This window comes from Brassicibacter mesophilus (assembly GCF_050433385.1).
Taxonomy (GTDB): Bacteria; Bacillota; Clostridia; order Tissierellales; family Proteiniboraceae; genus Brassicibacter; species Brassicibacter mesophilus.
Genome location: NZ_JBNPXI010000004.1, coordinates 57672 through 144187 on the forward strand (window position 1 = coordinate 57672; position 86516 = coordinate 144187).

Sequence of the window (86516 nt, forward strand, 5' to 3'; positions counted from 1 at the left end):
ATCCACAGAGTAAAAATGCGATTGTTTTTTAAGATGCGCTTTTATGCTGAAGATCAAATCGACACTTGGCATGGTAAATTAATTTATAGAACGGCCATGCTATTAAACAAATTTAAAAAAATATTATATTTACCTTTATATCCTATGACATCACCATTATTTATTTATAGATACTATATTAGGTCAAAAGAAATACACAAAGAACAAAACTTCGATATGATTCTGTCAGTATATAATCCATTAGAAGCTCTCGTTGCAGGGACTATGATGAAAAAGAGGTATAAAGATATAAAACTAGGGTTATATGTTTTGGATTCACTTACTAACGGTTCGAAAAGAGAGTTTTTGCCTAAGTCATGGACAGAAAAAAAAGGTTGGCAATGGGAACGAATATTCTATAGTATGAGTGATGTGATTTTTAATATGAGATGTCATGAAGAGCATCATAAAAAATCAAGGTATGATAAGTATAGAGAAGAAATGAAAATAGTGGATATTCCTTTATTTAGAACGTTGAATCAAGGGTTTCATAAACAAACTAAAATACTTGATTATGGAAGTTTTAATTGGATATATACAGGTACTTTGCGAATGAGAAATTATAACCCATGGTATGCAATAAAAATTTTTAATATTATTCAAGAAAAAAGAAAAAAAATGAAATTTCATTTTTTTAGTCGCGGAGATTGCGAAGAGAAGCTTATGGAATACGAAAGGATTACAGAAGGTGCAATTGTCAGACATGGATTTGTTGAAAGCGAAATATCTATTTCTGCTATTATGGAGTCGGATATTTTAATAAGTGTAGGTACTTCTGATTCTAGCATGATTCCTTCAAAAATATTTGAATACATGTCAACTGGAAAACCGATAATTCATTTTTACAAACAAGAGAATGACGTTTGTCTTCAATATTATAATATGTACCCATTAGCTATATGTATAAAAGAGGATGATGAATTATTAAGAAATAATGCTGAAAAAATTTTTGCGTTTATAGATGATATAAAAGGTCGAAAAGTAAAATTTAGTGATATTAAAGACCGTTTTGTAATGAATACACCGGAATATACGACATCGATTATTGATGGCATTGTAGATAATAAATAATTGGAGGGTTATACTATGTTTAAAGATAAGACATTACTGATAACAGGTGGTACGGGCTCATTTGGGAATGTAGTTTTAGAACGATTTCTAGATACCGATATCAAAGAGATTAGAATTTTTTCAAGAGATGAAAAAAAACAAGATGATATGCGAAGACATTACCAAAACGATAAAATAAAGTATTATATAGGTAATGTTAGAGATATAGCAAGTATTAGAAATGCAATACATGGAGTAGATTATATATTTCATGCAGCAGCATTAAAGCAAGTTCCTTCATGTGAGTTCTTTCCAATCGAAGCTGTAAAAACTAATGTGTTGGGTACAGATAATGTTTTAACAGCAGCAATTGAGGTAGGTGTAAAAAAAGTTATTTGTCTTTCTACGGACAAAGCCGCTTATCCAGTAAACGCAATGGGTATATCCAAAGCTCTAATGGAAAAAACATTTATTGCTAAATCAAGAACGGTTCGAGCTGATAGAACATTAATATGTGGAACAAGGTATGGTAATGTTATGGCTTCAAGAGGTTCTGTTATTCCGTTATTTATTCAACAGATAAAAAATGGTGAACCCATAACAGTTACAGATCCCAATATGACTAGATTTATTATGAGTTTAGATGATGCGGTTGAGCTTGTTTTATATGCATTTGGAAATGCAGAAACTGGTGATATTATGGTTCAAAAATCGCCTTCATGTTATATTGGAGATTTAGCACAAGCGTTAAAAGAGTTATTTAAGGTTAATAATGAAATCCAAGTAATTGGAACACGCCATGGTGAAAAGATGTATGAGGTTTTATTGACGAAGGAAGAAGCTGCTAAATCGATTGACAAAGGTAATTTTTATAGAGTACCAGCAGATAATAGGGATTTAAATTATGAAAAATATCTTGAGCAGGGGTCTAAAAAGATATCTTTAACTGATGAGTATAATTCAAATAATACAGAGATATTCAGTGTTGAACAGATCAAAGAAAAGTTACTAAAGCTTGATTATATTCAGGAAGAACTAAAAAGCTGGGAGGTTAGATAATGAAAGTCTTATCCCTAGGGGGTACAGGAATGGCAGGCCATACTATTTCAATATATTTTAAGGAAGCAGGCCATGATGTAACAGCCTTTAGCCGAAGTAAAGTAGATTACTGTAATAGTATCAATGGTGATATTGCTGATTTTGAAAAATTAAAAAAGATAATAAAAGAGGGTAATTACGACGCTATCATAAATGCTATAGGCATTCTTAATCAGGATGCTGAAGACAATAAGTCAATGGCTGTATTATTAAATAGTTATTTACCACACTTTTTAAGTGATGTAACTAAAGATATGAAGACTAGAATTATTCATATGAGTACAGATTGTGTATTTTCTGGGAAAACAGGTGGATATACTGAAACTTCATTTAGAGATGGCGAAACCTTTTATGATAGATCAAAGGCTTTGGGTGAAATAGAAAATTCCAAAGACCTTACTTTTAGAAATTCCATTATTGGCCCTGACATGAACGAAAGAGGGATTGGCCTGTTTAATTGGTTTATGAAGCAAGATGGTCAGATTAATGGTTTTACAAAAACAATCTGGACAGGTGTGACAACACTGACACTTGCAAAAGCTATGGAGCAAGCATTGAAAGAAGATATTACAGGACTTTACAATCTTGTAAATAATAAGACTATAAGTAAATATGAGCTTTTAGAGTTATTCAATAAATACTTGAAAAATAATCAATTAGAAATTCTACAAAGTAATAAGGTTTCTTTAGATAAATCATTAATAAATAACAGAACAGATTTTTCTTTTAAGGTACCAAGTTATGAAGAAATGATTATTGACATGAAAGAGTGGATTGATAATCATAAGGAACTATATCCTCATTATTTCGACCAAGTGAAAAAACAAGGTAAAAACTAAATTAATCAGAAAGTAGGATAATCTTTAAAAAATAAAAATCTTTTAGGATTTACAAAGGATTTATAAAATATACTGATGGAAATATTGTGGTAATGAAGTTATTTAATTTAGTGTTATAGATGGAAAGTTAAGACGGTCTATACGGTTTATATAGAAAAGAGGTAAAAGGAATGAAAATACTAATAACAGGTGTAGCCGGTTTCATCGGCTTTCACCTTGCACAAAATTTACTCAAAAATGAATATAACATCATAGGTATCGACAACATGAATGATTACTACGATTCAAAATTAAAAAATTCTAGACTTGAAGTCTTGGGCCAATATAGCAACTTTACATTCCAGAAAATGGATATTAAGGATAAGCAAGCAGTAGATAATATCTTTGAAACATATAAGCCGATACATGTTATAAACCTTGCTGCTCAAGCAGGAGTTCGCTATTCCATAGAGAACCCTTATGTTTATGTGGATTCAAATCTAATTGGGTTTATGAATATTCTTGAAGCTTGCAGAAACTATCCAGTTGAGCATCTTTTGTATGCTTCATCGAGTTCTGTTTATGGCGGAAATAAAGTAGTACCATTTTCAACAAATCATAATGTAGATCATCCTGTTTCACTTTATGCAACAACAAAAAAATCTAACGAGTTGATGGCTCATACATATAGCCATCTTTATGGGATTCCAACAACTGGGTTAAGGTTCTTTACTGTTTATGGTCCATGGGGAAGACCTGACATGGCGTACTTTTCTTTTACGAAAGACATCCTATCAGGAAAACCTATTAAAGTATTCAATCACGGCAAAATGGAAAGAGACTTCACTTACATCGATGATATTGTTGAGGGAATTGTTAAGCTTATTGATAAAGCACCAGTAGCCAATAAAGAGTGGGATGAAAGAAAGGATGATTTAAGCACAAGCTTTGCACCTTATAAGATCTACAATATCGGAAATAATAATCCAGTTCAGCTCATGAGGTTCATTAATGTTTTGGAATCTGCTCTTGGAAAAGAAACAGAGAAAATTTACATGGATATGCAGCTCGGTGATGTATTAAGAACATATGCCGATGTAAGTGATTTAGAAAAAGATATAAACTTCAAACCAAGTACAAGTATTGAAGATGGTCTTCAGAAGTTTGTGGATTGGTATAAAGAATATTACAAGGTGGAGAGTAGATTTTAAACATAAACATGGAAAAATAGAATCTATATGATTCTTAATATATCACTCAATTACAAGGGGGTAATCAAACCATGAAAATAACTATTGCTGGAACAGGCTATGTAGGCCTTTCCAATGCCATACTTTTAGCACAACACAATGAAGTTATAGCATTAGATATTATTCATGACAAAGTTGATATGATCAATAACAAGAAATCTCCAATCATCGATCCAGAGATTGAAGATTTTCTTGCAACAAAGGACCTGAATCTTACGGCAACAACAGATAATTTCAAAGCATACAAAAATGCGGAATATGTTATCATCTCAACACCTACTAACTATGATCCGGAGAAGAATTACTTTAATACAAGAACGGTTGAAGCAGTCATTGCAAATGTACTAGCCATTAATCCAAATGCTGTTATGATTATAAAATCTACGGTTCCTGTTGGCTATACTGAAAAAGTAAAAGAAATGTTCGATACAGAGAATATCATTTTTTCTCCGGAATTTTTAAGAGAAGGTAAAGCACTATATGATAATCTTTACCCTTCAAGAATTGTAGTAGGAGAAGAGTCTGAAAGAGCTAGAGTGTTTGCTAATCTTTTAGCTGAAGGCGCTATTAAAGAAGATATTCCAATGCTGTTTACTGGTTCTACGGAAGCTGAGGCCATCAAGCTTTTTGCAAATACTTATCTTGCAATGAGAGTGGCATATTTTAACGAATTAGATTCTTATGCTGAGGTCAGGGGACTTAATACAAAACAAATTATTAAAGGTGTTGGACTAGACCCAAGAATCGGTAATTACTATAATAACCCTTCCTTTGGTTATGGTGGATATTGCTTGCCGAAGGATACAAAGCAGCTCTTAGCAAACTACTCAGATGTGCCGCAAAATATTATGTCAGCTATCGTTGATGCAAATAGAACAAGAAAAGACCATATTGCTGACATGATCATTAAAAGACAACCTAAAATTGTTGGTATCTACAGATTAACAATGAAGATGGATTCTGATAACTTTAGACAGTCTGCTATTCAAGGAGTCATGAAGCGTATCAAAGCAAAAGGTATTGAAGTAGTTGTATATGAACCTGCCCTTGAAGCAGATGATTTTTATAATTCAAGAGTAATTAAAGATTTTGATGAATTTAAAAAAATATCAGATGTTATCGTTGCAAACAGATTATCTGATGAAATTAAGGATGTAGCAGACAAGGTCTATACAAGAGATTTGTTCAGTAGAGATTAGTTTTGAGAGAAATTATCATGAAGATATAAGTATTAATCAATTGATAGCAAAGATACCTTTCTTAGAATAAACCAAAAGGTATCTTTTGCTGTATAGGCATATAAGTGATATAATATAAGTAGTTTTGTAGTTATAAAAACGCTCTATTTTTAAAAGAGGGGAGCTACAGCATGCAAAAAAAAATAAGAAGTATATATCTAGTTATTTTAGATGTCATTTTAATCAATCTAGCCTTTTATCTAGCATTTTACTTAAGGTTTGAAGGAAATATTCCAATTGAGCATTTCCAGAAGTACTTGGACAACATCTTAATATTGACGGTTATAAAAATTGCCATATTTGCATACTTCAAACTTTACAAAAGCTTATGGAAATATGCAAGTGTAGAAGAGCTTATTCAAATTGTTGTTGCATCATTTGTTGCTAATGCTGGTGTTTTAAGCTTTCTGTTTATAAAGCAGACTCACTTGCCTAGAAGTATTTACATAATAGTTGGTATGTTAGATGTTATATTAATAGGTGGAGTACGATTTAGTTATAGAGCTCTTACAAGAATGAAAAGTAACGAGATAAAAAGAACTACTGATGAAAAGAGAGTAATGATAATTGGAGCTGGTGATGCAGGAGCTATGGTTATAAAAGAGCTTAAAAATCATACTCAGCTAAACAGTAGACCAGTCGCTATTATTGATGATGATTATAAAAAAGAAGGACAAAGAATAAATGGTGTACCAGTATTAGGACAAAGGCTTGACATAGCAAGTGTTGCCCATAAGATGAAAATAGATGAGATAATCATAGCTATTCCATCAGCAAGTAAAAGTGATATAAGAAAAATAGTAGAGGAATGTAAAAGGACTAAGTGTAAGCTAAAGATTTTACCAGGTATGTTTGAGCTTATAGATGGTAAGGTTAGTATAAAAGAAATAAGAGATGTTCAGATAGAAGACTTGTTAGGCAGAGATGAAGTCAATCTAAATACTGAAGAAATTAGTGAGTACATAAGAAACAAAAGAATTTTAGTTACAGGTGGAGGCGGCTCTATAGGCTCAGAGCTATGTAGACAGATTGCGAAGTTTAACCCATCAGAGCTATGTATATTAGACATATATGAAAACAATGTATATGACTTACAAAACGAGCTAAGAAGAAAGTATAAAGACTTAAATCTAAAGGTTATTATTGCTTCTGTGAGAGACAAGGATAGAATACACGAAGTAATGAAAGATATCAGACCAGATGTGGTATTCCATGCAGCTGCACATAAGCATGTTCCACTGATGGAGGATAACCCTAAAGAAGCAATTAAAAACAATGTATTTGGAACCTTAAACACAGCACAGGCGGCGGATAAATACGGTGTAAAAAGATTTGTCATGATATCTACTGATAAAGCTGTTAATCCTACTAATATTATGGGTGCATCAAAAAGAATATGTGAGATGATAATACAATCCATCGACAGACAGAGTAAGACTGAATTCGTAGCTGTTAGGTTTGGAAATGTACTAGGCAGTAATGGTAGTGTTATACCACTATTTAAGAAGCAAATAATAGAAGGTGGGCCTGTTACACTTACTCATCCTGATATTATCAGATACTTTATGACTATACCTGAAGCAGCACAGCTTGTTATCCAAGCAGGTGCTATGGCAAAGGGTGGAGAGATATTTGTATTAGACATGGGCGAACCTGTTAAGATAATAGATTTAGCCAGAGATTTGATTAGACTTTCAGGCTTTGAGCCAGACACAGATATACCGATTAAAGTTGTTGGACTTAGACCAGGAGAAAAGCTATATGAAGAACTACTCCTTGATGAAGAAGGAATAGAGTCCACTGGACATAAGAAAATATTCATTGGCAAACCAACCTTTACTGATTATAAACTGTTGTTAAAATCGATTCAGACACTTAGTGATATGATTCTAACATGTAAAGATAATGATGTAAAAGATTACATAAAGCAAATGGTACCAACTTATATAACAGACAATAACTCACATAAGCAAAATAATAAAATGAAAGCAAAAGAGATGGCATATACTGAAATATCAGCCAGCAAGCAGCCTAACTAGGCAGCTATATATTTCATTTAAAAGGGGACAGGCAATGCAAAATATATTTGATATACTAAGTAAGGAAATAATGGTACTATTAACAGCAGCCTTGCCTATTATAGAGCTGAGAGGTGCAATACCCTTTGGAGTATCATTAGGATTATCTCCATGGCATGCATTTCTTATCAGCTTTTTAGGGAGCATGATACCAGTGCCAATATTGCTATTTACTGTAAGACCTATATTTAATTACTTGAAAAAAACTAAGACCTTTAAGAAAATGATAAATAGATTGACAAATAAAACATTAAACAGAAGTGGAAGAATACAGAAGTATGGTTTCTGGGGACTCATATTATTTGTTGGTATACCGCTTCCAGGAACAGGGGTATGGTCTGGAGTATTAGCAGCTTCACTACTAGATATGAGATTTAAACTAGTTTTCCCAGCTATTTTCATAGGTAACTTAATAGCAGGAATCATAATGATGCTTTTAAGTAATGGAGCCTTAAGAGCAATAGATATCTTCGGATAGAGAATGATTGATGCCAGGCGCTTAACATATTTTTATTAACTTTTAATGTATATGGTATAATAGATTAAAAGTTGATAAATTTTTGTATCAAAAATAACTAATTAAATGAGGTATAAATCTGTGGATAATGTTATAGAGCAAATAAAAGAAATTGCAAGTAAATACAAAATTAATAAAGTTTTATTATTTGGTTCTCGCGCAAGAGGAGATAATAGTTCTACTAGTGACTATGATATTGCAGTTTTTGGGCATGAGCTATCTGAATTAGATAAAGCAAGATTTAGTTATGATGTTGATGAAATAGAAACATTAAAAAAAATCGATATTGTATATGTAAATAAAAATGTAACAGATACTTTAGTAAAAAATATTATGAGGGACGGTGTAACAATTTATGAGCAAACTGGAAGCAAAAGTAAGTAATTTCTATAATGCATTGCAGAGGCTCAAAGAAGGTGTATCAGAATTAGAAAAAAATAATGTTAGTGATGTTGTACGCGATGGAGTAATTCAACGGTTTGAATTCACTTATGAGCTAGCATGGAAAACAACAAAAGAGTATTTGGAAGACTTAGGTATTACAGATAGAAACTCTCCTAAAGTAGTTATTAAAGAGGCATTTGTTCAAAAACTTATTTTAAATGAAGAGATTTGGTTACTTATGATAAAAGACAGAAATATGACTTCACATGTTTATAAAGAAGAAATGGCACAAGAAATTGCAGATAGAATAAAGAAATTCTATGTTAAAGAACTAGAGGATTTATATAGAAAAATAAATGGCGAGTGAAAAGTGGAGAATGAAATAATTGATGCTAGGCACTTAACTCATATTCTAATAAGTACGAAAAAGCCCTTTGAAGATTAAGTTCTTAGAAGGGCTTTTTAAAAAGATACACTGTTTGTTCAAAAGTTTACATTATATAGAAATTAATGCTATAATTATCATGTTAATAATCTATAATTTAGCACATTCCTACAATGTAAAAAACATTAGTATTGTGCTATAAATGCGGGGGGCGAAATGAGTATATATTTAAAAGATATTGATAATGAAAATTGGGAAGAATGTATTTTATTAACTACTGATAAAGATGGTAAACATTTTATTTGTGAAGAATTTGTTGCTTCAAATGCTTTATCTATTGCTCAATCCAAAATCCAAAAAGGTTGGATTACTAAAGCAATATATGATGAAGATACTATGGTTGGATTTACAATGTATGGGTTTTGTCATGAAAATAACTTTTATGAGATATGTAGAATTATGATAGACCATAAATTTCAAGGAAAAGGATATGGTAAAGCAGCACTGGGAAAAGTGATTGAAGAAATGAAAAACTTTAAAGAATGCAATGAGATTTTTTTATCCTTTGAATCAGAAAATCAGATTGGTAAAAGACTCTATGAAAGCTTTAATTTTAAAGATACAGGCAAGACTATTGATGGCGAATTATTATATAGCTTAAGTTTAAAGTAGTATAGCCTTCTTACATGCTGATCTAATCACTTATATCCTATTTAGATAGGAATAAGAACCAAAAGAAATAACCACCCTGTTGACTCAGAGTGATTAAATAATTTAAGCGCTTAAGTGACAATCGCATTTTACGAATCTGATTACCTTTTTTATCAATATATCACAATTATAGAGAAACATACAGATTTTGAGATTGAAGAAAATGCAAATTTTTGTAAAAATGAAGCCGGAAGGTGTTTTCTATTGCAGCGGGTAAGACAGAAATAATTAAAAAACTTATTGAAGTAAAAAAGTGCAATGATAGAGCAACCATATCACTGCACTTTTTTTATCGTAAAAAATTACGTTGTTTTTAAGATATAATGATATCAAGAAAAGGAGTTGATATCATGTCAAATATTAAACCTGTCTCTGACTTGAGAAATTGTAATGAGGTTTTGAAAAATATCACTGTAACTTAGGTGTTAGGCACTTAACTTATTAACATATTCAGATAATGATTTTCAATTAGAAAGTCACTAGCTACAAGGATTTAATCCTAAGTAGTGGGGTCTTTTTTTTCATTCACACTGAAATGAATTAACAAAATAAAAATTCTACTTTATTAAAAATCTTTAGAACGAATTGAGAAAGCTTTAAAATAAGTAATTTTTGGAAAAATATTGTTGTCTGTAAGTTAAGATTGATGGTATAATTAAAATAATTTAAAACAGAATTTGTAAAACTGTACATATATTTATTAGAACTAAAAAAGACAGGGTGTTAATGTTATGAAGATAGAAAGATTAAAGAAAATTCTTGCTGGTGGCGAAAGTATAACTGTTGAATTTAAGCAAAGCAAAACTAAATTAAATAAAGATGTTTTTGAATCAGTATGTGCTTTTCTAAATCGTAATGGAGGACATCTATTTCTTGGTGTTGAGAATAGTGGTGATATTGTAGGTATTGATTTAGAATCAGTTGAAAAGGTTAGGAAGGATTTTGTGACTTCTATGAACAATCCTCAGAAAATCAGTCCAACATTTTATTTATCTATTGAAGAAGTGAATATTGATGGAAAAACTATACTTTATATTTTTGTTCCAGAGAGTTCTCAAGTTCATAGGTGTAATGGGAAAATCTATGATAGAAATGAAGATGGAGATATCGATATTACCGATAATACAAACCTAGTTTCTGGATTATACATGAGGAAGCAAGGAACGTACACTGAGAATAGAATCTTTCCTTTTGCAGAGCTCTCAGAGTTGAAAAGCGGCCTTTTTACAAAAATAAGGAAACTAGCGAGTAACCAAAAAGCAAATCATCCTTGGGAATTAATGGATGATTTTGAGCTTCTTAAAAGTGCAGGACTATATCTTAAGGATCTACAAAGCGGAGAAAAAGGTATTACGTTAGCAGGAATTCTTATTTTTGGTAATGACCAATTAATTCATGCAGCATTGCCTCACTATAGAACGGATGCAATACTTCGTAGAGAAGATATAGATCGTTATGATGACCGAGATGACATTCGAACTAATCTAGTAGATAGCTATGAACGACTAATGCAATTTGTTGCAAAACATCTTAATGATAAATTCTATTTAGAAAAGGAGCAGCGAATAAATGTAAGAGATAAAATTTTTAGAGAAGTTATATCAAACATACTGATTCATAGAGAATTCGCTAATCCATTCCCTGCAAAACTAGTCATTGAGAAAGATAAGGTTTTTACAGAAAATAGTAACAAACCTCATGGTAATGGAGTCATTGATCCAGAGAACTTTTCACCGTTTCCAAAGAATCCTACTATAGCAAAGTTCTTTAAAGAAATCGGATGGGTAGATGAATTAGGATCAGGAGTTAGAAATATTTATAAATATAATAAGATTTATTCTGGTGTGGATCCTACTTTTGTGGAAGGCGATGTGTTTAAAACAATTATTCCTTTATTTCCTCAAACCAGTGAACATGTTAGTGAACATGTTAGTGAACATGTTAGTGAACATGTTAGTGAACATGTTAAGAGACAGGAAAATAATACTAAAGAAATATTAGAGTTTTGTAAGACTCCTAGAAGCAGAGGAGAAATACAACAGTTTGTAGGAATTAAAAGTAGGAGCTATTTTAGCCGAAAGGTATTAAATCCTTTAATTAAAGGTAGGCTATTAAAATTAACTATACCTGACAAACCTAGAAGTTCAAAGCAAAAGTATTATTCTGAAAAGAGATAATAAAAAATAGGTGTCAGGAACTTAACTTTTTTGCTCACTAATATGGTATTAATGATTTCCATTTTTTATGTTACGATAATAAAAAGTAATATTAGTAATAATATTACTTTTATTGTATATTTTAAAAAAAGAAATGGAGGTTATAACACGAGGAAAGTTATATCAATATTACTTACTTCAACACTTGTTTTATCTGCAATTCAATTATAACTTTATCTATTTTTTACGTTCTTTCTTTAACTTTAATATCTCAACTGCTGCATCAATACCATATTTGATTATCTTATCTAGAGCTTCTTCAGAAATAGGTTCTTTTTCTTGTATAATATTTTCCTTTATCAGCTTATTTAAAATTTTATCCTCAAATCCTTTATAGGTTTTGTAATCAATGCCATATTCGTATAATTTAGTATAATCATATATATCACTTTTTGAAGATACGATTTGTTCTTTTATGTCAGTTTGCCCTAAAAGGTAGTCAGTGGAACACCCAAGAACCTTAGCTATTCTTGCTATAATTTCTGCTTTTGGCTCTCTTAGATTATTTTCATATCGTGACAAACTAGCCTCAGTTAGGCCAACCTTATCAGCTAATTCTTTTTGATTTAAATTAAGTTCTTTTCTTAAACTTGATATTCTATCGCCAATACTTACCACTTATGTATTCCTCCTAAATAATATCTTACCATTATTATAATTCAAATGAATTTTGGAAATATAATTATTACCAATAATACAAACAATAACTTGACATATTACCAAACGGTGTGATAACATGAAGTTGCCAATTGGTAATATTATTAACATAACTTACCGTTTATATAATTAACCTACGTAATATCTTAATACATGTCTAGCTAATGTTTTTTATTTTTATTTCAGATCCATAGGAGGTGAAGTTTAACAATAATAGATTAACTAAAGAAAAATTCTTATTGATGATTATGATATAGAAGATAGGAGTAATTGATTAAAAGGTTCAGAAATAACTTAAAGAGGGTGAAAAAAATGATTAAACTTATAGGTGTATTAATCATAGTTCTTGGATTTGCATTCAGACTTGATACAATTGCAGTAGTACTTGTTTCAGGGATTATAACAGGATTAGTATCAGGACTTGGATTCAATGAAATATTGACAACTCTTGGAGATGCATTTGTGGGAAACAGATACATGTCTGTATTTTTAGTTAGCTTACCAGTTATAGGTATATTAGAAAGATATGGACTTAAGGAAAGAGCAGCAGAACTTATAGGCAGTATTAAAGCAGTTACAACAGGAAAGATATTATCAATATACATGGTTATAAGAACTATAGCAGCAGCATTATCATTGAGATTAGGTGGACATGTTCAATTTATTAGACCACTTATTTTGCCGATGGCACAGGGAGCAGCCGAAAGCAATTATGATGAAATACCAGAAGATGTTGAAGAAGATATCAAAGGCCTTGCAGCAGCAGTTGAAAACTATGGTAACTTCTTCGGACAAAACGTATTTGTTGCATCAGGAGGCGTGCTGCTAATAGTAGGTACATTGAAAGAGTTAGGCTATGAAATTACACCATTAGCAGTATCAAAGGCTGCTATACCAATAGCTGTAATAGCAACTATATTTGCCGTAGCTCAGTTCATGTACTATGATAAAAAGCTAATGTGGAAAATGCATAACAGACAATCAAATGAATAATTGATTACTATTAATAAGGGGTGAAAACATGCAGGATATATTACTAGAAGGATTATATGTGCTAAGCGGTTTAATTGCATTTATGACTGGAATTATGGCATTAAGAGATAATGAACATCCAGCTAGAATAGGAACGGCTTCATTCTGGATGATAGTAGGTGTATTATTCATATTTGGTAAATATATACCTTCAAACATAAATGGTTTTTTAATATTAATAATGGGTGTGTTGACAGCAGCAAGACAAGTTAAATTTGGCTCTTTAAAGGAAGCATCAGACAAATTTAGAGCTAATCAATCTAAGCGGTTAGGAAACAAGATATTCATACCAGCGTTGACAATATCAGTGTTTGCATTTGGCATCGCACAGTTTAGTAGTCTTGGCGGCTTAGTAGGGCTAGGAATAGGTGCCCTTACGGCATTAATAATAGCTATGGTACTAACGAAATCCCAGCCTGTTACAGTAGCGGAAGATGGAAGTAGATTATTACAACAAATCGGGGCAGCCAGTATGCTTCCACAGTTATTAGCAGCATTAGGAGCGCTATTTAATGCATCCGGAGTGGGACAAGTTATATCTCAGGGAATATCAGGAATCATTCCTGAAGGAAACATTGTATTTGGTGTAGTAGCGTATGCAGTAGGCATGGCATTATTCACAATGATAATGGGAAACGCATTTGCAGCCTTTGCAGTTATAACTGCTGGGGTTGGATTGCCATTTGTTCTACAGCAAGGAGGTAATCCAGCTGTAGTAGGGGCATTGGCATTAACAGCAGGTTACTGTGGTACACTTCTAACACCTATGGCAGCTAACTTCAATGTTGTTCCAGCAGCACTACTTGAAATGAAGGACAATAACAAAGTCATCAAGAGCCAATTGCCTCTATCACTAATACTACTATTAGTACATATTGTGTTAATGCTGATATTGGGATTTTAAAGACTAAGGAGGAATTTCAAATGAAGGTTTTAGTAACAGGTTTTGATCCATTTGGTGGGGAAAGCATAAACCCTGCAACAGAAGCAGTAAAAAGGCTTCCCGATGAAATAGCAGGTGCAGAAATAGTAAAGATAGAAGTACCAACAGTGTTTAGAAAAGCGATAGAAAGACTAGAAGAAGCTATTGAAAGAGAAAAACCAGATATAACAATATCAGTAGGTCAAGCCGGGGGAAGATTTGATATAACAGTTGAAAGAGTAGCAATCAATATTGATGATGCTAGAATTGCTGATAACGAGGGGAATCAGCCTATTGACGTGCCAATATTTGAAGATGGAGAGCCTGCTTATTTTGCTAAGCTTCCAATCAAAGCTATGGTAAAGGAAATGATAGATAATAACATACCTGCTTCAGTGTCAAATTCAGCTGGCACATTTGTGTGCAATCACATCATGTATGGACTTTTATATAATGCTGATAAAAATTATCCAAACATGAGGGGTGGATTCATACACATACCATTCCTTCCTGAACAAGTATTAGATAAAAGAATGATGCCAAGTATGTCTTTAGACAATATTATAAAGGGCTTAACATATGCAATAAAGGCAGCAGTAGAAAACATAGAGGACATAAAAGTAACAGGAGGCGAAATCTCCTAGTAAAGGAAGATCATAATGAAAAAGAAGTTATTCATATACGGGAGTTTGATAGAAGGATTCTTTAATTATGACATTTACTTAAAGGGTAAGGTTCTAGAAAGTGAGTCTGCAAGGATAAAGGGAGAGCTTTATCATCTGAATGGGGAGAGATATCCTGCTTTAATAGATGGAGATGACTATGTTTATGGTGAGTTTATTCAAGTAGATGATTATGAAGAAACCTTAAAGGCATTAGATGAAATGGAACATTACTATGGAGAAGGCAATGAATATAATGAATATAACAGAGTTCTAAAGGAAATAGAGGTTCTTACTGATAATCGCAAAGAAGAAGCATATGTGTACATGTATAATTATAAAGAGTTAACGGTCTTTAAAGAAGAGAATCTATATATTCCTCATGGAGATTGGAAGAGGTATATGGAAAGATAAACGGATTGGTGCCAGTAACTCATCTTATTAACTCATTGAGATAATGACTTTTAGATTAGAAGGACTCTAGTTACAAGGATTAATCTTTAGTAGCAAGAGTCCTTTGTCCAATTTTAAGAATAGTGGCGTTTCTTTTATTCATACTGATAATGAATACAACAAATTGGTAATTGTTTTATTTGTTTTTAGATAAGAAAAAGCAATTTTTGGAAGTCATTTGTTGTGCTTGAGTTTAAACAAATGATATAATAGAAATGATTATAGAATAACTCCTATATATTTAGTACTTGTGATAAAAAGTAGTGATTTGTTTAATGGATATAAAAATTATCTGTAAGTATGAATATAACGAGTGACAATAGCAGCATTGTCGATCTTTTGCAAAAGATATATATAGAATGTCAAAAATCAAAAAGAGTTAAAACATGAAATAAGTGAAAAAAGAAAAGAAATAACAAAATACTTTTTTGCCAGTCACTTAACTTATTTTATTTAGGTGGTGAAATTATGGAAAGAGAACTACTTTCAGTAATTAGGGAAATGCTCAAAGAAGAGTTGGGTCCTTTAAAAACTGAAATAACGGACATAAAAATAGAAATGACAGGTATGAAAACAGAAATGACAGGCATGAAAAATAGAATGGATGAAACTTATGAAATAGTTAGGGCTTTAGAACATTTGTCACAGGTGAACAAAGCAGAACATGATAATGTGAAAAATGATATAGCATATATTAAAGGTGACATAGAAACAATTAAAAAAGGCATGTATAGAGTTGAAGAAGCTACAGCTAATAACTGGGCAGAAATTGCAAGACTAAAACAAGCAAAATAATAGATAATAGTTGCCAGACACTTAATTATTAACTTTCTTAAAGCATAGAATTGGTACTAGTTATTTAATTCATGAACTTATTGAGAAGAATGTAACCTTTTGGTAGAATGTAACCAAGGGGTGTTTTTTTTTGAAACGGAAATCTACACTTGAGGGAGGATATTGTCGTGAAAATAGCCGTTGTCGGATATGGAGATTCCGTAGATAAAACTTTGTCTGTTGCTGATAAATATTATAATGATATAGATTTTGTTTCTTATACTGTAGGGGAAATAGAAAGCTGTGAACATATTTTAGAAAAGTGTGAGAAAGAGGTTAATGGCGTAATTTTTACAGGACAAGGATTTAATGTAGAGGTAAAGAAATATGGAAAATTGACAAAACCTTTTTTATGTATTCCAAGAGAAGGCTCATGCTTAATGAAAACATTATGGAATATAAAGGATCATTATAGAAATGTTAAAAAGATAAGTATAGATATCATGGAAGAGCCTCTTGTACATGATATCTTTGAAGAATTTGGAATAGATTTTGAAAAAGTTTTTGTTTTTCCTTTCGATGAAGACGAAAAGGAATCTAGATATAAAGAGTGGCATGAAAATCTTTTTAAAAGAGGAAAGATAGATTTAGCTATGACTAGTTTTGGATCAATTTATGGAGACTTTGTGCAAAGAAGATTACCAGTAGCGAGAGTAGAAATAACTACACCTGTTATTAAAAATTCTATAGATACTCTTATTCAGCTTATAGAAACAAAAAAACTAGGTGAAGCTCAAATAGGAATACAATTAATAGAATTAAATTTATCAAATGAAAAAGCTAACCATTATATATCTCTAAAAAAGAAAAATCTGTTAGAAAGTAAGCTAATAGAATATTTACCTTTAGTACAAGGAAGCTTAGTAAGAAGTGTAGGTAGTGAATATATAATCTTTAGTACAAGAGGAGCTTTGGAAAATGAGAACGCACAGAATTATTTTCTGAAGCTTATGAAAGACTTATCTAAAGAAAAGCTTATAATATTTAGTGGAACAGGATATGGGACTACAGCATTTCATGGAGATAATAATGCTAGAACAGCTTTACAAAAAGCAAAAGAAAATAAGGAATCGTCGTATTATATTGTATACGAAGATGAAAGTATAAAGGGTCCGATTGGGGAAATAGAAGGATATTCTTATAATCTAATGATAAAGGATAAGAATTTAAATAGAATAGCAGAAGAAGTTGGAATAAGCCCAACTTATTTGTCTAAGATCATAGCACATATGGATATTTCCCAGAAAGAAGTCTTTGAAGCTAAAAGCTTATCTGAATTTTTAGGGATTTCGGATAGAAGTGCTAGAAGAATTTTAAAAAAGTTCTTAGACTCAGGATATGGTGAAAAAGTAACCTCAGTACAATATAATGATGTAGGTAGACCAACTCAGTTTATAAAGATTAAAATACCTAAATAGGATTAAATATACATGAGCAAAATTAAATTTAAAAATCATTTGATAGATCATATTATGAAAAAACAATGATGATATGGTTATCAAATGATTTTTTGTTTTCAAACTATTATTTTATAAATTAATCATAATAATTGAAATGTATAGAAAAGTTTGATATAATTTCATTAAGGACATATTAAGGACATGTCTAAAACGAGGAGGGGTTTATAATGAACTATTTAGAAGTGGCAAATCATCCACTAATGTGGGTAGCAGCAGCTTTAGCTGTAGGAGTAGTAATTGCACAATCAACTATTTTTGCTAAAAAGTCTTATAAAACAGGAAAAGATATAGGACTTACTGAGCAGCAAATGAAATCTGCCATGAAAACTAGTGCAATTTCATCTATTGGACCTTCAATGGTTATTCTAGCTGGAATGATATCCTTAATAATTACTATGGGAGGACCAGTATCTTGGATGAGGCTTTCCTTTATAGGGTCTGTTACTTTTGAATTAATGGCAGCGGGCTTTGGTGCTGATGCTATGGGAGTAGTTTTAGGAAAAGAAGGTATGGATGGAATAGTTTTTGCTAATGCAATATGGACTATGATACTCGGTTCTATGGGGTGGTTGCTGTTTACTTTCTTGTTTACTCATAAAATGGACAAGCTTACTAAAGTGTTGTCAAACGGGAAAAAAGCAATGGTGCCGATTATCTCTGCAGGAGCTATGCTAGGTGCATTCGCATATTTTAATGCAGATAGAATCTTAGGCTTTGATGCTGGGGCATTGGCATGTATAAGTGGATTAGTTCTTATGATGATAATAGTACATATTCAAAAAAAGAAAAATATATCATGGTTAAGAGAATGGGGACTGACTATAGCAATGTTTGGTGGAATGCTTATAGGATCATTAGTTTAATTGAATTAAAATAATGTATATTAAAGGAGCTGAAATCATGAAAAATAATGTATATGATAACGAATTTATACCTAGCATAATTAAATACGGAAGGATAACGTTATTCTTGGGTATGTTACTAGCTTTGGGGCCTGCTTTGGTATTAGCATTTCGATTTGGATATATTCCTCCGATTGGAGCTATAATAGCAGGAACATTAGCTCAAATGAGTGTAAGTGGAGCATTTTATGTAGTTGAGCCAATTTCATATTTCCCAATCCTAGGAATACCAGGAACATATATGGCTTTTCTATCAGGAAACTTAGTAAACATGAGAATCCCTTGTGCCGTTGCAGCACAAGAAGCAGCAGGTGTAAAGCAAGGTACTAATGAAGGCGCAATTATTTCTACTTTAGGAATTGCAGTATCTATACTAATAAATATAGCTATTTTATCAGTAGCTGTGTTTTTAGGTTCATCAGTTTTATCTAGTTTACCAGCAGAAGTAGTAAGAGTGCTTAATCTAATCTTACCGGCTTTATTTGGTGCTGTTTTTGGACAGTTTGCTATACAGAGGCCAAAACTTGGATTAGTTGCAATTGTTATAGCAGGTTTTATGACATTTTTACTTAAACAAGGATTTCTATCATTTTTACCAGGAATACCATCTTATGCAGTAATTCTAGTATCTGTATTTGGAACTATTGCTGCAGGTAAAAAAATCTATGGAAAAGAGCTGCAAGCAGAATAACAAAAATGAGATCGAAAGGCTGACATAAAAAAGGTCAGCCTAATCTTTTAAAATAAGAAAGGAAGATGGTTATGATCAATAAGGATAGATTAGTAAATAATTTAATCGAGATGATAAAAATAGATAGCCCTTCTTATGAGGAAAAGGATTATAGGGAATATCTAATAAAGTATTTTCAAGATAGAGATTTTGAAGTATATACAGATAATGCAGGAGAAAAGTTTGGTGGAAACTGTGGAAATTTATTAGTTCATATAAAAGGAAGTAATAGTAATGAAGAAGCCATATGTTTAGCAGCACATATGGATACTGTTAGTCCAGGGAAAGGAATAGAACCTACTGTTGAAAATGGAATAATGAAAAGTAAAGGAAATACTATTCTTGCTGGAGATGACAAGGCTGGCATTGCATCCATATTAGAAGCTGTCGAGCATATAAAAGAAGAAAAACTGCCACATAGAGATATATATTTATTATTTACTGTATGCGAAGAGGTTGGAATGCTTGGGGCTAAAAACTTTGATGTTTCAAAATTGCCCTGTAAAAATGTAGTAATAATAGATGCGGCAGGACCTGCTGGAATTATTGCCTATGCAGCACCAGCTAAAGATGATATAAAAGCAACCTTTATAGGCAGAACAGCTCATGCAGGAATTGAGCCAGAAAAAGGAATAAATGCTATATATATGGCTGCTGAAGCTATTTCTAATATGACTCTAGGTCGCTTAGACGAAGAAACTACAGCTAATATAGGTCGTATTGAGGGAGGAAGTCAAACTAATATAGTTACAGATAAAGTTTCATTTACAGCAGAAGCTCGTTCACATTCAATAGAAAAATTAGACACTCAGGTTGAGCATATCAAAAATGCATGTGAAGCTGCAGCCCAGAAGTTCGGTGGAACTGTGGAAATAAAGGTTTCTAGAGATTATCCTACACTAAAATTAGACAAAGATTCTTTTATATTTAGTCTGTGTAAGGAAAGCTTTGAAAAAGAGAATATTAATCCATCACCGTTAGTAATAGGTGGAGGAAGTGATGCAAATATATTTGCTGGGAAAGGATATGATTGTGCTATTATAAGCGTAGGTATGGGTCAAGTTCATACTGTAGGAGAAACTTTAAATATAGATGATATGTATACTACCACAAAGGTTTTAGCACAGATGATCAGCTTATAATTAGGAGTGTTCAAGGTGAATATAGAAAGAATTAAAGAAAATATAATAAGAGTTATTGATGAAAATAGAGAAAAAATAATAGCTATAGGCAGAAATATATATGATAACCCAGAAATCGGATACAAGGAATATGAAACAACAGAAAAAGTATTTGAATTTCTTAGAAAACTAGATTTAGAAGTTGAAAAAAATATTGCAGTTACAGGCTGTAGAGCAAGAATAACTTATGATGAGAATTCACCTAGGATAGCACTACTAGGAGAGCTGGATGCTATATATTGCAAGGAACATAAGGACGCTCATGAAAATGGTGCTATTCATGGATGTGGTCATAATATTCAAATAGCAGGACTTTTAGGTGCCGTTATGGGGTTGATCAAATCTGATGCATTAGCACAAATTAAAGGCAATATTGACATATTAGCAGTTCCAGCCGAAGAGTTTATAGAAATTGGCTACAGAAGCTCTCTAAGAGAGAAGAAGGTAATAGAATTTTTTGGAGGAAAACAAGAGCTTATTAGAAGAGGATATTTTGACGATGTAGATTTATCTATGATGTTTCATGTATTAGACTTAAAAGAGAACAAAGCCTTAGTTGGACCTGTAAGTAATGGGTTTATAGGTAAAAAAATTAAATTTATCGGAAAAGCTTCACATGCTGGCTCTGCTCCTGATGAAGGTATCAATGCTTTAAATGCAGCTATGTTGGCTATGAACAACATAAATGTTCAGCGTGAGACTTTTAAAGATAAGGATAGAGTAAGGGTTCATTCAATAATAACAAAAGGCGGGGACATAGTTAATGTAATACCTTCTGAAGTAATTATGGAAAGCTATGTAAGAGCAAGAACTTTAGAAAGTATGATTAGTTCTAATAAGAAGGTAAATAGAGCTATAAAGGCAGGAGCTGAAGCAATTGGAGCTGGAGTAGAGATTGAAGATATACCAGGCTATTTTCCAATATTGAGTTATAAGGATTTAGATAATTTGTTTAAGGAAAACTTAGAATCATTAGGATTGGAAGGCAAAATAATTTCTGGTGGAGATTTTACCGGTTCTTTTGATTTTGGAGATTTGTCTCATATAATGCCGACACTCCATCCAATGATAGGAGGAATAAAGGGAAGTCTTCATAGCAAAGAGTATGAAATTATAGATGAAGAATTAGCCTATATTATTCCAGCAAAAGCAATGGCACTAACGACCGTAGATTTACTTTTAAATCAAGGAAAAAAGATAAAAGAAATAAAAGAAAAACATCCTCCAAAGATGACAAAAGAAGAATATCTACAGTTTATGTATTCTATGTTTAGCATTTATAAAATGGGGATAGTTCAAGATTAATCTAAGATTTGATTGGTGCCGGACACTTAACTTATTTTATTTAATCTACTAACTTGTTTAAATAATAACATTTAGTTAGAAAGACTCTAGCTGCAAGAGTTTAATCTTTAGCAGCTAGAGTCTTTTTCTTAATCAAATATCATTTTACTTTAACCTATCCTTCAATATACCATTAAGAAACATGTTTGTATAATAGTTAGTTTTTATTCTGAGTTTTTCGTTCTCATCGGTTATATTATTATCGCGAAAGTAAAGCAATATATTGAACATTGATGTCACATAGATGTGAAAAATAAAATTTAGATCTACAGAGTCTATTAACTTACCAGAATTTTTAAGCTCTATGAGCTCTTCCAATACAATACTGTTCAAGTCCCTGCTATACTCGCCAAAATAAAACTTCATCATAACCTCAATTGGGACTTTATACCAAGTTCGGTTAAATGCTATTTCCTTTTCAGTACATATTTCTTCAATACTTATTGTTTCAGTGTCCATTAAGAAAAAGCCTGTTCTTTCTTTGTATTTAGCATAAATTTTTTTTTCAATATTACTTAATAAATATAAGTATAGCTCATCCTTATCATAAAAGTACTGATAAAAGCTTCCGATAGAAATTCCAGCCTTACTTGTAATATTTCTGATGTTTACATTTTCATAATCTTCTTCAATAAATATATTATATACAGCTTCAATGATTTTTTGCTTTTTACTTTCAGGTAAATTTAAAAACGTTTTTTTAGGCATAACTCCTCCTTAATATGATAGCAGTTTTCAACTCATATTTATAATTATAGCAAGTTTTGTAAAAAATTGAAATAAAAACTTTATAAATGAAGATTTAGCAATAAAATTGTTACAGAATTTTAAAATACTTGTTGACATATGAAATTAATTGCTGTAATATTATGATAATATCCAAAGTGAACATGTTCATAGTCGTACTTTAAAGCGATACTGTAAAAAATAGGGGGGAGTCGAGTGAGTAAATATTTAAGGAAGAGAATCTTTGCAGGATTAATAACTATTATTGTGGTTTTTGCAATTAATTTTATAATAATACATTTGGCACCTGGAGATCCTATAAAAACTCTTATGGGAAAAGAGACAGATGACCCAGCTCTAAGGGCTGCGCTAGAGGAAAAATATGGGCTAAATGATCCTTTGCACATACAATTTGTGAACTACTTAAAAACTGCTGCAAGTGGTGATTTAGGAACATCTATTATCTATAACAGACCTGTTACACAAATGATAGCTGAAAAGCTTCCTGCAACAATTTTACTAGTACTGACCTCTGCTGTTTTATCTGTTGTGATTGGGACATTAATGGGGATTGTTGCTGCAAGAAAGGAAGGGACATTTATTGATGTAATTTTTTCAGGGTTTTCATATATATTAAATTCTATGCCTTCATTTTGGCTAGGATTGATGTTCATAATATTATTTTCATCTGTTTTAAAAATGCTTCCTACTTATGGGATGACAGATGCAAGGGCTTCTTACAAAGGATTTGCTTACATAATAGATGTAATAAAGCATATGATATTGCCAGTAGGTACTTTAGTATTGATACAGATCCCTCTTTATTATAGGATTGCTAAATCTTCTGTACTACAGGTTACTAACGAGGATTTTATCCTCACATTTAGAGCTACAGGAATGAGTGAGAAAAAGATATTCAATAAATATATTTTTAGAAATGCAATTCTACCAACTGTTACAGTGTTTGGTATATCCTTAGCTTATTTGGTTACTGGAGTAGCTCTTATAGAAACTGTATTTGCTTGGCCGGGAACTGGCAGGCTTGTACTTACAGCAATCAACCAAAGAGACTATCCAACTCTGATGGGAATATATCTCGTAATGTCTATTTCAATTGCAGTTGTAATGATATTAGTAGATATTGTGTATGCAATATTAGATCCAAGGATTAGATATTAAGGGGGGTTAAGAATGGATTTTAAAAACATTAAAAGGTTTAAAAATATTATTTTTGGTGACAAGCAGCTTTTGGCAGGTACTGTGGGTATTTTTTTTCTCCTAATTGTCGTAATTTTCGCAAAAAACATTACACCAATTGACCCATATTATTTTGGCCCGGATATTTTGAATGAAGTAGGAGAGAATGGACATGTTCTCGGAACTAATAAAATGGGACAAGATGTATTCAGTATGATTGTTTATGGGACACAAACCTCTCTTAAAGTAGCTGTTATATCTGCATTGATTTCAGCCATACTAGGAATTATTATTGGAGGAATTGCTGGATTCTTCGGTGGAGCAGTAGACAGAATTATTTCTGAGGTAATCAATACATTTATGATGCTTCCTACATTTTTTTTAATACTGCTCATTATCGCACTATTTGGAAATAGCATTTACAATGTAATGATTGTAATAGGGCTTACGACTTGGCCAAGTAATGCTAAGCTCATGAGAGCACAGGCATTGTCCTTGAGAGAGAGAACCTTCGTAAAGGCTGCTACATCAATGGGTGAAAATAAAAGACAAATACTTTTTAAATATATTATTCCAAATGGCATATTCCCTGTCATAGCTAATACCACTGTAGGTATGTCAAACGCTATATTGACTGAAGCTGGATTAAGCTTTTTAGGGCTAGGAGATCCTAATATAATAAGCTGGGGTCAGATGATATATGACGGAAAGTCTTTTCTTACTAGTGCGTGGTGGATAGCAACATTTGCTGGGCTTGCTATTGTTATTACGGTAACTATTTTTTATCTGCTAGGAGATGGATTAAACCATGTTATGAATCCTAAGTATATGAACAAAAGAGGTGCATAGATAATGGATAATACAGTTTTGGATTTAAAAAACTTTAACGTTACTTATGTGAATAAGCATAAAAAAGTTTATGCAGTTAAGGATGTAGGCTTCAAAATCAACAAAGGGGATTCTCTAGGGCTTGTTGGAGAATCTGGCTCTGGTAAATCCACATTGGCTATGGCTTTACTTAGGCTATTGCCAGAGAAAAGCACTGAAATATCTGGAACTGCTAATTTCGGTGATAAAGATTTAACTAAGCTGTCAGAGGACCAGCTTAAGAAAATCAGGTGGAATGAGCTTTCAGTAGTTTTTCAAAAATCCATGAATTCATTATCTCCTGTTCATAGAATTGGAACTCAAGTAGAGGATATATACTGGGTTCATCACCCTAAGGCCAGCAAAAAAGAAATATTTGAAAGATTTTCTTATTTACTTGATCTGGTTAATCTATCGTCAAGGGTGTACAAGCTATATCCTCACGAGTTATCTGGAGGCATGCTTCAAAGAGTCTCCATAGCTATAAGTCTTATTAATAATCCTAAGCTACTTATTATGGATGAGGCTACTACAGCCCTAGATGTAGTTACCCAGGGACAGATATTAGATGAAGTGGCTAAGATGGAAAAAGAGCTTGATATGACTAGAATAATGATTACTCATGACATGTCTGTAGTTGCTACATCCTGTAATAAGATTGCAATTATGTATGCTGGTGAACTCATGGAGCTAGGATATGTCAAGAATGTTCTTAAAAAACCATTACACCCATACACTAAAGGACTTTTAGCCTCCTTCCCATCTCTAAAAGGGAAAAAGGGAAATCTAGAAGGTATAAAAGGCTTTTTACCAGATTTATCTCAAAAATATGATGGATGTGTTTTTGCTCCAAGATGTGAGCATGCAAAGGATATATGCAAAAATAGAAAGCCTATCAAATTGAATATGGGAGATGAAAGAGTCTTGGCGTGTCATCTGTATGGAGGTGAGCTGTAGATGGAAAACAATAGTGCATATATAAATATAGATAATGTATCCATGTGGTATCCAGTAAAGAGTGGATTGAGGCTAGGGTCTAAGGAAAAGCTATTTGCCAAGGCAGTAGACGGAGTATCCTTGCAGATGGAAAGAGGAGAGGTGCTTGGAGTAATAGGTGAGTCTGGATGTGGAAAATCCACTTTGGGAAGGATTCTTGCTAGACTTGAAGAGCCTACTAGTGGAGACGTATATATAGGTAATGAATCTACAGATAAGCTCATGAAAAATGATTCCAAGGGATTTAGACGCTTAGTTCAAATAGTATTTCAAAATCCATATGACTCATTTACTCCTAGAGACACTATTGAAGAAATTTTGATGAGGCCGCTAAAGCTTCATTCTATTGGTAAGTCAAAAGAGGATAAGAGAAGGATGTGCTTAGAAACACTTGAATTTGGAGGACTTCGTCCTGCAGAAGATATTATGAAGAGATATCCTCATGAGTTATCTGGAGGACAGCTGCAGAGAATTTCTATTTTACGAGCAATGCTAGTAGAGCCAAAGGTTGTAATAGCCGATGAGCCTGTATCTATGCTGGATGTGTCTGTTAGGGCTGAAATAATAAATATGCTTTTGAGACTGAGTAAGAAAAAAGATGCAGCTGTAATATTTATCAGCCATGATATTTCTCTAACTAGATATATTTCCAATAAGGTGGCTGTTATGTATTTAGGAAGAATTGTTGAATATGGAGATGCTGATACAGTTGTTAATGATCCTAAGCATCCATATACTCAAACATTAATATCAAATTGTGGCTCTATAGATCCAGACGAGATTATGGAGAAGATAAAAGTAGAGGGAGAGCCCCCTACACCTATTAATCCTGGACCAGGCTGTTATTTTGCTCCACGATGCTTTAAGGCTACTGATGAATGCTTTAAAAAATATCCGGCTACTCATGACCTTGGACAAGGTCGTAAGGTAGCTTGCAATAGATTATTTTAAATTGATAGGAGGGTCAATAATGAAAAGAAAACTTTTTTTAACAATAGCAATACTAGTAATAGCTGCTATTGTAGCGGTGGGATGTAGTTCAGGTGCATCAAATGGCTCCCAATCTGAGACAAATGGGGGAGGGGCAGAAAAAGTACTCATAGTAAGGGCTAGTGGAGACCCAATGTCTTTTAATCCTGATACCTTACCAGACGACAATGCTTACCCTATAGTACAAAACATATTCAATAGACTTGTTAAGCTAGATGCAAGTAAGCAAATAGTACCTGATTTGGCTACTGATTGGGATGTAAGTGAAGATGGGCTAGCAATTACTTTTAAATTAAGAGAGGATGCTCATTGGCATGATGGTGAGCCTGTAACAAGTGAAGACGTAAAATATACCTTTGATCAGATCAAGGCTAATGAAGCTTACTATATGAGCTCAAGATTACAAATAGTTGAATCTATTGAAACTCCAGATGAGTATACTGTTGTGTTTAATATGACTGCTCCAGATGTTTCATTTATTGCTGATTTAGGGTGGTATGCTACCTTCATATTGCCAGAGCATGTGTTTAATAATGGTCAAGCATGGGAAGACAATCCAGCAGCAATGGATCCAATAGGTTCCGGACCATTTAAATTGTCTGAGTTTAAGCAAGGGGAAAGTGTAACAATAGTTGCTAATCCAGATTATCATGAGGGTGCACCTAAGCTAGACAAGGTTATATTCTCTATTATTCCTGATGACGCTACTGCTGTACAAGCACTAACAAATGGAGATATTGATGTATTAGAAAACGTACCTGCGGCTAATGCAGATGAATTACTAGCTAATAAGAATATTAGAATGAAATTAAATGAATATCCATCTCCAATGAGAATTATACTCAATCTTAATAATGAAGCAGTACAGGATGTTAATGTGAGAAAAGCTATAGCTACAGCTATAAACAAGGAAGAAATATCTGAGAAGATATATAACGGAGTACAGAAGCCAGAATACAGCATGTATCCTTCATTGATTGAATGGGCAAGTAATACTGAAGAGACTTCACCTCACTTTAATATTGAGGAAGCTGAGAAGATACTGGAGGCTGCAGGATATGAGAAGGATGCTGATGGATACTATGTAAGAGGGCTTACAATAGATGTATTTGAAGGCTCTGGATATCCAGATGCTGCAAAGCTTATGGCAGCATCATTGGCTGAAGCTGGTATTGAGTTGACAGTTCAAGTTCACGAGTTCAATGCTTGGTTTGCTAAGGTTGGAGAGCAAAGAGACTTTATACTTGAGCTACAGGGTGGATTCATGGGACCTGACCCAGCAGCACTACAAAAACGTTTTGGTACTGGTGTAGGAAGCAACTATGGTGAATACAGCAATGCAGAGTTTGATTCACTATTAGCTGAAGCAGCTGCAACTGGAGATCAAGAAAAGAGAGCTGAGCTGTATAAAAAAGCTCAAGCAATAGTTGCTGAAGAACTTCCTTATATACCAATAGTTGCATTTGCAAGCTATGATGCTAACAATGCAAAATATATTAATTTACCAATAGATGGTACTGGAAAATGGGGCTGGGCTGAATACACATTTACTGATATAGCAGAATAATCATACTTACAAAATACAGCTAATTGAATGCTTTAAAATATTCAATTAGCTGTTATTAGGAGGGAAACATAATGAAAAAAATATATGAGAGTATAATAGACAAAATACCAAATTATAAAGAATTTCTAACTGTAGGAGAAATGGATGCTAGTAGCAAAAAACTAGCTGAAGAGTTTCCTGATATAGTAGACTTGTTTGAAATGGGAAGGACTAGAGATGATCATCCACTATATTGTCTTAAAATAGGGAAAGGCTCTAATAATGCTCTTATGTTTGGCTGTCCTCATCCTAATGAACCTATAGGAGCTATGCTTCTTGAATATTTTTCAAGAGAATTAGCAGAAAACAAGGAGTTGAGAGAAGAATTAGACTATACATGGTATATAGTAAAGTCATGGGATGCCGATGGAACAAAGCTCAATGAAAATTGGTTTAAGGGACCTTATACTTTATATAATTATGCTAGGAACTTTTTTAGACCAGCAGGACATCAACAGGTAGACTGGACTTTCCCAATAGATTATAAGAATCTGCATTTCCACGATACGATTCCTGAAACTAAGGCTATGATGGACTTGATAGATGATATAAAGCCAAAATTCATATATTCTCTTCACAACGCAGGTTTTGGCGGTGTTTATTGGTATATAAGCCGCGAAACTCCAGAAATATATGATGACATGAAAAATGCTGCTGAAAAGCAAGGTATTCCCCTAAATCTAGGAGAGCCAGAAGCACCATATTGTGTAGCATACGCTCCTGCTATTTATCAAGATCTAGGCATTCGCCAGGAATACGATTACCTAGAGAAATACGGAATTGAAAATCCTGGTGAGGTCATTAAGGCTGGAACATGTAGTGCAGATTATGCTAAGGAAAACCACGAAAGCTTTACGCTATTGACTGAGCTGCCATATTTCTATGACAAGAGAATAAACGATTTATCTACATCAGATATAACTAGAAAGGAAGCTGTTCTCAAAAGCTTAGAGTTTAGTGCGGAGGCTGACAAGTTTATTATATCTACTCTAAACAGCACTATTAAATATATGGAAGAAAGAAATCCTTTTAAGCTAGCTTTAGAGGCTTTTACTGGTAATAATGAGAGTAAAGAAGCTACTAAAAAAATGGTTAATGAAAATCCTGATTTTGCTAGGGCAGCAACAGTAGCTGAAAAATTTGATAATCTATTGATCTCAAAGTTTTATAAAACTCTTTCCTACGGCTTGCTAGTAAGAGCTAATGAGTCTGAGCTGTTAACTATGAAAGAAAATAATGAGGATAATCCTGAAAAGAAAAAGGCACTTGAAGAAGCATTTGCGCGTGCTGAAGAGAAGTTAAAAGAACTAAGTGAAGAGCTTGAAGAAAAAATCAACTATGAAGTAATATCTATAAAGAAACTTATAAGTATTCAGCTGGAATGCGGTTTGTTGATGGCAGATTACTTAAAGACGAACTAGGGAGGGTATCTTAATGATTCTTATAAAAGGAGGAATAGTTCACGACGGCAAAGGGAATGTATCAAATGACACGGATATTCTAGTAAAGGATGGCCGTATTATTGAGATTGGACATGGAATTGATGTTTTAGATTCAACCAAAGTATTTGATGCAAAAGATAAAGTAGTTTTCCCTGGATTTATAGATTCTCTCAATGTATGGGGAGCTAAGGGCCCTGGTTGGAAAGATGATGACTTAAGTGAGCTTTCAGACCCAGTCACTCCTCAGATGAATGTGGTTTACTCCTTTGATCAAGACAGCATGCTGTTTCAAAGAGTTTTTGAATATGGAGTAACTAGTGCTGGTATAATGCCTTCGACTTCCAATGTCTTGGGAGGATATGGAGCAGTTTTTAAGACCTATGGTAAACATCCTTATGAGATGCTAGTTAAAGAAAAGATTGGAATGGTAGCGTCTATTACATCTAGCACAAAAAAAACATATGGAAGTAGAAATGTTTGTCCGATGACTAAAATGGGAGCAATTGCTCTGTTAAAGGAAGCCATTATAAAGGCTATACAATATAAGAAGAATGAGAACAGAGAATATGATTCTAAGTCTGAAGCTTTGCAGGACATAATAAATGGCAAGGCACCTTTGCTTATTAACTGCAATACTAGGTCTGAAATGGATGCAGTTGAACTGGTGTTAAAGGATCTCCCTGTGAATATTGTTTTTACTGGAGCGTTCGGAGTGAATAATAAAATCGGAGAAATTTCTAAGAAAGAAATTAGTGTTATCTTAGGAGACTTGACAAATTCTTTAACTTCATTGAATAAATACGTAGATATTGAAAGTGTCAAAGATCTCATAAAATGTGGAGTAGATGTTGCAATCAGTTCTTGCGGAGATAATGTGGCGTCAGGGAAAGAGTCTTTATTATGGAATGCTATATTGTACCATAAGTATGGATTAGAATCTGAGGACGTGCTTAGGATGATTACTTCTGCTCCAGCTAAGCTTCTTGGAGTAGATAACAGAATAGGGTCTATAGAGGTTGGGAAGGATGCAGATATTGTTATTTGGACTGATAACCCCATAGAATCCTATTCAGCTAGAGTTGAAGCAACATTTATCAACGGAGAAAATATCCTAAACTCTAGGAGGGAAAATTCATGCTGGTCATAAAAAATGCAAAGATATTCACTTCAGCAGGTAGAGTTTTTGAAAAAGGAGATATCCTCATAGAAGATGGAAAAATTGTTGATGTGGGTGAAAATTTAAGTTGTAATCAAGGGGAAATTATTGATGCAAGCGAACTTGTAGTCATTCCAGGAATAGTTGATGCTCATAGCCATATCGGTGGTTTTGGAGCAGATATGAGTGATCAGGACCTTAATGAAATGACTAAAAACGCTACACCTGAAGTTGAAGCAATTTATTCCATAGATACTAAGTCGCCTATGTTTGAAAGAGTAATTCGAGCTGGAATTACTACATCTGCTATTGCTCCAGGAAGTGGAAATGTAGTAGGAGGACTTGTGTGTGCTGTCAAATCCTATGGAGAAAATATAGAGGACATGTGTATTAAAAATCCTATAGCCTTAAAAATGGCACTGGGAGGCAATCCTAAGGGAGTATATGGGAAACGAAATCAAATGCCAATGACTCGTATGGGAATTGCTCATGTGCTGAGAGATACTTTGATAAGAGGACAGGAGTACATGGCTAAGAAAGAAAAAGGTGAAGAGTCCTTTGACTTAGGAATGGAAAATGTATGTAGGGTACTAAGAAAAGAAATTCCTCTGAAGGTCCATTGTGAACAATTTGATATGCTGACAACTATTCGTATTGCTAAAGAATTTGACATAGATTTTACTTTAGATCATGCATGGGGTGCAAGTGATTATTACGATGATATTGCAGAATCAGGATGCAAGGGAGTAATTTACGGACCTATTGGAGTTCTACTTATGCCTGGAGAATGCGGCAAAATTGATATATATAGTCTTATTGAATTAGACAAAAGAGGCATCACATGTGCAATTATGACAGACGGACCAATATTAAATCCTGATGTAATTGTAGTACAGGCTGGTGAAGTAATACGTTTTGGAGGGGATATTGAGCGCGTTATCAATATGCTTACCATAAATCCAGCGAAAATAATTGGAATTGATGATAAGGTAGGCTCTATTGAAAAAGGAAAGGATGCTGATTTAGTTATTTTTAAAGGCATGCCTGCACTAGACACAAATGCTACAGTAGAGTATACCATAATCAATGGACAAGTTGTCTATAATAAAAGTAACCCTAAATAGCTGTTAACCCCATATAATACTATATATAAACCAGAGGATATCCCCCCGATCCATCCTCTGGTTTATTAATGATCAATGTCATGAAATATGAACAATTAGTTTTTATGACAAATTTTAATATAATTTTACAACTTTTTCACAACAATATGCAGTTTTGATGCAAATGAGTGGTATAATTATTATCTGTAGGGATTTTAAATTATCTTTTAATTTTCTATGAAGGGGTGTTTATTAAGTACAGATTTACGACGCAAGTAGTATCGATTAATATTTTAATTTAAAACGTTACAATAAGCGGGGGGAAATAAATGAATTTCAAAAAAGCACTATATATTTTTTTATTAATTGCTCCAATATTTATTATTTTACAGATTTTTCGTGGAGATTCTTTTTTAATAGGAGACATTTTTGGGACAAATAATGTTATCGTAATAGATCCCGGGCATGGTGGACATGATCCTGGAACAATTGGTATTAACAATACCTATGAAAAAGATATAAACTTGGAGATATCTAAAAAACTATACGAAAGATTAAAGTCAATGGATTACAAAGTAATTTTAACAAGAGATACAGATGAATACATTCACAATATGGAAAGAATAGAATTGGCAAATAAGAAAAAGGCTAAAATATTTATTAGTATTCATTGTAATGCCCTAGACAATGATAATAAGACTAATGGGGTGCAAGTGCTATACTATCCTAATGAGAAAAGTGATAGTGCTGACAATGATCAAGATAATGAGTCATTAGCTCAAATGATGCTAGATGATATACTAGCAAATACCGGAGCAGTTAATAAAGGAATAGTAGAAAGACCTGATTTAATAGTTCTAAATCAGGCTAATGTACCTGCATTATTAATTGAAAGTGGGTTTCTATCTAGTAAAAAGGAATCAGCTCTACTGATAACAGATGAATATCAGAATAAGATAGTGAATGGTATAGTAGATGGGTTAGACAAGTATCTTACTGTGAGTGAATAGAATTTTTAAAAAGTATGTTGACAAGTTCATAAGAATAGATTAAAATAATATAAAATTTAACTTTACTATACTAAAGCATTGAATAAGGATAGTAGGTATACTTGTAGAGTATAGAGAGTCTAGGGTGGTGGAATCTAGATGTCAAGAGTGTACTGAATGGACTTATGAGTGGAAGCTGAATTTAAGTAGGCGACACGGGTTTCTCCCGTTACAGAGATAGGGTATCGGATTAAGTTTCCTGTATCTGAAAAAGTGGATTATAATAAGTTTTTTTCTTATATAATCAATTGAGGTGGTACCACGGTTAAGATCGTCCTCTATATGTGCTGAGCACATGTAGAGGATTTTTTATTTTCTATAAAAAAGGGTTTTAAAAAATAAGGAGGGGTTTGTATGCTTAATAACAGTGGTTTCTTTGGTGAGTTTGGTGGTTCTTTTGTGCCTGAATCATTAAATAAGGTGTTAGCCGAGGTGGAGAAAAGTTTCTTCAAGTACATTGAGGATGAAGATTTCTTAAAGGAGCTTTCTTACTATCAAAAACAATATATTGGGAGAGAGAATCCACTATATTTTGCTGAAAGACTTACAGAAAAATTAGGCGGTGCTAAAGTTTATCTTAAAAGAGAAGACTTGAATCATACAGGTGCACATAAAATTAATAACGCTATTGGGCAAGCTCTTTTGGCTAAAAGAATGGAGAAAAAACGCATTATTGCTGAGACTGGTGCTGGGCAACATGGTGTTGCTACAGCTACTGCCTGTGCTTTGTTTGGGCTAGACTGCACAATCTATATGGGAGCAGTAGATATGAAGCGACAGGCACTCAATGTATTTAGAATGGAGCTTTTAGGAGCAAGGGTTGTTCCTGTTACACAAGGAACTGCTACTTTAAAAGATGCTGTTGATGTGGCTTTAGATGACTTTGTAAGTAATGCAGACGACACTTTTTATCTCCTAGGCTCAGCTGTTGGTCCTCATCCGTATCCTATTATGGTAAGGTCCTTTCAAAGTATTATCGGCCAAGAGGCTAGAGAACAAATACTGAAACAGGAAGGGAAACTACCAGATTATTTGATTGCTTGTGTTGGTGGAGGCAGCAATGCTATTGGTCTTTTCCATCCATTTGTAAAGGATGAAGAGGTGAAAATTATCGGTGTGGAGCCTGCAGGGAAAGGACTTGATACCACTGAGCATGCAGCCTCAATCTCTAAAGGAACTGTGGGAATTATACATGGCTTTAAGTGCTATACAATTCAGAATGAAAATGGAGAACCTCTACCTGTCCATTCAGTTGCAGCAGGGCTTGACTATCCAGGGGTGGGGCCAGAGCATTGTCATTATAAAGATAGCGGTAGAGCTCAATATGTAGGAATTACTGATGATGAAGCTTTATCTGCCTTTATGACACTTTGTAAAGCAGAAGGAATCATACCTGCTATTGAAAGTTCACATGCTGTAGCTTATGCAATGAAGCTCGCAAAGAATTTAAATGAAGATCAAATCATTATTGTTAATCTTTCGGGCAGAGGGGATAAGGATGTGACACAAGTCATGGATATGGTTAAAAGATTTGAATTAAAATAACTTTATGAATGATTTATTATTCATCTCTATTACTTCATTTAGGAAAAATATTAAGGGACTCAACAGCTGAAAAGTGCTAAGAGTCCCTTAATAAGTTATTTGTATTGTGCCATTTTGTTTTTTATATCCAGCATTTTATAGTCAAGGTGAGTAATGACATCAGCACATTCTTTTAGTTGGTCAGTTATACCTTCTGGAACGAATTTATTGAATTTGTAAAATATCTTATGTTCAAGACTTGCCCAAAAATCCATAGCGATAGTTCGAATTTGAATCTCCACCTTAACAGGGATTGTCCTATCAGATAAGAATACTGGAATTTCCACAATGAGATGTAAGCTTTGATAGCCATTAGGTTTTGGTTTTTTGATATAATCCTTTATCTCAATAATCTTAACATCACTTTGTTTTTCTATTAATTCATATATAGTATAAATATCAGATGTAAAGGAGCAAATAATCCTAATTCCAGCAATATCATGGATATATTTCTTTGCATTTTCAAAGGTCACTTCATGCCCCTTCCTCTTTAGCTTGGCTATAATACTATCAGTGGATTTTACACGGGACTTAATGTGTTCAATAGGGTTATGAGAATGAATAAACTGAAATTCTTCATTCAATATGTTCAGTTTAGTGTTTACCTCTCTTAATGCAAATCTATAGATTAATATTAGATTGTTCCATTCAACTACGTCTCTTGGCATTTCCATTGGTTCCAAAATATGATCACTCCTGTTTTAACTTCAAATTGAAAAACGATATATTTATTATATCATAGAGAAATGGCGCTAAGCCCTTAATTTTTCTTAACTTTTACTTAATTTATTAGTTTATTTAAAAGATAAAGAAGAATATCTCTAAATCCTAGGATTTCTTTATTAAATTAACTACAGACCTGTAAGCGAATTTTTTCTACTTCCACAATTATATGCTGCTAATTTTAAATGTTTTGAATAAATGATTTATATTTGAAAATAATACAATTAATTAGTAAAGAAAGGTTGTGGTTTTTTGAGAATTCCTAATCACATGGGTATTATTCCCGATGGTAATAGACGTTGGGCACAAAATAAAGGATTTGAAAAGCAAGATGGATATGAATATGGGTTATCACCAGGACTTGAAGTATTAAAGCTAGCCAAGGAATATGGCATTGAAGAAATTACATATTATGGATTTACAACAGATAACTGCAAGAGACCTAGAAAACAGATAGATGCATTTGTGAAGTCATGTGTTGATGCTGTAAAATTAATAGCAAAAGAAGATGTGTCGTTACTTGTGATGGGGAACACAAAATCAACTGTTTTCCCTAAGGAATTGTTAAAATATACTGAAAGAACAAACATAGGTAAAGGTGGAACAAAGGTTAATTTTTTAGTGAATTATGGTTGGGACTGGGATATATCAAACCTCGACTGTAAAAGCAGAGGTAGGAAAATTGTGATGGATGGATTGCGTTCTAAGGATATTTCACGTATTGACCTTATTTTAAGATGGGGAGGAAGAAAAAGACTTTCTGGTTTTCTCCCTATACAATCTGTTTATTCAGATATATATACTATAGATGATATGTGGCCAGATTTTAAACGAGAGCAATTCCATGAAGCTATAAGATGGTACAATGAACAAGACGTTACATTAGGAGGATAAAATCAGATAGCATAGATAGTGCCAGGCATTTAACATATTAACTTATCTAAAAGAAAAAGAGAATTAGCATAAACTCTTTGAAAGCTGTGATTATTTGAAAATGTTAAAGCATATATATAATTTAGGAAAGGAAAAAATTTTAATCCTATGAAGAGGTCTTTCATAAAAATAAACAATATATCAATTTCAGTTTACTCAATCTAGAAGATAAAATAATTAAGAATTAATAGACGCATTTTAACATTAAAAAATTGCCGTTGCTTATGATTGGTAATATCATAAGTAACGGCAGTGTTTTTAAGATATGTTTTTTCAGATTAAGAAATATTACTTTGTTCTCCGTTCTGTGTCTTTCCTATATCAGATACTCTCCGCAATCTCTTTTAAGATATTACATGCTTCAGCATCAAGCTTTTTTGCTGATATTATGAGATTAACAATTTCTTTTCTTATTAAAGGATCAGCTAAGTTTCTTGCCTGTTCTTCTCCCAACTGCCAGCCCTTCAAATGTTCTCTCATTTTATTAACTAATTTAAATTCTTCCTTAAAGCAATTTGAGGCTTTTATACATTTATCTTCTATATTTTTGTGCTGATTACCTACCCATTCCATAAAGCAACCTGCATAGGCTCTGCCTTCTCCAATCATAACCATGGCATCACCTTGACACATTAATCTTTCGAATAGCATAGGCATTACAGCATGCTTAGGAAATTGACTTTCATCTGATAATGCTGCTGCCCATTGGTCATAGGCAGCTTGACCTCCTGCATAATCTCCGATACGTTCTTTTGTCATTATATTTACTGCATTTAAAATAATATCTTTAATACATGGTTGCTTTTCCATCTCTTCGCCTATTGCTATAACCCCAACGGTATCTGGATTTTCCCACCAACTTCTAGAGATGAAATATCCAGATTCATCTAACTCAGTATCCTTTGCAAACTCAGGATTGTTTTGAAAAAAATTCCATCCCAAAAGAGTTTGACCATTATCTCTATAGCCTGTAATGATACAGGCTTCTGGAGGACCTATTATACCAAGACCAATCACAGGTCGTCCTTCATCTATTTCAGATTTTATAAAATCTACAAATTCATTTTTTGTTGTATTTTTATTTCTTTGAAGAATTTCATATGAGCGTCCTGATGCCTTGAAGGAACGTTCAAAGGCCTCTAATGGATTTTCATAAATACACATTATATCTACATTTCCTCCATCCCAGTATTTTGTATTCCACCTAAGGCGAAATGATGCGCCTGAAGCAGCCATGAGGTAGGAGTAGCTTATATCCTGACCAATATAATTAAGACATGCTCTAAGAGATGAAGGAAATGGCGTACATTCCTCATAACAATATTCTACCTTTGGCACCCCATAAAGAATGCAACTGTCATGTGATTTTTTTATATCTTTCATATTTTTCATTACCTCCCAAAAGTCAGGTGAGCTTTGCTGTGTATTATCTTCCTTAATAATACCCGGTCCGTAAATCCCAGCTGCAAGTTTAATTCTACCCACTGCAAGACGTTCCATTCTAAATTTGCTTGGAGTCATAGAAGTAAATCTTTTAAATGCCCGCGTAAATGTATCATAGCTATCGAAACCATAATCATTAGCTATATCAAGTATTTTTCTTTCGCTATGTACTATATCAAAGGCAGCATTACATATTCTTCTATAAAGAATATATTTAGCAAGGGAAATTTTAGTATGATTCTTAAATACATCCCTAATATGTGCAATGGAGAATCCGGTCATCGTTTCTATTTCATCATAGTTTATATCCGATGATAGTCTTCTTTCAACATAGGCTACTACTGATACTATAAAGTTAAAATAATCCACATTATCACCCTTTTTAATCATCTTTCTTCCGGAAGTAATTTCATTATATAATATTTTACAAGCATCCTCTCGACTTTTTTGAGGAAAAATGTTACTTTTTCTTCCTTTAAAAGAAAACCTCTAATCGATAAATAATAAATATAATAAATACGGTGATAGGCAATGATTAGTGCCTGTTAATTAACTTTATTTAAATTTTAACTTATTGAAAAAAGAGAGAATTAGCTACTCGCTATGAATAATCTCTTTTAAAAAAATTTTTACAAATAGAGGAATTAATGTTTTTGTGTATAAATATATTATAGAAGTATTTCGTGGCACAAAATATTATCCAAATTGATTGGGGGTTAAACGTATGGAAAGCATTAAATTAGATGATTTTACTAGATTTAAATTTTTATCATCCATAAGATATTCACCTAATGGGAGATATGCCTGTTTTTCAGTACATCGTATGGATGTTGAAGAGAACGAGTATCTGTCAAATCTATGGGTTTATGATATAGCTGAAGATAAATATTTTCAACTTACGTCTCTAGATCATGAAAGTAATTTTTTATGGATGGGAGATAGTGAACATATAATATTTTCTACAGTAAGAAATCCAAAAGACAAAAAGAAAAAAGAAGAAGGAGAAGAATTTACTCAATACTACAAAATAAGTATAAATGGCGGGGAAGCTACTCCATATTTCAGAGTACCGTTAAATGTAGGTGCTGTAAAGCTGGTTAACGATGAACTACTTGTATTCAAGTCTTCATATAACATCTATAACAAAGATCTAAACGAGCTTAGTGAAGAAGAAAAGAATGATGAGCTTAAAAGAAGGAAGGAAGAAAAGGACTATGAGGTTATTGATGAAATACCATTTTGGGGTAATGGACAAGGGTTTACGAATAAGATAAGAGATAGGCTTTACATATACGATATTTCAAAGAATCAGCTTCAAGCTATAACAGATAAATACATGGACGTAGAAGAATTTAATATAAGCCCTTACAATAAAAAAATAGTTTTTACTGCATCTGAATATAGTAATAAGATGGAGATTAAAAATAGTGTATATATTTATGATGTTGATAAGGATAAAGTTGAAAGAATCACTCCTGACGAAGTATTTAATTATGGATATGTTGAATATATAAACGATGATACTCTTATTGCAATGACTTCAGATATGAAAAACTATGGAATCAATGAAAATAGCAAGTTCTATATTATAGATTTAAATGCTAGAGAAAGAAAATGTATAACTCCTGATTTTACTACGAGTACTTGGAATTCAGTAGGATCTGATTGCAGATATGGAGGCTCTCAGAATCAAAAAGTTGATGATAACTACCTATACTTTATTACTACTGAAGGATCAAGTTCATATATTAATAGGATAGACATTAATGGCAATATAGAAAAGATTACTACAAAAGGTGGAGCCGTTGATGGATTTGATGTATTTTCAGGTAATATAATATTAATTGGCTTAAGGGACATGAAGCTTCAAGAGATATATAGATTTGCAGATAATGATGAAATACAAGTAACAGAATTTAATGGATGGGTACAAAAGAATAGAAAGATTGCTGATATTGAGCACCTAACAGTCGAAACCGCTCCAGGAGTACTTGTAGATGGATGGGTTATGAAACCTGTAGATTATGTGAAAGGTAAGAAATATCCTGCTATTTTAGATATACACGGAGGACCTAAAACTGTATATGGTGAAGTGTTTTTTCATGAAATGCAATATTGGGCTAATGAAGGATATGTAGTATTTTTCTGCAATCCAAGGGGCAGTGATGGTAAAGGAAATGATTACTCAGATATAAGGGGCAAATATGGTACTATTGATTACGAAGACATCATGAAATTTACTGATGCAGTTTTAGAGAAATATTCATTTATAGATGCTGATAGGGTTGGAGTTACAGGCGGTTCTTATGGAGGCTTTATGACTAACTGGATTATAGGACATACAGATAGATTTAAGGCAGCTGTATCACAGAGAAGTATATCAAACTGGATATCTAAGTTTTGCACAACAGACATTGGCTACTATTTTGTTGATGACCAAAATGGTGGAACTCCTTGGGAAAATCATGATAAGCTTTGGTGGCACTCACCTCTTAAATATGCAGATAAGGTGAAAACTCCTACACTTTTCATACATTCAGAAGAGGACTACAGATGTTGGCTTCCAGAAGGTATTCAAATGTTTACAGCATTGAAATATTACGGTGTTGAAGCAAGGATGTGTATATTTAAAGGCGAAAACCATGAATTAAGCAGAAGTGGCAAACCAAAGCATAGAATGAGAAGATTAAAAGAAATCACAGATTGGTTTGATAAATACTTGAAATAAAATAAAATGTGCCTATATCTTATTGTACATGGCACTTAACTTATTTTTCGCTTAATTTAATTAAATATGAAATAAATAAGAGGCTAGCATAGTATTCTACTTTGCTAGTTTTTTGTTTGCATAAAATAAATCTTAAAATTAGATTCATAAAAAAGTCAAAGGAATAAATATAAATGCACCCGCATAAATATATTATTAAATTGGTACATACAACATGACATTTATACAAACTTATCATACCTTTTAAAAATCAACTAGCAAGGAGGTGAACTTTTAGTTACCAAGCTTAGTATTTATTAAAGGGGGTCAAATTGTGGAAGAGTATGGATTATTAATACCACTAATACTCGGAATATGGGCATATGTTTCTATAATTGCTCAGCTGACAGGTTTATGGTGGGCAGAAGCATTAATTAGCGGTGCTCTTACAGGTCTTATTGTTGGTGATGTTAATTTAGGATTACAAATTGGTGCTACTTTAACACTTATGTCTTTAGGTATGTGGACATATGGTGGAGCTACGATGCCAGATTTCAATACAGGAGCTATTATAGGAACAGCTATAGGGGCTCTAGGATCCGGTTTAGAAGGCGGTTTGGCTATAGCTATTCCAACTTCTATTCTAATGACGCAGCTAGATGTTCTAGCTCGTGCAACAACTACTGTATTTATTCACGGCGCAGATAAACACTTGGAAACTGGAAACATAGAAGGAATCACAAAAATGCACTTATTAGGTCAAATACCTTGGGGATTAAGCCGTGGAATACCAGTATTTTTAGCAGTTTGGCTAGGTGCTGGACCTATTCAAAAAGTCATAGAATGGTTCCCCCAATGGTTTATGGGTGGTATGCAATTAGCAGGTAAAATGTTACCAGCTCTTGGATTTGCACTATTGCTTAATCAAATAAATGTTAAAAAATACTGGCCATTCTTGTTAGTAGGCTTTGCATTATTCGCATATATAAATGTACCTATTATGGGTATTGCTATGCTAGGCCTTGCAATTGCCATTGTTTATATGCGTTTAGAAGGGAGGTCTTCTAATGCCTAATAAAGAAGTGGAAAAAGCAGCAAAAACCAAGCTAGATAAAGCTACATTAAAGAAGGCTATGTGGAGAGATATCATAACACTTCAATGGTCTTGGAACTATGAAAGAATGCAGGCTCTAGGATTCTTGTGGGCTATTTTACCGGTACTTCAAAAAGTATACAAAAAAGGCGATAACTTAAAAGAAGCTATGAAAAGACATCTTCAATTCTATAATACTAACCCAGTAGCTTCTCCACTGATTCTTGGCGCAGCTATTGCACTAGAAGAAGATAATGCGGGTAAAGCTGCAAGTAGTATAAAGGTAGGATTAATGGGTCCGTTGGCAGGTATAGGAGATACTATTCAAGCAGTGTTGTTTAGACCTATTATAGCAGTAATTGCCGCTTCTTTAGCAATGAGCGGAAGTATGACTGGACCATTACTAATTTTCCTAGCAGGAATTCTATGGATGGCAATAAAAGTTCCTTTATTCTGGCTAGGCTATAACAAAAGTACAGGGTTGATTAGTGAAGTTGCTGGAGATGGTCTATTTGACAAGGTAACTAATACAGCTACTATTGCTGGATTAGTTGTTATAGGAGGCTTTATACCGAGCATACTAAAAAGGCTGACAACTCCATTACAGTTTGCAAGAACTGTGACTATAGAAGGAGAAGCAGTTGAAAAGGTTATAAAAGTTCAGGATGTATTAGATGGTATAGTACCGTTCCTAATACCAGTATTAATTGTTGGATTAGGTTATTACCTAATAAAACATAAAATGTCACCTATTAAAGTATTATTAATACTAGTAGCTTTATCATTCATTACTAACATACTTGGAATATTATAAAAATCTGAATTAATGTTGTGACTAAAGAAAATAGTCTCCTTTTACAGGAAAGTCTATCTTTAAGAGGAGACTATTTATTTTTAAACAATAAGCCAAAGGAAGGGAGTAAGAAATGATAGGGATTATAATAGCTAGCCATGGAAAATTAGCTGAAGAAATGCTAAATTCGGCGTATATGATTATGGGACCTCAAGAAAATATTTTTGCACTAGGACTAGAACCAAAGGATGATCCGCTAGAATTAAAGGACAAAATTTATAAGGCCGCCACAGAGATGGATACTGGGCATGGAGTGGTTGTTCTAGTCGATTTATTAGGAGGATCGCCAGGAAACGCATCAGCGTATTTGGCAAAGGAAGGTTATCCTGTGATAACTGGATTAAGCTTACCTATGCTTCTAGAGCTGGTAGCTATGCGAAATGGCGATATTGAAGAAGTTGTTAATCATATTATTTATGCAGGAAGAGATGGCATTGTAGATTTACGAAAAGCTTTAAGGGGGTAGGATTAATGATAGTGCATATGAGAATAGATAATAGGCTGATACATGGACAGGTAACTGTAAGCTGGGTTAGTTCTGTAGGAGCAGACCATTTGCTAGTAGTCAATGATGAAGTGGCGGAAGACCCTATACAAAAGCAAATGCTACCTATGGCAGCTCGTGGAGTTAAAACATCTGTATTATCTATAGATGATGCAGTTGACTATGTAAACAATGCTCAAGGAAAAGAAAAAATTATGCTTATAGCTAAATTTCCTTCAGATGCATTAGTCTTATTAGAGAAAGGGCTAAAACCAGAAGAAATAAATGTTGGAAACCAAGCGCCTTTACCAGGAACAAATTATAAGATGGTGACAAAATCTATTGCCGTAACAAAAGAGGATGCCGTTATATACAGAAAAATCAATGAAATACATCACTTAACATCTCAAATGATGCCTACTAATTCTAAAAAGGATTTTATAGCATTAATAGAGGAAAAAGGCTTTTAGTAGAAGGTTCAGGGGGTTTTTAATATGAAGATCGGATGGGCAAAGCAAGATATTACACCACAGTTACCTATATCTATGGGGGGATATGGGGATAGGAAGGCTCTTGGGAATGGAGTTTTAGATAATATTTATGCTAGAACCTTGGTTATAAAAGATGATGAGCGTCAGCAAGCTGTTATAATCTCTACAGAATTAATAGGATTGACTAAAAAGCAAACTGACGATATCAGAGATAAAATACATGGATTGACTGGTATATCAAGAGAAAATGTAATAGTATGCACAACTCATACTCATTCTGGTCCACTCACCTCTGACAATCCACTTATGGGAAAAGCTAATAAAGCTTATATACAATGGCTTCTAGGTATTATACCAAGAACTGTAATTCAGGCTTTAGATAACCAAACAGAATGTAAAGCAGGCTGGTATCAAAAGCAGTTTACAGAGGTTGGAGGCTCTAGAAGGGCTACAGACAAAGAAGTCAAGCCAATTCTTACAATCCTGGGATTTGTTGACGAAAATGATAAGCTTATAGCCTCTCTATCCAATTATAATTGCCACCCAACTGTTCTCCCAGCAGCAAATCTAAAAATATCTGCAGACTATCCTGGAGCATCTATTGACTTACTAGAAAAAGTGTATGGAAAGAATGTCTTTTTTGCATTTGCTAATGGTGCTTGCGGTGATATAAGCACTAGATTTATTAGAAGAAATCAAGAGTATAGAGAAGTCATACGATTAGGTAGCCTTTTAGCTGCAGAGGTCATTAAGGGACTCAACAAGATTGATTATAAAAAATGTCGCAGTATTTTAGTAAAAGAAAGATGTTTTAAATTAGAGCCTAGAGAAATACCTGATGAAGATGTCTTAGATAAACAGATAAATGAATATAAACAAAGATTGGAAATTCTTAGAAGGGAAGGTGCTAGTAGTGGGGACATGAGGGTGATTAGTACAGCATTACAGGGTGTAATGCTACAGAAATTACTTAAAGAATATAGTAATTCTTTAGAATATGAAGGAAGCTTGAACGCTATAAAAATAGGTGAAGGTGTTATTTTATCTCAGCCAGCAGAGCTTTTCTCTAGCTTAGGCAATGATATAATGAAAAGTTCACCTTATACACCGACAATGATTATAGGATATGCAAATGGTTCAATAGGCTATGTTCCTGATAGAGATTCATATGTTGAAGGGGGTTACGAATCGCTTTCCTGCAGCTTTAACCTAGGAGAAGGTGAGAGATTAAGAGATACGGCTATTTCATTATTACATGAGCTGGATTGCGAACATGAGGGGGAAAAATAATGTCTAGTTTTATGCTCAAAGGTAAAAAAATATATACATCAAATGGAGTAAAAAATGGAGCCATACTTATAGAAAATGGAAAAATCAAAGATATTATTTTTGATTTAGATGAAATCAATTCTTTCACAGGACAAATTATTGAAGCAGGAGACAATTTTGTTATCCCAGGATTAATTGACATACATATACATGGAGCAGGGGGATGGTCTGTAACTGGAGGTACTGAAGATGAGATTAGAGGATTAGCAAAATATCTTGCTACTAAGGGAGTGACTGGTTTTCAACCAACTATAGGAGGAAGTCCTTTAGATGTAATCAAAGAGACCATAGAAACATTAAAAATAGTTATGAAAGGAGATTACGAAGGAGCAAGGATGCTAGGGATTCATATGGAAGGACCTTTTTTAAATCCAGAAAAAAAAGGAGCATTTAGTGTTGAGTTCTTACAAAAGCCTTCTTTAGATTTAATGAGAGAATTTCTAGAGTTAAGTAATAGCAACCTTGCTCATGTTTCAATGGCTCCAGAGCTAGAGGGAGCGAAAGAGGTTATTAAATACCTTGTTGAAAAAGGAATATTAGTTTCTGGCGCTCATACTAATGCCACTATTGAAGAAACCAAGAAAGGTATTGAATGGGGAATAAGACTTTCAAACCATACCTGTAATGCTCAAAGCTCTATACATCATAGAGAGCCTGGTGCATTAGGAGGATACTTGTTAGACGATAGAGTAGACTGTGAGTTGATATGTGATTTATTCCACGTTCATCCTGACATGATAAGGCTGGTTGTAAAAATAAAAACCATAGATAAGGTGTGCGTGGTTTCAGATGCTATTACAGCTGCTGGCATAAAGCCGGGAGAATATGCTTTTTTAGGAAGAAAGGCTTTAATCGACAAGGATGGATGGAGTAGATTACCTGATGGGACAATAGCAGGTAGCACAAAGGATATGCTATATGGACTAAAAAATCTAGTTGAAAGCATAGGCATTTCTATGGAGGATGCATTAAAAATGACTTCATTAAATCCAGCTAGACTATGCGGAGTTATTCAATCAAAGGGAAGTATAGAAATAGGAAAAGATGCAGATTTAGTTATTTTGCGTCCAGATTATGAGATCAAATCAACCTTTGTTGAAGGAAAGCTGGTATATAGTTCATTGGATGAGAAATTGTTCATTAATCCTGAAGTAAAGCAAATAAGAAGTATTGAAGAGATGGGAGGCATATATGATGATTAATGCTGAGGTTTTTTTTAAAAATGCTTTTGAAGTTTTAGACAAGGTGAAAAATACTCAGTTAGAAAAAATAAAAGAAGCTAGTGCCATCTTAGCTGATGCTATAGCTAATGATGGGGTAGTACATATATTTGGAACAGGACACTCTAAGGCTTTTGCCATGGAATTGGCTAACAGAGCAGGGGGATTAGTTCCTATGCATAGAGTTACATTAGATGATTTGTCTCTGCGGGGAATATTGCCTTCTGAAGATTTACTAGACCCTCAAATTGAAAGAGATCCAACTAATGCTCATAAATTATGGGAACTGTATGATATACGTCCTCAAGATGCTTTCATAATTGTTTCTAATTCGGGCAGAAATGGTACGATAGTTGAATTTGCTTCCATGGTTAAAGATAAGAAAATGCCTTTAATTGTAGTTACATCTCTAGAGCATTCTCAAAGCACTACATCTAGACATTCAAGCGGTAAAATGCTTTATGAATTTGGAGATGTGATTATTGATAATTGCGGACCTGAAGGAGATGCCCTGATACCAGTAGAGGGGTTATCCATGAAGGCTTGTTCTATTTCATCTGTTACAGGTGCATGTATTGCTCAAGGTATAACAGCAGAAATAATCAATATCTTAAAGGGAAAAGGCATTGTACCTCCAGTTTTAATCAGTGCTAATGTTGATGGGGGAGATAAGCATAACGATGACCTAAGAGCTAAATATGAGGGAAGAATATAATCGTTATGGATAAAATAAAGGTTGGCTTAATAGGATATGGGTATATTGGTAAAATTCATTCTATAGGATATTTAAATATACCCTTAGTACTTCAAGACCCGCAGGTTAAAATTGAAATGACAAAGGTTATAAGAAGAAAAAACTCATTAGGTGAAGACAGCTGCTGGTTAGCTAGAGGAGATGACATTGATGAACTAACTAATGAAGATATTAATCTTGTAGATATATGTACCCCCAATGATTTACATATGCCCCAGATTGAAATTTTAGCAAAGAAGGGGATAAATATTTATTGTGAAAAACCACTTGGTCTTAATTATCAGCAATGTGCCAAAATGGCTGATATAGTAGGATTAGAAGGTATCATTAATCAGGTAGCTCTTGTTTATAGATTTATGCCGGCTTTGGCAAAGGCTAGAGGATTTTTACTTGAAAACAAGCTGGGAGATGTGATTAATTTTAGAGCTCATCTGCTCCATGGAAGTTATCTAAATCCTAGGCGCCCTATTACTTGGCGTCTACAGAAAAACAGATCTGGAGGAGGAGCTTTAATAGATCTGGGAATTCACCTAGCAGATTGCATTAGATTTTTATTAGGGGAAGTAAGGAATGTAAAGGCTGAAACTAAGACGATTTTTGATACAAGACCAAATGATAATGGTGAAGAAACTTTAGTGGATGTTGATGATTGGGGATTAATTAATTTGGAAATGATGAACGGTGCAAAAGGTACAATGGAAGTTTCCAAGGTTTCAATTAATCCACTAGAGGCTTTTAATATTGAAATATATGGAACAAAGGGATTTATTAAAGTTACTGATAAAGGCTTTTATGAACCAAATATTTATTTATTTAACGAAAATAATGTTCTTGAAAAAGTTACTATTGAAAAGCTGGATCCATATTCACAATACTTAAGTACAATAATACCTTCGCCAAAGATGTCTTTAGGAAATATGGTAGATATGCATTTAGCTAGTCAAATGAATGTTTTAAACAATATTATCAATGGAAGAGTTATGTTTAGAGAGACACCTACTTTTGAAGAAGCATCAAAATCACAAAAAATTGTTGACATAGCATATCTGTCAAACTGATAAAAAAGAAAAAACTGAGAACTCGAATGAGGGAATATTTCATGGGTTGGGGTGAAGCTATGAAAAAGGTAGATAAGCAAAGTCCACTGCCTAGATATTATCAATTAAAAGAAATAATTAGAGAAATGGTAGAGAATGAACAACTTAAGCCTAGGGACTCCGTTCCTACAGAAAGGGAGCTTTGCGAATATCATGAAATAAGTAGAATGACTGCAAGAAAAGCAATTACTGAGCTGGTACATGAGGGAATTTTATTTAGAGAGCAAGGAAAAGGCACTTATGTAGCTCAACCAAAGGTTAAGCAAAGTGTGTCAGAATTAATTGGATTTACAGAGGAAATGAAAAGAAAAGGATTAAAGGTAGAGACGAAAATACTGAATTTTACTATTAAGGAACCGACGAAGAAGATAATAAAACAATTAAATCTTGAGCTTAACGATAAGGTTTATGAAATTTTTAGATTAAGAATAGTAGAAGGAGAGTCATATGCCATAGAAAAAGCATGGGTTCCTGAAAAACATACAAGAGGCTTCAAGGAAGAAGACTTAGAAGGCAGTTCATTGTATAAAGTTTTAGAGGAGAAATACGGCATAAAGCTATCACATGGAAAGCAATATTTAGAACCTATCATACTTACAGCCTATGAATCAAACTTGTTAGGTGTTAAAGAAGCTATGCTAGGATTGTTATTTGAAAGACGAGCATTTACAGATGATAATGTTCCAATCGAATTTACAAAATCAGTTTATAGAAGTGACAGATATAAATTTGAGATAACACTTGAGGTGCCTTAAATAAGTTAAGGCACCTTTTTAAGGCGTTTATGGTACAAGGTACCTGACACTTAACTTATATCTTTTAGTAGAATAAAGTCTGAAGTATTTTTATTTGCTTTTAAGTCTAATACTTGTATAATATAATGGTGCTGTTTATATCAATATTTGATAATTTATGAAAAGCTAGGAAATTTGAAGAGAGGTTTATCTATGAATATAAAAGAACATATGAAAAATACACTTAGAAACAAACTTGAAAGATATAAATTTAACAAGGACTATACATATACACAAAATATTCTTAAAGAGAAAGCTGGACATAGTGCTCAAAATATATTTAGTTTCACTGTTTTGTCCTGGATATTTGTCCTAGTGACATTGTTTTTGCAGATTATTTCTTTGGCTACAACATATTCTGGCAGTAAGGTATATTTTGGAGGGATAGCATTACCTTATGGATTAAGTGCTCCCTTTATTTTTGCGTTTTCAATTCAGATAACAGTTTTTTCACTAAGCAACTCTTTAAGAAAAAACTTCAAAGCTCTGACAATTGTTACTTTATCTTTTGCAACTTTATGTTCAACTTATTTTTCGTATATTGGAATTTATAATTATGTAAATTCTCCGATTGATTACCTTGAGCAAAGGTATACTCAGATATATCATAATATGTCTGATAAGAATAGAGTTGTTGTTGAAAACTCTAAGACTCAGATGAAAGAATATGTTTTTGATATCACTAGTAAAATCCAAAAGGAATATACAAGATTATTAAAGGAGAATGAAAAGTATAGTAAATTAAGTGAACAAACAGAAAAGGTAGCAGTATCTAATAATATAATAAAACCTAATACGAATAGCATTGCAAAACCAAATATTAATAATTATGGTGGCAATTTAGATAAATACTATGAAGATATGGCCAAGTACAATGCAGCTATTTCTAATATTATAGGACAAGCTGCTAATGAAAATTCATCTTTAGATTCGTCTATTTATGAAAATAGGATTAAAACCATTTTAGAAGGAAAATCATTAGATGAATTTACGAAAGAGTATATTAATATACAATCTAATAAAGAATTACTCGAGAATCTTATATTATCTATGAGTACTGGAGTATCAAACGAAAATAATACAGATTTCAATAAAAAAATGAGTGATATACAACAATATTGTATCAATTATATTAATACGAAAGCAGGAGATAGTGTAACATTTAATACTATATTAACAAATCTGTTCACAGCTTACTCAGACGTTACCTCATATAAGATTCCTGAAGATTTTTATGATAATCTAAACTCTTTTATAACACTTACAGAGAAAAGCGATTCTTTCATGAAAAGCTTAGACGTTATAAAGAAGGAAGTTTATTATGAAAACCATGGCCAACAGCTGCCAGGAGAGGCATCACTAAACCTTACTGATGCACTGCTTCTTTTTTCAAAGCTTCAATCAGAAATAGAGGCTGGGGCGTATACACTGAACTCTATTTCTGAAGAAGGAGATACTATTGATTTAAGCAGTGAAGAGTATATATTAGAAAACATGTATGTACTTCCAATAAAAAACTTATTTACAAAGAATAGCTCTTTAGGTATGGCGTGGTTTTGCTTTATATTTGCTGCTTTAATAGATGGGCTTACTCTACTTTTTGCACTAGCACAAAAACGAAGCTCACGTACATTATTAGCAAAGAAAAATCGTGAATTAGTAAAAAACAATGAAGAGCAGTTAGAGGAGCTAGTTTTATCATCATTAATACTTCAGCCATCTGGTGAAGATAGTAAAAGTACTATTCAGATATGTTTGGAGCACTTAGCTAAGTTTTTAACATTATTCGAAATAACTAGCATAGGAATGGAAAATGGATATTCGCTATATTGTCCTCTTGAAAGATTAAAAGAATATCAAATTTTCCTATCCGTATTATGTCAGTTCAATCTAGCAAAGATTATTTCTAAAGAAGATTATGAGCTTTTGGAGGTATATCCGACTATTGATAAGTTTAAACATACGCTACAAGAACAAGCTAATTTTGATGTACTTGATGAAGTAGCAGCAACTACTTGCGAAAATAACAGTGAGTACTATTTACTAGTTAAAACAAAATTTATCATATGGGCTAACCAAAAATTTGCTATAGCTTCTTCTAATAAAGAGCTTGCTCACATAATTACAAGTATTCTTAAGAATATAGAACATACTGGGAATCAAAATTAAGTTTTAAAAGGAAGTGGTATATTGTCAATTACTATCTTTATTTTTACATTGATTATAGCCTTTGTTGTTTATAGACTAATATGTAAGGAACAATATCTATCTAAGAATAAACCCTTGTGGAAAAATCTTATATACTGGGGAGTAGTTTTATTTATCAGCATAATTTTCAATATGGTGATTTATGCTGATACTACATTTGCTTTAGAAATGTCATATTATTTAAATAGTCAAACAATAGAAATGCTTATTACTCTAGTGCTTTCCTGCTTAATCATTCAATTAATATCACCTTCAATTTTTCTTAGGAAGGCTATTAATTCTACAAAGGAAGCTTTGAAGAAGCTCAAGCAGTCAAAAAATGCGAAGAGAGATATTAATAGTGAAGAAATAGTGAATATTAAAGATATTCCATCGAGTGAAAAGCCAAGCGTTTTTTTAGTTAAAAATAACGAATCACATTATAATAATACAAAAGAGCTTCAGGAAAAAGATTTTGAACTATTGTTAAATATTTTATGCTGGCTATCATTTTCTTTTGTGATATTTATTGAAATATTTTTTGTCATTACATCATGGATATATGGTGTTGATCCTGTAGGTTCATCTGCATATGATCAATTATCTAAAAACATGAGTATTCATCACCAATTAAGAGATATATCAAATATAATACTGTTTTTTACTTTACCTATATCTATAAGACAAATATTGTACTATCTGGCTAAGCTTAGGAAATTCACAGAAGCTCCAAATAAAGAAGAGCTTAACTCAGTTCAGTTTGAAAAGTATACACTCATTCAAAAACATCTAAATGGAGTGCATAAAAAACTATAGAGCATCTTGTAAGAATTTTCTGATACCAATTATTGTCATTTTGATTTATTGAAACAAAAGATACCTTCTGATAAAATAAATTCAGAAGGTACTTTTTTAGAGAATACTGGATATCGAAATATGATGATGTTGAAATATGGTGATGTTGAAGTAATAAATAATTTCGAATAGTGAAGGAGAGAGTATCATGTCAGTAAAAAAAGCTATAATACCAGCGGCAGGATTAGGAACTAGGTTTTTACCAGCGACAAAAGCACAGCCAAAAGAGATGCTTCCAATAGTAGACAAGCCTACTATACAGTACATAATAGAAGAGGCTATAGCTTCAGGGATAGAAGACATACTTATTATAACGGGTAGAAATAAAAGAGCAATAGAAGATCATTTTGATAAATCTATAGAGCTTGAATTAGAGCTTGAGCAAAAGAACAAGAAAGAGCTGCTTAGCCTAGTACAAGATATATCAAACATGGTAAATATACATTATATAAGACAGAAAGAGCCTAAAGGGCTTGGACATGCGATCCATTGTGCAAAGGCGTTTATAAAAGATGAGCCTTTTGCAGTACTTTTAGGAGATGATATAGTAGATGCAAAGACTAAGCCGTGCTTAAAGCAGCTTATAGATGTATACGATGAATATAAAACTACTATTTTGGGAGTGCAGGAGGTAGCTAAAGAAGATGTAAGCAAATATGGTATAGTATCAGGAAAGCACATAGAAGGGGGAGTATATAAGGTCAAGGACCTAGTAGAAAAGCCATCCATAGATAAAGCGCCGTCAAATGTAGCTATACTTGGTAGATATATCATAACTCCAGAAATATTTAATATACTTGAAAATACAAAGCCGGGAGCAGGTGGAGAAATACAGTTAACAGATGCTCTTAAAGAGCTTGCAGCAAAACAAGCTATGTATGCATACACATTTGAAGGAAAGAGATACGATGTAGGAAATAAACTAGGGTTTTTACAAGCTACAGTGGAGTTTGCATTGCAAAGAGATGAGCTAAAGAATGATTTTAGAGAGTATCTTGTAGAGCTATTAAAAAACGATAAGCTAAGTTTATCAAAATCAGAGACGGCAGCATCTAAAGACAAATAGAATGCAAATTATAAATAAATTACTAATAAACATTTATATAATAAGTTTTAGGGTAGCAAATGCTGCCCTATTTTCTAATAAAAAAATATAATTCATATCTTTACTGTTAGTATAATGTTTGAGAATGATAAAAATTTAACAGGAAAGGTGATGTAAATGGAGAAATTATCGATTGGACAAATGGCAAAACTTAATAATATATCCAAGCAAACGCTGCGATATTATGACAAAATAAAGCTTTTAGAGCCTCGTATTGTTGATGATGAAACTGGATATCGATATTACAGCATTAAACAGAGTGCCCGTCTTGATATGATTCAATACATGAAATCCATAGGAATGACGCTAAAAGACATAAAAAAGCAATTGGAACGTAATGATCCACTGTTCATAAAAAGCGTGCTTCACCAAAATATGAGTCAGATTGATGATCAGATTCGTGAACTGGAATATCAAAAGAGGGCAGTTGAACGGACATTGCGGAGTTATGAGCGATATGAGACGTCTCCACCTGATGGCACAATAACTCTTGAATACATTGAAAAGCGCCAAATGTACTGCATTGACGCAGGCTTGAATTTTTATGACCATGGTATTGAGGTTTATGAAAAACTGCTGAGGAAATTGAAGAAAAGCTTGATTGCTGACAAGCTTCCCCAGATTTATTTCTGCAATGCAGGGACAATTTTGCGACAAAAGGACCTAGAAGAACGCCATTTTTATTCAAGTGAGGTTTTTGTTTTTGTAGATAATGACTATGTTCGCGATGACTTAACTACCTCTATTCCATCAAATACTTACCTTTGTATCTATTGTAATAAATTTGAAAAAGAAAAAGATTATATACATAGGCTTCTTGATATGGTGTCGGAGAACGGCTATACTATTGTAGGTGATTACATATGTGAGGTTTTAGCTGAGCTCCCACTTTTAGAAGAAAATGAGCGAGGCATGTTTTTGCGATTACAAATACCAATAAAACTTTATTAAAAAAATAACAATCTTCTGTTGACATTATTCCAACTATAACCTTTATACTATAATTAACGTCGGTGGTATTAGAAACGTTTGACGGATAAAAATTATAAAGAGGGGGCTTCATCTATGTTTAAAGAAAAGATTCGTGTTGTTCAGTATGGCTGCGGAAAGATGTCCAAATACACTCTTCGTTATCTTTATGAAAAGGGTGCAGAGATTGTTGGCGCAATCGATGTCAATCCTGCTGTAGTTGGAATGGATGTTGGTGATTGGGCAGAGCTGGGTGTTAAATTAGGTGTTACAATCAGAAGTGATGCTGATGCAGTTTTAGACGAATGTGATGCGGATATCGCTGTTGTTACCCTATTTAGCTTTATGGAAGACGTAATGCCACATTTTGAAAAGCTTGTAAGCCGTGGAATCAATGTTATCACTACTTGTGAAGAAGCGATATATCCATGGACTACTGCTTCGGCTATAACTAACAAGCTTGATAAGCTTGCTAAAGAGAATGGTTGCACAATTGCTGGTTCTGGTATGCAAGATATCTACTGGGTAAACATGATCGGCTGTGTGGCTGGAGGCGTTCATCGCATTGATAAAATAGAAGGTGCAGTAAGCTACAATGTTGAAGATTATGGTCTTGCTCTTGCAAAAGCTCATGGTGCAGGACTCACACCTGAAGAGTTTGAAGAGCAGATTGCACATCCTGAAACATTAGAGCCTGCTTATGTATGGAATTCAAATGAAGCTTTATGTTCTAAGATGGGTTGGACAATTAAGTCGCAAACTCAAAAATGCGTTCCATACTTTTATGATAGCGACCTATATTCAGAGACTCTTGGCGAAACTATTCCTAAGGGTAACTGTATTGGTATGAGTGCTGTTGTAACTACAGAAACTTTCCAAGGACCAATTATTGAGACACAATGTATCGGTAAAGTTTATGGTCCAGATGATGGAGATATGTGTGATTGGAAAATCACAGGAGAACCTGATACAACTTTCTTTGTTAAAAAGCCTGCAACTGTTGAGCATACTTGTGCTACTATTGTTAATCGTATTCCGTTAATTCTTCAAGCTCCTGCAGGATATTACACTATAGAGAAAATGGATAACGTTGAATATCTTTCTTATCCAATACAAATGCATCTTAAGTAATAAAGAAGCAGAATAAAGAAATGATTGGTGCCTGGCACTTAGCCCAATTAACTTATGCCAGGCACTTAACTTTTTATAATATAGCTATGATATTTTAAAACTACACTAATATAAGTTTTCCACTATACGCATAATTAAAAGAAATAATCCCTATGAATATTAGAAGAAGTAGTAGATGTCTTACAAGAATTATAGAATTTGAAAATGTAAAAAAACTTCTTACATCTCAATATATACTTTGATGATATTGCAAATATAATTGATATTTAACTCTTTATCCTCATTATAGACCTCTATTAGCATGGAAATGTTTGTAACAAGGGTATATATTAGCTTTTCTATGATATTATCATCATTTTTAAATTCTTCCTTTATTTTGATTCCATCAAATATTTTTTTCAAGCTATTTATTAGCGTTTTTTTATATTCCTCAAACTCTTTTTTCTCCATGTCTTTAATTTTTCCCATTTGAGAGCCTAAACCCTCTCTATTTTCAATATCCTCATAGAGTATTTTGATACACGACTTTATTCTAGAGATATCAGGCTCATTATGTTCTATGATTTCACCTAATTTGTTAAAAGTATTGTTCCAGCTCTTAGTTACTACACTTAGATATAGCTCTTTTTTATTGGGAAAATAATTGTACAAAGTTCCAACTGCAATATTACAATTTACAGCGATAGTTTTCATGTCAACATTCTCATATCCGTTTTTACAAAAGAGCTCTTTTGCACTAATAAATATTTTTTCTTCAAGATTCTTTATTATTTTAGGCATATTATCACTTCCTAACCATATTGTTTTCATTTAGGGACTTATTAAGGGAAATAGCTAATATTACAGACAATATAAAAGTCAAAATATCAGAAAGAGCTTGTGCAAGCATAATACCATATAGACCTGGTTCCATTTTATTTGGTAGCAAATTAGTTATAAAATTTAATGAGTCTATATGCTTTTCAAATAATTTTGGTAGTATCACCAATGAAGGTAAAAAAAACAAACCTTGTCGCCCTATAGCCAATATGCCGGCTTGCTTTCCTTTTCCAAGTGCTTGGAAGAGAGAAGTACGTATCATAGTAAAACCAAGTATAGGCATGAATAGGGATATTCCTTTTAGACTATTTATACCTAAAGCTATAACCTCAGGATTCTTTGTAAATAGTCTTACAAAAGACCCTGGAAACATTTGAAATAGCGCAAAGAATAAAGCTGCAAAGCTTGTAAGCCAAATCGTAGATATTCTCAATGCTTTTTTTATTCTATCATAATTTTTAGCCCCATAGTTATAAGCTGCGAAAGGCTGAAATCCTTGTATATAACCCATTATTATAAAAAACGGTATCATAAAAATCCTCAAAGTAATGCCTATAGCTGCTAAAGCACTATCCCCATAGTGTGATGCAGCTGAGTTTTGAAAGCCAAAGGCAATACTTGCTAAAAATTGCATAGCAAAAACTGGAACACCAATCTTGAATATTTCTACATATATATCTTTATCCTTACTAATATATTTTTTTTCTATACTTACGTAGCTGTTTTTCTTTAAATAATAGCTGAGAAGATATATTGTCGAGATTGACTGACCTAACACTGTGGCAATTGCCGCACCTTTGATTCCTAGATTGAAAGTAAACATAAATATTGGATCAAATATTATATTTAGCACTGCTCCTATGATTAAAGCATTCATACTATACCTAGAATTACCTTCTGCTCTTATTATATTGTTTAAAGTCATATTAGTTATAGTAAATATACTTCCTATTACTATCCATTTCATGTAGTCAAGGGCAGCTGACATAACTGTATCAGTAGCACCTACTAGTGTAAGAATAGGCTCTAAGAAAATAAGAGAAAAAATTGTTACTGCAATAGATATAATTATAGAAATGAATAACGCAGTTGAAGCTGTTTTATCTGCTTGATTTTTATTTTTCTCACCTAAGCTCCTAGATACATAGGAAGCAGCTCCTATACCAAGCATTTGACCAATAGCTGAAATTATAATAAAAAGGGGAAAAGCTACTGATACTGCGCCCATAGCAGCTGTATCGTTAAGCATACCTACAAACAAAGTATCAACAAAATTATATATTGCACTTATAAGAGTGGCAATAATAGTAGGTATCGATAATATAAGTAAAGTTTTTTTAATATCGCCTTCTTCCATAAGTGCAGTTCTTGCTACTTTATTGTTTATTATATTCTTCATGAAATGCCCATCTCCTTTTAAGAATTAAATGAATTACAGTTCATTTAAAATGAATATAGATTCATTTTAAGTTCTTTTATCTTATTTGTCAATAGTAAAAAAAGAGCCACAGATATGTTTCATTTGTTACTTTTCAGCAACAAATGAAACATATCTGTGGCTCCAGTATAGGGATAGGTAAATAATCGGTGTCTGGTACTTGACTTACTCTTAACTTCTTAATTTAGTTAACTCTACTTACTCAGTTCATTTTTTTTGTATTCAACACACACTTCATCGTCTATTTCATATTCTTTTTCTAATTTATTTGTCACTTGTACTTTAAGCAAATTGTTTCCTATTCTTACCATGTAATTTATATAAGAACCTAAAAATACTTTCTCTATTATTTTACCTTTCATTTTTTCTTTTTCATTTTCACTTTGATTAATATCTGCTCTATCTGTAATATTTATCATTTCAGGTCGCACAAAGCTAATATTTCCACTATCATCTTTTATAATATTAGAAGAGCCTATGAAATCTAAAACAAAGCGACTTTGAGGATTTTCGTAGATTTGTCTAGGAGTTCCCAGTTGTTCTAGCTTTCCATTATTCATGATGCCGATTTTATCCCCTATACTCAATGCTTCTTCTTGGTCATGGGTTACAAACACCATAGTGATATTAAATTTCTTTTGTATGTTTTTTATTTCTTCTCTCATTTTAACACGAAGCTTTGCATCTAGGTTTGATAGAGGTTCATCTAATAATAGAACCTTAGGATTCACTATGAGAGATCTAGCTAATGCCACTCTTTGCTGCTGACCACCACTTAGCTCATGGATTTTTTTGTTTTTATGCTCAGCTAAACCTACAAGCTCTAAGTATTTATTTCCCTTTTCTTTAGCTTTATCCTTTTTGATTCCTTGAAATTTTAATCCGTACATTACATTTTCAAGTACACTCATATGTGGGAAAAGAGCATATGACTGAAATACAGTAGAAACAGGTCTTTTATCTGGAGGAATCTTGGTTATATCTTGACCATCAATTAGTATAGTTCCATAGTTCGGAATCAAAAAACCTCCTATCATTTTCAGAGTAGTAGTTTTACCACAGCCGCTAGGGCCTAGAAGACACAGTAATTCTCCTTTTTCTACTCCTATATTCAAATTATCCACTGCGACTATATCATCAAAAGATTTTTTTAGGTTTTTAATTTCTAGGAACATTTTTTCCCTCCAGTACAAGTTTTGAAAAAGTTATATTTACTACTAATGTGATTAAAATAATGGTACAGGCAATAGCAGATCCAACTCCATAATCTCCACTTTGTATAGCATCAAACATCTCAATAGTTGCTAATTTTTTTCCTGGATATATTAAAAATATTATAGAGCCAATAGTAGTCATAGTAGAAGTAAAGTTATTTATAAAAGAAACTAAAAAAGCGGACTTAGACATAGGAAGTATAATATCCTTGAGTACAAAGAAATGTTGAGCTCCTAAATCCTTTGCTGCTTCCTCTACTTGGGGATTTATTTGAGATAGAACAGCACTATTTATTTTAGTAGACATAGGTAACTGCTTAAAAAGCACATTGAGTATAACTATAAGAGCAGTACCAGTAAGCTCTAGTGGGTAGTCATTAAATGCTAGAATATACCCTATTCCAAAAAATGTTCCTGGTATTATATAAGGTATAGTAGCAATAAAGTCTATTCCTTTCATTATCTTTATTTTTCTTATCTCTAAATAATAGGCTATTAAGGAACCAATTAGACTTCCTGCTGTTCCTGCTATTAATGAATATATTACGCTTCTTAGAAAGCTTTTTCCACTATACATTCTCATTTTTTGAATGTTATCTAACGAAAAATACATGCTTCCAGACCTATATTTTGTAAAAGCAGAGACAAATATAGATGTGTATTGTAGCAGCATTATGATTAAGAAGAAGTAGGTAACAAACTTAATTAATTTTCCGAACAATCCACTAATAGTCATCTGATCTTCTTCTGAAAAACCTTTCAAAGAATTTGAAGAAACTACATTTGTTCTAGCCATAAAAGACCTGTAAAAAAGAAATGCGATAATAGCAGGTATGAATATGAGTACACTTATGGCTGATGCAGCACTTAAATCAGAATAGGCAATGACATTTAAATAGGCTTGAGTTGCTAATACGTTAAATGAACCACCTATAATAGTAGGCGTTCCAAAGTCTGCAAGAGATCTGACAAATGTAAGTAGAGCTACAACTAGTATACCTGGTCTTATAAGAGGTAACACAATTTTTCTCACAGTGTGTGAAGAATTTGCTCCCAAATCTAAAGAGGATTTTATAAGATTTTTGTCTATTCCACTTATAACTCCTACAAGAATCAATGTACTTAATGATGTAAATCCTAGTGACTGCATAGCTACTATTCCTTGCCAGCCATAAGTATTAATAGTCAGACCTAAAATATCATGAGTTATGAATCCTCTTCTGCCAAACAGAGTTATATAAGCTAGTGATGATACAAATGGTGGAGAAATCATAGTCAACATGAGGATTAGAAGAAGAACTTTTTTAATTCTCTTGCCGCTAAAGCTTATATAGAGAGAAATGCATACAGTCATAAAAGTAGAGACAATCGTAGTTAGTATAGCTACAAATATACTGTTATAGAATAACTTCATGTTTTTATTGAATAAGTTCTCATATATGTTCAACGTGAACTTGTCTTCTACAATAACGCTTTCTAAAATAACAGAAACAATAGGATAAAGTATAAAGGTAAATACCAAAGATATGACAACTACTAATATTAACTTGTCTATTATATTGTAAAAATGGGTATCTAAAGATTTAGATACCCTTTCAGTCCTTCCTATCATATTACTTATCTCCTACTAACTTGCCCCATTTAGTAAGTATAGTTTCTCTATCATCACCAAAAGAGCTTAAGTTTAATTTTAATAGCCTATCTTTTGGTACTCCTAAATCTAGACCTTCAACATCAGGTTTCACCATCATAGCACTATCTTTTCCGTCTAGTTTAGCCATTTCGGATTGGATTTCTTTAGAGAATATCCAGTCCATGAATAGTTTTGCTGCTTCTAGGTTTTCAGCATTTTTAAATATTGCCATTCCTTCTGGAACCCATGGAATGCCGTCTTCAGGGTAAACAACTGTCATATTTCTTTCTTCTTGTAAATCAAAGATGCTTTTATCGATATATGTAATACCTATAGCTGCTTCTCCTTCTGTAGCCTTAAGTTGAGGATCTTTACCTCTTTTTCCGTAGTAAGGAATGTTTTTGTCTAGCTCTTCGAAGAATTTCCAACCTTTTTCATTTCCCATAGCTTGCAATAGACCATTAACTACAGCATAGTTTGTTCCTGATATTGCTGGGTTTGACATGATTATTTCATCTTTATATACTGGATTAGTTAAGTCTTTCCAGCTTGTAGGCATAGGAAGATTATTTTCTGCTATTACTTCATTATTAACTATAAACCCTACTATAGTCATACCTTTTGCTACCCAATATCCGTCACTGTCTTTGTATTGATCTGGGATATCTTCTGTTGCTGGAGATTTATATGCCTCTAAAAGACCATCTTTTTTGGCCTGCATGAATGCATCTAATCCGCCACCAAACCAAAAGTCTGCCATTGGCTTGCCACCTTCAGCCTTTGTTCTAGATAGTAGTTCGCCTGAAGACATGCTTACAAACTCTACTTTTACACCTGTTTTTTCAGTGAATTTGTCAAACAATTCTTTATAGCTCTCAGATGTAGCTACAATTCTTAAAGTAGTTCCTTCTAAACTAGTTTCTGTACTAGATTCTGTTTGTTCCTCTGTTTTCTCCGGCTCATTGTTGATTTGCTTGTTTTCAGTTTTACTACAAGCTGCCAAGCTTAGAATCATTGCTAGAGCTAAAAGTAAAGCGAGTGTTGATTTAAATTTTTTCACTTACACTACCTCCTGTTACATAGTTGAATTCTAATATTGTCCTTCAAAATTATATCATGGAATCATAGTATCAAAGCTATTATAGATATTTTTTATAGAAGTATTATTTACTATTATATTTTTCTATAGTGTAACATGAATAAGCTCTTCTGTGCTAGAATTCCAATAGAGTATTATTTGGAGGTAACTATTATGATAATTGATACACATCTACATGAAAGCAAATATTCTTCTGATAGTCATCTATCCCTTACAGAAGCTATAGAAGCTGCTAGAATTTTAGGACTAGATGGAATTTGCGTAACTGATCACGATAACAACTTTTTAAAAAATGAAATAGGTCATTCTACAAAAATAAACGATATATTAGTAATAGTAGGAGCTGAAATACTTACATTTCAAGGAGATATATTAGTGTTTGGATTAGATGATGTGCCTAAAGAAATGATCCATGCAGAAGAATTACTAGAAATAGTTAAAAAAAATAATGGAGTAGCTATAAGTGCTCATCCTTTTAGAAATAATAATAGAGGGCTAGGAGAATATATTAGAAAAGTAAAGGATAATCTTCATGGTGTAGAAGCATTTAATGGAAGTACGCTACCTCATCATAATTTGCATGCATATGCTTTAGCTACTGAACTTGGCATTCCTTGTCTCGGGGCAGGTGATGCTCATGTGTCTAAACAAGTAGGAAAGTATGCAACCTATTTTGATAGTTCCATTAGAGACGAAAAAGATTTTATTGAAGCAATCAAATCAAAGAGCTTTTGTCCAGTGATGAGAAAAAACGAACATTATAAAAAAGTTGATATATATTAAAAATAAGGAGACAGGCACGTTTGTTAATCTACGTACCCGTCTCCTTGGTTTTTACATTGATTTTCTTGATTTCTAATTACTTTCTTTTGCCACTTTCCTGTTGAATATATGGCATATCCGACTAAACATATTATTCCGTTACTTAGAACCATAGCATACCATACAGAATTTGTACCTAAATTAGTAAAAGTTTTGAATATCAATATTAAAGGTATTCTTAAACCCCATAATCTTCCCATCATTAGAACCATTGCAGAAAACGTGTGACCAGAACCCTGGAAAGTTCCTATAAAGATTTGAAAGAAGCCCATAAATGGCAAAGCTGCTGATATTAATCTGAGATAATGAGTTCCTTGACTAAAAACCTCTGGATCGGGATTAAATAAACTGATTATGTTACTTGAAGTAGAAAATATTAATATTCCTCCTGCTACTAAGAAAATAGTTGTCAAACCGACACTTGTTTTTACAGCTTTTTTTGCTCTTTCTATATTTTCTGCTCCGAGGTTTTGGCCTACAATAGTTGACAGAGCACTTCCTATACCCATTGCCGGCATTAAAATAAGAGAATTGATCCTATTGCCTATTCCAAAGGCGGCCATGGTAGATTTTCCAAAAGATATGATAAACATGTTTAATACTATAAATCCAAGAGCCGCTGTGGATTGCCCAATAGAAGATGGGATACCGACCTTTATAATCTTCAATAATACTTGTTTGTTTAAGTGCAAGTCAGATATTTTTAAGTGAATGCCAGTTGTTTTTGTAAATAATCTATATATAGCATAAAAAGAGAATATTCCTCGTGCTATTATAGTCGCTATTGCTGCACCAGCTATTCCAAGGTCAAAGATAAATATAAATATAGGATCTAGGATAATGTTTAAGCCCACTGAAAGAGCTCCATATATCATTGGAGTAATTGTATCTCCTTGCCCCTGTTTAATGGAGCTAAAGATAAAAAATAGAAACATAGTTGGAAGTCCCATAAACATTATTCTTAGAAACTCAGTGGCATTGTCAAACAGCTGTCCTTCTCCGCCCATACCACTTACTATGTATGGAGTAAAGAAAGCTCCTAATGCTCCAAGTATTATAGAAAGAATAATTGAAAAGGAAAGCAGCTGACCTGCAACATCAGTTGCTTCATCTAAACTATGCGCTCCTGTATATTGGGATATTAATGCCGTACCAGCTATAGACATCCCCATACCTAGTGACATGACGAAAAAGATTACCGGCCAGACAAGGGTTATGGCGGCTACTTCGGTGGAGCCAAGTCGGCTAACCCAAAAAGTATCTGTCAGATTGTATACTGTTTGAATAAAATTATTTAACATAATAGGTCCAGACAGTAGAAGTATTACTCTAGACATTTTTCCATTTAAAATAAGATCTCTTTTTTCTAAGTAATCCATAAACCCCTCCAATTCTTTTGATAATTACCATTATATCAAATATATTTCGAGTATCAAAATATATTCTCCAAAAATAAGCCAACAGGCATATTTTTTAAGTTAAAAGACTTAGAGTGACATAAATCTATCTATTTTTTTGGAACACATAACCATAGAATGACATCTTTTTCTTTAAATGGGTGCTATTATATTGTTAGACAAGCAAAGGAGGTGTGATGGTTTAACTTTGAAATTAACAATTTGAAATAAAAAAGCAAAGGGGGATGCAGATTGAGTAAAAAAGTATCAAGAAGTTTGAGTTTTTTTATTGTTTTTGCTTTAGTTTTAACAAATCTGTTCTGTTTTAGTGTGTCAGATATAGCAAGTGCTGTGGGAACAACATATGTAGAAACATTTGATAACTTTAACGAACCAGGTACAACATATGCTAATGGGTCTTTTGTAGGTAATAACAACATCACATGGAACTATATATCTGCACGTAAAGATGAAGGATTTGTGATTGATGGAAAAGGAATGATGTTAAGAAATTCAGGAAGTAAATGTACATCTGAGCTTATACCAGGTGGAATTTCATCATTCTCAGTTGAATTAAAGAAAGGTTTTACAGGATCAGGAAATAGACAAATTGAACTGTTCATAAATGAAGAATCAAAAGGTCTGTCACAAGTTTTTGACGATACCGACGTACATTCATTTACAGTTGATAATATTAATATAGATGGAGATATAGTTATTGAAATAAGAAATGTAACGGCAAAGCAAGTAGTAATTGATAACATTACATGGACTTCTTATGACGATGGCGGGTCAGGAACAGACCCTGATGAACAAGTAGCTAATGTAACAGCTTTACCAGCACCAGGAGCAGTTGAAGAAGGAACAGAGGTAACTCTCTCAACTTCAACAGAAGGAGCAACAGTATATTATGCTGTATACACAGATGAGATTACTGATGCCGATTATGAAATATTTTATGATAATAACCCAATAGTAGTGAATGAACCATTAACTATAAAAGCATTTGCTGCTAAGGAAGGTTTAGAAGATAGTGATGTAACAGAATTTGAATACACTATTAAAGAACCAGCACTAATCAAGTCAATAGCAGAAGCAAGAGGATTTGATTTAGATACAGAAGTAACTGTGGAAGGTATAGCAACAGCAGACCTAGGAAGTAATAATTATATCCAAGATGACACAGCAGGAATCATTGTAAGATTACAAGGGCTAGACATGATCCCAGGGAACAGATACAGGATTACAGCAAAACTGAAGGATTATTATGGAATGGCACAGCTAGAACCTTCAACTGTAGCTGATGTAGTATTAGTGAAGGAAGGAGTGGGAGTACCAGCACCACAGCTAGTAACATCATCAGACTTAAGTGCAGATTTAGGAGAAGACTATGAGGGTGAGCTTGTTAAGATAGAAAATGTAACAGCTGTTGAAGTAGATGCTTATAGAAATTTCAAGATAGAAGACAAAGAAGGAATATCAGCAGCAAGACCTAGTGATGCAAGCTGGATGGAGGTAGATAAGGAATATTCAAGTATTATTGGCGTAGTTACTTATGATTTCGGTGAATACAAAATATATCCTAGGACATTAGAGGATATATCTGAGAATGCAAACAGTGCTACAGATCTATTTATATCAGAATATATAGAAGGTGGTAGCAACAACAAAGCTATAGAAATTTATAATGGCACAAGGAATACAGTTGATTTATCAACATATAAGGTAGAGCTTTATTCTAATGGTTCTACAAGTGCTACAAATACTGAAAACTTATCAGGTACATTAGCTCATGACGAGGTGTTCATAATAGCTAATAGTGGCTCAGTTCAAGAAATATTAAATAAATCGGATATTACAAGTACAGTTACCTATTTTAATGGTGATGATGCAATAGTTTTGAAGCACAATGATGAAATAATAGATGTCTTTGGTCAAGTAGGAGTTGACCCAGGCTCAGCATGGGGAACTGGAGATAATACTACTGTAAATCATACATTAGTTCGTAAGAGCAGTATAACAGTAGGAGATGTTAATCCAGATGATGAATTTGATCCTGTAACTGAGTGGGACATATACCTACAAGATACCTTTGATTACTTAGGAAGTCATACTATGGGAGATGGGCATCAAGATCCAGATACGACACTACCAACTATAAATCATACACCAGTTACTGATGGCAACGTAAATGAAGACCTTACAATTATAACTACAGTGACAGACGACAGGCAAGTTGAGTCAGTTAAACTACATTACAGGACAGAAGGAGCAGAGGATCACATAATAGTAGACATGACTAAAATGGAGGATTCATATACCTACACTATTTCAAAAACAAATTTAACAGTAGCAGGAATAGAGTATTATATAGAAGCATCAGACGGAACAAACACAGCAACATCTCCAGAAGATGTAAGCATACCATATCAAATAGTAATAAGCGAAGAAGATATAGCGCCACCTCAAGTAATAAACTTGACGCCAGCAAGCGGTTCATCAACAGGAACTGAGCTTAAACCTGTAATAAGTGCAGAATACAGCGACGTATCAGGTATAGACACAGCTTCAATAAAGCTATATCTAGATGGTACTGAAGTAACAGGAAATACTACTATTACAGAAGCAAAGATTAATTATACTCCATCAACTGACTTGGTAGAAGGAAATCACACAGTAAAATTAGAAGTATCTGATAAAGCAGCAACTCCGCAAACAGCAATAGTTGAATGGAATTTCTATGTAGGAGAAAAAGAATATAATTTATATTTTGGCCAGCTTCACAGCCATACAAATATTTCAGATGGTCAAGGAAGCTTAGATGCTGCTTACTCTTGGGCTCGTGACAAAGGTAATGCAGACTTCTTTGCAGTGACAGATCATTCAAATTGGTTTGATAACGAAAAAGATACTTCAAATGAAACTATTACAGATGTAAGCCAATCTACAAGTGAAGAATGGAAGTTAATGCATTCTATTGCTGATTCATATAATGAAGATGGTGAATTTGTAGCAATAGCTGGTTTTGAAATGACCTGGAGTGGAAGTACTGGTGGATGGGGTCATATAAATACTTTCAACACACCATGGTTTGCATCAAGAAGCAATAGTAATATGGATTTACCAGCGTACTACAGTCATATCTCTGCAGATACTGATTCTATATCACAACTAAACCATCCCGGAAAGACTTTTGGCGACTTTGCAGACTTTGGATATTACAGTGAGGCTGTTGACAATGTTGTACATCTTGTAGAAGTGGGAAATGGAGAAGGTCCTATTAGAGGCAGTGGATACTTCCCAAGCTATGAGTATTATACAAGAGCGCTTGATAAGGGCTGGCATGTTGCGCCTTCAAACAATCAAGACAACCATAAAGGCAACTGGATTACATCAAATGAAGCTAGAACAGTAGTATTGGCTTCAAGCCTTACAAGAGAAAATATTTTTGATGCAATAAGAAAATTAAGCGTATATTCAACAGAAGATAGTAACCTTGAAATAATGTATATGGTGAATAATGAAATAATGGGTTCATCATTAGATGATCCAGACATTCTTGATATAAGTATAGAGGTAAATGATCCTGATGAGTCAGATATTATTAGAAAGATATCAATAATATCAAATGGTGGAGTAGTAGTACAATCAAAAACATTTACTGACAATACAGCAGTGTGGAATCTGCAAATTGATCCAAAGTACAACTATTATTATGTAAGAGTAGATCAAGAAGACAAGGATATAGCTGTTACAGCACCAGTTTGGACTAGTGAAGTAGAGGCAATAGGTATATCAAAAATAAGTATATCACAGGACCCTGTTATAGTAGATGAAAAGGTTGAGTTGTCAGCAGAAGTGTATAATAATGGTAAAGACTCAATGACAGGTATAACCGTAGAATTCTATGAGAATGAAATAAAAGAGGCAAATAAAATTGGAGAGACCACTATATCAGAAATACAACCAGGAAAAACAGGAATAGCAAATGTAGACTGGACACCAGCTATATCTGAAACATATACAATTTATGCAAAAGCTATAATTAATCTAGGTGGAACAGATAAAATATTTACACAGAGCAGAAAGGTTTTAGCAGGAAATGAGGAAGACTTCGTAAAAATTTTAGTAGATGGAGGTCACTCTAATCAGTATGTAACAGGAAACTATGCAGGTAAGATAGAAGCATTAAAAGAAATGATGAAGGAAAGAAACTATATATTAAATATAAACATGAATGAATTAACTTCAGAAAATTTAAAAGGAGTAAGTCTTTTAATAATAACAGACCCGCAAGGTACAGATAATCCAAAATATAACGAAGTTAAATCAAATTACACTGCGGAAGAAATAGCAGTTATAAAAGAATTTGTAGAAAATGGTGGTTCCATCATAGTTACATCAAGAGCAGACTATAAAGATGGAATAGAAGAGTATAGTAATAGTGCTCAATTAACTCCAATACTAGAAGCAATAGGAACAAACTTAAGAGTAAATGATGATGAGGTAATCGATAAGACAACGAATGGAGGTCAAGAGTACAGACTATATTTTGATCAATATGTATCATCAAAATATGATTTAACAAAGGATATCCCTGAAGGTACTACCTACAGCTTCTATAGTGGATGTTCTGTAATATTAAAAGATGGTGGAAACGACGATAACGTTGATTGGCTAGTAAAAGGCCATGAAACAACAGAAACATTAGATTCGGATAATGTTGGTGATAACATATCAGTAGAAAAAGGCAAAGTATATGTTTTAGCAGCAGAAGAGTTAACAAATGGAGCAAGAGTAATAGTAGCTGGAACAACATTCTTCTCAGATTTTGAAACAGCCTCATCAGATAACCAATATTCAAACAAGCAAATAACAGAAAATATTTTTGATTGGATAATTCAGCCTGAAGAAGCCGAACTAAAGACTATAGCAGAAGTAAGGGCAGATGAAGATAATGATGGCAAACCAGATTTATATGGACAGAAATTTACTATAGAAGGTAGAGTAACAGCTCAATCTGAAGCGGTGACTCCTAAAAATGCCTTCTTTGAAGTAATCTATGTACAGGACGAAACAGGTGGTATAACAGTATTTGGTGTATCAGCTACACCCCTACCACTAGGAACTAGGGTTAGAGTTACAGGAATAGTAGACCAATACGATGGAGATGCTGAGCTCTCAGTAGAAAATGAATCAAAAGATATTGTTGTTCTTGGGGATGAAATAGTATTAGTAGAGCCTAAGATAATGACTACTGGAGATAGTATGCTTGAGGAAAATGAAGGATGGCTTGTAAAAGTACAAGGTAGAGTTTCAAAAATGACAGAAAACTCTCTATATATTGATGATGGAACAGGAGAAGCAAGGGTATATGTTAATGGATATATTGGAGATGGAACAGGTAACTCAGATACTCTAGGCAAATGGGATCCAGCTATTAAGGTTGGAGATAGAGTAAGTGCAATAGGTTTAGCATCAGAAGATCCAGAAGGACATAGAATAAGAGTAAGAAATACAGCCGAAATAGTTAAAATAGAAGAAATAGGCTATCCAGTAAGTATTCAAGCTGTTAAGACATCAGATGTTGATGGAAATCTTTGTGGAGAATTTATAGAAGGAAATGTAGTAATGGTAAATACAGTTATTACTAATAGTTCTCAAGAAGATATTACAGGAACAGTTATTATAAAACTGGTTGACTCTGAAGATAGAACGTATGCTATCGGATTTATGAATGGTGTTGAACTTGGCGTTGAAGGATTAAAAGCTTTATCTATGGGCTTTAAAGTAAATGGTGTAAGTAAAGGGGCACATACTGCTAAGGTATATATGTGGAATGACTTTATTGACAAAGCTCCCCTATCTGAAGTTGGAACTGTAGAATTTATAGTAAAGTAAAGTGAAAGGGACGCTATCCTTTTCACTACCCAAACTATACTATTTAATAAGATAGGAGGAAAAAAACTTGTTAAAGAAAATATTAACCTATTTATTAATTACATCATTAGTTGTAGCGAGCGGTATTCCAGCTTTTGGAGAGAGTAATCATACTATAGAATTTAGTCTAAGTAAAGCAGATTATACTATAGATGAATACATTGAAGGCACTGGTACGATATACAAGAGTGGAGTCCCTCTTCCAAATGCTTTAGTCACTATGGTTGTAGATAGCCAAGATGGCAAATCCGTTTACGACGTTGAACAATATACAGCTAACGGTGAAGGTAAATTTAATATTAGATTCAGAATGGTGAAGTCTGTTGAGAATGGAACCTATAATATTAAATTAAAAAGCTATGAAGCTGAAAAGACAGTTTCATTTAAAATAGTAAAAGAAAGTCCTGTAGTTACCTTAGAAAGCATAACAATAATAGGAGATAATACTGAGATAAAAGAAAATGAGACTTTACAGTTAAGCTTGGAAGGAAAAATGAGTGATGGTACAGATGCTGCAAAGGAAGAATTAAAAGGTATTCAGTGGTCAAGTTCAAACACCTCAATAGCAACAGTAGATAGCAGTGGATTAGTGACAGGAAGAGGAAAGGGAGAAACAGTAATTACTGCAAGCGTAGGAGAAATATCAGATACCTATGTAGTAAAAGTAACACAGTCATCAAGTTCTTCTGGAGGAAAAAGATACAGGACTACAAAGAGGTTAGAAACAAAAGAACAAAAAACACCACAAGGTATTGCTAAAATAACAACAGATGACGAAGGCAATGTCACTGTATCTCTTGATATAGATAGCAACAAATTAACTGCTCAGATACAAAAAAATAGCAACAGTACACTAATGATAAATGCAGCATTAGACTCAAAAGCCAACCAAATATTAGTAAACATGAATTCTGAACTACTTAACACAGCCAGTCAAAACAATACTAGATTAGACATAAACACAGGTGAAACAACTATATCTATAGAGCCAGGAACATTATCTGCAAGGTCTGGAGCAGAAATATCATTTTCTACAAAAATATTAAATGAAGATGAATCACAAGAAATAATATCACAAGTAGGGTCAGAAGAATTCCATCCTGCAGCATTAGTATTTGATTTCGATATAACATCATCAAAGGGAGAAGTGAAGTTTAATAAACCACTTACAGTAACAATGAAATATGATCCTAAAAAAGTTTCAAATCCAGAAAAGCTTGGTATCTACTATTTTAATGACAGTACAAAGAAATGGGAATACATTGGAGGACGAGTAACAGAAAAAGGAACTATAGAATTTATTGTAGACCACTTTAGTAAATATACGGTGATGGAATATAGAAAAGCTTTCAATGACGTAAGCACAGTAGCATGGGCACAAAATCAAATAGAAGTGCTGGCTGCTAGACATATAGTAAATGGAGCAGATAATAAAAACTTTGCTCCAAATAATAACATAACAAGAGCAGAATTTGCAAAGATATTAGTTGAAGCTCTTCGTTTAGAATCTGGAAGTGAAAGAGTAAGTTTTAGTGATGTAGGAATAGGAGATTGGTACAAAGAGTCAGTAGAAATAGCTGCAAGTCTAGGGATAGTTGCAGGATATAATGGAGCATTTGATCCAAATGGTCAGATAACCAGGGAACAAATGGCAGTAATGATAGTGAGGGCATTGAAACATGTAAATAAAAATGAAAACCATACTGTAAGTCAATTAATCTTTACAGACAATGACCAAATATCAGGATGGGCAAAGGAAGCAGTAGAAATAGCTGTAGACAAAGGATTAGTGAAGGGTTTAGGAAACGGACAATTCGGACCAAAGGGAAAAGCAACAAGAGCTCAATCAGCAGTTATAATCTACCGAATGTTAGATTTACTAGAAAGGCTATAACAAAGCAAGGCGAGGATGTTTTCCTCGCCTTGTTTAAATGATAGGTATCAAGTACTTAGCATATTAAATAAATCTATATAATAGTATTTAGTTTATAAATTCATAACAAGATATATCACCTTTTGGTACAACAAAACTAAGAGGTGTTTTTTCTATGTTATAATAAATTAAAACACATAACCTTATAAGCTTTATTATCTAGTTATCGTACAAGGACTGAATAGATGTGAGGGGGCAACTTAATTGAATGTGAAAGATATGATAAACTTTCCATCATTTGACTTTAGAGTTATAGCTGGGCATAAGGGAGTTAATAGAGTTGTTAGAACAGTTAGCGTGATGGATGCGCCAGATATATATAATTGGCTTAAGGGTGGAGAGTTCTTAATGACTACTGGATATATAATGAAGGAAGATCCATTACAGATAAGAGAACTGATTATTAGAATAGAACGGGCAGGTGCTGCAGCTCTTGGTATAAAGTTAAAAAGATTTATCGATGAACTTCCTAAGGAAGTTATAGATATTGCAAATGAGCTGGATTTTCCAATTGTAGAAATACCAATGAGCTTTTCGTTTGTAGATATTATTAATCCAGTGTTATCAGAAGTTGTTAATAAACAAGCAAGAACACTTCTATATTCTCAAAAGATTCATAAATCATTTACGGAGCTAGTTATTAGTGGAGAAAGTATCGAAAAAATAGTGAGTACTTTATCAAGTATTTTAAATAGAAAAGTTATTTATTACGATGTTTATTTTGATAACATTTATTGTAATGGTCTAGATGATGAAAAAGTAGAAAAAATTAGATCCAAGGACCTAACAGAGATATTAAGCCTATATACGTGCTATTGTATAAATATTGATATGAAAAAATATGGATATATAGTTATATATGACGAAGAAGAGGATATAGGAGAATACGATAAAATAGCTCTTGAGCATGCTGCTACAGTTTTAAAGCTTGAAATTCAGAAAAAGATATCAAATCTACAGATTGAAGCAAGATATAGAGATGAATTTGTACAAGATTTGATTATGAATAATGTTAAATCATTGCAGGAAATTCGAAGTAGGTCAGAGTTATATGATTGGAACTTTGAAGTAGGTAGCATAGTAGCTATTTTTGATATAGATAATTTCAAGGGAGAGTATCTGAATATAAAGCAAAAAAAGCATAATAGGATACTAGAGGAAACTAGAGAAAGTATATTTACCCATGTAAGAAAAAAGTTGAGACAGTGCTTTAAAAATTGTGTTTATACGAACTTTAGTGATAGCATAGTTTTTATAATAAACTCTTCATTTAAAAACATAGAAGCTTTCAAGAAAGAGCTTAAAAAAATAAGCGATGATATAAAAGAAGAAGTGCTAAAGAAATATAAATTTACTATCACAGTAGGTATAGGAAGCTATAAAGATTCTCCAGAAGATATACACATAAGCTATGATGAAGCTAGAAAGGCAATAAAACTTGGGAGAAGTATTTATAGTAAGAATAAAACTATCTTTTATGAAGATTTAGGCATTTATAAGTTATTTGATAATTTATCAGATACCGAAAACATAAAAGAATTCTATAGCTCTTATATAGGCAAGCTAATAAAATATGATAGGGAAAATAATACTCAATTTTTAGATACTTTAAGATATTTAGTTAAAAACGATTGGAACTTAAAGGTCACCGCCAAAGAAATATATATTCACTATAATACTATGAAATACAGGTTTAATAAAATCACGGAGATACTTGGTATGGATTTAAAAGAAAGTGAAGATAAGCTAAATATTGCTATTGCTTTAAAGCTATTGCATATGGCTAAATAGTATACTTGTACTCAAGGTATAATATTTAGTCTTTTCTTTTGTTCTCGGTGGACAAAGACAATGCATGTGAGATATTATATCCTATAATCAGATCTAAACGAAAGAGGGAGGTATTTTTTAATGTATAAAACTAAAGTAGGCTCTTTACCTGATATTCTAGCATCTGTGAAAAATAACAAGTTAAATGATCCAATTGGAGCAATAAAGCAATCTGGAAGAATAATTTTAAAAGGTGGAACAGTAGTAGACCCTAAAAACAATATTCAGGATGTAAAGGACATATCTATACTAAATGGTCGAATTAACCAAGTGGAAAACGATATCAAACCTGAGAGCGGAGATAAAGTTATTAACTGTGAAGGACTATTAGTGGTTCCTGGTCTTATAGATATGCATTTGCATTTAGGAGATTTATTTGAAGTAAGTACAGCACCAGTATTCGAAGCTGTTCAATGCGGTGTTACAATGGGATTGTCACCTGGAGCGGGGAATACCTTCATGGCTCCAGCGTTACTTGGTGCAGAGGTTGATAGAGGATTACCGCTAAATCTAGGTGTATACTTAGGAGCTTTGAATGTGCTTGGAACAAGACTTTCAGTAGAAGAAATAATTAAACTATTCAAGGGAGAATTAGAAGTTGACATTGCAACTCAAAAAATGACTAGAAATATGATCACATATATGACAGCACCCCTAACAGTAGGAATTAAGGACCACATGGGACACTTCATTATGCCAGATGAAAGCTTTGAAAAGGTTTATGAGATTACATCTAAAGCTAACCTTATTTTCATGTCTCATACTCAGGACCCTGCTCATGCAGAAAGAGTAGTTGAATTATCAAAAGGAAGAAATGTTCACTTGGCTCATGCAACTGCAGCAGGATGTGGAACACACATGGATGCAGTAGAAGGTATGAAAGCTGTTATAGAACTGATAGAGCGTGAAAATGTAAGCGGGGAGTTTGTAACAACAATGCTTAGAAAAGGCTTAGGCAGTAGAGAAGGCTTACAGATGCCAAAACAAGCACAGCAAGTGGCTCTTGATGCATTAGAAGCAGGAATAGTTGATGTATTAATTTCTGATGGACAAAATGAAGCTACTATGAAGGGCTTTGGAGATACTAGAGATAATATACCTGCTTTAATAGAATTAGCTGAGCAAGGAGTATTATCACTATCTGATTCTATTGCAACCATGACATGCAATCCTGCTAAGCTTATAGCAGATAGAACTAAGAATGACTGGTGGGTTAATGAAGTAGGACATTTGGGAGTAGGAGCTTTAGCTAATGTTACTATTATAGACAAAGATGATAAACTAGCTACTTATACTATTGTTAATGGTAATGTAGTATCATTTGAAAATAGAGCAGTAAGAAGAGGTAATGGTGCTGGAGGCTGGATATCTAGATTTGGTATGGTAAGAAATGTAGGAACTGGTGATATAACAACTCATTCATACCAAAAATAAGTTAGTCAGCTTCTTTTAAGAGGTCTTTACAATAATTATATAAATAGTTCTAAGGAGTAAATGATATGAATCAAAACGTTAGGGATTTTGTTGTAGTAGATAAATGTAGAAAAGTATTAGAGTCGCTAGTTAAGATAAACTCAACTCATCCAGAAGGTAATGAAATGGATGTAGTTAATCAAATACTATCTTACTTTAAAAAATATGATATAAAATATAAAATCTTTGACCATGGTAATAATAGGGGGACTCTTGTTATAACTATACCAGGAAAAAGTGCAGAAGAGTCAATAGCTTTTTTAGGTCATACTGACACAGTTCCTGTGGAAGATTATGATGAATGGATTTACCCGCCATTTGATGCAGTAGTAGATGGAGAATATATGTATGGAAGAGGTTCATCTGATATGAAGGGCGGAGTAACTTCTATGATAATGACTGCGTTGTATCTTTTAGAGAATAAAATAACTCCATCGAAAGATATACACTTTTGTTTTACAGCAGATGAAGAGTTTAATGGAATGGGTGTTTTAGAGATAAAGAAGTCTGGGCTTTTAGATAATACAAAAGAAATTTTCATTGCAGAGCCTTCAGATGAAAAACTTGGGCTTGCAGAGAAGGGTGCATTATGGCTAGAAATAGCAGTTGATGGATTATCAGCACATGGCTCTAGACCTGACTTAGGAGTTAACGCAGTAGAGTATCTTATTGAATTTATTAGTGGGTTTAGAGCTGTGATAGATAAAGAAAGTAATAATTTTTTACTTGGAAAGTCCACTTTTGCAGTCAACAAATTTATTGGTGGAGTTAACACAAATGTTATCCCGACACGAGCTACAGCATCACTTGATATCCGTACTATTCCAAATCAGAATCATGAGGATATCATCAACAAGGGAAGAGAAATAGCTAAAAGAATGATGGAAGATAAGAATAACTTAACTATTATAATAAATGTTAAGAATAACAGACCAGCAGTTGAAACTAGTAAGGACGATGAGTTTATAAAGAGGCTTGAGAAGCTTTGTGATAGATTGACTTATGAATCAAGCTATAAGGGGATATATTTTTATACAGATGCTTCACAGATTATCCCAGATCTTAATGTTCCATTTGTTATATTAGGGCCAGGAGATGATGCCATGGCTCATCAGCGAAATGAAAAGATTAAATTGAATTCAGTTGCTAGAATAGCTGAAATATATATAAGCTATATACTAGAAAACTAAACAAGGGGAGATTTTAGTGGCCGATACTAAAACTATGAAAGTTAATAATGCTGAAAAACAAGGTTTTTTAGTTAGACCTATAGGGTCTATTGTCGGATTTATCTATACTCTGATTATAGGGTTTGGTCTATATTTTGTACTAAATAGCTTTAAAAATGTTGGAAATTGGTTCCCATATAGCAAGGTAGTCGAAAAAGCTGGAGAAGGGGATATACTGTATAAGTTTGTTTGGTTTTTAATGAACTTCACAGAAGCTCAGTTTTATGCTGGAGTATTAGCTTCTTTAGGTATTATATTAGGTGGATTAGTAGCTTGGAGATTGAGTCTTAAAAGATCTAAGTTTGCTGGATTTGAGATTTGCTATGGATCAGCAAATATGTGGCCATGGGTATTTGCTTCACAGGTTATATCGCTTGGTATAGCTATATTTGTACTAAACTTTACTAACTTCTTTAGTAGTGGAGAATATACTTGGCTTCCTACATTTATTACAGTGGTAGGTGTACCGCCTTCAATGATGCTTATGTATGGCCCTAGCTATAGAGCGTTATTTACAAGCTCGATTTTAGGTGGGACATTAAGCTTTCCAGTAGCATTTTGGATAATGACAAATATTATGCCTGTACTTGAAGTTCCAGGTGTGGTGAGTAATGTCTTAACTATGGCCATAACTGGTATTATTATTGGTCAGATATGTAAGGTGCTTCCTTGGATGAAGAAGAAGCCAGTGAAGGCTATAGAAGGTACTAAAGTATCTGTAAGTAAAGAAGAACAGCTTAGTCAAATGTCTAAACCATCATGGTTTGTAAGAAGAGTATTAGCAGATTTTTCAGAAGCACAATTTTATGGCAATGAAGTAGCAGGAATATTTGTTATTATAGGAGTTAGCTTAGAGTGGCTAATAAACTCTGGCCACGGAGCATATGCAGCCGGGGTTATACCAGCTATCATACTATCTCAGTTTATAGGCGCTGGAATTGGAGTATTACTGTATTTTAATAAATATTTTGAGAGTGGATGGTATGCAACATATGTTCCAGTAGTAAGCGTCGGACCTGCATGTGTTCTAATGTTTGGTGGTTCTCTGTCAGTAGCTATTGTTGCAGGTTTATTAGGTGGAATATTAGGAGGGCCAATAGCTGAATACTTTGCTTCAAAGTTACCAGATCATATTCATCCAACAGTTGCAAATGTTACATCTATGGCACTTAGCACTATTGTTGTATCAGTAGTAATAAAAGCTTTACCATGGCTTTAAAAAAAGAAGAATTTAAATCAAGGAAAAGCTAGGTAAATCCTTAATGAAGAATATGTTGAATCATACAGGATTTATACATATCTGTATAGATAATATAGACAAAACACAAACAAAGTGACTCTTATAGCATTTAAATTATAAGAGTTACTTTGTTTTTTATTGTATAAATGTGAATTTAAAGCTACTTTCCTTATCCTTACTTACATATAGTACACTATTGCAACATTTACAAGGAAGTAAATTGCTGTTTTATATAGGTATATTTAGATATATAATGTGAATAAAGATATACTTCGAAAAGATTTAAAGTAAACATATTGCAACAATAAGAGGAGAATAAATCTATGATTGAATTGACTGAAAGACAAAAGAATATACTTCAGGACCTAGTAAATCTTAGCACTCCAACCCCAGCCAAAGAGCTTGCAAAAAAATATAATGTAAGTGTTCGAACGGTGAGGTATGACATAGATGCAGTAGAATATTTACTTAAAAGTAATGGCTATATTCTAATGAAAAAGCCTCATCAAGGCATTTGGATTGAGATAAAAGAAAAGGATAAAGAGTTTTTTAAAAGTGTAATTGGAGAGCAAAGAGCATCAATCAACAGAGTATTGTCTAAAGAAGAACGACAATATCAGATTCAATTAATGCTTTTAGAGTCAAATGGTCCAGTCACTGCAGAACAGCTTTCTACAGATTTGCTTGTTAGTAGAACTACGATTATGAAGGACTTAAATGAAATAAGAGAAGAAATAAAAAAGTATGATATATATTTAAAAAGTAAACCTAGAATTGGTTATATCTTGGCAGGCGAGGAAAAAAGCATAAGAGAGTACCTTGCTAATATGCTGATGAGATACAATAACAAGAATGAACTCCTTCAACTTCTAAGTAAAATCGAAAAAAGTGATAGCAATCAAGAATCTAGGCTTAATTTAGCTTCACTAAACAGTCTATCTGATGTAATAAAGATAGAGGATATAAAGGAGGCCATTAAATCAGGTAAAAGCGTAATGGATTTTTGGATTCCTGACAGCTCATATGTATCACTGATAGTACATATATCAGTTGCCATAGATAGATTGCTTAAGGGACAGAAGATAGTTATTCCTAAAGACAGAATAGAAGCAGTAAAAGATTTTAAAGAATATCAAATAGCCATGAAAATAGGGAAAACGCTAACAGACTTTTATAAAGTTAAAATAACTGATAGTGAGATTGCCAACATAACAATACATCTTCTATCAGCAGATCTTAAATTAAGGTCCTTATATGAAGAAGAATTGTTTAACAATCACATTACACTAAAACAAGTGGTAGATGAAATGGTAGTATCTATACGGGATTATGTAAACTTAGATAATAATGAGCTTATAAAGCTTAAGGAAGATATTCTTTCTCATATTAGACTTACTCTTAAAAAATATAAACTTAATATACATCATGAAAACCCATTACTAGAGCAAATAAAAACAAAGTATTTTGATTCTTTTGAGTTAGCAAAGACGATGGGGTCAGTGTTTAAAGAATTAACAAATATTGAGCTTCATGAAGGAGAAATTGGCTATATAGCTCTTCATCTAGCCGCTCATATGGAAATTATTAAAAAAGGTAAGAAAAAAAGAGCTTTGGTAGTATGTACTACAGGTAAAGGCTCTGCAAAGGTATTAGCTTATAGAATAGAAAATAGCATATCAGATATAGATATTGTAGATACTCTATCAGTATTTGATCTAGAGGATAAAAAAACTGTAATAGATGATGTAGATATAGTAATAAGTACTGTTGGGCTAGTATTATCAAATAAACCAGTGATAAAAGTAAGTCCGTTAGTTGATAACTCTGAGATAAACAGAATAAAAGAATTCTTGTATAAAGATAGTGGTGAGATCTATAAGAATGACACACAGAGAGAAAATTATATTCTAAATTCAATAATGGGTATCGCAGGTAAATATGTTGCAGCGTCAGATATCAGCAAGCTTAGAACAGAGTTAGGATTTTTGGCTGAGTTTATAACGAATAATTCAACAAATAAGTCTATGGAAAATATTTTTTATGAGCAGTTTTCTCATAGGATAGCTCTTATGCTAGCTGAAATAAATGAAATGGTAAAGGAAATAGAGAGAGAAACTAATACAATATTTAAACTAGATAATCTCTGGGGTCTTATAATTCATCTGATTATGGCTATGCCTAGATGGAATTCAGGTGTTTTTAACAAAGAAGTTAATTTAGATAAATATAGAAAAGAGTATAAGGAATTATATCCAATAGTAAAAGAACACCTTAATAATATTGCAGAAAAAAATGATATAAGAATTCCTGAAGGAGAGGTAGTAGCTATTATTAGGTATTTAGTTTAAGGAGGGAATATTATGACAAATTCTATATTGATTAAAGGAGGAAAACTTCTAGATATAAGTAGTGGCTATAATTTCACAAGAAAAGATATTTGCATCAACAACGGCTTAATCACTGAAATAGAAGACGACATAAGTTCTGTTGAAAGCATAAACACAATATATTTAGATGATGAAATAGTAGCTCCTGGATTTATAGATATTCATACTCATGTATATAAAGGTACAGCGTTGGGTGTAGAACCTGATGAAGTCGGAATAAAAAGAGGTGTAACAACTATTTTTGATGCAGGGAGTTCAGGACCTAAAAACTTTGAAGATTTTTTTAGTAAGAATATTAAAGATAGCACTACATCAGTGTTCTCACTATTAAACATTGCTTATAATGGTTTAGAAAATCTTAGGTATGAGCTATCAGATATGAATAATATAAGAGTTGATAAGGTTAAAGAAATTGTGAACATCCGCAAAGACTATATAAAAGGAATAAAAGCAAGAGCAAGTGCTACAACCGTAGGAGAATTAGGGATAAAACCAATAGAACTAGCAAAAAAGGTTGCGTCAGATTTAAAGCTACCATTGGTAGTTCATATAGGTAATTATCCTCCTTATATAGACGATGTATTAGACATATTAGACAAGGGTGATGTCGTAACTCATTGCTATCATGGAAAGGCAAATGGGCTGTTAGATGAAAAAGGTGATTTGAAGAAGTCAACACAAAATGCTATAAAAAGAGGAGTTTGCTTTGATATAGGTCATGGTACTTCCAGTTTTAACTTTAATACTGCTAAGAAGGCAATTAGTCAAGGATTTTATCCTGATATTATCAGTACAGACATATATAAAGACAATATTAATGGACCCGTTTATAGTCTTGAAACAACTATTAACAAATTGATAGGGCTAGGTATAGATATAGATTCGGCATTGAGTAAAGTTACAGCAGTGCCAGCAGATATTTTTAAGCTTCAAGGTTATGGGAGAATTGAGAAAGGATTTTTAGGAGATCTCACGATATTTAGCATAAAGGATGAAGTGAAAATTCTGACCGATTCCGATGGAAATAGCATTGAAACGAATAAGCATATCAAGACCTCTCATGTAATAAAGTCTGGGGAAATATTTGAAATTGAATATAACTAGGGGGATAAAATCAATGGACATTATAATGGATTTGAAACCAAAGTTCAGCATTGAGGATTCTGAATATGAAGAAATAAAAGATGAAGTGCTTGATATAGTGAAAAAGCTTCAAGAGAGAGGCATAACCTTTGATGGTCATTATAAGGTTGGATTTTACTCTCATATGATAAGCATGATAAAGAGGCTTAGAGATGGAGAAAAGGTGATGGAGATTTCACAAGATGCTTTATCAGAAATAGATCAATATTCTATTCAGGCAGCAGAAGAAGTTTTAATACCATTATTCACAAAATATGATGCAACTGTGGATAAATCAGAGGTTTTTTTAGTTTCTATCCACATACAAGCAGCAAAAAATAATATAGAAAGGAGTGAAGAAGATGGAAAATAAGGTAGTGGTAGTTATAGGAGATAGACTAGGCAAAGGGCAAAAGGTTGCAAAAGGTGTAGAAAGCGCAGGAGGCAAGGCTATACTTATTCCTGGCATGGCTGCTGATATGAAGCTTGGGGATGTTATGTACGAAGAAAAGGCAGATATAGGACTTAGCTTTTGTGGAAGTGGTGGTGCAGGAGCTTTAATGGCATCAAATAAACATGGCTATAAATCTAAGCATCATTTGCGTTCAGTAGATTCAGGAGTTACTGCAATAAAAGAAGGTGCTCAGGTTTTAGGTTTTGGTTTTCTAGATAGTGAAGAGCTTGGGAGAAGAATAGTAGAGGAGTACCTCAGGATCCACAAGAAAGGATAGTTGTATATGAATGAAAAACAAACTATGGAAACAATAGAAAAGGAATTCATTATTGATGCTACTGGAAAATCCAAAGAAGAAGCATACGGGACTATATTTAGTAAGTTAAGGAAAATAGTTTACGATGAAATAAAGGGAGTAGTGCTGCACATGGAGCCTCTAGCAGTTTACAATCTAGAGGAGAAAGAGGAAAGTTTTACAGAAAAATTTTTATGGCTGTTTATGCCTAGAACTAAATACAAGTACTATTTGAAAGCTAAAATTATTGTTCTAATAAAATTCATTTCTACTTAAAGGGGGAAAAACAATTGTTAGCTATCGTTATTAAATCATTAATAATTGGTATGATTGGCGGCGCAGCAGTTGCAGCAGGGGCTGCGAGAATGTTTCATGCTCCCAAGGTACAGTCAATGGGTGCATTCAGGACATTAGGAGAATTAAATGCTTGTAAAGGAGATGCAGTTACACATTTTTCTTTTGGACTTGGATTTTTGTTTAATGCCGCTGCTTCTGTAGTTGCAGCAGGTGCATTGACACAAGATGTTTTGCATAGGGTAATACCAAACTGGGCAGCAGGACTTCTGCTTCTTAAGAATAAGAAAGTAGAAGAAACTTTACAAGATCCTGCTAAGATGGTGTTTGCAGGGGCTATAACAGGAGCGGTGGTACTTGTTTTCTTAAACACACTAGCATCAATTATACCAGAATCTATGTCAGTTATAGCTCAAAAGATTTTAGGACCAGCAGCTAATTTAATGATAAACCCTGTTATGCCAATTATATTTTGGCTAGCCGCTCTTGATGCAGGTAAGATAACAGGAATATGGGGTACAATCTTAGGTGGGTTAGCCCATATGATAATGGGAAATGCTGTACCAGGTATTGTTTTAGGTATACTTATAGGTCAATCAATTGAAGACAATGGATATGCTAAAGCAACAAATATTATGATCACAATAGTTACTGTTCTATTCATAGTGATAGCATACTTCAGAGGCTTCTTCGAAAAAGTACTAGCATTATTCTAATAAAGGGGGATAAATATGGATACTGTTAAGGTTAATGATTCTGGATTTATGAATAGATTAAGAGAAATCCTTTTAAAAGAATACACTTTTCCAATATTAGTAGCATTAGCATCTGCGGCTATATTTGCTGGAACACATATGTATGTTGCTCACCATGTTGGAGCTTTTAATGAAATATTTGTAGTACAGATGCTAGATGAAGGATTGCAAGGTGGCGACTATGCTGCAGCAGCTGGATTTGCAGCTGGGTTTTTGATAGCTAGAATTCTTGAAGGACCTCTTGTTGGAGTTCTAGATATTGGTGGTTCTCTAATGACTGGTGTAGGTATAGGTATACCTGCGTTGATGCTCGCATCAGGATTTACTTTACCAATAGATAATTTTGCCCTTGCACTGCTTACAGGTGCTGCTATAGGCCTTATAATTGGAGCAGTTATTATACTTATACGTAAGCTCATGCCGCAGGGTATAGCTTCATCAGGAACTAACATAATGATGGGTGCAGGCAATGCATCAGGTAGATATTTAGGACCGTTGATTATTATTTCAGCAATACAATACAGTATTCCTGCGGGAGTTGGAGCATTCATAGGAGCAGCTATATTCTATAAAATCGATAGGCCAATTGCTGGTGGAGCAATATTAGGAGCAATGATATTAGCTAGCTTTTTCCCAGTGTTGGCATAATTATAAGGATGAAACAGGAGGATATGGTATTTGCCATATTCTTCTGTTTTGATAAGGAGGACTACACATGAATATATATGAACAAATTAATCTTAAGAAAGTTATAAACGCTAGTGGAAAAATGACAGCATTAGGAGCATCAATAGTAAATCCTTTAGTAGCAGATTATATGAAAGAAGCCGCAATGAACTATGTAATTATTGAAGCTCTTATAGATAAAGCTGGAGAGATAATAGCTTCGTACACTGGGGCAGAAGATGGGTGCGTTACTATAGGAGCTTCAGCTGGAATAGCTATATCCACAGCTGCTTGTATAGCAAAGGATAACTTGAGCCATATAGAAAGACTTCCTGATAGTGAAGGCATGAATAATGAGGTTATAATTCAAAAAGGTCACTCTGTTAACTTTGGAGCTCCTATAGCTCAGATGATAAGACTAGGTGGAGGAGTCCCTATAGAAGTAGGTCAAGCAAACAAGGTAGAAAAAGACCATATTGAGGCTGCAATCAATGATAAAACTGTTGCATTGCTATATGTAAAGTCTCATCATGCAGTTCAAAAAGGTATGGTCTCAATGAAAGATATGATAGAAATAGCTCATAAATACAATTTACCTCTTATAGTAGACGGTGCCGCGGAGGAAGATCTAAAGAAATATGTTGCACTAGGTATAGATTTAGTAATATACAGTGGAGGAAAGGCAATTGAGGGTTCTACATCAGGGTTTATAGCTGGAAAAAAGCAATTGATATCATATTGTAAAAAGCAATATAAAGGTATAGGAAGAGCTATGAAGGTAGGCAAAGAAAATATAATGGGTCTATTAAAAGCTATTGAGTTATATTCAACTAAAGATAAAAAATCAACTGTTGAAAAGCAAAAAAAATTAGTTCAATGGATGGCAGATGAAATAGACAAAATAGATGGATTGACTGCTTCAATTATTAAGGATGAAGCAGGTAGAGAAATATACAGGGTAAGTGTTAAAGTAAACACTAACTTAAAAAATATAGATGCTACACATGTAATAAAGGAATTAGAAGGTGGAGCACCAGCTATATATACAAGAAATCATTATGCTAACATCGGCATTATCAATATAGACCCAAGACCTATGATTGATGGAGATGAAAAATATATTGTAAATAGATTGAAAGAAATAATGGAAAATCTCAGTGAATAGGGGGATAAATATGGATTTGAATAAATATGATTTTTATAAGGGTAGAGTTGCTTTAAATCTATTAGCTAAAGACATACCAAATGCTAAGGAAGTAGAAAACGTGTTAGATGGCAACGTGTTTATTGGATTATTATCGAAAAACTTTGAGAATACTGAAGTAGCTATAAAGTATTTTAGAGAATTTAAAAAAGAAATAAAAACTATTTCTGTAGGGCTAGGTGATGGAGACCCGAACCAATGGAAAATGGCAGCAGAAATTGCTGCTGAAACAGATCCAGGCCATGTTAATCAAGTTTTTACTACAGCCCCATACACTTTGGGATTATTAAAAGGAAAGGGTTGTACTAGAACAATAGTAAACGCTCTTATCAGTCCTTCTGGTGAAGTAGGCAAAGTTATCATATCTACAGGTCCTCATAGTAGTCAAATGAATACTGCAGTAATAGACACAAAAACGGCATTAAGTATGTTGAAGGATACAGGAATTATGTCAGTAAAGTTTTTCCACATGAAGGGCTTGAAGCATATAGATGAGCTTAAGGAAGTAGCTATGGCTTGTGCTGAAGTAGGCATCCCTATAATAGAGCCAACAGGAGGCATAACTACTGACAACCTATATACTATAATAAAGACATGCGTAGATGCAGGTTGCGAGAAAGTAATACCTCATGTATACAGCGCTGCTATAGACAAAGTAACTGGGTTAACAGATACTAACATTGTAAGAGACTTATATGAAAGCATAAAGTCAGCCCTTAAGTAGGAAAGTATAAGACTAGCTGCTATAGACATGCTTAAATTCGCAGATGAATGTGCAGCAATAAAAAATTCTGATGATGAGTTTTAAAATAGCCTGAGCTATACATGAAAGCACACAAGTAATGATAGCGTAGCTTGAATAATAGAAATCATTACAAAAAATGCCCGATAAGCAGTAAACTTATCAGGCATTTTTTATATTTTACTATTAGTAATATTAAAAGTGATACTTTTTATAATTTGAACTTAAAAAATATCAAGGGGTCTTTTATTTTTCTGTTGCTATGATATAGTATATTTAATGAATAAAAAAGTTCATACTATATGAATTTAAATAACTCAAATATGGTTAAAATGGTGATAGGTATGGATATAAAGAAGCAGTTAGAAAATAGAATATTTGAAATGGAAAAGGTAGCTCAATTGTTTGAAATTAAACCATTTGACATGTTTCTTTTAGGAGGTTCTGCATGTATATTAGGAGGATATTCGTATAGAGCAACAAGGGATTTTGATTTTATGGATTTAAACTATTCTTCTAGGCTGGACAAAGTATTTGTTCATTTGAGAGATTTTGATATGCTAGAGTACGAGAGTACATTAATCTCTCCTATATATAAGGAGAGGTCAAAGAAGCTTGATAAATTTGATTATCTAAACATCTATATACTTTCTGTTGAAGATATAATTGTAAGCAAAATAATAAGGCTGGAACAGAAGGATATACAAGACATAGACGAGCTTATTAAAATTGCTGATAAAAAGGTTATAAATAAAATTATAGACGAAGTTTTAAGTAGAGATGATTTATTTGAATCAAAAAAGAAGTATTTTGAAGAAAAGTTACCTTCGTTTAGGGAGAGATATAATGTATAGAATACTTTGTGAAAGCTATAAAAACTACATGAAAGATTTTTCTCTTGAAAACTGCAAAGATTATCGATATAAGATTATGCTACCATTTAAATTACTAATAGATTTAGATGAATACAAAGAAGAAAAGAAGAATGATACACTAAACTATAGAAAATTACAAGACTTTATCTGGCTAGTAAAACAAAATATCAATGAGTACCCTAATTTCAAAGCCTTATTATGGAGCTTAGAGTCAAGAGGTATTTATGGTAAAAGCTATGGTATATTGACTAATGAAGAGTTTACTGAACAAACAAAAATCATGAATATGTTTTTAAAGTTATGTTATTGGAATTAGAGCAGATTTTTTAGAAGATCTGCTTTTTAATTGTCTTATCATTTTTAAATGCACCTTCCCACTTATTTTTTCAGATTCTTTATTATTGTCGTAGCATTAATATAAATGATATACTTTAGATAATTAATGAACGGACAATAATAAAAATTAACTGGAAGAAAAATATTGCAGTTGGAGGTGAGGATAAATGGATACAGCCCTAGTAAATGCCTTAAGAGAAATGCTGAGAGAAGAACTAAGAGAAGAGATTAGACCGATTAATAAAAAACTAGATTCATTAGAAATAGAAACAAAGGACATGAGTAAAAGGCTAAATTCATTAGAAACAGAGACAAAGGGCATGAGTGAAAGGCTAAATTCATTAGAAACAGAGACAAAGGGCATGAGTGAAAGGCTAAATTCATTAGAAATAGAAACAAAGGACATGAGTAAAAGGCTAAATTCATTAGAAACAGAGACAAAGGGCATGAGTGAAAGGCTAAATTCATTAGAAA

At 33.2% G+C, this 86516-nt stretch carries 77 protein-coding genes and 1 other annotated feature (1 of these 78 only partly in view); of the genes, 67 read left to right on the forward strand and 10 right to left on the reverse strand.

Translation table 11 applies throughout. The features are described from left to right. The 11 genes from HNR33_RS06935 to HNR33_RS06985 all read left to right on the forward strand — a co-directional run. Nucleotides 1-1110, forward strand: partial view of a glycosyltransferase family protein gene (locus tag HNR33_RS06935; protein WP_429081609.1) — the 3' portion only. 168 nt of this gene lie to the left of the window's left edge; only the last 1110 of its 1278 coding nucleotides appear in the window; the start codon falls outside the window, past its left edge; its stop codon occupies nt 1108-1110. 15 nt (nt 1111-1125) lie between these two features. Then, nucleotides 1126-2148, forward strand: a complete 1023-nt coding sequence (locus HNR33_RS06940) for a polysaccharide biosynthesis protein (RefSeq protein ID WP_429081610.1) — start codon at nt 1126-1128, stop codon at nt 2146-2148. After that, nucleotides 2148-3026 carry an SDR family oxidoreductase gene (locus tag HNR33_RS06945; RefSeq protein WP_429081613.1) on the forward strand — a complete coding sequence of 293 codons (879 nt, stop codon included), beginning with the start codon at nt 2148-2150 and terminating at the stop codon, nt 3024-3026. Before HNR33_RS06940 ends, HNR33_RS06945 begins: the two co-directional genes overlap by 1 nt. Nucleotides 3027-3196: 170 nt before the next feature. Further along, complete coding sequence (locus HNR33_RS06950; protein WP_429081616.1) at nt 3197-4216, forward strand: NAD-dependent epimerase; 1020 nt, start codon at nt 3197-3199, stop codon at nt 4214-4216. Between the two features lie 71 nt (nt 4217-4287). Next, entirely contained in the window at nt 4288-5454 is a 1167-nt protein-coding gene (locus HNR33_RS06955; RefSeq protein WP_429081619.1) for a nucleotide sugar dehydrogenase, read from the forward strand. 170 nt (nt 5455-5624) lie between these two features. Next, nucleotides 5625-7532: a polysaccharide biosynthesis protein gene (locus tag HNR33_RS06960; RefSeq protein ID WP_429081620.1), complete on the forward strand. Its 1908-nt coding sequence runs from the start codon at nt 5625-5627 to the stop codon at nt 7530-7532. Nucleotides 7533-7566: 34 nt separating this feature from the next. Then, a complete protein-coding gene (locus HNR33_RS06965) occupies nt 7567-8049 on the forward strand; it encodes a COG2426 family protein (protein ID WP_429081622.1) in 483 nt (160 codons plus the stop codon). A gap of 120 nt (nt 8050-8169) precedes the next feature. Continuing rightward, on the forward strand, nt 8170-8472 hold the full coding sequence (locus HNR33_RS06970) for a nucleotidyltransferase domain-containing protein (RefSeq protein ID WP_429081624.1): 303 nt from the start codon (nt 8170-8172) through the stop codon (nt 8470-8472). Beyond that, nucleotides 8444-8839 (forward strand): nucleotidyltransferase substrate binding protein, encoded by a 396-nt coding sequence (locus HNR33_RS06975; RefSeq protein ID WP_429081626.1) that lies wholly within the window; start codon nt 8444-8446, stop codon nt 8837-8839. Before HNR33_RS06970 ends, HNR33_RS06975 begins: the two co-directional genes overlap by 29 nt. A gap of 234 nt (nt 8840-9073) precedes the next feature. Then, nucleotides 9074-9529: a GNAT family N-acetyltransferase gene (locus tag HNR33_RS06980; RefSeq protein ID WP_429081628.1), complete on the forward strand. Its 456-nt coding sequence runs from the start codon at nt 9074-9076 to the stop codon at nt 9527-9529. Between the two features lie 770 nt (nt 9530-10299). After that, entirely contained in the window at nt 10300-11745 is a 1446-nt protein-coding gene (locus HNR33_RS06985) for an RNA/DNA-binding domain-containing protein (RefSeq protein WP_429081630.1), read from the forward strand. A gap of 216 nt (nt 11746-11961) precedes the next feature. Here the strand turns inward: HNR33_RS06985 and HNR33_RS06990 are convergent, their stop codons facing one another. Then, entirely contained in the window at nt 11962-12402 is a 441-nt protein-coding gene (locus tag HNR33_RS06990; RefSeq protein WP_429081633.1) for a helix-turn-helix domain-containing protein, read from the reverse strand. Between the two features lie 351 nt (nt 12403-12753). Here HNR33_RS06990 and HNR33_RS06995 point away from each other — a divergent pair, with 351 nt between their 5' ends. The 10 genes from HNR33_RS06995 (at nt 12754) to HNR33_RS07040 (ending at nt 21922) form a co-directional block, all read left to right on the forward strand. After that, on the forward strand, nt 12754-13434 hold the full coding sequence (locus HNR33_RS06995) for a DUF969 domain-containing protein (protein WP_429081635.1): 681 nt from the start codon (nt 12754-12756) through the stop codon (nt 13432-13434). 28 nt (nt 13435-13462) lie between these two features. Then, nucleotides 13463-14377 (forward strand): DUF979 domain-containing protein, encoded by a 915-nt coding sequence (locus tag HNR33_RS07000; RefSeq protein WP_429081638.1) that lies wholly within the window; start codon nt 13463-13465, stop codon nt 14375-14377. A 20-nt stretch (nt 14378-14397) separates the two neighbouring features. Continuing rightward, entirely contained in the window at nt 14398-15039 is a 642-nt protein-coding gene (gene pcp / locus HNR33_RS07005; RefSeq protein ID WP_429081640.1) for a pyroglutamyl-peptidase I, read from the forward strand. A 15-nt stretch (nt 15040-15054) separates the two neighbouring features. Continuing rightward, nucleotides 15055-15471 carry a gamma-glutamylcyclotransferase family protein gene (locus tag HNR33_RS07010; RefSeq protein WP_429081642.1) on the forward strand — a complete coding sequence of 139 codons (417 nt, stop codon included), beginning with the start codon at nt 15055-15057 and terminating at the stop codon, nt 15469-15471. Nucleotides 15472-15978: 507 nt separating this feature from the next. After that, on the forward strand, nt 15979-16305 hold the full coding sequence (locus HNR33_RS07015) for a hypothetical protein (RefSeq protein ID WP_429081644.1): 327 nt from the start codon (nt 15979-15981) through the stop codon (nt 16303-16305). Nucleotides 16306-16472: 167 nt separating this feature from the next. Then, nucleotides 16473-17762 (forward strand): hypothetical protein, encoded by a 1290-nt coding sequence (locus tag HNR33_RS07020; protein ID WP_429081646.1) that lies wholly within the window; start codon nt 16473-16475, stop codon nt 17760-17762. Nucleotides 17763-17971: 209 nt separating this feature from the next. Next, a complete protein-coding gene (locus HNR33_RS07025; protein ID WP_429081648.1) occupies nt 17972-18667 on the forward strand; it encodes a DUF5058 family protein in 696 nt (231 codons plus the stop codon). A gap of 37 nt (nt 18668-18704) precedes the next feature. Continuing rightward, nucleotides 18705-19397: a hypothetical protein gene (locus HNR33_RS07030; protein WP_429081650.1), complete on the forward strand. Its 693-nt coding sequence runs from the start codon at nt 18705-18707 to the stop codon at nt 19395-19397. A gap of 71 nt (nt 19398-19468) precedes the next feature. Further along, complete coding sequence (locus HNR33_RS07035) at nt 19469-20578, forward strand: M20/M25/M40 family metallo-hydrolase (RefSeq protein ID WP_429081653.1); 1110 nt, start codon at nt 19469-19471, stop codon at nt 20576-20578. A gap of 15 nt (nt 20579-20593) precedes the next feature. After that, on the forward strand, nt 20594-21922 hold the full coding sequence (locus HNR33_RS07040) for an amidohydrolase (protein ID WP_429081655.1): 1329 nt from the start codon (nt 20594-20596) through the stop codon (nt 21920-21922). A gap of 144 nt (nt 21923-22066) precedes the next feature. Here the strand turns inward: HNR33_RS07040 and HNR33_RS07045 are convergent, their stop codons facing one another. Then, nucleotides 22067-22669, reverse strand: a complete 603-nt coding sequence (locus HNR33_RS07045; RefSeq protein WP_429081658.1) for a TetR/AcrR family transcriptional regulator — start codon at nt 22667-22669, stop codon at nt 22067-22069. Nucleotides 22670-22903: 234 nt separating this feature from the next. On the opposite strand from HNR33_RS07045, the gene HNR33_RS07050 reads away from it, so the two are divergent. From HNR33_RS07050 to trpB, 10 genes are all read left to right on the forward strand, one after another. Then, on the forward strand, nt 22904-23866 hold the full coding sequence (locus HNR33_RS07050) for an ABC transporter permease (protein ID WP_429081661.1): 963 nt from the start codon (nt 22904-22906) through the stop codon (nt 23864-23866). 12 nt (nt 23867-23878) lie between these two features. Beyond that, nucleotides 23879-24733 (forward strand): ABC transporter permease, encoded by an 855-nt coding sequence (locus tag HNR33_RS07055; protein ID WP_429081663.1) that lies wholly within the window; start codon nt 23879-23881, stop codon nt 24731-24733. A gap of 3 nt (nt 24734-24736) precedes the next feature. Then, entirely contained in the window at nt 24737-25708 is a 972-nt protein-coding gene (locus HNR33_RS07060) for an ABC transporter ATP-binding protein (protein WP_429081665.1), read from the forward strand. Next, complete coding sequence (locus HNR33_RS07065) at nt 25709-26698, forward strand: oligopeptide/dipeptide ABC transporter ATP-binding protein (RefSeq protein ID WP_429081667.1); 990 nt, start codon at nt 25709-25711, stop codon at nt 26696-26698. 19 nt (nt 26699-26717) lie between these two features. After that, complete coding sequence (locus HNR33_RS07070) at nt 26718-28304, forward strand: ABC transporter substrate-binding protein (RefSeq protein ID WP_429081670.1); 1587 nt, start codon at nt 26718-26720, stop codon at nt 28302-28304. 71 nt (nt 28305-28375) lie between these two features. Continuing rightward, nucleotides 28376-29764, forward strand: a complete 1389-nt coding sequence (locus tag HNR33_RS07075) for a M14 family zinc carboxypeptidase (protein WP_429081672.1) — start codon at nt 28376-28378, stop codon at nt 29762-29764. 13 nt (nt 29765-29777) lie between these two features. After that, nucleotides 29778-30932, forward strand: coding sequence for an amidohydrolase family protein (locus tag HNR33_RS07080; RefSeq protein ID WP_429081674.1), 1155 nt, complete (start codon nt 29778-29780; stop codon nt 30930-30932). Continuing rightward, nucleotides 30920-32065, forward strand: a complete 1146-nt coding sequence (locus HNR33_RS07085; protein ID WP_429081676.1) for an amidohydrolase family protein — start codon at nt 30920-30922, stop codon at nt 32063-32065. Before HNR33_RS07080 ends, HNR33_RS07085 begins: the two co-directional genes overlap by 13 nt. A 308-nt stretch (nt 32066-32373) precedes the next feature. Then, on the forward strand, nt 32374-33054 hold the full coding sequence (locus HNR33_RS07090; protein WP_429081679.1) for an N-acetylmuramoyl-L-alanine amidase family protein: 681 nt from the start codon (nt 32374-32376) through the stop codon (nt 33052-33054). A 69-nt stretch (nt 33055-33123) separates the two neighbouring features. Continuing rightward, nucleotides 33124-33375 (forward strand) — a binding site (T-box leader). 72 nt (nt 33376-33447) lie between these two features. Then, entirely contained in the window at nt 33448-34638 is a 1191-nt protein-coding gene (gene trpB, locus HNR33_RS07095; RefSeq protein ID WP_429081681.1) for a tryptophan synthase subunit beta, read from the forward strand. A gap of 95 nt (nt 34639-34733) precedes the next feature. Here the strand turns inward: trpB and HNR33_RS07100 are convergent, their stop codons facing one another. Continuing rightward, the gene (locus tag HNR33_RS07100; protein WP_429081901.1) at nt 34734-35351 is read right to left on the reverse strand and encodes a GTP pyrophosphokinase; all 618 of its coding nucleotides are present in this window, start codon (nt 35349-35351) and stop codon (nt 34734-34736) included. A 319-nt stretch (nt 35352-35670) separates the two neighbouring features. Here HNR33_RS07100 and HNR33_RS07105 point away from each other — a divergent pair, with 319 nt between their 5' ends. Beyond that, nucleotides 35671-36294 (forward strand): undecaprenyl diphosphate synthase family protein, encoded by a 624-nt coding sequence (locus HNR33_RS07105; RefSeq protein WP_429081683.1) that lies wholly within the window; start codon nt 35671-35673, stop codon nt 36292-36294. A gap of 360 nt (nt 36295-36654) precedes the next feature. On the opposite strand, the gene HNR33_RS07110 is transcribed toward HNR33_RS07105, so the two are convergent. After that, nucleotides 36655-38145, reverse strand: coding sequence for a helix-turn-helix domain-containing protein (locus tag HNR33_RS07110; RefSeq protein ID WP_429081686.1), 1491 nt, complete (start codon nt 38143-38145; stop codon nt 36655-36657). A 355-nt stretch (nt 38146-38500) separates the two neighbouring features. On the opposite strand from HNR33_RS07110, the gene HNR33_RS07115 reads away from it, so the two are divergent. The 16 genes from HNR33_RS07115 to HNR33_RS07190 all read left to right on the forward strand — a co-directional run bounded on the left by HNR33_RS07115 (nt 38501) and on the right by HNR33_RS07190 (nt 54845). Beyond that, nucleotides 38501-40504 carry a S9 family peptidase gene (locus HNR33_RS07115; RefSeq protein WP_429081689.1) on the forward strand — a complete coding sequence of 668 codons (2004 nt, stop codon included), beginning with the start codon at nt 38501-38503 and terminating at the stop codon, nt 40502-40504. Between the two features lie 313 nt (nt 40505-40817). Continuing rightward, a complete protein-coding gene (locus HNR33_RS07120; RefSeq protein ID WP_429081691.1) occupies nt 40818-41558 on the forward strand; it encodes a PTS mannose/fructose/sorbose/N-acetylgalactosamine transporter subunit IIC in 741 nt (246 codons plus the stop codon). After that, complete coding sequence (locus HNR33_RS07125; RefSeq protein ID WP_429081693.1) at nt 41551-42390, forward strand: PTS system mannose/fructose/sorbose family transporter subunit IID; 840 nt, start codon at nt 41551-41553, stop codon at nt 42388-42390. Before HNR33_RS07120 ends, HNR33_RS07125 begins: the two co-directional genes overlap by 8 nt. 112 nt (nt 42391-42502) lie before the next feature. Further along, nucleotides 42503-42895, forward strand: coding sequence for a PTS sugar transporter subunit IIA (locus HNR33_RS07130; protein WP_429081695.1), 393 nt, complete (start codon nt 42503-42505; stop codon nt 42893-42895). 5 nt (nt 42896-42900) lie between these two features. Continuing rightward, complete coding sequence (locus HNR33_RS07135; protein ID WP_429081698.1) at nt 42901-43383, forward strand: PTS sugar transporter subunit IIB; 483 nt, start codon at nt 42901-42903, stop codon at nt 43381-43383. Between the two features lie 24 nt (nt 43384-43407). Next, nucleotides 43408-44694, forward strand: coding sequence for a neutral/alkaline non-lysosomal ceramidase N-terminal domain-containing protein (locus HNR33_RS07140; RefSeq protein WP_429081701.1), 1287 nt, complete (start codon nt 43408-43410; stop codon nt 44692-44694). Continuing rightward, the gene (nagA, locus tag HNR33_RS07145; RefSeq protein WP_429081704.1) at nt 44694-45935 is read left to right on the forward strand and encodes an N-acetylglucosamine-6-phosphate deacetylase; all 1242 of its coding nucleotides are present in this window, start codon (nt 44694-44696) and stop codon (nt 45933-45935) included. The genes HNR33_RS07140 and nagA overlap by 1 nt, the downstream gene beginning before the upstream one ends. Beyond that, the gene (locus HNR33_RS07150) at nt 45928-46668 is read left to right on the forward strand and encodes a sugar isomerase domain-containing protein (protein ID WP_429081707.1); all 741 of its coding nucleotides are present in this window, start codon (nt 45928-45930) and stop codon (nt 46666-46668) included. The genes nagA and HNR33_RS07150 overlap by 8 nt, the downstream gene beginning before the upstream one ends. A 5-nt stretch (nt 46669-46673) precedes the next feature. After that, the gene (locus tag HNR33_RS07155) at nt 46674-47765 is read left to right on the forward strand and encodes a Gfo/Idh/MocA family protein (RefSeq protein ID WP_429081708.1); all 1092 of its coding nucleotides are present in this window, start codon (nt 46674-46676) and stop codon (nt 47763-47765) included. Nucleotides 47766-47824: 59 nt separating this feature from the next. Further along, on the forward strand, nt 47825-48559 hold the full coding sequence (locus HNR33_RS07160) for a GntR family transcriptional regulator (protein ID WP_429081711.1): 735 nt from the start codon (nt 47825-47827) through the stop codon (nt 48557-48559). A gap of 192 nt (nt 48560-48751) precedes the next feature. Next, nucleotides 48752-50767: a hypothetical protein gene (locus tag HNR33_RS07165; protein WP_429081712.1), complete on the forward strand. Its 2016-nt coding sequence runs from the start codon at nt 48752-48754 to the stop codon at nt 50765-50767. Nucleotides 50768-50788: 21 nt separating this feature from the next. Beyond that, nucleotides 50789-51601 (forward strand): hypothetical protein, encoded by an 813-nt coding sequence (locus HNR33_RS07170; RefSeq protein WP_429081715.1) that lies wholly within the window; start codon nt 50789-50791, stop codon nt 51599-51601. Nucleotides 51602-51649: 48 nt separating this feature from the next. Next, nucleotides 51650-51772 carry a hypothetical protein gene (locus HNR33_RS07175; RefSeq protein WP_429081717.1) on the forward strand — a complete coding sequence of 41 codons (123 nt, stop codon included), beginning with the start codon at nt 51650-51652 and terminating at the stop codon, nt 51770-51772. 16 nt (nt 51773-51788) lie between these two features. Then, the gene (gene galU / locus HNR33_RS07180) at nt 51789-52706 is read left to right on the forward strand and encodes a UTP--glucose-1-phosphate uridylyltransferase GalU (RefSeq protein WP_429081719.1); all 918 of its coding nucleotides are present in this window, start codon (nt 51789-51791) and stop codon (nt 52704-52706) included. Between the two features lie 156 nt (nt 52707-52862). Continuing rightward, on the forward strand, nt 52863-53696 hold the full coding sequence (locus HNR33_RS07185; RefSeq protein WP_429081722.1) for a MerR family transcriptional regulator: 834 nt from the start codon (nt 52863-52865) through the stop codon (nt 53694-53696). 114 nt (nt 53697-53810) lie between these two features. After that, nucleotides 53811-54845, forward strand: a complete 1035-nt coding sequence (locus tag HNR33_RS07190) for an NAD(P)H-dependent amine dehydrogenase family protein (protein WP_429081725.1) — start codon at nt 53811-53813, stop codon at nt 54843-54845. Between the two features lie 219 nt (nt 54846-55064). Here the strand turns inward: HNR33_RS07190 and HNR33_RS07195 are convergent, their stop codons facing one another. The 5 genes from HNR33_RS07195 to HNR33_RS07215 form a co-directional block, all read right to left on the reverse strand. Next, the gene (locus HNR33_RS07195; protein WP_429081727.1) at nt 55065-55625 is read right to left on the reverse strand and encodes a TetR/AcrR family transcriptional regulator; all 561 of its coding nucleotides are present in this window, start codon (nt 55623-55625) and stop codon (nt 55065-55067) included. 4 nt (nt 55626-55629) lie between these two features. Next, on the reverse strand, nt 55630-57063 hold the full coding sequence (locus HNR33_RS07200; RefSeq protein ID WP_429081728.1) for an MATE family efflux transporter: 1434 nt from the start codon (nt 57061-57063) through the stop codon (nt 55630-55632). A 233-nt stretch (nt 57064-57296) separates the two neighbouring features. Beyond that, nucleotides 57297-58277, reverse strand: coding sequence for an ABC transporter ATP-binding protein (locus HNR33_RS07205; RefSeq protein ID WP_429081731.1), 981 nt, complete (start codon nt 58275-58277; stop codon nt 57297-57299). Next, on the reverse strand, nt 58261-59928 hold the full coding sequence (locus HNR33_RS07210; protein WP_429081733.1) for an ABC transporter permease: 1668 nt from the start codon (nt 59926-59928) through the stop codon (nt 58261-58263). Before HNR33_RS07210 ends, HNR33_RS07205 begins: the two co-directional genes overlap by 17 nt. A 1-nt stretch (nt 59929) precedes the next feature. After that, nucleotides 59930-60964 carry an ABC transporter substrate-binding protein gene (locus HNR33_RS07215; RefSeq protein WP_488167838.1) on the reverse strand — a complete coding sequence of 345 codons (1035 nt, stop codon included), beginning with the start codon at nt 60962-60964 and terminating at the stop codon, nt 59930-59932. 237 nt (nt 60965-61201) lie between these two features. On the opposite strand from HNR33_RS07215, the gene HNR33_RS07220 reads away from it, so the two are divergent. Beyond that, nucleotides 61202-61831 carry a PHP-associated domain-containing protein gene (locus HNR33_RS07220; RefSeq protein WP_429081737.1) on the forward strand — a complete coding sequence of 210 codons (630 nt, stop codon included), beginning with the start codon at nt 61202-61204 and terminating at the stop codon, nt 61829-61831. Between the two features lie 23 nt (nt 61832-61854). On the opposite strand, the gene HNR33_RS07225 is transcribed toward HNR33_RS07220, so the two are convergent. Further along, complete coding sequence (locus HNR33_RS07225; protein WP_429081740.1) at nt 61855-63249, reverse strand: MATE family efflux transporter; 1395 nt, start codon at nt 63247-63249, stop codon at nt 61855-61857. A gap of 270 nt (nt 63250-63519) precedes the next feature. On the opposite strand from HNR33_RS07225, the gene HNR33_RS07230 reads away from it, so the two are divergent. The 18 genes from HNR33_RS07230 to HNR33_RS07315 all read left to right on the forward strand — a co-directional run. After that, the gene (locus tag HNR33_RS07230; RefSeq protein ID WP_429081741.1) at nt 63520-69168 is read left to right on the forward strand and encodes a CehA/McbA family metallohydrolase; all 5649 of its coding nucleotides are present in this window, start codon (nt 63520-63522) and stop codon (nt 69166-69168) included. Between the two features lie 67 nt (nt 69169-69235). Then, nucleotides 69236-71101: an S-layer homology domain-containing protein gene (locus HNR33_RS07235; RefSeq protein WP_429081743.1), complete on the forward strand. Its 1866-nt coding sequence runs from the start codon at nt 69236-69238 to the stop codon at nt 71099-71101. A 249-nt stretch (nt 71102-71350) separates the two neighbouring features. Next, on the forward strand, nt 71351-72931 hold the full coding sequence (locus HNR33_RS07240; protein ID WP_429081904.1) for a PucR family transcriptional regulator: 1581 nt from the start codon (nt 71351-71353) through the stop codon (nt 72929-72931). A gap of 120 nt (nt 72932-73051) precedes the next feature. Further along, nucleotides 73052-74404 (forward strand): amidohydrolase family protein, encoded by a 1353-nt coding sequence (locus HNR33_RS07245; RefSeq protein ID WP_429081746.1) that lies wholly within the window; start codon nt 73052-73054, stop codon nt 74402-74404. Between the two features lie 65 nt (nt 74405-74469). Continuing rightward, the gene (locus HNR33_RS07250) at nt 74470-75633 is read left to right on the forward strand and encodes a M20 family metallopeptidase (RefSeq protein WP_429081747.1); all 1164 of its coding nucleotides are present in this window, start codon (nt 74470-74472) and stop codon (nt 75631-75633) included. Nucleotides 75634-75649: 16 nt separating this feature from the next. Next, entirely contained in the window at nt 75650-76891 is a 1242-nt protein-coding gene (locus HNR33_RS07255; protein WP_429081749.1) for a hypothetical protein, read from the forward strand. Between the two features lie 344 nt (nt 76892-77235). Then, the gene (locus HNR33_RS07260) at nt 77236-79260 is read left to right on the forward strand and encodes a PRD domain-containing protein (RefSeq protein WP_429081751.1); all 2025 of its coding nucleotides are present in this window, start codon (nt 77236-77238) and stop codon (nt 79258-79260) included. Nucleotides 79261-79272: 12 nt separating this feature from the next. Further along, complete coding sequence (locus tag HNR33_RS07265; RefSeq protein WP_429081753.1) at nt 79273-80403, forward strand: amidohydrolase/deacetylase family metallohydrolase; 1131 nt, start codon at nt 79273-79275, stop codon at nt 80401-80403. A 13-nt stretch (nt 80404-80416) separates the two neighbouring features. Continuing rightward, the gene (locus HNR33_RS07270) at nt 80417-80794 is read left to right on the forward strand and encodes a PRD domain-containing protein (RefSeq protein WP_429081755.1); all 378 of its coding nucleotides are present in this window, start codon (nt 80417-80419) and stop codon (nt 80792-80794) included. Further along, nucleotides 80784-81152: an SFCGS family glycine-rich protein gene (locus HNR33_RS07275; RefSeq protein ID WP_429081757.1), complete on the forward strand. Its 369-nt coding sequence runs from the start codon at nt 80784-80786 to the stop codon at nt 81150-81152. The genes HNR33_RS07270 and HNR33_RS07275 overlap by 11 nt, the downstream gene beginning before the upstream one ends. 6 nt (nt 81153-81158) lie before the next feature. Continuing rightward, nucleotides 81159-81446 (forward strand): DUF4312 family protein, encoded by a 288-nt coding sequence (locus HNR33_RS07280; protein WP_429081759.1) that lies wholly within the window; start codon nt 81159-81161, stop codon nt 81444-81446. Nucleotides 81447-81460: 14 nt separating this feature from the next. After that, nucleotides 81461-82180 (forward strand): DUF4311 domain-containing protein, encoded by a 720-nt coding sequence (locus HNR33_RS07285; RefSeq protein WP_429081760.1) that lies wholly within the window; start codon nt 81461-81463, stop codon nt 82178-82180. 15 nt (nt 82181-82195) lie between these two features. Continuing rightward, nucleotides 82196-82867 (forward strand): DUF4310 family protein, encoded by a 672-nt coding sequence (locus tag HNR33_RS07290; protein ID WP_429081762.1) that lies wholly within the window; start codon nt 82196-82198, stop codon nt 82865-82867. A 67-nt stretch (nt 82868-82934) separates the two neighbouring features. Continuing rightward, nucleotides 82935-84050 carry a DgaE family pyridoxal phosphate-dependent ammonia lyase gene (locus HNR33_RS07295; RefSeq protein ID WP_429081763.1) on the forward strand — a complete coding sequence of 372 codons (1116 nt, stop codon included), beginning with the start codon at nt 82935-82937 and terminating at the stop codon, nt 84048-84050. Between the two features lie 10 nt (nt 84051-84060). Then, nucleotides 84061-84813 carry a 2-dehydro-3-deoxy-phosphogluconate aldolase gene (dagF, locus tag HNR33_RS07300; protein ID WP_429081765.1) on the forward strand — a complete coding sequence of 251 codons (753 nt, stop codon included), beginning with the start codon at nt 84061-84063 and terminating at the stop codon, nt 84811-84813. Nucleotides 84814-85133: 320 nt separating this feature from the next. Further along, on the forward strand, nt 85134-85685 hold the full coding sequence (locus HNR33_RS07305) for a DUF6036 family nucleotidyltransferase (protein ID WP_429081768.1): 552 nt from the start codon (nt 85134-85136) through the stop codon (nt 85683-85685). Next, nucleotides 85678-86022 carry a hypothetical protein gene (locus tag HNR33_RS07310; protein WP_429081770.1) on the forward strand — a complete coding sequence of 115 codons (345 nt, stop codon included), beginning with the start codon at nt 85678-85680 and terminating at the stop codon, nt 86020-86022. The genes HNR33_RS07305 and HNR33_RS07310 overlap by 8 nt, the downstream gene beginning before the upstream one ends. Nucleotides 86023-86209: 187 nt before the next feature. Further along, nucleotides 86210-86516 (forward strand): hypothetical protein (locus HNR33_RS07315; protein WP_429081772.1); only part of this gene is annotated, 307 nt, incomplete at its 3' end.

Bases quoted from the DNA above. Each gene is read 5' to 3' on its own strand.
- HNR33_RS07280 (WP_429081759.1), top strand. From the start codon at position 81,159: ATGAATGAAAAACAAACTATGGAAACAATAGAAAAGGAATTCATTATT.
- HNR33_RS07205 (WP_429081731.1), bottom strand. From the start codon at position 58,277: ATGTTCCTAGAAATTAAAAACCTAAAAAAATCTTTTGATGATATAGTC.
- HNR33_RS07055 (WP_429081663.1), top strand. From the start codon at position 23,879: ATGGATTTTAAAAACATTAAAAGGTTTAAAAATATTATTTTTGGTGAC.
- HNR33_RS07035 (WP_429081653.1), top strand. From the start codon at position 19,469: ATGATCAATAAGGATAGATTAGTAAATAATTTAATCGAGATGATAAAA.
- HNR33_RS06995 (WP_429081635.1), top strand. From the start codon at position 12,754: ATGATTAAACTTATAGGTGTATTAATCATAGTTCTTGGATTTGCATTC.
- HNR33_RS07150 (WP_429081707.1), top strand. From the start codon at position 45,928: ATGATTAATGCTGAGGTTTTTTTTAAAAATGCTTTTGAAGTTTTAGAC.
- HNR33_RS07190 (WP_429081725.1), top strand. From the start codon at position 53,811: ATGTTTAAAGAAAAGATTCGTGTTGTTCAGTATGGCTGCGGAAAGATG.
- HNR33_RS06985 (WP_429081630.1), top strand. From the start codon at position 10,300: ATGAAGATAGAAAGATTAAAGAAAATTCTTGCTGGTGGCGAAAGTATA.
- HNR33_RS07310 (WP_429081770.1), top strand. From the start codon at position 85,678: ATGTATAGAATACTTTGTGAAAGCTATAAAAACTACATGAAAGATTTT.
- HNR33_RS07260 (WP_429081751.1), top strand. From the start codon at position 77,236: ATGATTGAATTGACTGAAAGACAAAAGAATATACTTCAGGACCTAGTA.
- HNR33_RS07125 (WP_429081693.1), top strand. From the start codon at position 41,551: ATGCCTAATAAAGAAGTGGAAAAAGCAGCAAAAACCAAGCTAGATAAA.
- HNR33_RS07010 (WP_429081642.1), top strand. From the start codon at position 15,055: ATGAAAAAGAAGTTATTCATATACGGGAGTTTGATAGAAGGATTCTTT.
- trpB (WP_429081681.1), top strand. From the start codon at position 33,448: ATGCTTAATAACAGTGGTTTCTTTGGTGAGTTTGGTGGTTCTTTTGTG.
- HNR33_RS07075 (WP_429081672.1), top strand. From the start codon at position 28,376: ATGAAAAAAATATATGAGAGTATAATAGACAAAATACCAAATTATAAA.
- HNR33_RS07140 (WP_429081701.1), top strand. From the start codon at position 43,408: ATGAAGATCGGATGGGCAAAGCAAGATATTACACCACAGTTACCTATA.
- HNR33_RS07165 (WP_429081712.1), top strand. From the start codon at position 48,752: ATGAATATAAAAGAACATATGAAAAATACACTTAGAAACAAACTTGAA.
- HNR33_RS07305 (WP_429081768.1), top strand. From the start codon at position 85,134: ATGAATTTAAATAACTCAAATATGGTTAAAATGGTGATAGGTATGGAT.
- HNR33_RS06950 (WP_429081616.1), top strand. From the start codon at position 3,197: ATGAAAATACTAATAACAGGTGTAGCCGGTTTCATCGGCTTTCACCTT.
- HNR33_RS07065 (WP_429081667.1), top strand. From the start codon at position 25,709: ATGGAAAACAATAGTGCATATATAAATATAGATAATGTATCCATGTGG.
- HNR33_RS06945 (WP_429081613.1), top strand. From the start codon at position 2,148: ATGAAAGTCTTATCCCTAGGGGGTACAGGAATGGCAGGCCATACTATT.
- HNR33_RS07060 (WP_429081665.1), top strand. From the start codon at position 24,737: ATGGATAATACAGTTTTGGATTTAAAAAACTTTAACGTTACTTATGTG.
- HNR33_RS07155 (WP_429081708.1), top strand. From the start codon at position 46,674: ATGGATAAAATAAAGGTTGGCTTAATAGGATATGGGTATATTGGTAAA.
- HNR33_RS07185 (WP_429081722.1), top strand. From the start codon at position 52,863: ATGGAGAAATTATCGATTGGACAAATGGCAAAACTTAATAATATATCC.
- HNR33_RS07160 (WP_429081711.1), top strand. From the start codon at position 47,825: ATGAAAAAGGTAGATAAGCAAAGTCCACTGCCTAGATATTATCAATTA.
- HNR33_RS07290 (WP_429081762.1), top strand. From the start codon at position 82,196: ATGGATACTGTTAAGGTTAATGATTCTGGATTTATGAATAGATTAAGA.
- HNR33_RS06980 (WP_429081628.1), top strand. From the start codon at position 9,074: ATGAGTATATATTTAAAAGATATTGATAATGAAAATTGGGAAGAATGT.
- HNR33_RS07085 (WP_429081676.1), top strand. From the start codon at position 30,920: ATGCTGGTCATAAAAAATGCAAAGATATTCACTTCAGCAGGTAGAGTT.
- HNR33_RS07080 (WP_429081674.1), top strand. From the start codon at position 29,778: ATGATTCTTATAAAAGGAGGAATAGTTCACGACGGCAAAGGGAATGTA.
- HNR33_RS07045 (WP_429081658.1), bottom strand. From the start codon at position 22,669: ATGCCTAAAAAAACGTTTTTAAATTTACCTGAAAGTAAAAAGCAAAAA.
- HNR33_RS07245 (WP_429081746.1), top strand. From the start codon at position 73,052: ATGTATAAAACTAAAGTAGGCTCTTTACCTGATATTCTAGCATCTGTG.
- HNR33_RS07220 (WP_429081737.1), top strand. From the start codon at position 61,202: ATGATAATTGATACACATCTACATGAAAGCAAATATTCTTCTGATAGT.
- HNR33_RS07295 (WP_429081763.1), top strand. From the start codon at position 82,935: ATGAATATATATGAACAAATTAATCTTAAGAAAGTTATAAACGCTAGT.
- HNR33_RS07130 (WP_429081695.1), top strand. From the start codon at position 42,503: ATGATAGGGATTATAATAGCTAGCCATGGAAAATTAGCTGAAGAAATG.
- galU (WP_429081719.1), top strand. From the start codon at position 51,789: ATGTCAGTAAAAAAAGCTATAATACCAGCGGCAGGATTAGGAACTAGG.
- HNR33_RS07105 (WP_429081683.1), top strand. From the start codon at position 35,671: ATGGGTATTATTCCCGATGGTAATAGACGTTGGGCACAAAATAAAGGA.
- HNR33_RS07250 (WP_429081747.1), top strand. From the start codon at position 74,470: ATGAATCAAAACGTTAGGGATTTTGTTGTAGTAGATAAATGTAGAAAA.
- HNR33_RS06940 (WP_429081610.1), top strand. From the start codon at position 1,126: ATGTTTAAAGATAAGACATTACTGATAACAGGTGGTACGGGCTCATTT.
- HNR33_RS07270 (WP_429081755.1), top strand. From the start codon at position 80,417: ATGGACATTATAATGGATTTGAAACCAAAGTTCAGCATTGAGGATTCT.
- HNR33_RS07195 (WP_429081727.1), bottom strand. From the start codon at position 55,625: ATGCCTAAAATAATAAAGAATCTTGAAGAAAAAATATTTATTAGTGCA.
- HNR33_RS07200 (WP_429081728.1), bottom strand. From the start codon at position 57,063: ATGAAGAATATAATAAACAATAAAGTAGCAAGAACTGCACTTATGGAA.
- HNR33_RS07100 (WP_429081901.1), bottom strand. From the start codon at position 35,351: ATGGAAATGCCAAGAGACGTAGTTGAATGGAACAATCTAATATTAATC.
- HNR33_RS06965 (WP_429081622.1), top strand. From the start codon at position 7,567: ATGCAAAATATATTTGATATACTAAGTAAGGAAATAATGGTACTATTA.
- dagF (WP_429081765.1), top strand. From the start codon at position 84,061: ATGGATTTGAATAAATATGATTTTTATAAGGGTAGAGTTGCTTTAAAT.
- HNR33_RS07210 (WP_429081733.1), bottom strand. From the start codon at position 59,928: ATGATAGGAAGGACTGAAAGGGTATCTAAATCTTTAGATACCCATTTT.
- HNR33_RS07070 (WP_429081670.1), top strand. From the start codon at position 26,718: ATGAAAAGAAAACTTTTTTTAACAATAGCAATACTAGTAATAGCTGCT.
- nagA (WP_429081704.1), top strand. From the start codon at position 44,694: ATGTCTAGTTTTATGCTCAAAGGTAAAAAAATATATACATCAAATGGA.
- HNR33_RS07090 (WP_429081679.1), top strand. From the start codon at position 32,374: ATGAATTTCAAAAAAGCACTATATATTTTTTTATTAATTGCTCCAATA.
- HNR33_RS07275 (WP_429081757.1), top strand. From the start codon at position 80,784: ATGGAAAATAAGGTAGTGGTAGTTATAGGAGATAGACTAGGCAAAGGG.
- HNR33_RS07030 (WP_429081650.1), top strand. From the start codon at position 18,705: ATGAAAAATAATGTATATGATAACGAATTTATACCTAGCATAATTAAA.
- HNR33_RS07015 (WP_429081644.1), top strand. From the start codon at position 15,979: ATGGAAAGAGAACTACTTTCAGTAATTAGGGAAATGCTCAAAGAAGAG.
- HNR33_RS07000 (WP_429081638.1), top strand. From the start codon at position 13,463: ATGCAGGATATATTACTAGAAGGATTATATGTGCTAAGCGGTTTAATT.
- HNR33_RS07115 (WP_429081689.1), top strand. From the start codon at position 38,501: ATGGAAAGCATTAAATTAGATGATTTTACTAGATTTAAATTTTTATCA.
- HNR33_RS07265 (WP_429081753.1), top strand. From the start codon at position 79,273: ATGACAAATTCTATATTGATTAAAGGAGGAAAACTTCTAGATATAAGT.
- HNR33_RS07225 (WP_429081740.1), bottom strand. From the start codon at position 63,249: ATGGATTACTTAGAAAAAAGAGATCTTATTTTAAATGGAAAAATGTCT.
- HNR33_RS06960 (WP_429081620.1), top strand. From the start codon at position 5,625: ATGCAAAAAAAAATAAGAAGTATATATCTAGTTATTTTAGATGTCATT.
- HNR33_RS07135 (WP_429081698.1), top strand. From the start codon at position 42,901: ATGATAGTGCATATGAGAATAGATAATAGGCTGATACATGGACAGGTA.
- HNR33_RS07025 (WP_429081648.1), top strand. From the start codon at position 17,972: ATGAACTATTTAGAAGTGGCAAATCATCCACTAATGTGGGTAGCAGCA.
- pcp (WP_429081640.1), top strand. From the start codon at position 14,398: ATGAAGGTTTTAGTAACAGGTTTTGATCCATTTGGTGGGGAAAGCATA.
- HNR33_RS06955 (WP_429081619.1), top strand. From the start codon at position 4,288: ATGAAAATAACTATTGCTGGAACAGGCTATGTAGGCCTTTCCAATGCC.
- HNR33_RS06975 (WP_429081626.1), top strand. From the start codon at position 8,444: ATGAGCAAACTGGAAGCAAAAGTAAGTAATTTCTATAATGCATTGCAG.
- HNR33_RS07215 (WP_488167838.1), bottom strand. From the start codon at position 60,964: ATGATTCTAAGCTTGGCAGCTTGTAGTAAAACTGAAAACAAGCAAATC.